This is a genomic window from Streptomyces sp. ATexAB-D23, from assembly GCF_000373645.1.
Lineage (GTDB): Bacteria > Actinomycetota > Actinomycetes > Streptomycetales > Streptomycetaceae > Streptomyces > Streptomyces castrisilvae.
The window spans coordinates 115,344-229,952 of the sequence record NZ_KB892057.1 but is presented as its reverse complement, the minus strand read 5'-3'; the positions used below and the strand labels follow the sequence as shown (position 1 = coordinate 229,952).

General features: G+C 72.8%; 101 protein-coding genes, 1 tRNA gene and 1 pseudogene (2 of these 103 running past the window's edge). 37 read left to right on the top strand and 66 right to left on the bottom strand.

The window, feature by feature from the left end; all coding sequences use genetic code 11:
- Positions 1 to 983, bottom strand: the beginning of a protein-coding gene (locus B082_RS0130800) for a DEAD/DEAH box helicase (RefSeq protein ID WP_202454117.1). It extends 1,942 nt beyond the left edge of the window; 983 of the gene's 2,925 nt are visible here — the first part of the coding sequence; the start codon lies at positions 981 to 983; the stop codon falls past the left edge of the window.
- Positions 984 to 1,282: 299 nt separating this feature from the next.
- Complete coding sequence (locus B082_RS37045) at positions 1,283 to 2,287, bottom strand: slipin family protein (RefSeq protein ID WP_018555646.1); 1,005 nt, start codon at positions 2,285 to 2,287, stop codon at positions 1,283 to 1,285.
- A gap of 245 nt (positions 2,288 to 2,532) precedes the next feature.
- On the opposite strand from B082_RS37045, the gene B082_RS0130790 reads away from it, so the two are divergent.
- Positions 2,533 to 2,880, top strand: coding sequence for a hypothetical protein (locus B082_RS0130790; protein ID WP_018555645.1), 348 nt, complete (start codon positions 2,533 to 2,535; stop codon positions 2,878 to 2,880).
- Here the strand turns inward: B082_RS0130790 and B082_RS0130785 are convergent.
- Both B082_RS0130785 and B082_RS0130780 read right to left on the bottom strand, forming a co-directional pair.
- The gene (locus B082_RS0130785; protein WP_018555644.1) at positions 2,864 to 3,586 is read right to left on the bottom strand and encodes a class I SAM-dependent methyltransferase; all 723 of its coding nucleotides are present in this window, start codon (positions 3,584 to 3,586) and stop codon (positions 2,864 to 2,866) included. The genes B082_RS0130790 and B082_RS0130785 overlap by 17 nt on opposite strands.
- Before the next feature lie 38 nt (positions 3,587 to 3,624).
- Positions 3,625 to 4,857, bottom strand: a complete 1,233-nt coding sequence (locus B082_RS0130780; RefSeq protein WP_026250362.1) for a PucR family transcriptional regulator — start codon at positions 4,855 to 4,857, stop codon at positions 3,625 to 3,627.
- 184 nt (positions 4,858 to 5,041) lie between these two features.
- Here B082_RS0130780 and B082_RS0130775 point away from each other — a divergent pair, with 184 nt between their 5' ends.
- From B082_RS0130775 to B082_RS0130760, 4 genes are all read left to right on the top strand, one after another.
- Positions 5,042 to 5,944: an SGNH/GDSL hydrolase family protein gene (locus tag B082_RS0130775; RefSeq protein WP_026250361.1), complete on the top strand. Its 903-nt coding sequence runs from the start codon at positions 5,042 to 5,044 to the stop codon at positions 5,942 to 5,944.
- A gap of 3 nt (positions 5,945 to 5,947) precedes the next feature.
- On the top strand, positions 5,948 to 7,939 hold the full coding sequence (locus B082_RS0130770) for a hypothetical protein (RefSeq protein WP_018555641.1): 1,992 nt from the start codon (positions 5,948 to 5,950) through the stop codon (positions 7,937 to 7,939).
- A gap of 37 nt (positions 7,940 to 7,976) precedes the next feature.
- On the top strand, positions 7,977 to 9,056 hold the full coding sequence (locus B082_RS0130765; RefSeq protein WP_018555640.1) for a tyrosine-protein phosphatase: 1,080 nt from the start codon (positions 7,977 to 7,979) through the stop codon (positions 9,054 to 9,056).
- A 92-nt stretch (positions 9,057 to 9,148) separates the two neighbouring features.
- A complete protein-coding gene (locus B082_RS0130760; RefSeq protein ID WP_026250360.1) occupies positions 9,149 to 9,397 on the top strand; it encodes a DUF6343 family protein in 249 nt (82 codons plus the stop codon).
- Here the strand turns inward: B082_RS0130760 and B082_RS0130755 are convergent.
- From B082_RS0130755 to B082_RS0130745, 3 genes are all read right to left on the bottom strand, one after another.
- Positions 9,394 to 9,759, bottom strand: a complete 366-nt coding sequence (locus B082_RS0130755) for a tetratricopeptide repeat protein (RefSeq protein ID WP_018555638.1) — start codon at positions 9,757 to 9,759, stop codon at positions 9,394 to 9,396. The genes B082_RS0130760 and B082_RS0130755 overlap by 4 nt on opposite strands.
- An 83-nt stretch (positions 9,760 to 9,842) precedes the next feature.
- On the bottom strand, positions 9,843 to 10,445 hold the full coding sequence (coaE, locus tag B082_RS0130750) for a dephospho-CoA kinase (RefSeq protein ID WP_026250359.1): 603 nt from the start codon (positions 10,443 to 10,445) through the stop codon (positions 9,843 to 9,845).
- A 57-nt stretch (positions 10,446 to 10,502) separates the two neighbouring features.
- On the bottom strand, positions 10,503 to 11,441 hold the full coding sequence (locus B082_RS0130745) for a PAC2 family protein (RefSeq protein ID WP_199783874.1): 939 nt from the start codon (positions 11,439 to 11,441) through the stop codon (positions 10,503 to 10,505).
- Between the two features lie 154 nt (positions 11,442 to 11,595).
- Between B082_RS0130745 and B082_RS0130740 the strand changes: the two genes are divergently transcribed.
- Entirely contained in the window at positions 11,596 to 12,558 is a 963-nt protein-coding gene (locus B082_RS0130740) for a right-handed parallel beta-helix repeat-containing protein (RefSeq protein ID WP_018555635.1), read from the top strand.
- 89 nt (positions 12,559 to 12,647) lie between these two features.
- On the opposite strand, the gene rpsA is transcribed toward B082_RS0130740, so the two are convergent.
- Positions 12,648 to 14,159 carry a 30S ribosomal protein S1 gene (rpsA, locus tag B082_RS0130735; RefSeq protein ID WP_018555634.1) on the bottom strand — a complete coding sequence of 504 codons (1,512 nt, stop codon included), beginning with the start codon at positions 14,157 to 14,159 and terminating at the stop codon, positions 12,648 to 12,650.
- A gap of 396 nt (positions 14,160 to 14,555) precedes the next feature.
- Here rpsA and B082_RS0130730 point away from each other — a divergent pair, with 396 nt between their 5' ends.
- The gene (locus B082_RS0130730; protein WP_026250358.1) at positions 14,556 to 15,368 is read left to right on the top strand and encodes a class I SAM-dependent methyltransferase; all 813 of its coding nucleotides are present in this window, start codon (positions 14,556 to 14,558) and stop codon (positions 15,366 to 15,368) included.
- 49 nt (positions 15,369 to 15,417) lie between these two features.
- Positions 15,418 to 17,925, top strand: a complete 2,508-nt coding sequence (gene hrpB / locus B082_RS0130725; protein ID WP_018555632.1) for an ATP-dependent helicase HrpB — start codon at positions 15,418 to 15,420, stop codon at positions 17,923 to 17,925.
- Here hrpB and B082_RS0130720 read toward each other — a convergent pair.
- The 3 genes from B082_RS0130720 to B082_RS0130710 all read right to left on the bottom strand — a co-directional run bounded on the left by B082_RS0130720 (position 17,912) and on the right by B082_RS0130710 (position 20,907).
- Positions 17,912 to 18,889 (bottom strand): DUF3068 domain-containing protein, encoded by a 978-nt coding sequence (locus B082_RS0130720; RefSeq protein ID WP_018555631.1) that lies wholly within the window; start codon positions 18,887 to 18,889, stop codon positions 17,912 to 17,914. The two genes, hrpB and B082_RS0130720, sit on opposite strands and share 14 nt — an antisense overlap.
- Positions 18,890 to 18,925: 36 nt before the next feature.
- Positions 18,926 to 19,063 carry an SPW_0924 family protein gene (locus tag B082_RS39075; RefSeq protein ID WP_018555630.1) on the bottom strand — a complete coding sequence of 46 codons (138 nt, stop codon included), beginning with the start codon at positions 19,061 to 19,063 and terminating at the stop codon, positions 18,926 to 18,928.
- Between the two features lie 128 nt (positions 19,064 to 19,191).
- The gene (locus tag B082_RS0130710; protein WP_026250357.1) at positions 19,192 to 20,907 is read right to left on the bottom strand and encodes a lytic transglycosylase domain-containing protein; all 1,716 of its coding nucleotides are present in this window, start codon (positions 20,905 to 20,907) and stop codon (positions 19,192 to 19,194) included.
- A gap of 222 nt (positions 20,908 to 21,129) precedes the next feature.
- Between B082_RS0130710 and B082_RS0130705 the strand changes: the two genes are divergently transcribed.
- The gene (locus tag B082_RS0130705) at positions 21,130 to 22,023 is read left to right on the top strand and encodes a DUF4184 family protein (RefSeq protein ID WP_018555628.1); all 894 of its coding nucleotides are present in this window, start codon (positions 21,130 to 21,132) and stop codon (positions 22,021 to 22,023) included.
- On the opposite strand, the gene polA is transcribed toward B082_RS0130705, so the two are convergent.
- Positions 22,009 to 24,723, bottom strand: a complete 2,715-nt coding sequence (gene polA / locus B082_RS0130700; RefSeq protein WP_018555627.1) for a DNA polymerase I — start codon at positions 24,721 to 24,723, stop codon at positions 22,009 to 22,011. The two genes, B082_RS0130705 and polA, sit on opposite strands and share 15 nt — an antisense overlap.
- Positions 24,724 to 24,855: 132 nt before the next feature.
- Between polA and B082_RS0130695 the strand changes: the two genes are divergently transcribed.
- From B082_RS0130695 to B082_RS0130665, 7 genes are all read left to right on the top strand, one after another.
- Entirely contained in the window at positions 24,856 to 27,129 is a 2,274-nt protein-coding gene (locus tag B082_RS0130695; RefSeq protein WP_018555626.1) for an FdhF/YdeP family oxidoreductase, read from the top strand.
- Positions 27,130 to 27,226: 97 nt separating this feature from the next.
- Positions 27,227 to 27,697, top strand: a complete 471-nt coding sequence (locus B082_RS0130690; RefSeq protein WP_018555625.1) for a PaaI family thioesterase — start codon at positions 27,227 to 27,229, stop codon at positions 27,695 to 27,697.
- A gap of 643 nt (positions 27,698 to 28,340) precedes the next feature.
- A complete protein-coding gene (locus B082_RS0130685) occupies positions 28,341 to 29,558 on the top strand; it encodes a branched-chain amino acid ABC transporter substrate-binding protein (protein WP_018555624.1) in 1,218 nt (405 codons plus the stop codon).
- Between the two features lie 99 nt (positions 29,559 to 29,657).
- On the top strand, positions 29,658 to 30,587 hold the full coding sequence (locus B082_RS0130680; protein ID WP_018555623.1) for a branched-chain amino acid ABC transporter permease: 930 nt from the start codon (positions 29,658 to 29,660) through the stop codon (positions 30,585 to 30,587).
- 5 nt (positions 30,588 to 30,592) lie between these two features.
- Complete coding sequence (locus tag B082_RS0130675) at positions 30,593 to 32,377, top strand: branched-chain amino acid ABC transporter permease (protein WP_018555622.1); 1,785 nt, start codon at positions 30,593 to 30,595, stop codon at positions 32,375 to 32,377.
- A 5-nt stretch (positions 32,378 to 32,382) separates the two neighbouring features.
- Positions 32,383 to 33,321: an ABC transporter ATP-binding protein gene (locus tag B082_RS0130670; RefSeq protein WP_018555621.1), complete on the top strand. Its 939-nt coding sequence runs from the start codon at positions 32,383 to 32,385 to the stop codon at positions 33,319 to 33,321.
- Positions 33,318 to 34,034, top strand: a complete 717-nt coding sequence (locus B082_RS0130665) for an ABC transporter ATP-binding protein (RefSeq protein WP_018555620.1) — start codon at positions 33,318 to 33,320, stop codon at positions 34,032 to 34,034. Before B082_RS0130670 ends, B082_RS0130665 begins: the two co-directional genes overlap by 4 nt.
- A gap of 63 nt (positions 34,035 to 34,097) precedes the next feature.
- Here the strand turns inward: B082_RS0130665 and B082_RS0130660 are convergent, their stop codons facing one another.
- On the bottom strand, positions 34,098 to 34,748 hold the full coding sequence (locus B082_RS0130660; RefSeq protein ID WP_018555619.1) for an ANTAR domain-containing response regulator: 651 nt from the start codon (positions 34,746 to 34,748) through the stop codon (positions 34,098 to 34,100).
- A 95-nt stretch (positions 34,749 to 34,843) separates the two neighbouring features.
- Here B082_RS0130660 and B082_RS0130655 point away from each other — a divergent pair.
- A tRNA-Leu gene (locus B082_RS0130655) sits at positions 34,844 to 34,918 on the top strand.
- Between the two features lie 109 nt (positions 34,919 to 35,027).
- Positions 35,028 to 35,786 (top strand): helix-turn-helix domain containing protein, encoded by a 759-nt coding sequence (locus tag B082_RS0130650; RefSeq protein ID WP_026250356.1) that lies wholly within the window; start codon positions 35,028 to 35,030, stop codon positions 35,784 to 35,786.
- Positions 35,787 to 35,796: 10 nt separating this feature from the next.
- Here the strand turns inward: B082_RS0130650 and pyk are convergent, their stop codons facing one another.
- Both pyk and B082_RS0130640 read right to left on the bottom strand, forming a co-directional pair.
- Positions 35,797 to 37,230, bottom strand: coding sequence for a pyruvate kinase (pyk, locus tag B082_RS0130645; protein WP_026250355.1), 1,434 nt, complete (start codon positions 37,228 to 37,230; stop codon positions 35,797 to 35,799).
- Between the two features lie 145 nt (positions 37,231 to 37,375).
- Entirely contained in the window at positions 37,376 to 38,080 is a 705-nt protein-coding gene (locus tag B082_RS0130640; RefSeq protein WP_018555616.1) for an SIMPL domain-containing protein, read from the bottom strand.
- Between the two features lie 278 nt (positions 38,081 to 38,358).
- Here B082_RS0130640 and B082_RS0130635 point away from each other — a divergent pair, with 278 nt between their 5' ends.
- Positions 38,359 to 40,170, top strand: a complete 1,812-nt coding sequence (locus B082_RS0130635) for a bifunctional metallophosphatase/5'-nucleotidase (RefSeq protein WP_026250354.1) — start codon at positions 38,359 to 38,361, stop codon at positions 40,168 to 40,170.
- Positions 40,171 to 40,257: 87 nt separating this feature from the next.
- On the opposite strand, the gene B082_RS0130630 is transcribed toward B082_RS0130635, so the two are convergent.
- The 3 genes from B082_RS0130630 to pepN all read right to left on the bottom strand — a co-directional run bounded on the left by B082_RS0130630 (position 40,258) and on the right by pepN (position 45,823).
- Positions 40,258 to 41,664 (bottom strand): lysine N(6)-hydroxylase/L-ornithine N(5)-oxygenase family protein, encoded by a 1,407-nt coding sequence (locus B082_RS0130630; protein WP_018555614.1) that lies wholly within the window; start codon positions 41,662 to 41,664, stop codon positions 40,258 to 40,260.
- Entirely contained in the window at positions 41,661 to 43,064 is a 1,404-nt protein-coding gene (locus B082_RS0130625; protein ID WP_018555613.1) for a pyridoxal phosphate-dependent decarboxylase family protein, read from the bottom strand. Before B082_RS0130625 ends, B082_RS0130630 begins: the two co-directional genes overlap by 4 nt.
- Before the next feature lie 257 nt (positions 43,065 to 43,321).
- Positions 43,322 to 45,823: an aminopeptidase N gene (gene pepN, locus B082_RS0130620; RefSeq protein ID WP_018555612.1), complete on the bottom strand. Its 2,502-nt coding sequence runs from the start codon at positions 45,821 to 45,823 to the stop codon at positions 43,322 to 43,324.
- Positions 45,824 to 45,949: 126 nt separating this feature from the next.
- Between pepN and B082_RS0130615 the strand changes: the two genes are divergently transcribed.
- Positions 45,950 to 46,462 carry a MarR family winged helix-turn-helix transcriptional regulator gene (locus B082_RS0130615; RefSeq protein ID WP_018555611.1) on the top strand — a complete coding sequence of 171 codons (513 nt, stop codon included), beginning with the start codon at positions 45,950 to 45,952 and terminating at the stop codon, positions 46,460 to 46,462.
- Between the two features lie 147 nt (positions 46,463 to 46,609).
- Here the strand turns inward: B082_RS0130615 and B082_RS0130610 are convergent, their stop codons facing one another.
- The 11 genes from B082_RS0130610 to B082_RS0130560 all read right to left on the bottom strand — a co-directional run bounded on the left by B082_RS0130610 (position 46,610) and on the right by B082_RS0130560 (position 57,134).
- On the bottom strand, positions 46,610 to 47,677 hold the full coding sequence (locus B082_RS0130610; protein WP_018555610.1) for an aromatic ring-hydroxylating oxygenase subunit alpha: 1,068 nt from the start codon (positions 47,675 to 47,677) through the stop codon (positions 46,610 to 46,612).
- Between the two features lie 7 nt (positions 47,678 to 47,684).
- A complete protein-coding gene (locus B082_RS0130605; protein WP_018555609.1) occupies positions 47,685 to 47,915 on the bottom strand; it encodes a recombinase-like helix-turn-helix domain-containing protein in 231 nt (76 codons plus the stop codon).
- 21 nt (positions 47,916 to 47,936) lie between these two features.
- Positions 47,937 to 48,899: a PDR/VanB family oxidoreductase gene (locus B082_RS0130600; RefSeq protein WP_018555608.1), complete on the bottom strand. Its 963-nt coding sequence runs from the start codon at positions 48,897 to 48,899 to the stop codon at positions 47,937 to 47,939.
- Positions 48,896 to 50,566, bottom strand: coding sequence for a thiamine pyrophosphate-binding protein (locus B082_RS0130595; protein WP_018555607.1), 1,671 nt, complete (start codon positions 50,564 to 50,566; stop codon positions 48,896 to 48,898). The genes B082_RS0130600 and B082_RS0130595 overlap by 4 nt, the downstream gene beginning before the upstream one ends.
- A gap of 35 nt (positions 50,567 to 50,601) precedes the next feature.
- Positions 50,602 to 51,387, bottom strand: a complete 786-nt coding sequence (locus B082_RS0130590; RefSeq protein ID WP_018555606.1) for an SDR family oxidoreductase — start codon at positions 51,385 to 51,387, stop codon at positions 50,602 to 50,604.
- A 303-nt stretch (positions 51,388 to 51,690) separates the two neighbouring features.
- Positions 51,691 to 52,449: an SDR family oxidoreductase gene (locus B082_RS0130585; RefSeq protein ID WP_018555605.1), complete on the bottom strand. Its 759-nt coding sequence runs from the start codon at positions 52,447 to 52,449 to the stop codon at positions 51,691 to 51,693.
- The gene (locus B082_RS0130580; RefSeq protein ID WP_018555604.1) at positions 52,449 to 52,970 is read right to left on the bottom strand and encodes a cupin domain-containing protein; all 522 of its coding nucleotides are present in this window, start codon (positions 52,968 to 52,970) and stop codon (positions 52,449 to 52,451) included. The genes B082_RS0130585 and B082_RS0130580 overlap by 1 nt, the downstream gene beginning before the upstream one ends.
- 42 nt (positions 52,971 to 53,012) lie before the next feature.
- On the bottom strand, positions 53,013 to 53,801 hold the full coding sequence (locus tag B082_RS0130575) for an alpha/beta fold hydrolase (protein WP_018555603.1): 789 nt from the start codon (positions 53,799 to 53,801) through the stop codon (positions 53,013 to 53,015).
- The gene (locus B082_RS0130570; RefSeq protein ID WP_018555602.1) at positions 53,798 to 54,637 is read right to left on the bottom strand and encodes an aspartate dehydrogenase domain-containing protein; all 840 of its coding nucleotides are present in this window, start codon (positions 54,635 to 54,637) and stop codon (positions 53,798 to 53,800) included. Before B082_RS0130570 ends, B082_RS0130575 begins: the two co-directional genes overlap by 4 nt.
- Positions 54,634 to 55,611 (bottom strand): VOC family protein, encoded by a 978-nt coding sequence (locus tag B082_RS0130565; protein WP_018555601.1) that lies wholly within the window; start codon positions 55,609 to 55,611, stop codon positions 54,634 to 54,636. The genes B082_RS0130570 and B082_RS0130565 overlap by 4 nt, the downstream gene beginning before the upstream one ends.
- A 38-nt stretch (positions 55,612 to 55,649) precedes the next feature.
- The gene (locus B082_RS0130560) at positions 55,650 to 57,134 is read right to left on the bottom strand and encodes an aldehyde dehydrogenase (protein ID WP_018555600.1); all 1,485 of its coding nucleotides are present in this window, start codon (positions 57,132 to 57,134) and stop codon (positions 55,650 to 55,652) included.
- Positions 57,135 to 57,470: 336 nt separating this feature from the next.
- Here B082_RS0130560 and B082_RS0130555 point away from each other — a divergent pair, with 336 nt between their 5' ends.
- Complete coding sequence (locus B082_RS0130555) at positions 57,471 to 58,907, top strand: MFS transporter (RefSeq protein ID WP_018555599.1); 1,437 nt, start codon at positions 57,471 to 57,473, stop codon at positions 58,905 to 58,907.
- 35 nt (positions 58,908 to 58,942) lie between these two features.
- On the opposite strand, the gene B082_RS0130550 is transcribed toward B082_RS0130555, so the two are convergent.
- Entirely contained in the window at positions 58,943 to 59,281 is a 339-nt protein-coding gene (locus B082_RS0130550) for a chorismate mutase (protein WP_018555598.1), read from the bottom strand.
- A 239-nt stretch (positions 59,282 to 59,520) separates the two neighbouring features.
- Entirely contained in the window at positions 59,521 to 60,399 is an 879-nt protein-coding gene (locus tag B082_RS0130545) for a helix-turn-helix domain-containing protein (protein WP_018555597.1), read from the bottom strand.
- Between the two features lie 147 nt (positions 60,400 to 60,546).
- Between B082_RS0130545 and B082_RS0130540 the strand changes: the two genes are divergently transcribed.
- Both B082_RS0130540 and B082_RS0130535 read left to right on the top strand, forming a co-directional pair.
- Complete coding sequence (locus tag B082_RS0130540) at positions 60,547 to 62,334, top strand: glycoside hydrolase family 35 protein (protein ID WP_018555596.1); 1,788 nt, start codon at positions 60,547 to 60,549, stop codon at positions 62,332 to 62,334.
- 73 nt (positions 62,335 to 62,407) lie between these two features.
- Positions 62,408 to 63,316 (top strand): hypothetical protein, encoded by a 909-nt coding sequence (locus tag B082_RS0130535; protein WP_026250353.1) that lies wholly within the window; start codon positions 62,408 to 62,410, stop codon positions 63,314 to 63,316.
- Between the two features lie 82 nt (positions 63,317 to 63,398).
- Here the strand turns inward: B082_RS0130535 and B082_RS0130530 are convergent, their stop codons facing one another.
- From B082_RS0130530 to B082_RS0130515, 4 genes are all read right to left on the bottom strand, one after another.
- The gene (locus tag B082_RS0130530) at positions 63,399 to 64,973 is read right to left on the bottom strand and encodes a DEAD/DEAH box helicase (protein WP_018555594.1); all 1,575 of its coding nucleotides are present in this window, start codon (positions 64,971 to 64,973) and stop codon (positions 63,399 to 63,401) included.
- An 84-nt stretch (positions 64,974 to 65,057) separates the two neighbouring features.
- Complete coding sequence (locus B082_RS0130525; RefSeq protein ID WP_018555593.1) at positions 65,058 to 65,261, bottom strand: cold-shock protein; 204 nt, start codon at positions 65,259 to 65,261, stop codon at positions 65,058 to 65,060.
- Positions 65,262 to 65,472: 211 nt separating this feature from the next.
- Complete coding sequence (locus B082_RS0130520; protein ID WP_018555592.1) at positions 65,473 to 66,084, bottom strand: TetR/AcrR family transcriptional regulator; 612 nt, start codon at positions 66,082 to 66,084, stop codon at positions 65,473 to 65,475.
- 48 nt (positions 66,085 to 66,132) lie between these two features.
- Positions 66,133 to 66,639 (bottom strand): pyridoxamine 5'-phosphate oxidase family protein, encoded by a 507-nt coding sequence (locus B082_RS0130515; RefSeq protein WP_018555591.1) that lies wholly within the window; start codon positions 66,637 to 66,639, stop codon positions 66,133 to 66,135.
- A gap of 186 nt (positions 66,640 to 66,825) precedes the next feature.
- Between B082_RS0130515 and B082_RS0130510 the strand changes: the two genes are divergently transcribed.
- Together B082_RS0130510 and B082_RS0130505 are read left to right on the top strand one after the other, a co-directional pair.
- Positions 66,826 to 67,749: a rhomboid family intramembrane serine protease gene (locus tag B082_RS0130510; protein WP_018555590.1), complete on the top strand. Its 924-nt coding sequence runs from the start codon at positions 66,826 to 66,828 to the stop codon at positions 67,747 to 67,749.
- A 36-nt stretch (positions 67,750 to 67,785) separates the two neighbouring features.
- Positions 67,786 to 69,015, top strand: coding sequence for an SLC13 family permease (locus tag B082_RS0130505; RefSeq protein WP_018555589.1), 1,230 nt, complete (start codon positions 67,786 to 67,788; stop codon positions 69,013 to 69,015).
- A gap of 116 nt (positions 69,016 to 69,131) precedes the next feature.
- Here the strand turns inward: B082_RS0130505 and B082_RS0130500 are convergent, their stop codons facing one another.
- The 3 genes from B082_RS0130500 to B082_RS0130490 all read right to left on the bottom strand — a co-directional run bounded on the left by B082_RS0130500 (position 69,132) and on the right by B082_RS0130490 (position 76,312).
- On the bottom strand, positions 69,132 to 70,592 hold the full coding sequence (locus B082_RS0130500) for a glutamate synthase subunit beta (protein ID WP_018555588.1): 1,461 nt from the start codon (positions 70,590 to 70,592) through the stop codon (positions 69,132 to 69,134).
- Positions 70,585 to 75,153: a glutamate synthase large subunit gene (gltB, locus tag B082_RS0130495; RefSeq protein WP_018555587.1), complete on the bottom strand. Its 4,569-nt coding sequence runs from the start codon at positions 75,151 to 75,153 to the stop codon at positions 70,585 to 70,587. Before gltB ends, B082_RS0130500 begins: the two co-directional genes overlap by 8 nt.
- Positions 75,154 to 75,577: 424 nt before the next feature.
- Positions 75,578 to 76,312, bottom strand: coding sequence for a VIT1/CCC1 transporter family protein (locus tag B082_RS0130490; protein WP_018555586.1), 735 nt, complete (start codon positions 76,310 to 76,312; stop codon positions 75,578 to 75,580).
- 270 nt (positions 76,313 to 76,582) lie between these two features.
- Here B082_RS0130490 and B082_RS0130485 point away from each other — a divergent pair, with 270 nt between their 5' ends.
- The 7 genes from B082_RS0130485 to B082_RS0130455 are packed head-to-tail and all read left to right on the top strand — an operon-like array spanning position 76,583 to position 84,312.
- Complete coding sequence (locus B082_RS0130485) at positions 76,583 to 77,695, top strand: ADP-ribosylglycohydrolase family protein (protein ID WP_018555585.1); 1,113 nt, start codon at positions 76,583 to 76,585, stop codon at positions 77,693 to 77,695.
- Positions 77,692 to 78,918 carry an ADP-ribosylglycohydrolase family protein gene (locus B082_RS0130480; protein WP_026250352.1) on the top strand — a complete coding sequence of 409 codons (1,227 nt, stop codon included), beginning with the start codon at positions 77,692 to 77,694 and terminating at the stop codon, positions 78,916 to 78,918. The genes B082_RS0130485 and B082_RS0130480 overlap by 4 nt, the downstream gene beginning before the upstream one ends.
- Complete coding sequence (locus B082_RS0130475; protein ID WP_037711245.1) at positions 78,836 to 80,047, top strand: ADP-ribosylglycohydrolase family protein; 1,212 nt, start codon at positions 78,836 to 78,838, stop codon at positions 80,045 to 80,047. Before B082_RS0130480 ends, B082_RS0130475 begins: the two co-directional genes overlap by 83 nt.
- On the top strand, positions 80,044 to 81,426 hold the full coding sequence (locus B082_RS0130470) for an ADP-ribosylglycohydrolase family protein (RefSeq protein ID WP_018555582.1): 1,383 nt from the start codon (positions 80,044 to 80,046) through the stop codon (positions 81,424 to 81,426). Before B082_RS0130475 ends, B082_RS0130470 begins: the two co-directional genes overlap by 4 nt.
- Positions 81,423 to 82,307 (top strand): ribokinase, encoded by an 885-nt coding sequence (rbsK, locus tag B082_RS0130465; protein WP_018555581.1) that lies wholly within the window; start codon positions 81,423 to 81,425, stop codon positions 82,305 to 82,307. The genes B082_RS0130470 and rbsK overlap by 4 nt, the downstream gene beginning before the upstream one ends.
- Entirely contained in the window at positions 82,304 to 83,503 is a 1,200-nt protein-coding gene (locus tag B082_RS0130460; RefSeq protein ID WP_018555580.1) for a CaiB/BaiF CoA transferase family protein, read from the top strand. Before rbsK ends, B082_RS0130460 begins: the two co-directional genes overlap by 4 nt.
- Positions 83,500 to 84,312: an HpcH/HpaI aldolase/citrate lyase family protein gene (locus B082_RS0130455; RefSeq protein WP_018555579.1), complete on the top strand. Its 813-nt coding sequence runs from the start codon at positions 83,500 to 83,502 to the stop codon at positions 84,310 to 84,312. Before B082_RS0130460 ends, B082_RS0130455 begins: the two co-directional genes overlap by 4 nt.
- A gap of 106 nt (positions 84,313 to 84,418) precedes the next feature.
- Here B082_RS0130455 and lgt read toward each other — a convergent pair whose 3' ends face one another.
- The 11 genes from lgt to hisI form a co-directional block, all read right to left on the bottom strand.
- On the bottom strand, positions 84,419 to 85,360 hold the full coding sequence (lgt, locus tag B082_RS0130450) for a prolipoprotein diacylglyceryl transferase (RefSeq protein WP_018555578.1): 942 nt from the start codon (positions 85,358 to 85,360) through the stop codon (positions 84,419 to 84,421).
- A gap of 115 nt (positions 85,361 to 85,475) precedes the next feature.
- Positions 85,476 to 86,294, bottom strand: a complete 819-nt coding sequence (locus tag B082_RS0130445) for a DsbA family protein (RefSeq protein ID WP_018555577.1) — start codon at positions 86,292 to 86,294, stop codon at positions 85,476 to 85,478.
- 75 nt (positions 86,295 to 86,369) lie between these two features.
- Positions 86,370 to 87,182, bottom strand: coding sequence for a tryptophan synthase subunit alpha (trpA, locus tag B082_RS0130440; protein WP_018555576.1), 813 nt, complete (start codon positions 87,180 to 87,182; stop codon positions 86,370 to 86,372).
- Positions 87,179 to 88,465 carry a tryptophan synthase subunit beta gene (gene trpB / locus B082_RS0130435; protein ID WP_018555575.1) on the bottom strand — a complete coding sequence of 429 codons (1,287 nt, stop codon included), beginning with the start codon at positions 88,463 to 88,465 and terminating at the stop codon, positions 87,179 to 87,181. The genes trpA and trpB overlap by 4 nt, the downstream gene beginning before the upstream one ends.
- Positions 88,466 to 88,610: 145 nt before the next feature.
- Positions 88,611 to 88,787 carry a tryptophan biosynthesis modulator TrpM gene (gene trpM / locus B082_RS40580; protein ID WP_371933764.1) on the bottom strand — a complete coding sequence of 59 codons (177 nt, stop codon included), beginning with the start codon at positions 88,785 to 88,787 and terminating at the stop codon, positions 88,611 to 88,613.
- Entirely contained in the window at positions 88,784 to 89,593 is an 810-nt protein-coding gene (gene trpC, locus B082_RS0130425; RefSeq protein ID WP_018555573.1) for an indole-3-glycerol phosphate synthase TrpC, read from the bottom strand. Before trpC ends, trpM begins: the two co-directional genes overlap by 4 nt.
- A gap of 126 nt (positions 89,594 to 89,719) precedes the next feature.
- On the bottom strand, positions 89,720 to 90,193 hold the full coding sequence (locus tag B082_RS0130420) for a DUF2752 domain-containing protein (protein WP_018555572.1): 474 nt from the start codon (positions 90,191 to 90,193) through the stop codon (positions 89,720 to 89,722).
- A 131-nt stretch (positions 90,194 to 90,324) separates the two neighbouring features.
- Positions 90,325 to 90,573, bottom strand: a complete 249-nt coding sequence (locus tag B082_RS0130415) for an HGxxPAAW family protein (protein ID WP_018555571.1) — start codon at positions 90,571 to 90,573, stop codon at positions 90,325 to 90,327.
- 137 nt (positions 90,574 to 90,710) lie between these two features.
- On the bottom strand, positions 90,711 to 91,367 hold the full coding sequence (locus B082_RS0130410) for a TIGR02234 family membrane protein (RefSeq protein ID WP_018555570.1): 657 nt from the start codon (positions 91,365 to 91,367) through the stop codon (positions 90,711 to 90,713).
- 58 nt (positions 91,368 to 91,425) lie between these two features.
- The gene (locus B082_RS0130405; protein WP_018555569.1) at positions 91,426 to 92,913 is read right to left on the bottom strand and encodes an anthranilate synthase component I; all 1,488 of its coding nucleotides are present in this window, start codon (positions 92,911 to 92,913) and stop codon (positions 91,426 to 91,428) included.
- An 11-nt stretch (positions 92,914 to 92,924) separates the two neighbouring features.
- Complete coding sequence (hisI, locus tag B082_RS0130400; RefSeq protein WP_018555568.1) at positions 92,925 to 93,305, bottom strand: phosphoribosyl-AMP cyclohydrolase; 381 nt, start codon at positions 93,303 to 93,305, stop codon at positions 92,925 to 92,927.
- 84 nt (positions 93,306 to 93,389) lie between these two features.
- Between hisI and B082_RS0130395 the strand changes: the two genes are divergently transcribed.
- Complete coding sequence (locus B082_RS0130395; RefSeq protein ID WP_018555567.1) at positions 93,390 to 94,022, top strand: TIGR03085 family metal-binding protein; 633 nt, start codon at positions 93,390 to 93,392, stop codon at positions 94,020 to 94,022.
- Between the two features lie 57 nt (positions 94,023 to 94,079).
- Here the strand turns inward: B082_RS0130395 and B082_RS0130390 are convergent, their stop codons facing one another.
- From B082_RS0130390 to hisD, 14 genes and pseudogenes are all read right to left on the bottom strand, one after another.
- Positions 94,080 to 95,327, bottom strand: coding sequence for an MFS transporter (locus B082_RS0130390; RefSeq protein WP_018555566.1), 1,248 nt, complete (start codon positions 95,325 to 95,327; stop codon positions 94,080 to 94,082).
- A gap of 25 nt (positions 95,328 to 95,352) precedes the next feature.
- Entirely contained in the window at positions 95,353 to 95,940 is a 588-nt protein-coding gene (locus B082_RS0130385) for a winged helix-turn-helix domain-containing protein (RefSeq protein ID WP_018555565.1), read from the bottom strand.
- 38 nt (positions 95,941 to 95,978) lie between these two features.
- Positions 95,979 to 97,586: a cation acetate symporter gene (locus B082_RS37040; RefSeq protein WP_018555564.1), complete on the bottom strand. Its 1,608-nt coding sequence runs from the start codon at positions 97,584 to 97,586 to the stop codon at positions 95,979 to 95,981.
- 466 nt (positions 97,587 to 98,052) lie between these two features.
- Positions 98,053 to 99,402, bottom strand: a complete 1,350-nt coding sequence (locus tag B082_RS0130375; protein WP_026250351.1) for a helix-turn-helix domain-containing protein — start codon at positions 99,400 to 99,402, stop codon at positions 98,053 to 98,055.
- A 233-nt stretch (positions 99,403 to 99,635) separates the two neighbouring features.
- A pseudogene (locus tag B082_RS40470) lies at positions 99,636 to 101,318 on the bottom strand (helix-turn-helix transcriptional regulator); the annotation flags it as partial.
- Positions 101,319 to 101,581: 263 nt separating this feature from the next.
- Positions 101,582 to 102,685, bottom strand: coding sequence for an AAA family ATPase (locus tag B082_RS40465; protein ID WP_420707710.1), 1,104 nt, complete (start codon positions 102,683 to 102,685; stop codon positions 101,582 to 101,584).
- 110 nt (positions 102,686 to 102,795) lie between these two features.
- On the bottom strand, positions 102,796 to 103,551 hold the full coding sequence (gene hisF, locus B082_RS0130365; protein ID WP_018555562.1) for an imidazole glycerol phosphate synthase subunit HisF: 756 nt from the start codon (positions 103,549 to 103,551) through the stop codon (positions 102,796 to 102,798).
- The gene (locus B082_RS0130360; RefSeq protein WP_018555561.1) at positions 103,548 to 103,946 is read right to left on the bottom strand and encodes a RidA family protein; all 399 of its coding nucleotides are present in this window, start codon (positions 103,944 to 103,946) and stop codon (positions 103,548 to 103,550) included. Before B082_RS0130360 ends, hisF begins: the two co-directional genes overlap by 4 nt.
- Entirely contained in the window at positions 103,943 to 104,668 is a 726-nt protein-coding gene (gene priA / locus B082_RS0130355; protein WP_018555560.1) for a bifunctional 1-(5-phosphoribosyl)-5-((5-phosphoribosylamino)methylideneamino)imidazole-4-carboxamide isomerase/phosphoribosylanthranilate isomerase PriA, read from the bottom strand. The genes B082_RS0130360 and priA overlap by 4 nt, the downstream gene beginning before the upstream one ends.
- Entirely contained in the window at positions 104,668 to 105,309 is a 642-nt protein-coding gene (gene hisH / locus B082_RS0130350) for an imidazole glycerol phosphate synthase subunit HisH (protein ID WP_018555559.1), read from the bottom strand. The genes priA and hisH overlap by 1 nt, the downstream gene beginning before the upstream one ends.
- A 9-nt stretch (positions 105,310 to 105,318) precedes the next feature.
- Positions 105,319 to 105,486: a hypothetical protein gene (locus tag B082_RS39640; protein ID WP_018104487.1), complete on the bottom strand. Its 168-nt coding sequence runs from the start codon at positions 105,484 to 105,486 to the stop codon at positions 105,319 to 105,321.
- A complete protein-coding gene (gene hisB, locus B082_RS0130340) occupies positions 105,483 to 106,085 on the bottom strand; it encodes an imidazoleglycerol-phosphate dehydratase HisB (RefSeq protein ID WP_037711239.1) in 603 nt (200 codons plus the stop codon). The genes B082_RS39640 and hisB overlap by 4 nt, the downstream gene beginning before the upstream one ends.
- Positions 106,082 to 107,209, bottom strand: coding sequence for a histidinol-phosphate transaminase (locus B082_RS0130335; RefSeq protein ID WP_018555557.1), 1,128 nt, complete (start codon positions 107,207 to 107,209; stop codon positions 106,082 to 106,084). Before B082_RS0130335 ends, hisB begins: the two co-directional genes overlap by 4 nt.
- Positions 107,206 to 108,528, bottom strand: a complete 1,323-nt coding sequence (gene hisD, locus B082_RS0130330; protein ID WP_018555556.1) for a histidinol dehydrogenase — start codon at positions 108,526 to 108,528, stop codon at positions 107,206 to 107,208. The genes B082_RS0130335 and hisD overlap by 4 nt, the downstream gene beginning before the upstream one ends.
- A 146-nt stretch (positions 108,529 to 108,674) precedes the next feature.
- On the opposite strand from hisD, the gene B082_RS0130325 reads away from it, so the two are divergent.
- From B082_RS0130325 to ybaK, 4 genes are all read left to right on the top strand, one after another.
- Positions 108,675 to 110,276, top strand: coding sequence for a hypothetical protein (locus tag B082_RS0130325; protein WP_018555555.1), 1,602 nt, complete (start codon positions 108,675 to 108,677; stop codon positions 110,274 to 110,276).
- A 223-nt stretch (positions 110,277 to 110,499) separates the two neighbouring features.
- Entirely contained in the window at positions 110,500 to 111,537 is a 1,038-nt protein-coding gene (locus tag B082_RS0130320; RefSeq protein ID WP_026250350.1) for a hypothetical protein, read from the top strand.
- A 5-nt stretch (positions 111,538 to 111,542) separates the two neighbouring features.
- Positions 111,543 to 112,286 carry an LON peptidase substrate-binding domain-containing protein gene (locus B082_RS0130315; protein WP_018555553.1) on the top strand — a complete coding sequence of 248 codons (744 nt, stop codon included), beginning with the start codon at positions 111,543 to 111,545 and terminating at the stop codon, positions 112,284 to 112,286.
- A 26-nt stretch (positions 112,287 to 112,312) separates the two neighbouring features.
- Entirely contained in the window at positions 112,313 to 112,822 is a 510-nt protein-coding gene (gene ybaK / locus B082_RS0130310) for a Cys-tRNA(Pro) deacylase (RefSeq protein ID WP_018555552.1), read from the top strand.
- Positions 112,823 to 112,876: 54 nt separating this feature from the next.
- Here the strand turns inward: ybaK and B082_RS37025 are convergent, their stop codons facing one another.
- The 3 genes in view from B082_RS37025 to B082_RS0130295 are tightly spaced (at most 34 nt apart) and all read right to left on the bottom strand, a layout consistent with a single transcriptional unit that may run on beyond the window.
- The gene (locus B082_RS37025) at positions 112,877 to 113,653 is read right to left on the bottom strand and encodes a hypothetical protein (protein WP_018555551.1); all 777 of its coding nucleotides are present in this window, start codon (positions 113,651 to 113,653) and stop codon (positions 112,877 to 112,879) included.
- Between the two features lie 34 nt (positions 113,654 to 113,687).
- Entirely contained in the window at positions 113,688 to 114,473 is a 786-nt protein-coding gene (locus tag B082_RS0130300) for an ABC transporter permease (protein WP_018555550.1), read from the bottom strand.
- Positions 114,470 to 114,609, bottom strand: the 3' portion of a protein-coding gene (locus tag B082_RS0130295; RefSeq protein WP_018555549.1) for an ABC transporter ATP-binding protein. It continues 835 nt past the right edge of the window; the window shows 140 of its 975 coding nt (coding positions 836-975); its start codon lies off the right edge, out of view; it ends in the stop codon at positions 114,470 to 114,472. Before B082_RS0130295 ends, B082_RS0130300 begins: the two co-directional genes overlap by 4 nt.

The following is a 114,609-nucleotide window of genomic DNA, read 5'->3' as shown; positions in this document are numbered from 1 at the left end:
AGCGGGGCCCAGACGCGGGCGGCGCGGCGCAGGGCCAGCGCGGTGTCGACCCGGGCCCGGGGGCCGAAGGGCTCGCCCGCCTCGCCCGCCCACAGCGCGGCGGCGTCGACCACGTGGGTGGGGTCGGCGAGGCTGTGGACCTGGGTCACGGCGGCCGCGGCGTGGCGGGCGGCGGAGGGAGCGGCGGCGTCGGGCGCGGTGGCCTCGGGGTCGCGTTCCTCGCCGGCGGGGCCGGTCGTGTCGAAGAGTTCGTACGCGGAGAGGTCCAGGCGCAGCGACACCCTCACCCCGGCGTCCAGTCCCGAGGCGACCTCCACGGCCCACTCCCGCGCGCCGGGCAGGTGCTGGGGCTCGGGCGCGGCGAAGGGCGCGCCCATGGCGAACGCGGCGGCGGGGGTCCGGGGCAGCGTGTCGGCGACCGCGTCGAGGAAGGAACCGATGAGCGCCTCGGGGTCGGGGAGGTGGAGCGGGGTCCGGTCGGGCAGCGGGACGGCGTGCCCCTCCCACGGCAGGGCGGCGGCCACCGCCCGCAGATGGGCGACGTCCCCGGCGTCACGCGGGCCGGCCCGCCAGGCGTCGTGGTCGTCGGCCGTCAGCCCGGGGAGCATCCGGCCGCCCGCCACCAGGTGCAGCGCGTGCAGGGCGGCGGCCCCCCAGCACCGGGTCGCGGGGTGGGCGGAGCGCAGGTGACGGGCGCGGGCCAGCAGGGGCAGGGCCTCGACGACGGGGAGCAGGAGGGCGGGCACGGTGTGCCGGCGGACCTCGCCCTCGTCGCCGTACGGCCGCACCACCGTGATCTCCTCGCCGCGGGCGCCGCCGTCCGTCGCGATGGGCAGCGGGGTGTGGCCCGGGTCCCAGAACGCGACGCGCCCCTGGCGGGGCGGCGTACCGGGCAGGAAGACGGCGGCGCAGCGCAGCAGGCGGTTCTCGTCCGCGTCCTGCGGCGGTGCTGCGGTGGTCACCGGCCCCTCCCCTCCCGTCATGGCGGCCCGGGTGCCGCGTCCTCGCGCTCCGTGCCAGGTCAGCACGGGAATCCCCGGAATCGGATCCTCTGACTCGCGAGTCTAGGCGGGGGGTACGACAACGGACCGGCCGCCGCCGTTCCCGCAGCTCGTACGGGGTCGGGCGGCGGCCGGGGAAGGCGCCGCGCGGGCACGGGCGCGGGCCCGGTCCGCCTGCCCGGGAACCTCCTCACGCCCTCCGCGCCGCGCGGGCGCGGGGCCGGTCCTTCGGACCGGACGCCCGGCCGGTGCCGGGCTCCGGTGTCGGGCTCCGGTACCGGTCAGTGCCGGGCGAAGTGGCGCGACGCGCCCAGGTCGTCGGACCCCTCCGCGTCGGGGCCGGGCGCGGGCGGCTGCTCAGGCGATCGGGGCTCCTGGTCGGCCGATGCGGGCTCCTGGTCGGCCGATGCAGTCTCCTGGTCGGCCGATGCAGGCGATCCGGGCTCCTGCCCGGCTGGTGCGGGCGATCCGGGCTCCTGGCCGGTCCCCGGTGCCACCTGCGGTGTGCCCCGGTCCGGTGCCTGCCCCAGCTGGGCCCGTTCCAGGAAGCGCAGCAGCTCCACCGGGAACGGCAGCACCAGCGTCGAGTTCTTCTCCGCCGCGACGGCCACCATGGTCTGGAGCAGTCGCAGCTGGAGCGCCGCGGGCTGGGCGGACATCTGCGACGCCGCCTCGGCCAGCTTCTTGGACGCCTGGAGCTCCGCGTCCGCGTTGATGACCCGGGCCCGCCGCTCACGGTCCGCCTCGGCCTGCCGGGCCATGGACCGCTTCATCGTCTCCGGCAGCGAGACGTCCTTGATCTCGACCCGGTCGATCTGGACGCCCCAGCCCACCGCCGGGCTGTCGATCATGATTTCGAGGCCCTCGTTCAGCTTCTCCCGGTTGGAGAGGAGGTCGTCCAGGTCGCTCTTACCGATGATGGAACGGAGCGACGTCTGCGCCATCTGCGAGACCGCGAAGCGGTAGTCCTCCACCCGGACGACCGCGCTCGCCGCGTCGACCACCTTGAAGTAGATGACGGCGTCCACCCGGACCGTGACGTTGTCCCGGGTGATCCCGTCCTGCGACGGGACGGGCATGGTCACGATCTGCATGTTGACCTTGCGCAGCCGGTCGACGACCGGCAGCACCATAGTGAAACCTGGTCCGCGCACGTCGTCGCGGAGCCGCCCCAGTCTGAGGACCACACCCCGCTCGTACTGTTTGATGATCCGGGCGGCGGCCATCATGTACACGACGCCCGCCGCCACCACCGCGATCAACGCGATCAAGAGGTCCTGAACCATGACGGCCCCCTGCCGGCCGGAAATACCGCACTCACTGCTCGTACCACTCACACACCATTGGGTGCTAATACCACGGTATGCCCGGTTGAGCCGTGGGGCGAACGTCTCCCCGTACGCCCCCGCACGCCCTTCTCCCCCACCCGGCCGCGTCCCGGATGCCGGGGCCCGGGGAAGCGGGCAGGCTGACCAGCACCGGCACGTGCACCACGGGTGTGCGTGGTGACGAGACAGACGAGGACCCGCCCATGCCCGTGATCGAACGCCGACGCCGCCGGCTCGGCACCGCCGTCCAGGCCGTGCTCCTGACCCTGACCGTCGCGGGCTGTTCGGGCCTCGGCCGGACCGCGGTCGGACCGGTCATCTACACGACCGAGCAGGACGCCGTGGTCGAGGTGAACAGCCCCTCGGTCAAGGGCTGCCACCGGCTCGTCCCCGAGGGCGCCAAAGAGGTCTCCAACGACACCCTGATCGACATCATCCTGTACCCGACAACGGACTGCACCGGGCCGGGCACGACCTATCTGGCGACCACGTTCTCCGACGTCAACGCGCCAAGCGCCAAGCCCTGGCGCAGCTTCAGCACCGTCCACTGACCGCCGGACGGACCTGGAACGGCACGGCCCGCACCCAGATGCCGTCGTCCGTGAGGCAGCGGTCCACCCTCAGCCCGGCCGCCTCCAGGTATCCCTCGAACGCCTCCTGCGGCAGCTCCCGGGACAGGAAGGTCTGCGTCCACCGCGCGTCGTCGAACACGTACTCGGCGCGCACCGAGCGCACCCCGTCCCCGACCGGCTCCGATGAGACGATGCGCACGGTGTAGCCGGCGGGGTGGACGCGCTCGCGCGGGACCTCGTGGTAGTCAGCGCCCTCGCGCTGGATGAGCACCACTCCCCCTTCGCGCACATATCTGCGGCAGGTCCGCAGCAGCCCGTCGCGCACCCGGTGCTCGCCCGCGTGCACCAGGAACGACGCCAGCATCACCACGTCGAAGGTCTCGTCCCCGAGATCCAGCGACTCGATGGGGCTGCGCACCGTCCGCGCCCCGCGCACCCGCTCCAGCATCTGCGCCGACTCGTCCACCGCCGTGACCGTGAAGCCGCGCTCGATCAGCGGGTGCGTCACCCGGCCCGCGCCGCAGCCCAGTTCGAGGATGCTCGCCCCGGCGGGAACCGCCGCCTCGATCACGTCCGGCTCGTCGCCCACCGCCAGCCGCGTGTACAGCTCGACCGCGCAGCCGTCCGGGGTGATGGCGCCCGGCCCCGTCCCCGAATAACCCTCACGTACCAGTTGTCCGCCCATGCCCACCGAACGATCGGCAGGGAGTGGCCGTTCCCCGTTCACACCGAGCGCCGCGCGACCAGGGCCGCGCTCAGGTGCTGGAGGTCGGCCGGGCGGCCCGGGGAGAGGCCGGTGAGGCGGTCGATGCGGCGGATGCGGTAGTCGACGGTGTTGGGGTGCACGTGCAGCGCCGCCGCCGCGGCCCGGCGGTCCAGCCCGTGTCCGAGATACGTCTCCAGGGTGTGCAGCAGCTCCGGTTTGGCCTCCAGCGGGTCGAGCAGGCCCGCGAGCCCGCGCAGCGCCTCGCTGGGCCTGCTCAGCTGGTACTCGAGGAGCACGTCGGCCAGCCGGTAGAGGCCGGGGGCCCGTCCGGTCCGGGCGACGAGGTCGACGATCTCGCCGTTGCGGGCCACCGCCGCCGGCACCCCCTCCGGCCTCGCGGTCTCGGCGGCGGCCGTGACGGGGACCCCCGCCGCCCGGGTCGCCTCGGCGATCAGGTCGCACAGCCCGCCGGGCCCGCTCCACGCCGGCGGCTCGCCGACCGGCAGCAGCACGGTACCGCCGGACGCGTCCAGGGCGGTCAGCGCCGGCGTACCGGCGAACCGGTCCAGGGCCGACCGGATGCGCCGTATCTTGCGCCGCGCGGCCACCCCCGCGCCCGGACCCTGCGGCATCACCGCCCCCGCCCCCTGCCCGCACGCCTCGTCCGGGTGCGGGGCCAGCGCGAGCGTCATCGTCAGATAGCGGGCCGCCGGGCGCAGGCCGGTGCGCCGGGTGAAGCCGTCCAGGTCCTCACCGGTCAGCAGCGCGGCCATCAGCGCGTGCCGCCCGCCGTGCTCCTGACTGTCCAGGATCGTCCGGGCCTCCAGATAGGCGCCGCTCACCGCGGAGGTCAGCTGCTGCTGGAGGACCAGGATGCGGTCCATGATCTCCAGCACGGCGTGCAGGTCCCCGGGCCCGGCGTCCCGCGCGGTCTCCTCCCAGCACATCGCGATGCCCACCTGGTACGCGGCGAGGATGGCGTCCAGCGGCACCCCCTCCTCGGCGCGCTGGGCCGCCGAGTCGCGCTGCTGGGCGAGTTCGGCGTCGGTGGCGCCCCTGCGGTGTTCCAGTACGTCCGCGAAGAGGCGCAGGTTGTGCTGGACGATGTCCGCGATATCGCCCGCGATCTCCTCGTGCGGCAGCTCCGCGTAGACCGGCAGATCGCTCAGAAGCCGGGCGACGACCCGGGCGGTCAGGGCGGGGACGCCGGCCCGCAGCCGACCCGCCACGGGGCGTCCCGCGATGGACAGCGGCCGCTGCCGGGCGGCCCCGCGGCCCGTGCGTCCGCCTCCCGCGGCGAGCCGCTCTTTGTCATGCGTCACAAAAGCCCCCGGCGAAGTCTGCGTTACCCACCAGTTAAACGACGGCGTTCGAGTCTGCATGATGACCGGCGACACCCGCCATACCCCCACTCGCACCGCACCGGAGGTCGTCGTGAACTCGTCCCGAAACAAGGCATTCTGTCGGTCCGTCAGAGGCGCGGCCGCAGCCGTCGCGCTGGCCGGCCTGGCCGTCGGCACCACCGCGTCCGGCGCCTGGGCGGCGGCGGCCGACGACCCCATCTCCTACGTGGCGCTCGGCGACTCCATGGCCTCGGGCCCGCTCATCCCGGACATCACAGGGCCGGTGGCCTGCGGCCGTTCCACGCACAACTACGCGCACGAACTGGCGGCGAGCATCGGCGCCTCGCTGCGCGACGTCACATGCAGCGGCGCCAAGTCCAAGCACATGACGGAGAAGCAGTCGCTGTCGCTGCTCGACATCCCAATGGGTTCGGCCCCGCCCCAGTTCGACGCGCTGCGCACGGACACCGACCTGGTGACCCTGACCATCGGCGGCAACGACGCCGGTCTCGTCGGCATCGCGCAGGACTGCATGCAGCTCGACCCGACCGCCACCCCGTGCAAGGAGAAGCTGACCGAGGGCGGGGTCGACCAGGTGGCGCAGCGGATCGCGGAGTTCGCGCCGCGCCTCGGAGCCGTACTCGACGGCATCCACCAGCGCTCGCCGCAGGCCCGCGTGCTCGTCACGGGCTACGGCCTCTACATCAAGCCGGGCGGCTGCTGGCCGCTTCAGCCCGTGCTCCCGGTGGACGCCGACTTCCTCCAGGGCAGCGTCGACCGGATGAACACGGTCATCGCCGAGCAGAGCGCCGCGCACGGCGCCGAGTACGTCGACGTCGCCACCCCGAGCAAGGGCCACGACGCCTGCCAGGCACCGTCGGACAAGTGGGTCGAGGGGTACGTGCCGACCGCGGCGGCAGCACCGCTGCACCCGAACAAGCAGGGTGAGGCCGCCTACGCCCGCATCATCGGCGCGCACCTCCAGGGGAGCTGACCCGTGCGGCAGCGGCTCCTTCACGGACTGCTCGCGGCGGCGCTCGGCGCCGCCGCGCTCCTCGCCCCGCCCGCCCACGCGGCACCGGCGGGACCTTCCCGGGCGGGGGGATGCGACCCGCTGGCACCCGCCGAGTGCCTGCTGCCGTTCCCCAACGACTGGTACACCCGGCCGGACCCGCGCACCGACACGGGCCGCCGGGTGGCCTTCGACCCCTCCGTCCTGCCCCGCCCCGCGACCGGGACGGCCGTAGACCCGGCCGCCTGGAACCGGGCCGACGGCTTCTCCCCCGGCTCCGCCCTGATCGCCCAGGTGCCGGGCCTCGACCTGGCCAGGACCGGCGCCGCACCGCTCACCGGCATCGGCAGCTCCCTGGACCGGGACGCCCCGGTCGTCCTCCTGGACACCACGACCGGTGAGCGGTGGCCGTACTGGGCGGAGCTCGACGCCAACGCCACCGACCCCGCCCGCCGCGCCCTGCTGATCCACCCGGCCCGCAACTTCCGCGACGGCCACCACTACGCCGTGGCGCTGCGCCGGCTCAAGGACGGCGCGGGCCGCACGATCCCCGCCGCCGCCCCGTTCGCCGCCGTCGCCGGGAAGCGGCTGCCGGCGCACGATCCGCTGCGCGCCCGCCAGGACCGGCTGCGGCCCGCACTGACCGCCCTGCGCGGGGCCGGGGTCTCCACCCGGGGGCTCAATCTGGCCTGGGACTTCACGGTCGCCTCCACCCGCGATCTCACCGGCGACCTCTTCACCATCCGCGACGACGCGTTCCGCCGGCTCGGTGACCGCTCGCCCGACTTCACGGTCACCGAGGTCGCCGACTTCACCGCGGACCAGGACCCCCGGATCGCCCGCGAGGTCACCGGGCAGATCACCGTCCCCGGCTATCTGGACGAGCCGGGCGGCCCGCCCGGTGCCGTGCTGAACCGCGACCGGAACGGCACCCCGCGCAGGCTCCCGCACGGCACCCAGCTCGCCACCTTCCGCTGCGAGATCCCGCGCGCCGCCTTCCGTACCCCCTCCCGGCCCTCGCTCTACGGGCACGGGCTGCTCGGCTCCCGCAACGAGGTGGGCGCCGGCAACGTCAAGGACATGGCCGCCGAGCACGACTTCACCTTCTGCGCGACGGACTGGATCGGCATGGCCAAGGACGACATCCCCGTCGTACTGGCCGCGCTCGCCGACCCGACTCTCTTCCCGGCCGTCCCCGAACGCAGCGAACAGGGCATGCTGGGCGCCCTGTTCCTCGGCCGCGCCCTGATCCACGCCAAGGGCCTGACCACCGACCCGGCGTTCCGCACCGCCGCCGGACGCCCGCTCGTCGACATCCGGCACGGCCTGGCCTACGACGGAAACAGCCAGGGCGGCATCCTCGGCGGGGCCCTCGTCGCCGCCTCGTCCGACATCCGGCGCGCAGTGCTCGGCGTCACCGGCATGAACTACGGGCTGCTCCTCAACCGCAGCGCCGACTTCGCCCCGTTCCAGCAGGTCCTGGACGCCGCCTACCCGGACAAGCTGCGCCAGCAACTGGTCCTCCAGCTTTTCCAGATGGTCTGGGACCGGGGCGAGACCAACGCGTACGCGAACCACCTCACCGACCACCACCAGGTCCTGATGCACATCGCGTACGGCGACCACCAGGTCGCGAACGCGGCGGCCGACGTCCAGGCCCGGACCATCGGTGCCCGGCTCCTCTCCCCCGCGCTCGCCGCCGGCCGCAGCCCGGACACCGTCCCGTACTGGGGCATCGGCCGTATCGGCCTCGGCCAACTGCCCTACCGGGGCTCGGCCATGACCGTCTGGGACAGCGGCACGCCCACGCCGCCCGTCACCAACACCCCGCCCACCGGGCCCGCCTACGGGCACGACCCGCACGAAGATCCCCGCAACTCGCCCGCCGCGCGTCAGCAGAAGGCCACCTTCCTGACCACCGGCCGTGTCATCAATGTCTGCGGCACCACCCCGTGCACCGCCACACCGACCTCCTGACGCCTCCCCTGTCCGCAGGGACCAGACAAGGAGCACCATGCGTACGCACCGCATAGCCGGAGCCGTCCTCGCGGCCGCCCTCCTCACCGGTACGGCCATGGCGCCGGCCGCGTTCGCCGCGCCGCCCGCCGCCGCGTCGGCCGTCGCGCAGTCCGCCGTACCGTTCACCGCCGCCACCGCCGCGCGCGCCGCCGACGGGGGTTACGCCCTGTCCTGGGCCTCGCCCGCCGGATCGGTGACCGTCACCGCCGTGACCTCGCCCGACGCCACCACCGGCACCGCGCTCGGCACGGCGGCGGGCACCGGCTCGCTGACCGTCGCGCCGGGGACGCTCCCGGAGGCGGGGCGCTGGTACTTCCGGCTGGTCCCGGACAGCGGGAGCCCCCTGGTCGTCGCCGACCGGTCGCTCGGCCTGGAGTCGGCCCGCAACTTCCGGGACATCGGCGGCTACCGCACCACGGACGGGCACTGGGTCCGCCCCGGTCTCGTCTACCGCTCCAACAAGCTGAGCGGTCTCACCGACGCCGACCAGCAGCGGCTGGTCTCCCAGAACCTCACGCTCGACGTGGACCTGCGCAACGCCATGGAGCGCCACGACGACCCCGACCGGCTGCCCGCGGGCGTCACCTACCAGGTCGCCGACGTCGTCTCGCTCGCCCACGGCATCCGCTTCCACGACTCGGCCCTCATGACCCTGGCCGAGGCCATCGCCGCAGGTCTCTTCTCCGGCTCCTCCAACCTGGGCCAGTCCATCGGCTACCCGTTCATGGTCAACTTCGTGGGCGCGGACTACGCCTTCCACGACCTGGTCACGGCCGTCACCACGAACACCTCGGGAGCCACGGTCTTCCACTGCAGCGCCGGCAAGGACCGCACCGGCTGGGGCACCGCCGTCCTGCTGACCCTGCTCGGGGTCCCCCGGGAGACGGTCGAAGCGGACTTCCTCGCCAGCAACGAGTACACCGGCAACCCGAAGGCCGTCGAACTGGACTGGCTGCGCGCCGCGTTCGCGGAGGTGGACCACATCTACGGCGACTTCGACACGTACGTACGCGAGGGGCTGAAGCTCGACGCGGCGACCGTGGAGACGCTGCGGGCCAGGATGCTGACCGCCTGAACCGTCCGGCCGGCCCCCGGCGGCGAGCCGGGGGCCGGTCCCTTGCTGCGCATACGCCGCCACGGGTCCATGCTGGTAGGTGAGGCGATGCCATGCGTACCGGTAAGGAACCAACGACCGCCCGCAGCCCCCTGCGGATGCGGCTCTGGCTCAGTCTGTGGGGACTGGCCTGGGCCGTCTTCGGCGTGACCGCCTTCGCGGTGAACGGCCGCACCGGCTGGGCCGTCGCCTGCGGGGTGCTGCTCGCGCTGATCCTCGTGGACCTGTGCGTGGTGGTGTACCGCCTGCGCAGAGGCGGCCAGCCGGGCCGCTCGGGCCCTGATCCGCCGGACAGGCCCTAAGGGCTGTCGAAGCGGGCCGCTCGCAGGTACTCCGGCTTCGGGTCGAGCGCGGCGGCCAGCCGGAAGTGGCGGACGGCCCGCTCCGGGTGGCCGGAACGCTCGAAGGTGCGGGCGAGGGCGAAGTGAGCGAAGGCGTTGTCCGGCTCCCGCTCCAGCACCAGCTCGAATTCCAGCTCGGCGGGGCGCAGCTGCGCGGCGGCGAAGAACGCGCGGGCGCGCAGCAGCCGGGCCGCGGTGTTCTCGGGGTGGGCGGCGATCACCGAGTCCAGCAGCCGCACGGCGCCCCGGGGGTCGCGCGCGGCGAGCAGCTGCTCGGCCGCGCGGAAGTCGATGACGTCGGTCTCCGGGTTCCTCTCGGGCACGGTCGCATCCTTCCGTCGTCCTCGCGGGACTCGTCCGTTCCGGGGTGAACATCGGCCCGCCCGCCGGTATTCCGGCCCCGGGGTCAGGCGGCCTCGGACCGCCGTTCCAGCTCCGCCCAGACCGTACGCACCCGAGCCTCCAGCTCCTCGACCGGCCCGTCGTTGTCGATGACCAGATCCGCCACCGCGCACCGCTGCTCGCGGGTGGCCTGGGCGGCCATACGGGCGCGGGCGTCCGCCTCGGTCATGCCGCGCAGCCGTACGAGCCGGTCGAGCTGGGTCTCCGGGGCGGCGTCGACCACGACGACCAGGTCGTAGAGGGGGGCGAGGCCGTTCTCGGTGAGGAGCGGCACGTCGTGGACGACGACGGAGCCGGGCCCGGCGGCCTTCTCCAGCTCGGCGGAACGGGCGCCGACGAGGGGGTGGACGATCGCGTTGAGCGCGGCGAGCCGATCACGGTCGGCGAAGACGATGGAGCCGAGCGCGGGCCGGTCCAGGGTGCCTTCCGGAGTCAGGATGCCGGAGCCGAACTCGGCGACGACGGCGGCCAGGCCCGGGGTGCCGGGCTCGACCACCTCGCGGGCGATCCGGTCCGCGTCGATGAGGACGGCTCCATGGCCGACGAGCAGCCGGGACACTTCGCTCTTGCCGGCGCCGATGCCACCGGTCAGGCCCACTTTCAGCATGGGCGGCAGCCTAGTGCCCGCCGCCCGGGGGACCCAGGGGCGGGGCGGCGGCGCGGCTCAGACGTCCCCCTCGCGTTCGGCGAGGAACTTCTCGAATTCGAGGCCGATCTCGTCGGCGGACGGCAGGTCCGCCGGTTCGGCGACCAGGTTGCCCCGGGTCTCGGCGCCCGCGACCGCGTCGTACTGGTGCTCAAGGCCCTCGACCAGCGAGACCAGCTCCTCGTCGCCCTGGTCGATCTGGCGGTCGATCTCGGTCTGGGTGCGGTGCGCCTCGGTGCGCAGGGCGTGCGCGACGGTGGGCAGGACCAGGCCGGTCGCGGCCGTGATCGTCTCCAGCGCGGTGAGCGCGGCGTCGGGGTAGGAGGAGCGGGCCACGTAGTGCGGCACATGGGCGGCGACGCCCAGCACGTCGTGTCCGGCCTCCATCAGGCGGAACTCGACCAGCGCCTCGGCGGAGCCGGGCACCTGCGCCTCCTCGAAGGGGCTGCGGTGGCCGGGGGTCAGGTCGGTGCGGTTGCCGTGCGGGGTGATGCCGACGGGGCGGGTGTGCGGAACGCCCATCGGGATGCCGTGGAAGTTGACCGCGAGGCGGACACCGAGCCGCTCCACGATCTCCTCGACGGCGGCGGCGAACCTCTCCCACTCGACGTCCGGTTCCGGCCCGGACAGCAGCAGGAACGGCGCCCCGGTGGCGTCCTGGACCACGCGGACGTCCAGGGTCGGGGTCGCGTACGACGACCAGCGGTCGCGCTTGAAGGTCAGCAGCGGGCGCCGTGCGCGGTAGTCGACGAGACGGTCGTGGTCGAAGCGCGCCACGACCTGGTGCGGCAGCGATTCGAGCAGGCCGTCGACGATCTGCTCACCCGTCTCACCCGCGTCGATGTATCCCTCGAAGTGGTAGAGCATGACCAGGCCGGCCGACTCCTGGGCGAGCGCCATGTCGACGACAGCCAGGCCCTTCGGCTCCCATTCGTACAAACTCTGCGGATCAGGCACGGTTACCGCTCCTCCTTGTGTTCCTGGGGAAGAACGTCCCGCGGATCACGGGCATTCCCGTGCGCACCCCTTTCCCGGACGGAACTTGCCGATCTTCGCCGCGGGGAAGTCTCAAGTGCCAGAACATCCGCACCCCTTCACGGGAAGGCCCCCCATGCGCACCCGCACTCTCCTCCCCGCCCTGCTGAGCACCGCACTCGCCACCGGCGGCCTGGTCCTCGGCTGCGCCGGCAGCGCCGGCGCGGCGACCGTCATCGAGGTGAGCACCGCCGCCCAGCTCAAGGCGGCGCTGACCGCCGTCGCCCCCGGCGACACGATCCACCTCGCGGACGGCACGTACACCGGGAACTTCAAGGCGCTCGTCCCCGCGACCGCCTCCGCGCGCATCACGCTCACCGGCTCCGCCGGGGCGGTCCTGACGGCCGGCGGCGGCTACGGGCTGCACCTCAACGGCGCCTCGTACTGGACGGTGCGCGGCGTCACCGTCACCGGTGGCCAGAAGGGCATCGTGACCGACGGCGCGAACGGCGTGGTCATCGAATCGGTGACCGTGCACGACCTCGACATGGAGGGCGTCCACTTCCGTACGTCCAGCAGCGACGGCGTCATCCGGGACTCGCGGATCTACGACACCGGACACAACGGCCGCGGCATGGGTGAGGGCGTCTACGTCGGCACGGCGGGCGACCTCTCCGACAACAGCGACAGGGTGCACATAGTGAACAACACGATCGGGCCGGACGTCGGCGGCGAGAACGTCGACATCAAGGAGGGCACCACCGGGACCCGCGTCATCGGCAACACCTTCGACGGCAGCGGCCTGACCGGCGCCAACTACGACGACTCCTGGGTCGACGTGAAGGGCAACGACGTCCTGGTCGAGGGCAACCACGGCACCCGTACGACCAACAACGGCTACGAGACGCACACCCAGCAGAGCGGCTGGGGCTGCGGGACCGTCTTCAAGAACAACACCTCGGACCTGAGCGGCGCCGGCGGCGACAAGCGAATCGCGTTCAACGTCACCAACTACAGCGCGAGTTGCCCCACGACGGTCTACGCGAGCAACACCGTCACCGGGGGCAACGGGCTGACCAACATCCCGGTGACCCCGTAGCCGGAAACGCGTGAGGCCCGCTCCCCGGAGGGAGCGGGCCTCACGGTCACCTACGACCGCAGCCGATGACCGGCCGGAAGGTCAGAGCTTCAGCTCTGGCCGCCCGCCAGCTTCTCGCGCAGAGCGGCAAGGGCCTCGTCCGACGCCAGGGCGCCGGAGTTGTCCGCCGACTCCGAGGAGTACGAGCCGCCACCGCTGCCGCCCGAGGCGGCCGGGGCGTTGCCGGCGGGGGCGGCAGCGCCCTCGGCGGCAGCGGCCTCGTCGGCCTCGCGGGACTTGATGACCTGGGCCTGGTGCTGCTCGAAGCGCTGCTGCGCCTCGGCGTACTGGGTCTCCCAGATCTCGCGCTGAGCCTCGAAGCCCTCGAGCCAGTCGTTGGTCTCGGGGTCGAAGCCCTCGGGGTAGATGTAGTTGCCCTGGTCGTCGTAGGACGCGGCCATGCCGTACAGGGTCGGGTCGAACTCGACCGAGGCCGGGTCGCCACCGAAGGACTCGTTGGCCTGCTTCAGCGAGAGGCTGATGCGACGGCGCTCCAGGTCGATGTCGATGACCTTGACGAAGATCTCGTCGTTGACCTGGACGACCTGCTCCGGGATCTCCACGTGGCGCTCGGCCAGCTCGGAGATGTGGACCAGGCCCTCGATGCCCTCGTCGACGCGCACGAACGCACCGAACGGAACGAGCTTGGTGACCTTACCGGGAACGACCTGCCCGATCTGGTGCGTACGGGCGAACTGCTGCCACGGGTCTTCCTGCGTCGCCTTGAGCGACAGGGACACGCGCTCGCGGTCCATGTCGACGTCGAGGACCTCGACGGTGACTTCCTGGCCGACCTCGACAACCTCGGAGGGGTGGTCGATGTGCTTCCAGGACAGCTCGGAGACGTGCACCAGACCGTCGACGCCACCCAGGTCCACGAAGGCACCGAAGTTGACGATCGAGGAGACGACGCCGGAGCGGACCTGACCCTTCTGGAGGGTCGTGAGGAACGTCTGGCGGACCTCGGACTGGGTCTGCTCGAGCCAGGCACGGCGGGACAGGACCACGTTGTTGCGGTTCTTGTCCAGCTCGATGATCTTGGCTTCGAGCTCCTTGCCCACGTACGGCTGGAGGTCGCGGACGCGGCGCATCTCGACGAGCGACGCCGGCAGGAAGCCGCGGAGGCCGATGTCGAGGATGAGACCACCCTTGACGACCTCGATGACGGTACCGGTGACGATGCCGTCTTCTTCCTTGATCTTCTCGATGGTGCCCCAGGCACGCTCGTACTGAGCGCGCTTCTTCGAGAGGATCAGGCGGCCTTCCTTGTCCTCCTTCTGGAGAACCAGGGCCTCGATCTCGTCACCGACCTTGACGACCTCGTTCGGGTCGACGTCGTGCTTGATCGAGAGCTCGCGGCTCGGGATGACGCCTTCGGTCTTGTAACCGATGTCGAGGAGAACCTCGTCCCGGTCAACCTTGACGATGACACCGTCAACGATGTCGCCGTCGTTGAAGTACTTGATCGTCTCGTCGATCGCCGCGAGGAACGCGTCCGCGTCGCCGATGTCGTTGACCGCAACCTGCGGAGTGGTGGCGGTGGTCTCGGTGCTGCTCGTCATGTGGGAAAGGGCTCCGGTACGGACAGTGAGTCGTAGGTACTGCTACGCCGTGAACCCGTATCGCCTCTGCATAAGCCGGACAGCCTGGGAAGCACCCAGCCCGTGTCCGGGAGGCGCCTCGTGAACCGAGGGGACATACAACAGATGCGAGCGCGGCCTGCTAGGTCTGAGGCGCGCAGGCTCGCAGCGCAACTTGTAGCATACGGGGGCAGCAAGGCAGGGTCAATGCGCGAAGGCGCACACCACGGGCGGAACGACCCATACCCGGCACAACTCGGGTTCACCGAGGCCGGATCGGCCCCGGCGAAGTCCGGACACACGGGTCCCGCACTCCACAGGCCCCCTTGGTACGTACCGCGTACGACGGGGTGAAGGCAAACTACAACGACGGACACGATGAGCCAAGAGATGTACGCCGCCGAACCCGAGGCGACACGCCGGAACGCGGGCGGGACGGAGAGCAGCCGGGCCAGCCGCGGCTGGTGGGACCGCAACGCCGACGAATACCAGAGCGACCACGGCGCCTTCCTCGGTGACGACCGCTTCGTCTGGGGCCCGGAGGGCCTGGACGAGGCGGATGCCGGACTCCTCGGCCCCGCCGCCGCGCTGAAGGACCTCGACGTCCTGGAGATCGGCGCCGGCGCGGCGCAGTGCTCGCGCTGGCTGGCCGCGCGGGGCGCCCGCCCGGTCGCCCTTGACCTCTCCCACCGCCAGCTCCAGCACGCCCTGCGCATCGGCGAGGACGTCCCGCTGGTCGAGGCGGACGCCGGGCGGCTGCCCTTCCGGGACAACTCCTTCGACCTGGCCTGCTCCGCCTACGGCGCGGTCCCCTTCGTCGCCGACCCGGTCCAGGTCTTCCGGGAGGTCCACCGGGTGCTGCGGCCCGGCGGCCGCTGGGTCTTCTCCGTGACGCACCCCATCCGCTGGGCGTTCCCGGACGAGCCGGGGCCCGAGGGCCTGTCGGTGGCCGCCTCCTACTTCGACCGCACCCCGTACGTCGAGCAGGACGAGCGGGGCGAGGCGGTGTACGTCGAGCACCACCGCACGCTGGGCGACCGGGTGCGGGACGTGGTGGCGGGCGGCTTCCGGCTGGCCGACCTGGTCGAGCCGGAGTGGCCCGCCTGGAACGACCAGGAGTGGGGCGGCTGGTCCCCGCTGCGCGGCAACCTGATCCCGGGCACCGCGATCTTCGTCTGCGTACGCGACTGAGAGACCGGCCGGTGCGGACAGCGGGCGCCGGCCGTACGAGACTGGGGGCGTGATCCGCACCGACGCCCTCGACCTGCTGCCCGTCCGCTCCGCCGTGCCCGCGCTGCGGCGCTTGCTCGACGACCGCGGGGTCGCGGTGCTGTGCGCACCCCCGGGCACCGGCAAGACCACGCTCGTCCCGCTCGTCCTGGCCGGGCTGACCGGGGACGGTCCGGTGCGCCGGGTCGTGGTCGCCGAACCGCGCCGGATCGCCGCCCGCGCGGCGGCCCGGCGCATGGCCTGGCTGCTGGGCGAGCGGGCAGGTGAGCGGGTCGGCTTCACCGTGCGCGGCGAGCGGGTGGTGGGCCCCGGCACCGTCGTGGAGGTCGTCACCACCGGGGTCCTGCTCCAGCGGCTGCAACGCGACCAGGAGCTGGCGGGCGTGGACGCGGTGATCATCGACGAGTGCCACGAGCGCCATCTCGACGCGGACACGGTGGCCGCGTTCCTGCTGGACGTGCGCGAGGCGATCCGCCCCGATCTGCGGCTGGTGGCCGCGTCGGCGACGACGGACGCGCAGGGCTGGGCGCGGCTGCTGGGCGACGCCCCGGTGGTCGAGGCGCGGGGTGTGTCGCACCCGGTGGAGGTGGTGTGGGCCCCGCCGGCGGCGCCGGTGCGGCCGCCGCACGGGATGAGGGTCGATCCGGCGCTGCTGAGCCACGTCGCCTCCGTGGTGCGGCGGGCCCTGGCCGAGCGCGAAGGGGACGTGCTGTGCTTCCTGCCGGGGGTCGGCGAGATCGGCCGGGTGGCCGGTCAGCTGTCCGGGGTGGGGGCCGAGGTGCTCCAGGTGCACGGGCGGGCCCCGGCGGCGGTGCAGGACGCCGTGCTGGCCGGACCGTCCGGAGGGCGGCGGGTCGTGCTGGCGACCTCGGTCGCGGAGTCGTCGCTGACCGTGCCGGGGGTGCGGACGGTGGTCGACTCCGGGCTGGCCAGGGAGCCGCGCACCGACCACGCCCGGGGCCTGAGCGCTCTGACGACGGTACGGGCCTCGCAGGCTGCGGGCCGCCAGCGCGCGGGCCGGGCGGGACGCGAGGCGCCCGGGACGGTCTACCGGTGCTGGGAGCAGGCGGAGGACGGACGGCTCGCCCGGTTCCCGTCCCCGGAGATCAAGGTGGCCGACCTTGCCGCGTTCGCCCTCCAGGCGGCCTGCTGGGGCGACCCGGACGCCTCGGGGCTGGCGCTGCTGGACGCGCCGCCGGACGGGGCGATGGCCGCCGCGCGCGAGGTGCTGGCCGCGGTCGGCGCGGTGGGCCCGGACGGGCGGGTCACCGAGCGGGGGGTGCGCATGTCCCGCCTCGGGCTGCACCCCCGGCTGGCCCGCGCGCTGCTGGACGGGGCGGCCGAAACCGGGGGGCGCCGGGCCGCCGAGGTGGTGGCGCTGCTCAGCGAGGAGCCGCCGCGGGCGTACGGGGACGATCTGGCGGCCGCGCTGCGCACCGCGCGCCGGGGCCAGGACGGTTACGCGGCGCGCTGGCGCCAGGAGGTGCGGCGTCTGTCGTCCTCGGTCAAGGGCGACGGCGGCGGGCCGGGCGGGCCGGGTACCGACGATGCGGCGGTGGGCCTGGTGGCGGCCCTGGCGTTCCCGGAGCGGGTGGCGCGGGCACGGGGCGACGGGGCGTTCCTGATGGCGTCGGGCACGGGCGCGGAGCTGGGCGAGGGCTCACGGCTGCGGAGCGCGTCCTGGCTGGCCGTCGCGGTCGCGGACCGGCCGGCGCACGCGGCGTCGGCCCGGGTGCGCCTCGCGGCCGTCATCGACGAGGACACCGCGCGCCTGGCGGCCGGGCATCTGCGGTTCGCGGGCGAGGAGGTCCGCTGGGACGGCCGGGACGTGGTGGCCCGCCGGGTGGAGCGCCTGGGAGCGGTCGAACTGTCGGCGCGCCCGCTGAAGCGGCCCGGTCCGGCGCTGGTCCGCGAGGCCCTGGTGGAGGGGCTGCGGCGGGAGGGGCCCGGTCTGCTGCGCTGGAGCCGGGACGCGGGGCAGCTGCGGGAGCGGCTGGCGTTCCTCCACCGGGAGCTGGGCGAGCCCTGGCCGGACGTGTCGGACGAGGCGCTGCTGGAGCGCCCGGAGCAGTGGCTGGAGCCGGAGCTGTCGCGGGCCGCGCGCCGGGCGGACCTGGCCGGGATCGACGCGGGTCAGGCGCTGCGCAGGCTGCTGCCGTGGTCGACGGGTGAGGCGGTGCGGCTGGACGAGCTGGCGCCGGAGCGGATCGAGGTGCCGAGCGGTTCGCGGATCAGGGTGGAGTACGGCGGCAACCAGCCGGTGCTGGCGGTGAAGCTCCAGGAGCTGTTCGGTCTCCAGGAGACCCCGAGGGTGGCCGGCGTACCGGTCCTGGTGCATCTGCTCTCCCCGGCCGGACGGCCCGCCGCGGTGACGGCGGACCTGGCGTCGTTCTGGCGCGAGGGCTACCGGGCGGTGCGGGCGGAGCTGCGCGGCCGGTATCCGAGGCATCCGTGGCCCGAGGACCCCACCACGGTGGAGGCGACCCGGTTCACCAAGGCGCGGCTCAGGCGGGAGTAGGAGGCGCCTGTGCCGGTACCGGGCGCCGGGAGCGGGCCTCCAGCCACAGTGCGAGCGCCAGGAGCACGGCGGCCAGGGCGAGGAAGCCCCACGGCAGGTACGAGGTCAGCAGCAGGACCAGCAGCCGCTGGGACTTGACCAGGTCGACGATCGAGTCGACGTAGTCCTCGCGCATCTTCACGTGTCCGGCGAACACCGTGACGGTGTCCTGGGGCATGCCCATGGCCTTGGCGTTGCGCATCTCCTCGCGGTGGATCTCCTCGCCGTTGACGGGTGCCCCGGTGACGGGGTCGACCCAGAACATCCGCTTGGTGGTGTACCAGCGGGTCATGCCGGTCCTGGCGATCTGCTGCGGGGTGATGCCCTTGATGGGCATGGTCTTGGGCATGGGGACCTCGGTCCACGGGACGGTCTGCTCGAAGTAGTAGACCTCCAGCCCATGGAAGGTGCGGGTGCCCCGGTAGTGGATGGGTGAGCTGGTGCGGGTCTGCGCGTCGAAGTACTGGTAGTCGCGCTTCTCGGTGAGGAAGGGCCACTTGAACTCGATGCCGTCGCGGGTGACCGGGTCGCCGTCGACCATTTCGCCGGTGGCGTGGACGGGGTCCTGGCTGTGGGCGTCGAAGATGTAGCGCTCGGGGATCTTGGAGACCATCTTGCCGTCGGGGCCCTGGACGTAGGAGAGCGCGTCCCAGACGACGACGTCGCGGCCCGCGGTGCGTTCGATCCGCTCGGACTCCTCGACGTTGCCCTTGAGCGTCTGCACGATGGTGATCTTGTCGACCTTCTTGGCGGTGAGCGTGCTGTAGTCGAGCAGGGTGGCGGGCTTCGCCTCCAGCACGGTCTCCTGGTACTGGCTGGGCGGGATCTTCGCGAGCCTCGGGAAGGCGTACCAGCGCAGCAGCGGTGACAGCGCGGCGAAGAAGACGGCGAAGGCCAGGAGTACGAGGCCTGCTCGACGGCGCATGGGGTGTCCTCCCTCGGCGGTGCGTGGCGCGGACGGCTACTTCTTGGGGCCCGGGACGGTGGTCAGCAGGGGCTTGGGGGACGTCTCGCCCGGCGGGGCCCCCACCGCGCTGACGGTGAGGACGAGGGCGAGGGCGGCGGCCAGTCCGATGGCGGCGGCGACGAGGGCGCGCATGCTCGGCCTCCCGGTGAGCTGATGGGTCGTCAGGGCTGGGGCACCGTAGCAACCGGGGCGCGAGATGAGAACACGTCGAACAGCCCCCCGGCCGGGTGGCGGCCGAGGGGCTGTTCGGAGCGGACGGGTCAGGAGGCGGCGGAGGCCGTGCGCTCCTCGACGGTCAGCTCGATGACGAGCTCGGCGCCGCCCTCGGTGGTGAGGCGCAGCTCGTACGTGCCCGCCGGGCCGTCGGCGTAGACCTTCGGGAGGGTCAGCTTCCCGTCGGCGCCCGTGGTCAGGACGATGCTGCGGACGGGGTCGCCGTTGTCGTCGGTGAGGTAGGGACCCTTGTCGTTCTCGACCGGCAGCGGCCCGCCGGTGATCATGGTGGCGGTGACGGCGACCCGGTCGGCCGCCTCGCCCTTGTAGGCGGCGGTGACCGTGATGTCCCCGAACGTCTCGCCGGCGAGGGCGGTCAGCTCCTCGGTGCCGGTCCTGGCGAGGGCGTCCGCCTGGCGGGCGGTGACGGTCGCCGTGTACGTGACGGGCGCCAGCGAGGTGCCCGTGGCGGTGGCGAGCACGGTGAACCCGCCGGTCTTCTCGCCCGCTTCGAGCACGGGGGCGGTGGCGGTGCCGTCGGTCCCGGTGACGACGGTCGCCGTCTTCCCGCCGCCGGCGAACGTGGCGTCGGTGTCGCCGGTGACCTTGAAGGTCACCGACGTCTTGGCGACCGCGCCGCCGAGGCCGTTGTGCGCCCGCACCTTGATCCGCTCGGCGAACGGGTCGCCCGCCGTGGCGGTGAGCGCGCCGGTACCGGCGTTCCGCAGCCCGGTCACGGTCTCGGACGGGGTGGGGGCCGGTGTCGGGGTGGGCGACGTGGGCTTGCCGAGGTCGCCCGGCGCCGACGGCTCGGGGCTCGGCTCCGAGGGGGTCTGCGGCTTGGTGGAGCCGCCCGGCTTCGGAGAGGGCGTCGGGGACGGCGACTTCGAGGGGCCGCCGCCCACATGGCTGCTCCCGGAGCCCGGGTCGCGGCTCGTGGGGCCGGACGGCAGGACGCCGGTGCCGTCGGGGACCTCGTGCGTGCCCCGCTTGTAGTACTCGAACCAGGAGCGGACCGTACGCAGGTACTCGTCCGAGTGGTTGTAGCTCAGGACCGCCCGGTCCAGGTCCGTGGCGGTCGACAGGTCGCGGGAGCCGGCGCAGAGGTAGCGTCCTGCGGCGAGCGCCGCGTCGTAGATGTTGTTCGGGTCCTTGCGGCCGTCGCCGTTGCCGTCCTGGCCCCAGACCTCCCACGTGGACGGGATGAACTGCATCGGGCCGACCGCCCGGTCGTGCTCCCGGTCCCCGTCGTAGGCGCCGTTGTCGGTGTCCTTGATCAGGGCGAAGCCCTGGCCGTTGAGGGCGGGACCGAGGATCGGCGTGAGCGTGGTGCCCTGCGCGTCGACCTTGCCGCCCCGGGCCTGCCCGGACTCGACCTTGCCGATCGCGGCGAGCAGCTGCCACGGCAGCCGGCAGGCCGCGTCAGTGCCCGCGACGGTCCGCTCGGCCTTCTTGTAGGCCGCCAGGACGGAGGCCGGTATCCCCGACTCCGCACTGCCGGTCACCGGCAGATTGGCGGAAGTGTCCGTCCTCTCCGGGGTGTTCAGCGGCGGCAGGTCCGTGTAGTACGGCGAGTCGCCGGAGACGCTGCCGTCCCCGCTCCCCGCGCCGGGCGTCGTCGCCCCGGCGGCCGGCTGCTCGCCGTCCGCCGCGACCAGCGGAGATCCCGGGGCCTGCGAGGCGGAGAGTGCCGCCACCGCGGCGGCTGCCACGGCGGTGGTGGCCGCCCCTCTGTACAGTCGGCGACCGAATTGCGCTGCCATGACGTGTGGGCCCTCCCCGTCGTCGCTGTCGGCGCTCCCCTGCGCCTGGACTCAGGCGACCCTACGGCAACTCATCTCGCCCGCACACAGCGGACGGACCGGTTCTTACCGCTTTCTCACCTTCCCGCACACATGATGTCCACGGGAGGGCGGGCGGATGACGGCCGCTCAGTCCCGATCGGCCACCCTTCTCTGTCCCCCCGGTGCACGCATACTGCCCGCATGCCCTTCACTCTCAGCCATGCCGCCGCCGTACTGCCGGGAATCCGGCGCGACGGTACGGGCCGCGGCCCGCTCGTCGCCTCGGCCCTGGTCGCCGGTTCGTTCGCCCCCGATCTGACGTACTTCGCGGACACGGCGATCCCGGGCGCGATGGAGTTCGGGGCGGTCACCCACGCGGCGTGGGGCGTCGTCACGGTGGACGTCCTGATCACCGGGCTCGCGGTCGCCGTGTGGCTGCTGCTGCGCGAACCCCTGGTGGCCCTGCTGCCGGAACGCGCGCGGGGGCGGGTGTACGCGTGTCTGGGCGGGCCCCGCTCCGCAACGGGCGCCGGGCGCGGCGTACTTCATCCGCGGGGCGCGGCGTGGTTCGCCGTGTCGGCGGTCATCGGCTCGGCCACGCACGTCGTCTGGGACGCCTTCACCCATCACGACCGCTGGGGCGTACGGCTGGTGCCGGGGCTCGACGGCAGCGTCGGCGGGCTCCCCGTCTTCACCCTCGTCCAGTACGGCACGTCGGCGCCCGCCCTGCTGGTCCTCGCCTGGTTCACGGTGTCGGCGCTGCGGCGGACCGGGGAGCGGCCGGTGCCCGCCTCCGTGCCGGTCCTGGACCGGCGGACCCGGCGCTGGGCACTCACCGGCATCGGGCTGTGCGTCCTGCTGGGCATCGTCCACCGGTGCGCCCGCTGGTACGCCTACTTCGGGCACATCGACACCCCGCTGGACATCATTCCGACGGCCTGCTTCGGCGCGGGCGCCGGTCTCGCGGCCGGGCTCCTGCTGTACGGGGCGGCGATCCGGCTCGCCCACCGCCGCCCCGGCCCGCCACCGAAGCGGCCCGGGGCCGGTGCCGGGGCCTCAGCGGGCCCCGGCACATCGCGGTCAGTGCGCCGCTGACTCCCAGTCGCCGCCGACGCCTACCGACACGTCCAGCGGGGCCCGCAGGCGCACCGCCGTGGACATCTCGTGGCGCAGGATCCGCTCGACCTGCTCCCGCTCGCCCGCGGCGATCTCCAGCACGATTTCGTCGTGCACCTGGAGCAGCATCCGCGACTTCAGCTCCGCCCCGGTCAGCGCCCGGTCGACATGCAGCATGGCGACCTTGACGATGTCGGCGGCGGTGCCCTGGATCGGGGCGTTGAGCGCCATCCGCTCGGCGGTCTCGCGGCGCTGGCGGTTGTCGCTGTTCAGGTCCGGCAGATAGCGGCGGCGGCCGAAGACCGTCTCGGTGTATCCGGTGGCCCTGGCCTCCTCCACCACCCGGCGCAGGTAGTCGCGGACGCCGCCGAACCGCTCGAAGTAGGTGTCCATCAGGCCCCGGGCCTCACCCGCCTCGATGTTCAGCTGCTGGGAGAGGCCGAACGCGGAGAGGCCGTACGCGAGCCCGTAGCTCATGGCCTTGATCTTGCGGCGCATCTCCGGGTCGACCGCCGACTTCTCGACGCCGAAGACCTGCGAGGCGACCGTGGTGTGCAGGTCCTCGCCGGAGGTGAACGCCTCGATCAGGCCCGCGTCCTCGGAGAGGTGGGCCATCACCCGCAGTTCGATCTGGCTGTAGTCCGCCGTCATCAGCGTCTCGAAACCCTCACCGACGACGAAGCCCCGGCGGATCGCCCGGCCCTCGTCCGTGCGGACGGGGATGTTCTGCAGGTTGGGGTCGGTGGACGAGAGCCGGCCGGTCGCCGCCACGGTCTGGTTGAACGTGGTGTGGATGCGGCCGTCCGCGGCGATCGACTTCACCAGGCCCTCGACGGTGACCCGCAGCTTCGCCTGCTCGCGGTGGCGCAGCATGAGGACGGGCAGCTCGTGCTCGGTCTGGGCGGCCAGCCAGGCCAGCGCGTCCGCGTCCGTCGTGTAACCGGTCTTGGTCTTCTTCGTCTTCGGCAGGCCCAGCTCACCGAACAGGACCTCCTGGAGCTGCTTGGGCGAGCCGAGGTTGAACTCCCGGCCCACCGCCGCGTGCGCCTCCTTCACCGCCTGCTGGACGGCCCCGGCGAACTGCTGCTCCATGCCCTCCAGGTGCGCCCGGTCCGCCGCGATGCCGTGCCGCTCCAGGCGGGCCAGCAGGATCGACGTCGGCAGCTCCATGTCGTGCAGCAGCTCGGCCGCGCCGACCTCCTTCAGCCGCTCCGTGAACGCGTCGCCCAGGTCCAGGACGGCGCGGGCCTGCGCCATCAGGGCATCGGCCTCGGCCTGGTCCTCGGCTCCGAAGGCCAGCTGCCCGTCCGCGGCGGCGGCGGCGGGGGCCAGCTCCCGGCCCAGGTACTCCACGGCCAGGGCGTCCAGCGCGAAGGAACGCCGGCCGGGCTTGACGAGGTAGGCGGCGAGCGCGGTGTCCATCGAGACGCCCTCGATCCGCCAGCCGTGCTCCGGGAAGACCCGCATCGCGCTCTTGGCGTTGTGCATGACCTTGGGGCGGGCCGGATCCGCGATCCAGGCCGCGAACGCCTGCTCGTCGGGCTCGTCGAGCAGCGCCGGGTCGAACCAGGCCGCCGCCCCGTCCGCCGCGGCGAGCGCGATCTCCGTGACCGTGCCGATGCCCAGCGCCCAGGTGTCCACCGTGGCGACGCCGAGCGGCTGCGCGCCGTGCGCCTCCAGCCACGGGGCGAGCTCGCCCGCGCCGAGCACCGCACCGTCCAGCGCGACGCCCGCGGCGGGCGCCGGGGCCTCGTCCTCGGCCGCGCCCGGGTCCACCGCGAGCAGCCGCTCGCGCAGGCTCGGGTTGCGGATCTCCAGCACGTCCAGGACGCCGGTGACCGCCGTGCGGTCGTAGGGGGCGCGCTCCAGGTCGGCCGGGGTCTTCGGCAGCTCCACGTCCCGGACCATCTCGGTCAGCACGCGGTTCATCTTCACCGCGTCCAGGTGGTCGCGGAAATTCTGGCCCGCCTTGCCCTTGACCTCATCGGCCCGCTCCACCAGCTCGTCGAACGAACCGAACTGGTTGATCCACTTGGCGGCCGTCTTCTCACCGACCCCGGGGATGCCCGGAAGGTTGTCCGACGGGTCACCGCGCAGCGCCGCGAAGTCCGGATACTGCCGGGGGGTGAGGCCGTACTTCTCGACGACCTTCTCCGGTGTGAACCGGGTCAGCTCGGAGACGCCCTTGGTCGGGTAGAGCACCGTCACGTTGTCCGTGATCAGCTGGAACGAATCGCGGTCACCGGTGACGATCAGCACCTCGAAGCCGGCCGCCTCCGCCTGCGTGGCCAGCGTGGCGATGACATCGTCCGCCTCGAAGCCCTCGACCGCGAAACGGTCCGCGTGCATCGCGTCGAGCAGCTCCCCGATCAGCTCGACCTGCCCCTTGAACTCGTCGGGGGTCTTCGACCGGTTCGCCTTGTACTCCGGGAACTCCGCCGCCCGCCACGTCTTGCGGGACACGTCGAACGCCACCGCGAAATGCGTGGGCGCCTCGTCACGCAACGTGTTCGCGAGCATCGACATGAAGCCGTACACCGCGTTGGTCGGCTGGCCCGCCCCCGTCGTGAAATTCTCCGCGGGCAGCGCAAAGAACGCCCGGTACGCCAGGGAGTGCCCGTCCATCAGGAGCAGGCGCGGTCGGTTGTCTGCCGTCTTCTTCGATGCCGTCTCAGCCACACCCCGATCCTGCCACGTACCACTGACAATCCGGACCGGCCACCGCCCGCGACGCCTCACCGGGCGCCCCGCCCGCCCCGCGTGCCAGGATCGAAGGCAAGGAGACACCCAGCAGGACCGAAGGGGAGCACCATGGCCAGCAAGCCGCCCGCAGGAGACCCCGTCCAGGACGCCCCGCAGGTCGAACCGGCCAAGCACGCCGCCGCCGGGCTGCCCGCCGTCGCCCGGAGCCTGCGCATCGCCCAGCAGCAGATGGGGCTGCGCCGCACCGCGCAGACCCTCCTCAAGGTCAACCAGAAGGACGGCTTCGACTGCCCCGGCTGCGCCTGGCCCGAGGGCGACAAGCGGCACACCGCGGAATTCTGCGAGAACGGCGCCAAGGCCGTCGCCGAGGAGGCGACACTGCGCCGGGTCACCCCGGACTTCTTCGCCGCCCACCCCGTCGCCGACCTCGCCGGCCGCAGCGGCTACTGGCTCGGCCAGCAGGGACGCATCACCCAGCCCATGTACCTGCCCGAGGGCGCCGACCGCTACGAGGCCGTGACCTGGGAGCGCGCCTTCGGGATCATCGCCGAGGAACTGGGCGCGCTCGGCTCACCCGACGAGGCGCTGTTCTACACCTCCGGGCGCACCAGCAACGAGGCCGCGTTCCTGCTCCAGCTGTTCGCCCGTGAATTCGGCACCAACAACCTGCCCGACTGCTCCAACATGTGCCACGAGTCCTCCGGCTCCGCGCTCACCGAGACGATCGGCGTCGGCAAGGGCTCCGTGTCCCTCGAAGACCTCCACCACTCCGACCTGATCATCATCGCCGGGCAGAACCCCGGCACCAACCACCCCCGGATGCTCTCCGCCCTGGAGAAGGCCAAGGCCGCCGGGGCGAAGATCATCTCGGTGAACCCGCTGCCCGAGGCCGGCCTCGAACGGTTCAAGAACCCGCAGACCCCCCTCGGCCTGGTCAGGGGCGCCGCGCTGAACGACCTCTTCCTCCAGATCCGCATCGGCGGCGACCAGGCGCTCTTCCGGCTCCTGAACAGGCTGATCCTTCAGACCGAGGGCGCCGTCGACGAGGCGTTCGTCGCCGAACACACCCACGGCTACGAGGAGTTCGCCGCCACCGCGGCCGAAGCCGACTGGGACACCACGCTCGCCGCGACCGGACTCGACCGCGCCGCCATCGAACAGGCACTCGACCTGATCCTCGCCTCGCGGCGCACCGTCGTGTGCTGGGCCATGGGCCTCACCCAGCACAAGCACTCCGTGCCGACCATCCGCGAGATCGTCAACTTCCTCCTGCTGCGCGGCAACATCGGCCGCCCCGGCGCCGGCGTCTGCCCCGTCCGCGGCCACTCCAACGTCCAGGGCGACCGCACCATGGGCATCTTCGAACGGCCCTCGCCCGCCTTCCTCGACGCCCTCGACAAGGAGTTCGCGATCACCTCACCGCGCCACCACGGCTACGACGTGGTCCGCGCGATCCGGGCCCTGCGCGACGGCGACGCCAAGGTCTTCTTCGCCATGGGCGGCAACTTCGTCGCCGCCACCCCCGACACCGCCGTCACCGAGGCCGCGATGCGAAACGCCCGCCTCACCGTCCACGTCTCCACCAAGCTCAACCGCTCCCACGCCGTCACCGGCACCCGGGCGCTGATCCTGCCCACCCTCGGCCGCACCGACAAGGACGTCCAGGCGGGCGGCAAGCAGTTCGTCACCGTCGAGGACTCCATGAGCAAGGTCCACGCCTCGCGCGGCAACCTCACCCCCGCGAGCCCCCACCTGCTCTCCGAACCCGCCATCGTCGCCCGCCTCGCCCGCGCCGTGCTCGGCCCCGGATCCGCGACGCCCTGGGAGGAGTTCGAGAAGGACTACGCGACGATCCGCGACCGCATCTCCCGCGTCGTGCCCGGCTTCGAGAACTTCAACGCGCGCATCGCCCACCCCGGCGGCTTCACCCTCCCGCACGCCCCCCGCGACTCCCGCCGCTTCCCCACCGCCACCGGGAAGGCCAACTTCACCGCCGCCCCCGTCGAGTTCCCCGAACTCCCCGAGGGCCGGCTGCTGCTCCAGACCCTGCGCTCCCACGACCAGTACAACACCACCGTCTACGGCCTCGACGACCGCTACCGCGGCATCAAGGGCGGCCGCCGCGTCGTCCTCGTACACCCCGACGACGGCGCCGCCCTCGGACTCGCCGACGGCGCCTACACCGACCTCGTCAGCGAGTGGAAGGACGGCGTCGAACGCCGCGCCCCCGGCTTCCGCGTCGTCCACTACCCCACCGCCCGGGGCTGCGCCGCCGCCTACTACCCCGAGACCAACGTGCTGGTCCCCCTCGACTCCACCGCCGACACCAGCAACACCCCCGCCAGCAAGTCCGTCGTGGTGCGCTTCGAGCCTGCGGGCTGAGCCGCGCGGGAGCCCCCGCCGGGCAGGGCCTAAGCGCCCGCTCAGCCGTCTGATAAGAACGACGCACACAGACACGCACCAGACGGAAGGCGGCCCCATGGGCGAGCACACCGCACCCACGTTCCCCCAGGAGATCATCGACGAGTACGCCGCGCTCGGCGTCGACCTGCCCGCCCTGTTCTCCGCCGGCCACCTCGGCGAGCGCATGGGCGTCCGGATCACCGAGGCCTCCGCGGAGCGCGTCGTGGGCACCATGCCCGTCGAGGGCAACACCCAGCCCTACGGCCTGCTGCACGGCGGCGCCTCCGCCGTCCTCGCCGAGACCCTCGGCTCCGTCGGCTCCATGCTCCACGGCGGCCCCTCCAAGCTCGCCGTCGGCGTCGACCTGAACTGCACCCATCACCGAGGGGTACGAAGCGGCCTCGTCACCGGGGTCGCCACCCCCGTACACCGCGGCCGCACCACCGCCACGTACGAGATCGCCATCACCGACGAGCACGACAAGCGCGTCTGCACCGCCCGCCTCACCTGCCTCCTGCGCGACACCCCCGCCCCCACTCCCTCCTGACCCGCGGCGACACGCGTCACCGCACCCCTGCCCGGCCGCACCCCAAAGCGGCCGGGCAGGGCCATTTCCGGGCACAACCAGCGCCGCGGATAAGGCACTTGTCGGGCACACCACGTCAACCCCCTTGACCCCGCACCTCGTTCCATGGCCCACTCGGCTCCCACACCCGGCCCGCCACACCGCGTCGCCGCACCCCCACCGAAGTAACGCTGCGTAACCAACGGCCGAGGTGAGGAACCCCGCCGCGACGCCACCAGCCCGGCCCCCGCCGCCGCCGGGCCCTGCGGCCTGCCCACACGCACCCCCGCGCAACCCTCATCGGGCGACAGCAGCAAGATCACTCCAAGCCCCTTAGCAGAGCTGGGCGTTCTCAGAATGCGGTCACTTTACGATCCGGTAAAAAGCCGTACATGTCCGCACAGCCACCTCAAGCCTTGCTCAAGGGCATAACAAGACAGTCACATCCTGAGCCACCACCATCCCCGACCCCCACCACTGCCCTTAGAGTCACCGCCAGTCACCGCGCCGCCGGGCGCGTCTGCAGCACGGCCCTGTACCAACCCAGTACGGCCCGGCGAACGACACGGCACCTCAAGCAGAGGAGGCCGCGCCAGGGAAAGGACCTTTCGTGCGACACCGTTCTTTGCTCATCCTCACCACAGTGCTCACCACAGGTGCACTGACGCTCACCGCCTGCGGGTCGCGCGACGACGACAACAAGAGCGACGGCAACAGCGGCAGCGGCAACCAGACCGTCGTCATCGGTCTCGACGCACCCCTCACCGGCGACCTCTCCGCCCTCGGCCTCGGCATCAAGAACTCCGCCGACCTCGCCGCCAAAACGGCGAACAAGGAGAAGACCGTCCCGGGCATCACCTTCGAGATCCAGCCGCTCGACGACCAGGCCCAGCCCTCCGTCGGCCAGCAGAACGCCACGAAGTTCATCGACAACAAGAAGGTCGTCGGCGTCGTCGGCCCGCTGAACTCCGGCGTCTCCCAGTCGATGCAGAAGCCGCTCAACGACGCGGGCCTCACCCAGGTCTCCCCCGCCAACACGGGCACCGAGCTGACCCAGGGCAACGACTGGAAGACCGGCGACAAGAAGCGCCCCTTCAAGACCTACTTCCGCACCGCCACCACGGACCAGATCCAGGGCGCCTTCGCAGCGAAGTACCTGTACAACGACGCGAAGATCAAGCAGGTCTACCTCATCGACGACCAGAAGCCCTACGGCGCCGGTCTCGCGGCCTCCTTCAAGGCCACCTTCACCGACCTCGGCGGCAAGATCGCCGGCTCCGACCACGTCAACCCCGAGGACCGCGACTTCAACGCCGTCGTCACCAAGGTCAAGAAGTCCGGCGCCAAGGCCGTCTACTACGGCGGCGAGTACCCCGCCGGCGCGCCCCTGAGCCAGCAGCTCAAGGACAGCGTCCAGATCCCCCTCATGGGCGGCGACGGCATGTACAGCGCCGACTTCATCAAGCTCAACAAGAAGGCCCAGGGCGACATCGCCACCTCCGTCGGCAAGCCCGTCGAGGAACTCGACTCCGCCAAGAAGTTCATCGAGGACTACAAGACGGCCGGCTACAAGGACGCCTACGAGGCCTACGGGGGCGGCACCTACGACGCCACCTGGTCGATCATCGAGGCCGTCAAGCTCGCCGTCTCCGAGAACGACGGCAAGCTCCCCGACGACGCCCGCGCCAAGGTCCTCGACGCCATGAGCAAGGTCAAGTTCGACGGCGTCACCGGCCCCGTCTCGTTCGACGAGTACGGCGACACCACCAACACCATGATGACCGCCTACCAGGTCGACGGCGGCAAGTGGGTCTCCAAGCTCAGCGAGGCCTACAAGCCGTAACAAGCTCCCGGTCACGCCCGACTGACCCCAGACCGCGCGGGAGCGCTACCAGCACTCCCGCGCGGTGCCATATCCGAACCACTCCACGGAGGCCCTGCGGTGCACGAACTGCCGCAACAGCTGGCCAATGGACTCATCCTCGGCGCGATGTACGGACTCATCGCGATCGGCTACACGATGGTCTACGGAATCATCCAGCTCATCAACTTCGCCCACGGCGAGATCTTCATGATCGGAGGCTTCGGAGCTCTCACCGTGTACCTCTGGATGCCGGCCGGCTCCAACCTCCTCGCAATCGTCCCCCTCATGATCATCGGCGGCGTCATATGCTCCGTCGCCGTCAGCGTCGCCGCCGAACGCTTCGCCTACCGGCCGCTGCGCAACGCCCCCCGGCTCGCCCCGCTGATCACCGCGATCGGGCTCTCCCTCGCGCTCCAGCAGGCCATCTGGAAGTGGTACCCCAACGCCACCAAGGACCGCCCCTTCCCCCAGTTCAAGGGCGAGGCCTTCGACATCTTCGGCGCCCACGTCCAGCGCGGTGACCTCTTCGTCCTCATCTCCGCCCCCGTCTGCATGATCGCCCTCGGCCTCTTCGTCTCCAAGACCCGCGCCGGCCGCGGCATGCAGGCCACCTCGCAGGACCCCGACACCGCCAAGCTCATGGGCATCAACACCGACCGCATCATCGTCATGGCCTTCGCCATCGGTGCCGCGTTCGCCGCCGTCGCCGCCGTCGCCTACGGGCTCAAGAACGGCCAGATCGGCTTCAAAATGGGCTTCCTCATGGGCCTCAAGGCCTTCACCGCGGCCGTACTCGGCGGCATCGGCAACATCTACGGCGCCATGCTCGGCGGCGTCGTACTCGGCGTCGCCGAATCCCTCGCCACCGGTTACATGAGCGACGTCCCCGGCATGGACCTCTTCGGCGGCGGCGCCTGGAAGGACGTGTGGGCCTTCGTCCTCCTCATCGTCGTCCTGCTGCTGCGGCCACAAGGCCTGCTCGGCGAACGCGTCGCGGACAGGGCGTGATACGGATGACCACCCAGAACCCGCTCGTCCCGCTCCCCGCACCCGCCGCACGGATCGCCACCCTCGCCGGCGCCGCGGCCGCACTCGCCGGAACCTTCCTCCCCTGGACCTGGACCTCCGAATTCCCCGGCGACCTCACCGTCACCGGCTACCCCGGCGGCCTCCAGGTCCTCACCCTCACCGGCGCCGTCCTCACCCTGCTGTTCACCCTCACCGGATACGGCATCCCCGGACTGCGCTGGCTCACCCCCGGCGGCACCAACAGCCCCGTCCGCCTCCTGGCCCTCGCCGTCCTCGGCACCACCGGCTACGCCATGGGCGCCATCTCCTACGAGCTCGGCGGCGTCGTCAACCTCGAACCCGGGGCCTGGGTCAGCGGCATCGGCGCACTCGTCGCCGTCATCGCCTCCCTCGCGCTCCCCAGCGACGTGGCACTCCCCGCCGAAGGACCCGAACCGACCGGCTGGCAGCGCTTCCGCAACAGCCTCGCCGCCCCCTCGGCACCCCGCGCCAGGGCCCTCCCCGGCTGGGCCGAGATCCTCGTCATCGCCGGAGCCTTCGGCCTGGCGCTGTACATCTTCACCTACGGGATCGACATCCCCACCGAGGACTCCGAGCAGTTCATCGGCTTCCTCATCACCGCGGTCTTCGCGTTCACCGCGCTCACCCGGGCCGGACTCATCGCCCGCATCACCGCGCTGACCTCCAAGCACCGCAACGTCACCCTCACCGCGGCCCTGGTCGCGGCGTTCTGCTTCCCCTTCACCCAGGACACCGCGGAATACGCCCTCATCGGCGCGAACATCCTCATCTTCGCCACCGTCGCACTGGGCCTGAACGTCGTCGTCGGCCTCGCCGGCCTCCTCGACCTCGGCTACGTCGCCTTCCTCGGCGTCGGCGCCTACACGGCCGCCCTCGTCTCCGGCGCACCGCTCTCCGCGATCGGCGTCCAGTTCCCCTTCTGGGCCGCCGTCCTCACCGGAGCCGTGGTCTCCCTGATCTTCGGCGTCCTCATCGGCGCCCCGACCCTGCGTCTGCGCGGCGACTACCTCGCCATCGTCACGCTCGGCTTCGGAGAGATCTTCCGCGTCACCGTCAACAACCTCAACGGCAACAGCGGACCCGACCTCACCAACGGCTCCCAGGGCATCCCCAGCATCCCCGACCTCAACCTGTTCGGGATCGACTTCGGGCTCACCCACGAACTCGGCCCCTTCACCCTCAGCAGGCCGGCCAACTACTACCTGCTGATGCTCGTCGTCACCGCCGTCGTCGTCCTCGTCTTCCGTCGCTCCGGCGACTCCCGCATCGGCCGCGCCTGGGTCGCCATCCGCGAGGACGAGACCGCCGCCACCGCCATGGGCATCAACGCCTTCCGGCTCAAGCTGCTCGCCTTCGCGCTCGGCGCCACCCTCGCCGGCCTCGCCGGCACGGTCCAGGCACACGTCAACTACACCGTGACGCCCGAGCAGTACCAGTTCGCCGGCTCCGTGCCCCCGAACTCCGCGTTCCTCCTCGCCGCCGTCATCCTCGGCGGCATGGGCACCCTCAGCGGACCCTTCGTCGGCGCCGCGCTGCTCTACCTGATCCCGGCCAAGCTGCAGTTCATGCAGGACTACCAGCTCTTCCTCTTCGGCATCGCGCTCGTCCTCCTCATGCGCTTCCGCCCCGAGGGCCTGGTCGCCGACCGCAGGAAGCAGCTCGAATTCCACGAGACCGACCAGCTCGACGTGCCCAAACCCCGGAAGCCCGACGAGACAGACGCCGGCATCGCCAAGGCGGGGGCGTAACCACCATGACCACCACAAAGACCGCCACCACCGCGACGACCGTCCTGGACGCCAGCGGAGTCACCATGCGCTTCGGCGGCCTCACCGCCGTACGAGGCGTCGACCTCACCGTCAACGCCGGCGAGATCGTCGGTCTCATCGGCCCCAACGGCGCCGGCAAGACCACCTTCTTCAACTGCCTCACCGGCCTCTACGTCCCCACCGAGGGCAAGGTCAGCTACAAGGGCACCGTCCTGCCGCCCAAGCCCCACCTCGTCACCAAGGCCGGCATCGCCCGCACCTTCCAGAACATCAGGCTCTTCGCCAACATGACCGTCCTGGAGAACGTCCTCGTCGGACGCCACACCAGGACCAAGGAAGGTCTCTGGTCCGCGCTCCTGCGCCTGCCCGGCTACACCAAGGCGGAGAACGGCAGCCGCGAACGCGCCATGGAGCTCCTGGAGTTCATCGGCCTCCAGGACAAGGCCGACCACCTCGCGCGCAACCTCCCCTACGGAGACCAGCGCAAGCTGGAAATCGCCCGCGCGCTCGCCAGCGACCCCGGACTCCTCCTCCTGGACGAGCCCACCGCCGGCATGAACCCCCAGGAAACCCGCGTCACCGAAGAACTCATCTTCGCCATCCGGGACCAGGGCATCGCCGTCCTCGTCATCGAGCACGACATGCGCTTCATCTTCAACCTCTGCGACCGCGTCGCCTGCCTCGTCCAGGGCGAGAAGCTGGTCGAGGGCACGGCCTCCGTCGTCCAGAGCGACGAACGCGTCATCGCCGCCTACCTCGGCACCCCCTTCGAGGGCGCCCCCGGCGCCGAGGAGGTCGCCGAGGTCGAAGCCGCCGAGGCGGAAGCCGCGGCAGCACCGGAAGCGGCCACCACCCCGGCCACCCCGGCCGAGGACGCCCCGGCCGCCACCACCGCTCCCACCGAAGAGGAGGACAACCGATGACCGCACTGCTGGAGGTCGAGGACCTCCGCGTCGCCTACGGCAAGATCGAAGCCGTCAAGGGCATCTCGTTCACCGTCGAGACCGGCCAGGTGGTCACCCTCATCGGCACCAACGGCGCCGGCAAGACCACCACCCTGCGCACCCTCTCCGGGCTGCTCAAACCCCTCGGCGGCCGCATCCTCTTCGAGGGCAAACCGCTCACCAACATCCCCGCACACAAGATCGTCTCCCTGGGCCTCGCCCACTCCCCCGAGGGCCGCCACATCTTCCCCCGGCTGACGATCACGGAGAACCTCCTCCTCGGCGCCTACCTCCGCAGCGACAAGGCAGGCATCGAGAAGGACGTCCAGCGCGCCTACGACCTCTTCCCCATCCTCGGGGAACGCCGCAAGCAGGCCGCCGGAACGCTCTCCGGCGGCGAACAGCAGATGCTCGCCATGGGCCGCGCGCTCATGTCGCAGCCGAAGCTCCTCATGCTGGACGAGCCGTCCATGGGCCTCTCCCCGATCATGATGCAGAAGATCATGGAGACCATCGTCGAACTGCGGGCCTCCGGCACGACGATCCTCCTGGTCGAGCAGAACGCCCAGGCCGCGCTCTCCCTCGCGGACCAGGGCCACGTCATGGAGATCGGCAAGATCGTCCTCTCCGGCACCGGAGCGGACCTCCTCCATGACGAGTCCGTCCGCAAGGCGTACCTCGGCGAGGACTGAGCCCCGGGAGTACGAGAAAGGCCCGCGCCTCGTGGCGCGGGCCTTTCTCGTACTCCCGGGAACCTACTCGGCGGCCCGCTTCTTCTCCTCGGCGTCCTCGATCAGCGCCTCGGCGAGCTGCTGCATCGACAGCCGGCGGTCCATCGACGTCTTCTGGATCCACCGGAACGCCTCCGGCTCCGACAGCCCGTAATCCGTCTGCAGAATGCTCTTCGCCCGGTCCACCAGCTTCCGCGTCTCCAGCCGCTGCGCCAGGTCCGCGACCTCGCTCTCCAGGGCCTTCAGCTCCGAGAACCGCGAGACGGCCATCTCGATGGCCGGCACGACGTCGCTCTTGCTGAACGGCTTCACGAGGTACGCCATCGCCCCGGCGTCCCTGGCCCGCTCCACGAGGTCGCGCTGCGAGAAGGCGGTGAGCATGAGGACCGGTGCGATGGACTCCGCGGCGATCTTCTCGGCGGCGGAGATCCCGTCGAGGACGGGCATCTTCACATCGAGGATGACCAGGTCCGGCTTGTGCTCCCGGGCCAGCTCGACGGCCCGCTGCCCGTCCCCGGCCTCACCGACGACCGAGTAGCCCTCTTCTTCGAGCATCTCTTTGAGATCGAGGCGGATGAGCGCCTCGTCCTCGGCGATGACGACGCGGGTCGTCAGCGGCGGGACGTGCGACTTGTCGTCGTCGGCGACGGGCTGGGGCGACTCGGGGGTGGTCACGGGGCTCCTCGTTCAGGGCATATGGCTCTCCATGAGCCTACCTAGCTACGGTATGGTGTCACTACACAGGGCGCTCTTGGCCCTTCCTTTCTAAGGCCCCAGTACTCCAACTGGTTAGAGAGGCCGCTCTCAAACAGCGGACAGTGTGGGTTCGAATCCCACCTGGGGCACTTTTCCTTCGAATCCAAGGTCGCAGGGAAACGATACGGATTCACGTGATCGTGTGACGTCACCGCCGACTCCGCGTCTGGCCGCCGAACATTCGACAATCTCGGCCATGTGTACGACGTTGAAACCCGCAAGCGCACACTCGCTCTCCTCGATCGCGGCTTCAGCCAGAACTCCGTGAGCAAGCAGACGGGCATCTCGCGGGCAGCCATTCGTTCGTGGCTCCAGCGGATGGAACCCCTTGGCCGTGGGCGTGGCTCGGAGTGCCCGCGATGCTCATCTCGCCCATTCGAAGATCCTTCCGCTTACGCGTACCTGCTCGGGCTCTACCTCGGAGACGGTTGCATCAGCCAGGGCAAACGCGGCGTGTACTCACTCCGCATCGCCTGTGCCGACGCATGGCCCGGACTCATCGACGCGTGCGGCGAGGCCATGCAGGCCATTCGGGCGAGCAACAAAGTCTTCCGCGTTCAGCGGCAGGGCTGCCAGTACGTCACATGTCTGAGCAAGCACTGGCCTTGCCTGTTCCCCCAGCACGGCCCCGGCAAGAAGCATGACCGCACCATCGAGCTGGCCGAGTGGCAACAGGACATCGTGGACGCACATCCATGGGAGTTCGTCCGGGGCCTCATCCACTCCGACGGCTGCCGGGTCACCAACTGGACCACCCGCACCGTCCGCGGCGAACAGCGGCGCTACGAGTACCCCCGCTACTTCTTCACCAACCTGTCGGCCGACATCCTGGACCTCTTCACCAGCACCCTCGATCAGGTGGGCGTCGAGTGGAAGCGCGCCAACGGCAAGAACATCTCCGTAGCCCGACGGGCATCCGTCGCCCTCATGGATGCACACGTCGGGCCGAAATACTGAGCGAGCCGCCCTACTTCGGGCTGTCGTCCTCGCCGATGTGGTGTACGCGCACCAGGTTCGTCGATCCGGCGACGCCCGGCGGGGAGCCGGCCGTGATCACCACCACGTCGCCCTTCTGGCAGCGGCCGATCTTCAGGAGCTCCTCGTCCACCTGGGCGACCATCGCGTCCGTCGAGTCCACGTGCGGGCCGAGGAACGTCTCCACGCCCCAGGTCAGGTTCAGCTGGGAGCGGGTGGCCGGGTCCGGGGTGAAGGCCAGGACGGGGATGGGTGAGCGGTAGCGGGAGAGACGCTTGACCGTGTCGCCGCTCTGGGTGAAGGCCACCAGGAACTTCGCGCCGAGGAAGTCACCCATCTCGGCCGCCGCGCGGGCGACCGCGCCGCCCTGGGTGCGGGGCTTGTTGCGGTCGGTGAGGGGCGGGAGCCCCTTGGCGAGGATGTCCTCCTCGGCCGCCTCCACGATCCGGGACATCGTGCGGACCGTCTCGATCGCGTACTTGCCGACGCTGGTCTCACCGGAGAGCATCACCGCGTCCGTGCCGTCGATGACGGCGTTGGCGACGTCGGAGGCCTCGGCACGGGTGGGCCGGGAGTTGTCGATCATCGAGTCGAGCATCTGGGTCGCGACGATGACCGGCTTCGCGTTCCGCTTGGCGAGCTTGATCGCGCGCTTCTGGACGATCGGGACCTGCTCCAGCGGCATTTCGACGCCGAGGTCCCCGCGGGCGACCATGATGCCGTCGAAGGCCGCGACGATGTCCTCGATGCTGTCGACGGCCTGCGGCTTCTCGACCTTGGCGATGACGGGGAGGCGGCGGCCCTCCTCGTCCATCACGCGGTGGACGTCCTCGATGTCGCGCCCGCTGCGGACGAAGGAGAGGGCGATGATGTCGGCGCCCGTGCGGATGGCCCAGCGCAGGTCGTCGATGTCCTTCTCGGAGAGCGCGGGGACGGAGACGGCGACGCCGGGAAGGTTGAGTCCCTTGTGGTCGGAGACCATGCCGCCCTCGACGACGGTGGTGCGGACACGGGGGCCGTCGACCTCGGTGACTTCGAGGGTGACGCGGCCGTCGTCGATCAGGATGCGCTCGCCGGGGGTGACGTCGGCGGCGAGGCCGCTGTACGTGGTGCCGCAGGCGTGGCGGTCGCCCTCCATGGGTTCGACGGTGATGGTGAAGTCGTCGCCGCGTTCAAGGAGTACGGGACCTTCGCGGAAGCGTCCGAGGCGGATCTTCGGGCCTTGAAGGTCGGCGAGGATACCGACGCTGCGGCGGGCCTCGTCGGACGCCTTGCGGACGCGGTGGTAGCGCTCTTCGTGTTCGGCGTAGCTGCCGTGGCTGAGGTTGAGGCGGGCGATGTCCATTCCCGCCTCGACGAGGCCCTTGATCTGGTCGTATGTGTCGGTGGCGGGTCCCAGGGTGCAAACGATTTTGGCTCGGCGCATGGTTCGACCCTAGACCTTACCTATGGGTAGGTAATTGGCTCTGTATGACTGTCCAACCACCTTTGAATGAAGGGTTATTGACAAGTGTTGAATTGTGCGGCGGCATGCTCGGATGAGCACGCCGGGTCGTGCGGCGGGCGGGAATTCAGAGTTTCGGCGGGGTCATGGTGAAGCGGGCGTTCACCTGGGCGTAGACGGTCTGCTGCTGGGGTTCGAGGTCCATGGCGGGCGGCGGGGCGGCGGCGGCGCCCGCGAAACCTCCGGGGGCGGGGGGTGCGGCTGCGCCGCGCCGGGCGTAGCCGGCGGGGGCGGCGTTCTCCGCGCCGATGTCGGCCAGTTCCACCAGGGCGGCGAGCTCCGCGCCGACGGCTCCGGCGTATTCGCGGGCGCGCTGGACGGCCTCGCGGACGGCCTGGCGGCGGGCTTCGCCGTGGGCGGGCGAGGTGGGGCGCAGGGCCCACCAGGGTCCGCCGACGCGGGTCATGTCGAGGTCGCCGACGCGGGTGATGAATTCGCCGAGGGCGGTGAAGTCGTTGAGGACGGCGGTGATGTGGACGCGGCCGTGGTATGCGCGGATCTTCTCGTCGCGGCCGCGCTGGGTGAGTTCGGGGGTGATGGAGAGGGCGCCGGTTTCGAGTTTCTCGACCGCGTTCCCGTAGCCGCGGGCGAGGTCGAGGACGGTGGTGTTGCGGCGGGTGAGGTCTTCGAGGGCGGCGCGGCGGTCCTTGCCACGGGCGGTGACGGTGATGGAGAGGTGGGCGATCTCGGGGTCGACTTCGAGGCGGGCTTCGCCTCGGACGGCGAGGCGGGGCTGGTCGGGGGTGCCGTAGGGCTGGGCGGTGTCGGTCATGGGTTCACTGTGGCATCCCGGTGTGACAGTCGGTGCGTCTTCGTGACGACGGTGGGGGGACAACGGGTGGTCATGGAACGGAAACCTGCCGGGGGTGTTGCCGGGGGTGGTGCGTGGGTGATTATCTACGCGCGTCGTCCGGCCGCGTGCGTTCGATCTACACGCGTCACATGACGGACAAACCCGCGCACGACGGAACCGTGACCGGCCGAACCGCGCACGGCTGAGCCGCGCACGACAGAACTTCGCACCAAGAGAACTGAGATGTGGGAGACGAGATGCCGCTGAACCGAAGGACGTTCCTGGGGACATCGGCCGCGGCCGGCGCGGGTGCGGTGATCGCGGGCGGTGCCGCGGCGCCCGCCCAGGCGCACGGTCGCGGGCCGGGCCATGGGCACGGGCATGGGCAGAAGCGGTATTCGTTCACCGTGATGGGGACGACCGACCTGCACGGGAACGTCTTCAACTGGGACTACTTCACCGACGCGGAGTTCGACGACCAGGATCACAACGACGTCGGTCTGGCGAAGATCTCGACGCTGGTGAACCAGGTGCGGCGGGAGAAGGGCCGTCACAACACGCTGATGATCGACGCGGGTGACACGATTCAGGGCACCCAGCTGTCGTACTACTACGCGAAGATCGACCCGATCACGGCGAAGCGCGGTCCGGTGCACCCGATGGCGCGGGCGATGAACGCGATCGGTTACGACGCGGCGGCGCTGGGCAACCACGAGTTCAACTACGGCATTCCGGTGCTGCGGAAGTTCGAGGAGCAGTGTGATTTCCCGCTGCTCGGGGCGAACGCGCTGGACGCGAAGACCTTGCGGCCGGCGTTCGCGCCGTACGTGATCAAGAAGCTGCGCACGCCGCACGGCCGGGATGTGAAGGTGGCGGTGCTGGGTCTGACGAATCCGGGGATCGCGATCTGGGACAAGGCGAACGTCGGCGGGAAGATGGTGTTCCCGGGTCTGGAGGAGCAGGCGGCGAAGTATGTGCCGCGACTGCGTTCGATGGGCGCGGACGTGGTGATCGTGTCGGCGCACTCGGGCAACAGCGGGACGTCGTCGTACGGGGACCAGATTCCGTACGTGGAGAACGCGGCGGGTCTGGTGGCGGAGCAGGTGCCGGGGATCGACGCGATTCTGGTGGGTCACGCGCATCTGGAGATCCCCGAGTACTTCGTGGAGAACAAGAAGACCGGGAAGAAGGTCGTGCTCTCGGAGCCGTTGAAGTGGGGGCAGCGGCTGACGCTGTTCGACTTCGACGTGGTGTGGGAGAAGGGCCGCTGGGTGGTGGAGAAGGCCGGTTCCCGGGTGCTGAACTCGAACACGGCGGCGGAGGACCCGAAGATCACGAAGCTGCTGACGGGCGAGCACAAGAAGGTCGTGGCGTACGTCAACCAGGTGATCGGGACGTCGACGGCGGCGATGACGACGGCCGAGGCGGCGTGGAAGGACGAGCCGATCATCGACCTGATCAATGTCGTCCAGACGGAGACGGTGAAGGAGGCGCTGGCCGGTGGCGAGTACGCGGATCTGCCGGTGCTGTCGCAGGCGTCGTGTTTCTCGCGTACGGCTCGGATTCCGGCCGGTGATGTGACGATCAAGGACGCGGCGGGGCTGTACCCGTTCGAGAACACGCTGGAGGCTCGGCTGCTGACGGGCGCGCAGATCCTGGACTACCTGGAGTTCTCGGCGCGGTATTACGTGCAGACGGCCGCGGGTGCGGCGGTGGACCCGGAGAAGTTGACGAATGCGGACAACACGCCGGATTACAACTACGACGCGGTGTCGGGTCTGACGTACGACATCGACATCGCGAAGCCGGCGGGTTCGCGGATCGTGAATCTGTCGTTCGAGGGGAAGGCGATCGACCCGGCGGCGCAGTTCGTGCTGGCGGTGAACAATTACCGGGCGAGCGGCGGGGGCAATTTCCCGCATGTTCCGGGTGCGAAGCAGCTGTGGGCGAATTCGGAGGAGATCCGGAACACGATCATCGGCTGGGTGCAGGCGAAGGGTTCGGTGGACGGTGCGCAGTTCGCTTCGGTGGACTGGCGGCTGACGCGGGACGGTACGCCGGTGTTCTGATCGCGGCGGTTCGGGTGTGCTGTGGGCGGTCGTTCCTCTTCCCGGTGCGGGAGGTGGGGCGGCCGCCCTTTTCACGTGCGCGGGTGGTCAGTTGTTGCGGGTGAGGGGGGCGGGGTTGGGGTTCTGGGCGGGGATGGCGGGCTGGGTGAGGCCGAAGGTGGTGAAGGCGGTGCGTCGTGGGAGGGGGTAGGGGGTGGTGCCGGTGAGGTCGTTGAGGATGGTGGCACTGCGCCAGGCGGCGAGGCCGAGGTCGGGGGCGCCGACGCCGTGGGTGTGGCGTTCGGCGTTCTGTACGTAGATGTGGCCGGTGACGGCGGGGCCGAGGTCGAGGCGGTAGCGGTCGTCGACGCGGGGGCGGCCGGAGGTGTCGCGGCGCACGTGGGGGGCGAGCCCGTCGAGGATGTGGTCGAGGGGGCGTTCGCGGTAGCCGGTGGCGAGGACGACGGCGTCGGTGGTGAGGCGGCTGCGGGTGCCTTGCTGGGTGTGTTCGAGGTGGAGTTCGACACGGGTGTTGGCGACGCGGCCGGCGGTGCGTACGGCTACGCCGGGGGTGAGGGTGGCGTCGGGCCAGCCGCCGTGGAGGGTGCGGCGGTAGAGCTCGTCGTGGATGGCGGCGATGGTGTCGTGGTCGATGCCTTTGTGGAGCTGCCATTGCTGGGGGACGAGGGTGTCGCGGGTGGGTTCGGGGAGGGCGTGGAAGTAGCGGGTGTAGTCGGGGGTGAAGTGTTCGAGGCCGAGTTTGGAGTACTCCATGGGGGCGAAGGCGGGGGTGCGGGCGAGCCAGTGGAGTTTTTCGTGGCCGGCGGGGCGGGCGCGCAGGAGGTCGAGGAAGATCTCGGCGCCGGACTGGCCTGATCCGATGACGGTGATGTGTCCGGCGTCGAGGAGGCGGTCGCGGTGGTGGAGGTAGTCGGCGGAGTGGATGACGGGGACGGTGCCGGCGTCGGTGAGGGGTTTGAGGGGTTCGGGGATGTGGGGTTCGGTGCCGATGCCGAGGGCGATGTGGCGGGTGTGGGTGCGGCCGGGTGAGGCGGCTTCGCCGAGGGCGTCGAGCCGGGTGTGGTCGACTTCGAAGTGGGCGGCCCGGGGGTTCCAGCGGACGGCGTCGACCCGGTGGCCGAAGTGGAGGCCGGGGAGCTGGTCGCTGACCCAGCGGCAGTAGGCGTCGTATTCGGCGCGGTGGATGTGGAAGCGCTCGGCGAAGTAGAAGGGGAAGAGGCGGTCCTGGGTGCGTTGGTAGTTGAGGAAGCTCCAGGGGCTGGTGGGGTCGGCGAGGGTGACGAGGTCGGCGAGGAAGGGGACTTGGAGGGTGGCGCCGTCGATGAGGAGTCCGGGGTGCCAGTGGAAGGCGGGGCGCTGTTCGTAGAAGGCGGTGGTGAGGGGGGTGGTCACGCCGTGGGCGAGGGCGGCGAGGGAGAGGTTGAAGGGGCCGATGCCGATGCCGACGAGGTCGTGCGGGCGGTGGGGGTCCTCGGGGGTGGGCCGGTCGGTCATCGCAGGGTGCTGCCTTCCTTGAGTTCGGTGGTGAGGTGGGTGACGAGGTCGAGGAGGCGGCGGAGGTCCTCGGGGGTGGTGTGGGGGTTGAGGAGGGTGGCTTTGAGCCAGAGGCGGCCGTGGGCGTGGGTGCGGCCGAGTACGGCGTGGCCTCGGGTGAGGAGGGTGCGGCGGATGGTGGCGACGGTGTGGTCGTCGGCGGCGGTGGGGCGGAAGAGGACGGTGCTGATGGTGGGGCGGTCGTAGAGGTCGAGGGTGGGGGTGCGGGTGATGAGGTCGGCGAGGTGGTGGGCGGCGGCGCAGGTGCGGTCGATGAGGTCGGCGAGTCCGGTGCGGCCGAGTGCCTGGAGGGTGATGGCGATTTTGAGCGCGTCGGGGCGGCGGGTGGTGCGCAGGGAGCGGCCGAGGAGGTCGGGGAGGCCGGCTTCGGTGTCGTCGTCGGCGTTGAGGTAGGGGGCGTGGTGGTGGAGGGCGTGGAGGTGGCGGCGGTCGGGGACGGCGAGGATGCCGGCGGACGCGGGTTGCCAGCCGAGTTTGTGCAGGTCGAAGGTGACGCTGTCGGCGCGGTCGAGGCCGTTGACGAGGTGGCGGTGGGTGGGGCTGAAGAGGAGGGGTCCGCCGTAGGCGGCGTCGATGTGGAGTTCGGCGCCGTGCTGGGCGCAGAGGTCGGCGATGTCGGTGAGGGGGTCGATCTGTCCGGTGTCGGTGGTGCCTGCGGTGGCGGTGACGAGGAGGGGGGCCTTGCCCTGGTTGCGGGTGAGGGTGTCGTGGAGGGCGGTGAGGTCGATGGTGCCGGTGGGGGCGGGCACGGTGAGGGGTTCGGGGAGGCCGAGGAGCCAGGCGGCGCGGGCGGTGCTGTGGTGGGCGTTGGTGCCGGTGACGGTCTGGACGGGGCCGTGGCGTTCGCGGGCGAGGAGGAGGGCGAGTTGGTTGGCCTCGGTGCCGCCGGTGGTGATGACGGCGTCGGGTGCGGGGTGGTGGGGGTAGATCTCGGCGGCGAGCCCGGCGGTGGTGTCGGCTTCGAGGGTGGAGGCGGCGGGGGCCTGGTCCCAGGAGTCCATGGAGGGGTTGAGGGCCGAGGCGGCGAGGTCGGCGGCGGCGGCGAGGGCGAGGGGCGGGGTGTGGAGGTGGGCGGCGCAGAGTGGGTCGGCGGGGTCGGCGGCGCCTTCGGTGAGGGCTTGGACGATGGTGGCGAGGGCGTGGTGGGCGCCGGTTCCCTGGTCGGGGATGAGGGGGGTGAGGGTGGTGCGCATGTGGGGGGTGACGGTGTCGGGTCCGCCTGCGGGGAGGGGGCCGTCGCGGCGGCGGGCGCCTTCGGTGAGTGCGGTGAGGACGGTGTCGAGGAGGGGGCGCAGCGCGGTGGGTCCGGTGGTGGATCCGGCGAGGGGTGGGGTGGGCATGGGGTGGCTGGTCCTTCGGGCGCGCGTGGGTGGTGTGCGGGCATGGGTGTGCATGCCAGCTTGTCCGGTTTTCGGGTGGCGCTGCCGGGGAGCCGGATGATCTGAACTCGAAGGGGTGGCCGAGTGTGGATCGGTCCGGGTTGCCGGTGGTCGGGGTGGTATGCGGGTGTGGTTCTACGGGTGTGCCCGGCCTGCTCCTCGGTGGTGGGGGCGGGCCGGGCACGGGGTGGTGCGGGTCGTTCGGAGCACGTTTCGGGTCAGTGGGCGTCGCGTACGGTCAGGGCGCGGCGCAGGTCGTCGAGCTGGTCGGTGATCTTGCGGCGCAGGGCGGGGGTGAGGGTCCGGTCGGTGAGGGCTTCTTCGCCGAGGCGGAGGTTGTCGGTGTCGATGGCGTGGACGGGGAAGGCGTGGGCTCCGGCAGCTTCGGCGATGGCGGGGCCGCGGCGGTTGGCGAGTCGGTTGGCGTCCGGGTAGTAGCGGGGCACGTATGCGCGGACGAGGTCGGTCTGTTCGGGCTGCCAGAAGCCCTGGGCGACGGCGGTGAAGAGGTAGTTGGAGAGGGTGTCGTCGCTGAACATGGCGTGCCAGGCGGCGGCCTTGGCCTCGGGGGTGGGCAGGGCGGCGCGGCAGCGGGCGGCGCCTTCCTGGCCGGTGGCGCTGGGGTCGGCTTCGAGGGCGGCGGCGATGGCGGTTTCGTCGGTGGCGCCGAGGACGGCGAGGCGGGTGAGGATGCGCCAGCGCAGTTCGGGGTCGAGTTCGGGTCCGCCGGGGACGGTGTCGTCGCTGAGCCAGCCCTGGATGGTGTCGGGCTGGGTGGCGGCGGCGATGAGGTGGCGTACGGCGGTGAGGCGCAGGCCGGGGCGGGTGCCGTCCTCGGTGCGGCGGATGAGGTCGCGGCACAGGGCGGTGAGGGTGGCGAGGGCGGCGGGCCGGTCGTCGGGGGCGGTGTAGCGGCCCGCCGCCCAGGTGTCGGCGAACCCGAGGACGCCTTGGAGGAGGGCGAGGTCGGTTTCGTGCGGGAGGTGGGTGCGGGCCGCTTCGAGGTAGGTGGCGGGGGGCAGTTCGCCGTCGCGGACCATGTCGCGGGCGGCGTTCCAGATCACGGCGCGGGTGAGGGCGTCGGGGATGCCGGAGAGGCTGCCCAGCGCGGTGTTCCAGGAGTCGGCGTCGAGGCGGATCTTGGCGTAGGTGAGGTCTTCGTCGTTGATGACGACGAGGGCGGGGCGGCGGCCGGGGCGGGTGGTGGGGGTGTCCTGGGGGATGCCGGTCTCGAAGCGTTCGCGCAGGACGAGGGGGGTGGGGCCGTGCCGGGTTTCGAGGGTGTGGTCGTAGGCGCCGACGCTGATGCGGTGGGGGCGGGTGCCCTGCCGGCCGACGGTCAGTGACCAGGTGGTCTCGGTGTCGGTGGTGTGCGCGGTGAGGGTGTCGATTCCGGTGGTGCGCAGCCACTGGTCGGCCCAGCCGTGGACGTCGCGGTCGGTGGCCGAGGCGAGGTTGTCGATGAAGTCGGCGAGGGTGGCGTTGGCGAACTTGTGGCGGGCGAAGTGGGTGTTGATGCCTGCGAGGAAGTCCTTCTCGCCGAGCCAGGCGACGAGTTGACGCAGGGCCGACGCGCCCTTGGAGTAGGAGATGCCGTCGAAGTTGAGGAGGGCGGAGGCGGTGTCGGGGACGGCGGCCGGGTCGGGCGCGACGGGGTGGGTGGAGGGGCGTTGGTCGGCGTCGTAGCCCCAGCCCTTGCGGGCGACACCGAATTCGACCCAGGTGTCGGTGAAGGAGGTGGCTTCGGCGAGGGTCTGGTAGCCCATGTACTCGGCGAAGGACTCGTTGAGCCAGATGTCGTCCCACCAGGCGAGGGTGACGAGGTCGCCGAACCACATGTGGGCCATCTCGTGGGCGATGACCATGCCGCGGGTCTGGCGTTCGGTGTCGGTGACGGCCGAGCGGTAGACGAATTCGTCGCGGAAGGTGACGAGGCCGGGGTTCTCCATGGCGCCGGCGTTGAATTCGGGGACGAACGCCTGGTCGTAGGAGTCGAACGGGTAGGGCTCGTCGAACTTCTCCTGGAACCGGTCGAAGCAGGCCCGGGTGATGCCGAGGATCTCGTCGGCGTCGGCGTCGAGGTGGGGGGCGAGGGACCGGCGGCAGTGGATGCCGAAGGGCAGGCCGGCGTGCTCGGTGGTCACGGAGTGCCAGGGGCCGGCGGCGACGGCGACGAGGTAGGTGGAGACCGGCGGCGTGGGGGCGATGGTCCAGCGGCCGCCCCCGGTGTGCTCGGCGATTCCGTTGCCGAGGACGGTCCAGCCCTCCGGGGCGGTGACGGTGAGGGCGAAGACGGACTTCAGGTCGGGCTGGTCGAACGCGGCGAAGACGCGCTGGACGTCCTCCATGAACAGCTGGGTGTAGACGTACGTCTCGTTGTCGCTGGGGTCGGTGAAGCGGTGCATGCCTTCGCCGGTGCGGGAGTAGCTCATCGAGGCGTCGACGCGCAGTTGGTGGGGCCCGGGGGTGAGGCCGCGCAGGGGGAAGCGGTTCTCGGTGAGGTCCGTGGGGTCCAGCGGCTGTCCGTCCAGGCTGACCGAGCGCAGGGCCGCGGGCTTGAGCTCGATGAAGGTGTCCCCGGCCGTGCGTGCGGTGAAGTCGATCACGGCACGGGAGCCGAAGGTCTCCTCCCCCGCGGTGAGATCGAGTTCGATCGTGTATCGCTGTACGTCGAGGATCTGGGCTCGGGTCTGCGCTTCATCGCGCGTCAGTACGGACATGGGGACATGCTGCCGTATCCGCGGGGCGGCGTGCAGGCGGGTTCCGGCGGAACCGGGCGGGGGCGGCCGATCCTTTGAGGGCTAAGATTCTTACCCCATTGTGTACCTGCGCGGAGGTGTGGCGGGATGGCGAAGGACCAGGACGCGGTGGCGTCGATCGTGGCGGACTGGCGGCGCGAGCGGCCCGAGCTGGACACGGCTCCGCTGGAGGTCTTCGGGCGGCTGCACCGGGCGTTCCTGCGGTACAGCACGGCCATCTCCCGGCCGGTGGAGCGCAAGGGCCTGTCGATGGCGGGGTTCGACGTGCTGACGGCGCTGCGCCGGGCGGGGGCTCCGTTCCGGCGTACGGCGGGTGAGCTGGCGGATTCCGGGCTGATCAGCTCGGCGGGCGTGACGCTGCGGATCGACCGGCTGGAGAAGGACGGGCTGATCCGGCGCGAGCGCGATCCGCAGGACCGGCGGGTGGTGCACTCGCGGCTGACGGACGAGGGGCTCTCGCTGATCGACGAGCTGTTCTCGGAGCATCTGGACAACGAGCGGCGGATGCTGGCGGGGCTGTCGGAGGCGGAGTGCGAGCAGCTGGCGGGGTTGCTGGAGAAGCTGGAGCGGTCGGTGCTCGACGCGGAGGGCGGTGCGTAGGCGCTCCGCGGGGCGCCGGTGGACCCGGTGCGGGTGGTGTCCCCGGTCGATCGCCGGACGGGCCTGGTTCGCGGGCGTCCTCGGCCCGGTGCGGGAGTGTCCCCGGCCGCCGGACGGCTCGGTGCCGCCGGCGGCCGAGGACGTGCGTCAGGCCCCCGCCGCCTGGCTCTCCGCCTCTGTGCGGTACATGCGGCGGACTCGTACCACTCCCAGGTCGTGCTGGTAGAGGTTCTCCGCCCGGTCGGCGTCGGTGCGCAGGTCCTCCAGCATGACGCGGTCCTGTTCGAGGACCTCCCAGTGGCGGTCCTCCAGGAGCGTCTTGTACAGGAAGCGCCAGGTGTCGCGCTGCCAGCCGGTGACCTCGCGGTAGCGCCAGAAGAAGACGGAGCAGCGGTTCTCGTCGATGGGGGTGGCCATGCCGACGATGCCGAACGGGCCGCCGGGGCCCGCGGTCGGCGGGTAGGGGATGGTGAGGTCGACCCAGTCGACGCCGGTGCGGCAGAGCTCGACCCAGTCGAAGTTGACGCCGCTCTGGTCGGTCTTCTCGAAGAAGAACCCGCGTTCGGTCTCGCGGATGCGGAAGCGGGCGGTGGTCTGCCCCTCGGCCATGCTGTGCGAGTCGCGGTGGAGGAACGAGCCGTGCATGGGGTCGAGCAGGTTCTCGACGGCGTAGCGCCAGTTGACGTTCCACTCGGCGTAGCAGAGGAAGGCCGAGGTGCCGGGGTCGGTGAGCGGTTCGGGGAGGGTGAGCGGGACGGGTTCGGCGTGGGCGTGGTCGCCGAAGTAGGCGAGGATCGCGCCGCCGGTCTCGGTGAGGTGGGGGGCGGCGACGAGCTGCTTGCCTTCGAGGTTGCAGCCGGGCAGGCCGGGGACGGCGGCGACGGTGCCGGTGCCGTCGACCTGGACGCCGTGGTACCAGCAGGCGATGCGGTCGCCGAGGTGTTTGCCGAGGGAGAGGCGGGCGCCGCGGTGGGGGCAGCGGTCCTCCAGCATGTGGAGGGTGCCGTCGGCGCGGCGGAAGAGGAGCCATTCCTCGCCGAGGAGGGTGAGGCGTTTCATGCCGCCGGCGGGGACGAAGTCCGAGGGGCAGACGGCGTACCACTGGTTGCGGATGCCGGTGGCGAAGAGCCGGTCGGCGGTGCGGTCGCCGGGGCGGGCGACTTCGGAGGGGCGGGTGGGGGTGCCCTGCGGCACGGGGGTGGTGGCGGTGGTCATGGCTGTCTCACGCTCCCAGTCGGCGCATCTCGGTGCGGAAGGTGTCCTCGGTCCAGGGGCTGCCGTCGGGGGCGGGCACGTCGCGGGCGTTGAGTCCGGCGACGAGTCCGGGCAGGTCGTGGGCTCCGCCGCCGAAGACCTCCTCGATGACGGCGGCGAGCTTCTTCTCGTACGGGGTGGGCTCGGCGGTGCGGGCCTGGTTCGGGTCGAGGTACTGCGGGCTGGTCGGGCCGGTCATGTCGGCTCCCTTCGGGGCGGTTCAGAGGTCGAGTACGAGGCGGGGGGTGCGGGAGCGGGAGACGCAGAGCATCATCGAGGCGCCGGCTTCGCGTTCGCCGTCGCTGAGGAGGAAGTCACGGTGGTCGGGGACGCCTTCGACGACCTTGGTCTCGCAGGTGCCGCAGATGCCGTCGCGGCAGGAGGAGGCGACGGGGACGCCGGCGTTCTCCAGGGCGTCGAGCACGGTGGTGCCGGGGGCGACCTCGACGGTGCGTCCGGTGCGGGAGCAGACGACGTCGAAGCCGGTGTCCTGGCCGTCGGGCTGCCGGGCGGCGGGTGCGGCGAAGCGTTCGGTACGGGCGTCGGGGCAGCGTTCCTCGACGGCGGCGAGGAGGGGTTCGGGGCCGCAGCAGTAGACCTGGGTGCCCGGTTCGAGGGTGCCGAGCAGGGTGTCGAGGTCGGGGTGGCCCTGTTCGTCCTGGGGGATGAACTCGACGGTGGCGCCGGGGAGCCCGGCGAGTGCGGCGAGTTCGGCGGTGAAGGCCATGGAGGCGCGGGTGCGGCCGCCGTGGACGAGCCGCCAGGGGGTGCCGGTGCGGGCGGCCTCGCGGGCCATGGCCAGGAGCGGGGTGATGCCGATGCCCCCGGCGATGAAGAGGTAGCCGGTGGCGTCGCCCGCGGGGTCGAGCGCGAAGTGGTTGCGGGGGCCCTGGACGTGGAGGGTCTGGCCGGGCCTCAGCTGGGTGTGGACATGGGCGGAGCCGCCGCGTGAGGCGGGTTCGCGCAGGACGCCGATGCGCCAGCGGGTGGTGTCGGCGGGGTCGGAGCACAGGGAGTACTGGCGGATGTGGCCGCCGGTGTGCACGTCGATGTGGGCGCCGGGCCGCCAGGCGGGGAGGGGGGCGCCGTCGGGGTGGGTGAGTTCGATGCTCAGCACCCCGTCGGCCTCCCACGTCATGCGGTGGACGAGCAGGTCGAGCCGGGGTTCCTCGGCGGATGTCATGACGGGTTGCCTCCTTCTCCCTGGGTGTCGGTGGCGGCGGCGGGAAGCTTGACGGGCGGGGTGAACGGGGTGTTCATCGGGCCGAGCGCGACGAGGTCGATCTCGACCAGGGCCGGGCCGGGGGTGGTGACGGCCTCCTTGATGACGGGCCCCGCGTCGGCCTCGGCGGCGATCCGGGCGTACGGGAGGCCGACGGCGGCGGCGAGCAGGGCGAAGTCGGGGGTGGTGAGGTCGACTCCGGAGCGGCGGGGGAAGTGGCTGTCCTGCATGTTGCGCAGGACGCCGTAGCCGCCGTCGTTGAAGACGAGGAGGGTGAGGTCGGGCTTCTCCTGGGCGAGGGTGAGGAGTTCGCCGAGGTGGACGGCGAGGCCGCCGTCTCCGGCGATGACGACGGTGGGGGTGCCGGGGCGGCCGAGTGCGGCGCCGATGCCCATGGCGAGGCCCTGGCCGATGCCGCCGCCGCGCGGGAAGACGTTGGTGGCCGGGTCGGTGATCTCCAGGAGCCGGTTTCCCCAGGTGGACGACGGGATGGTGACGTCCCTGGCGATGACGGACCCGGGCGGGCAGGCGTCGCGGATCGCGTCGTTGACCGCCGCCTGCGGCCCGATGGCGTGGCGCTGCGCGGTGCGGGCGCCGGTACGGGCCTGGCGTACGCGCTCCGGCCAGCCCGGCTCCGTACCGCCGCTGGTGACGCGGCCCAGGAGGGCGGCGAGTACGGCGGTGGCGTCGCCGGTGAGGGCGACGGTGGCCGGGTACACGCGGCCGGGGGCGGCCGGGTCCAGGTCGATCTGGATGTGGGTGGCGGGGAGTTCGAGGCCGTAGTCGGCGGTCTCGTTGGAGCGGAAGTGGGTGCCGATGGAGAGCAGCGCGTCGGCCTCGGCGAGCAGGGCGCGGCCGGCCGGGGCGGTGGCGTAGTTGCCGAGGACCCGGTCGTCGGACTCGGGGACGGCGCCGCGGCCGGAGTTGGAGGTGACGAGTCCGGCGTTCAGGGCGTCCAGGAGGGCGGCGACCTCGGGGCGGGCGCTGTTGGCTCCGCCGCCGGCCCAGAGCAGGGGGCGGCGGGCGGCGGACAGCAGGGCGGCCGCCTCGTCCAGGAGCGCCGCGTCGGGCAGGTCGGGGGCGGGGGCCCGGGGCACGGGGGTGCCGGTGAGCCGCTGGGGCGCGAACTGGAGGTCGATGGGCCACTCGACGCTGACCGGGCCGTGCGGGGCGGTCAGGGCGCGGGCCGCCGCCTCGCGCAGGAGGCCGCCCGCGTTCTCGGCGTCGGTGACGGTGACGGCGTGGGCGCAGACCGCGCGGAGCATGCCGAGCTGGTCCTTGGTCTCGTGGATGAAGCCGCGTCCGGAGCCGAGGTGGGCGCTGTCGATCTGTCCGGTGATGTGGAGGACGGGGGTGCCGGAGCTGAGGGACTCGATGAGGGAGCCGGCCGCGTTGCCCGCCCCGGTGCCGGTGCTGGTGAGGGCGCAGCCGAGGTTGCCGGTGGCGCGGGCGTAGCCGTCGGCGGCGTTGACGGCCGCGGCCTCGTGGCGGACGGGGACGAAGCGCAGGTCGCGGTCGACGGCTTCGACGAGCGGCAGGTTGTGCACGCTGACGATGCCGAACACCGTGTCGACGCCCAGTCCTCGTAGCGTCTCGACGAGCAGGTCGCCGCCATTGGGTCGGGTCATGTCGGGTGCTCCTGGTGAGGGGTTCGGGCAGGGGGTTACGCGACGGCTCGGTTGACGCCGCCGCAGACGTCGACGGTGGTGCCGGTGATGTAGGAGGCCCTGGGTGAGAGCAGGGCGGTGACGGCGTACGCGACTTCGTCGGCGTTGCCGAGGCGGCCGAGCGCGATGCCCCGGTCGGCGGCGAGTTCGGCCTGCCAGGCGGGGTAGTCCAGGGGACTGCCGGAGGCGGCGTGGCGGCGTTCCCACTGCCCGGTGTCGATGAGGCCGAGGCAGACGGAGTTGACGCGGATGTTGTCGGGGGCGAGTTCCTTGGACAGGGAGGTGGAGAGGTTGAGGATGCCGGCGCGGGCGGCACTGGTGGTCATCAGCCGGGTCTCGGGCTGTTTGGCGAGGACGGCGTTGATGTTGACGACGGAGGCGGCGCCGGATGCGCGCAGGTGGGGCAGGGCGGCGTGCAGGGGGTTGAGGACGCCGAAGAATTTGAGTTCCAGCTCCTCGCGCCAGTCGGCGGGGGTGGTCTCGGCGAAGGGTTTCATCCGGGAGGCGCCGGCGTTGTTGACGAGGCCGTCGAGGCCGCCGAGGTGGTCGGCGGCGGCGTCGGTGAAGGCGCGTACGGCGGCCTCGTCGGTCACGTCGCAGGGGGCGTGGTAGAGCGAGCCGGGTCCGGCGAGGCCGTCGAGGGCCTTCGCGAGGGCGTCGGCGCGGCGGCCGCAGGTGGCGACACGGGCGCCTTCCCGGAGCAGTGTGCGGACGGTGGCGAGGCCGACGCCGGAGCTGCCGCCGGTGACGAGGATGCGGGTGCCTTTCAGGCGGAGGTCCATGTCGCGGCTCCTTGCGGGTTGGGGTGGGCGGGGCGCTCCGCGGGGGCGCCGGGACCCCGGTGCGGGTGGTGTCCTCAATCGCCGGACGGGCCCGGTGTGCCGGGCGGGCCCGGTGTGCCGGGCGGGCCCGGTGTGCCGGGCGGGCCCGGTGTGCCGGGCGGGCCCGGTGTGCCGGGCGGGCCCGGNCCCGGTGTGCCGGGCGGGCCCGGTGTGCCGGGCGGGCCCGGTGTGCCGGGCGGGCCCGGTGTGCCGGGCGGGCCCGGTGTGCCGGGCGGGCCCGGACTCGTTCGGGGGCGGGAACGGTCAGTTCATCGTGAAGCCGCCGTTGACCGCGAAGGTCTGGCCGGTGATGTAGCCGGACTCCTCGCCGATGAGGAAGGCGATCAGGCCGACCAGGTCGGAGGGTTGCTGGGGACGGGAGATGGCCCGGTTCAGCCGGTACAGCTCGTGGCGTTCGGCCGGGATGTCCACGGCGGACTCCCCTTCCGTGAGGCCGGGGGCGACCGCGTTGACGGTGATACCGAGGTCGCCGGTCTCGCGTGCCATCGCCCGGGTCAGGGAGATCACCGCGCCCTTGGACGCGATGTAGTGGGCGAGCCGGGGTGAGCCGTAGAGGGCGGCGTCCGATGCGAGGTTGACGATGCGTCCGGCGCCGTTGGCCCGCATGAGCGGGAGGAGGGCGCGGGCGACGAGCCAGGGGCCGCGGGCGTTGACCGTCATGATGCGGTCCCAGGTCTCGATGTCGATCTCGTGGAACGGTTTGCCGCCGACCGCGTTGGCGAGCCCGGCGTTGTTGACCAGCCCGTGGAGCCGGCTGCCGTCGCGGGCGAGGGTGTCGGCGAGGGCGGTGACGGAGTGCGGGTCGGCGACGTCGAGCGGGCGGTAGTCCGCGGTGATGCCGTCGGCGCGCAGCTCTGCCTCCGCCCGCCGGCCGGTGGCCGCGTCGAGTTCGGCGATGACGACGCGGAATCCGTCGCCGCCGATCCGGCGGGCCGCGGCCAGTCCGAGGCCGCGGCCGGCGCCGGTGACGACGACCGTGCGGGGGGTGTCGTCGGCGGCCATCAGTCGCGGGTGACGCCGTGCATCGGGGAGTGCTCGGGGTAGGTGGGGACCTGCGGCTTGCGGGTGCCGATGATGACGCAGAACAGGGCGTCGGTGTCCCCCTCGTTCTTCAGGGAGCGGGCCACTCCGGCGGGGACGACGATCATGTCGCGGTAGCCGAGGGTGCGGTACTCGCTCTCGCCGGCGCCGCGGTGGATGCCGACCCTGACCTGGCCCTCCAGGACGAAGAACGCCTCCTCCACGTCGTGGTGGGTGTGCTCGGGGCCCTCGGCGCCCGGCGGGAGCAGCATGTTGGAGAGGGTGAAGCCGCCCGAGGGCAGGATGCGGTTGTCGTTCTCGTGGTTGCCGGTGGCGCCGGAGCCGACGTAGCGGATCTGGGCGCGGCGGTACTGGGCGCCGGCCTTCTCCTGGAAGGACAGGGTGTCCCAGTCGGGTTCGCGGGAGTCCTTGGTGGCGATGAGGGAGTCGGTGAACTTCGCGAGGTCGCCGTTGTTCTCGTACGGGGTCTTGTCGATGGGCACGGGATGCTCCTCGGTGTATCGGGGGGGGTGGGGGTCTCGTCGTTACGCGGGAACGCGGGCGACGACGTGGAGGTGGGCGCGGACCCAGGCGTTGAAGGCCTCGGGGCGTTCCTGGTTGGCCAGGTGTCCGGCGCCGGAGAGGGTGACGTAGACGGATTTCTCCAGGCCGCCCGCCAGGATCTGGGACTCGTCGGTGCCGGTGACCGTGTCCTGCTCGCCGCACAGGACGAGGGCGGGTGCGGTGATGGCGGGCAGGTCGTCGGTGAGGTCGGCCCCGGCCATGGCCTCGGCGGCGTATCCGTAGCCGGGGTTGCGGACGGCGGCGGCCATGGTGGTGACGACGCGTTGGACGAGGGCGGGCGGTGCGGCGTCCGAGACGAGGCGGGGGCCGCGGGCGGCGGCGAAGGCGTCGGGTCCTTCGGCGGCGAGCCGCCCGGCCCGTGCGCGCATCGCCTTCGCCTTGTCCGGGTCGGTGCCGGAGCCCCGGCTGGAGTCGGCGACGATCAGTGAGGCGACGAGTCCGGGGTGGCGGGCGGCGAGGCGCAGGGCGATGACGCCGCCCCAGGAGACGCCGAGGACGTGGGCGGGGCCGCCGTGGGCGCGGATGAGGGCGGCGGCGGTGTCGGCGTAGCCGTCGAGGCCGGGGGCGTGGGCGGGGTCGGCGGAGTCCGCGTATCCCGGGGCGTCCCAGGCCACCACGCGTACCTGGTCGGCGAGGCCGGCGAGCTGGGGGGCGAAGGCGGCGGACGAGGAACCGATGCCGTGCAGGCAGAACAGGAGCGGGGCTTCGGGGTCGCCGGCTTCCCGGGTGTGGATTCCGGCGGCGGTCACAGGATCTGTCCCGCCCGGCCGACGACGGCGCCGAGGCTGCGGAGCACGGCGTGCGGGACGACCTGGCTGGTGGCGGGGTTGGCGGCGTCGGGCCGGTGTTCGACCTCGAAGCGGTATGTGCCGTGCGGGCCGGCCGCCTCGATGACGTGCCGGGTGAGGGTGGCGTCCGGGTCCGCGACGACGACGACCTCCACGAGGTCCGGGTCGCCGGTGGCGAGGGCGACGGACGCGGCGACGTTGGTCGACTTGGGGAACTTGGCCGGGACGTCGCGGGCGGTGCCGCGCATGACCTCGACGGGTTCGGTGGTGGTGTGCAGCCGGGCGGTGAGCGCGGCGTCCATCCAGGGCTGGTGGAGGGTGGCGGGGAGCTTGGTGGTGGTGAGGGTGACGGAGGTGAGGGGGCCGAGTCCGCGGACGGCCTGGAGGAGGTCGAGGCCGCCGACGGCGCCGCCGGTGAAGTAGACGCGGCCGGGTCCGGCGGCGCGCAGCCGGGCGGTGAGTTCGGGGTCGACCAGGGCTCCGGTGGAGGCGATGAGCAGGTCGGCGCCGCTGGTGAGGACGCGTTCGGCCCATTCGCGTACGACTCCCTGGCCGGCCGCTTCCACGACGAGGTCGCAGACGGCGAGGGCGTCGTCGAAGGAGAGCTGGGGTGCGGGGGCGTCGACCAGGGGCCGGTTGTCGATGACGCAGGTGAGTTCGGCGCCGGGGACGCGGCCTTCGGCGAGTGCGGTGCCGACGACGCGTCCGATGGCGCCCCAGCCGACGAGGCCGATGCGGCGCACGGGGCGGTCGGGACGGGCGGGGGTGTCCGGCCGGGGGGTGAGGGTGGCGGTCACGCGGTCACCTCTTCGGTGGTGTCGGCGGTGGCTTCGGCGAGAGGGCCGGGGGCGGATCCGGCGAGGGGGCCCGGGTCGGGGATGCCGGCCATGTGGGAGCGGATCGCGGGCGAGGGCGGTCCGGCGGTGCCCCACAGGTCGGAGAGGTCGGGGGTGCGGCGCCAGACCTTGGCGATCCAGGCGTCCTCGACGATCTGCGCGACCTCGGAGGTGTATTCGCAGACAAGTCCGGCCGGGTCGGTGAAGTAGGAGAAGGTGTTGTTGCCGGGGCCGTGCCGGCCGGGCCCCCACTGGGGGCTGATGCCGTGGTGGCGGAGCCGGCCGAGGCCGCGCATGAAGTGGTCGACCGACGTCATCTCGTAGGCGACGTGGTTGAGGGAGGTCCACTCGGCCTGGTTGAACGCGATGCAGTGGTGGTCGGCGTTGCAGCGCAGGAAGGCCATCTGGTGCTCGGACCAGTCGGAGACGCGCAGCCCGAGCACGGAGGTGTAGAAGGCGACGGCGGCGTCGATGTCCGTGGTGTTGAGGACGGTGTGGGTGACGCCGACGGGCACGGCGGCGTCCCGGCCGCGCGGGGTGACGGCGTGGGTCTGGGCGCTGAGTTCGATCAGCCGGCCCTCGGGGTCGGTGAAGCGGAGCCCGTAGCCGCCGCCGGCCTGGTCGAGGGGGCCGGGACCGGCGACGGGGACGATGGACCGGGCGAGGAGCCGGCGAGCGGCCTCGTCCACCTCGGCGGGGGTGGCGACGGCGAAGGCGATGCGGCCGAGCCCGTTGTGTTCGCCGCGGGTGAGCTGGAGGACGTGGTGTTCCTCCCCGGTGCCGCGCAGCCAGGTGGTGTCGGTGTCGCGTTCGACGGGTTCCAGGCCCCAGACCTCCGCGTAGAAGTCGGCGGACTCGGTGAAGGCGGGGGTACGGAGTTCGACGGAGCGCAGGGCGCGGAGCCGGGCGATCGGCTGGGGGTGGGTGTGGGGCATGGTGTTCTCCCGCTCGGGTGGGTGGGGCGCGTGCGGTGTCAGTGGGCGGCGGCCCAGGGCAGCGGGGTGGTGTCGGTGGCCCAGTAGAGGGACTTCTGCCGTTGGTAGCCGCGGATGAGGTCGCGGCCCTTCTCGGTGCCGATGCCGCTGTCCTTCAGCCCGCCGAACGGGGTGGAGATGCTGAACTGCTTGTACGTGTTGATCCAGACGGTCCCCGCGTCGATCCGGCGGGCGAGGCGCCAGGCGCGGGCGTGGTCGCGGGTCCAGATGCCGCAGGCCAGGCCGTAGACGCTGGCGTTGGCCTGGGTGACGAGGTCGTCGTCGTCATCGAAGGGCAGGGCGACCAGGACAGGGCCGAAGATCTCCTCCTGGCAGACCCGGGCGGTGTGGGGGAGCCCGTCCAGGACGGTGGGCAGGTAGTAGGCGCCGGCCCGGTGGCGCGCGCCGTCGGGGGCGGCTCCCCCGCACCGGACGGTGGCGCCCTCCTCGCGGGCCAGGTCGACGTAGGCGGCGACGCTGTCGCGGTGGCGGTGGTGGACGAGCGGAGCGACCTGGGTGTCCGGGTCGGTGCCGGGGCCGACGCGCAGCTTCTGCGTACGGGCGACGAGTTCGCCGAGGAACTCCTCGTAGCGGGAGCGGTGGACGAAGAGGCGGGAGCCGGCGATGCAGCTCTGCCCGCTGGAGGAGAAGACGCCGTACATGACGCCGGCGAGTGCCTGCTCCAGGTCGGCGTCCTCCAGGACGATCGTCGGTGACTTTCCGCCGAGTTCGAGGGAGACGGGGATCAGTTTGTCGGCGGCGGCGTGGGCGAGGGTGCGGCCGGTGGCCGTACCGCCGGTGAAGGTGATCTTCCCGACGGCCGGGTGGCGCACGATCGCGTCGCCGATGACGCTGCCGCGCCCCGGCAGGACCGAGAGCAGCGCGGTGGGCAGGCCGGCCTCGGTGAGCGCCTGGTGGACGAGGCGGCCGAGCGCGAGGGCGACGAGCGGGGTCCACTCGGCGGGCTTGAGGAGGACGGCGTTGCCGGCGGCGAGCGCGGGGGCGAGCTTCTGGGCGTCGCTGGCGATCGGCGAGTTCCAGGGGGTGATCGCGCCGACGACGCCGATGGGTTCGTGGACGCTCATCGTGACGTACGGGCCGCGCGCGGGGGTGAGGGCGTCCTCGGCGGTCTCCAGGGCGGCGGCGGTGTAGCGGAAGGTGCCGGCGGCGCTGAGGACGAGGGCGCGGGTCTCGGTGCGGCACTTGCCGGTGTCGGCGGTCTGGAGGGCGGAGAGCCTCTCGGCGCTCTGCTCGACGAGGTCGGCGACGCGGTGCAGCAGCCGGGCGCGGAGGTGGGCGGGCAGCTCGCGCCAGGCGGGGTCCCGGGCGGCCTGGGCAGCAGCGGTCGCGGCTTCCTCGACGTCTTCGAGGGATGCGGCGCGCACGGTGGCGATGACCTGGCCGGTGGCCGGGTCGGCGGTCTCGATGAGGGCGCCCCGCCCCTGGCGCCACTGTCCTGCGACCAACACCTCGTCGGCAAGCATCGGTTGGCCTCCTGCGGTCGTAGCGGTTCTCGGTCCGGCCACGGGGGCCGGTTACCTCAGGGCTAAAAAGCTAAGTGCTTAAGTAATTGCCCGCAAGCCCCCCGGGCAAAAACTCTTTTGCCCCCGGGGTCTTGACGGCCGCCACCCCTGGACGGATAGAACTTAAGCCCTAAGAAGCTAGGTGCTTACAGAGGTTCGTGGGCGATGTCACCCGCCCCACAGGCACCGCGTGCCGCTCCCCCACCCGTACGCTCGGCTGACCCACATCCCTCTGCAAACCCCGTACACCTGGCTCCCCAACCGCTCCGGCCCCCCGCGGAGCAGGAGGAACCCTGGATGAGCACCGACATCTCGCAGGACGCCGCACCGGGCTCCTCGCCCGGCGGCACCACCCGCACCGCCGTCGCGGCCCGCTTCGAGCGGCTGCCGCCCTCCCGCTGGCACGTCACCGTCCGCCTGATCGTGGGTGTGGTCACCTTCTTCGAGGCCTTCGACCAGTTGCTGATCGCCTACGCGCTGCCCGAGCTGCGCGACGAGTGGCACCTGAGCACGGGCGACGCCACGGCCGTCCTCACCGTCGGCTCGGTCGGCATGCTCGTCGGCGCCCTGCTCTCGGGGAGGCTGGCGGACCGCTACGGCCGGGTGAAGGTGATCGCGTACTGCGTGGCCGTCTCGGGCCTGGTCAGCCTGGCCCTGACCGCCTGCACCTCACTCACGCCGTTCCTGGCGCTGCGCTTCGTCCAGGGGCTCGCGATCGGCGGCGAGGTGCCGGTGGCCGCGGCCTTCATCAGCGAGATCACGCGCAGCTTCAAGCGGGGCCGCTTCGTCCTGCTGTACGAGCTGGTCTTCCCGGCGGGCCTCACCGTCGGGGCCCTGGTCGCGGCCTGGGTGGTCCCGGCGGCCGGCTGGCGCACCATGTTCGCGGTCGCCGCCGTGCCCGGCCTGCTGGCCTTCCTCGTCCAGCGCCGGGTCCCGGAGTCGCCCCGCTGGCTCGCGGACCGGGGCCGGCTCGCCGAGGCGGAAGCGGTGATGACCGAGATCGAGGCGAAGGTGGTGGCGGCGACGGGACAGCCGCTCCCCGCCCCGGGTACGTCGAAGACCTCCCCCGCCCCCGCTCCCCGGGCCGCCACCGCCACCGCGGCGGAGCGCGCCGCGACCGGCGTGCGCGGCCTGTTCACCGGCCGCTACCGGCGCCGCACCCTGGTCGTCGGCGCGATCTGGTTCACCGGTTACTTCGTGAACTACGGCGTGACGTCCTGGCTGCCCAGCATCTACAAGGACGAGTACGGCCTCACCCTCTCCGACGCCCTGCTCTACTCCACGGTGACCTCGGTCGCCGGCCTGATCGGCTGCCTGGTCGTCGCCCTCACCGTGGACGCCCTGGGCCGCCGGCGGATCTTCGCGATCTGCCTCGGCGCCTCGGCCGCCCTCCTGCTCACCCTGGCAGCGCTCGGCGCCGGCTCCCCCGTCCAGGTCCTGATCTGGACCTCGCTCTCGGCGGTCGGCTTCTTCGGCTCCAACATCTGCCTGTACCTGTACACGCCCGAGCTGTACCCGACCCGGATGCGGGCGCTCGGGTGCAGCGTCGGCGGCGCGGTCAACCGGCTGGGCGTGATCCTCGGCCCGATCCTGGTCGGCGTGGTCTACGCGGCGAACGACAGCGTGACCGCGGTCTTCGTGATGCTCGCCGCGGTGGCGGTGGTCGGCGCGGTGGTCGCCGGCACCCTGGCCGAGGAGACCGCGAACCGGCCCCTGGAGGAGATCTCCCCCTGAGACCGGGGCGCGGGAGGCCAGGAGGGCCGGGGAGGCTACCGCTCCCCGGCCCTCGCCGCGTCGTTCACCGACTCCTCCGCGATGCGCTCGTGGTGGCGGATGACCTCGGCGACCACGAAGTTCAGCAGCTTCTCGGCGAAGGCCGGGTCCAGGTGGGCGCTCTCCGCCAGCTCGCGCAGCCGGGCGATCTGCCGGGCCTCGCGGGCCGGGTCGGCCGGGGGCAGCTGGTGGGCGGCCTTGAGGTGGCCGACCTGCTGGGTGCACTTGAAGCGCTCGGCCAGCATGTGGACGACGGCCGCGTCGATGTTGTCGATGCTCTGGCGCAGCCGGTTCAGTTCGACGCGTACGGAGTCGTCGATGTCGCTCGTGGTCATGGTCAGCGAGCTTAGGGCCTCGGGGCCAGAGCCTGTCTTCAGACTGCCGTCGTCGCCCGAAGGGCGGCCGGGCGGCGTCAGGTGCGTCCCCGAGTTCTCGGCTCCGCTCGAACAGGGGAGACCCCACTCCTCGGCGTGCCGGCCCCGGGCCCCTGTACCGGACGTACCGGGGTCGGGGACCGGTGCGGCGAGAGTGCGTGCGTGGCGTCGCCCGGCAGACGGCAGTTCGAAGACAGGCCCTAGGGGATGATCGTCGGCGGGTGCTCGGCGTCGGGTACCCGGTCGCTCCAGCCGCCCGGCACACTGCGCCCCTGCTGTTCGCGGAAGCGGACCGGGGCCATGCCCACCCGGCGGGCGAACAGGCGCGAGAAGTACGCCGGGTCGTCGTAGCCGACGCGGCGGGCCACGGCCGCGACCGGCAGGTCGCCGGTGGCCAGGAGCTCCTTGGCGCGGCCGAGCCGGATGCCCAGGAGGTAGTCCTTCGGGCTGCACCCCGCGCCCCGGCGCACCACCGTCCGCAGCTCGGCGGACGTCATGCCGTGCCGGGCCGCGTGCTCGGCCACCGACAGCGGCTGGAAGGCGTCCCGGGCCAGCGCCTGGAGGACCGGATCGCCGTCCGGGCCGACATCGGCGCGGGCCCTGCGCAGCGCGACCAGGAGTTCGTGGACGGCCGCCCCGGTCTCCACTTCCAGGAGCGGGTTGCCGCGCCGGGCCGCCCGGACCATGCGGCCGACCGCGGCGCGCGGGGCGGCGGTGTCGGCGAGCGGGACCAGGGGGCGGTCCGGCTCGATGTAGCCGAGCTCGGTGTACGTGGTGGTGGCGGGCCCGGTGAAGTCGACGAAGCTCTCGTCCCAGCCGGTCGCCGGGTCGGCGCCGTAGTGGTGCGGGGTGCCCGGGGTCAGCCAGATCAGGCTGGGCGCGGTCACGGGCACCCGGCGCCCGTCCGGCCCGGCGAACCACCCGCTGCCCGCGTTGATGACGACGGCCACGTGGTGGTCGAGGGTGCGCGGGCCCACGGTCGGCAGCGTGCCGTGCTGGAGGCCGACCCCGAGGCAGACCAGGCCGAGGCGGTGGTGGAGCGGGCTCGGGGTGAAGAAACGCATCCAGGTGTGGTACATCGGCCGTCACTCCCCGGTCCTCGCCTCGCGCGCCGCAGCCGCACGGGCGCTGCGTCCAAACAGCCATGATCTTTGTCCATGGACCGGCCGCACACCAGGGGTGAGCCTGGACCGACACATTCCGCGCACATGGAGAGAACGAGCACGATGGCTGACTTCACCGTGGGGGACGACGGCTTCCGGATCGACGGGAGGCCCGTACGGCTGCTGTCAGGGGCCCTGCACTACTTCCGGGTGCACGAGGCCCAGTGGGACCACCGGCTCGCGATGCTCAGGGCGATGGGGCTGAACTGCGTGGAGACGTACGTCCCGTGGAACCTCCACGAGCCGGCGCCCGGCCGGTTCCGGGACGTCGGGGCGCTCGGCCGGTTCCTGGACGCGGCGCACCGGGCCGGGCTGTGGGCGATCGTGCGCCCCGGGCCGTACATCTGCGCGGAGTGGGAGAACGGTGGCCTGCCGGCCTGGGTGACCGGCCGTTTCGGGCGGCGGGTCCGGACCCGGGACGAGGACTATCTCGGCGCGGTGCGCTCCTGGTTCGCCGCGCTGCTGCCGCAGGTCGCGGAGCGGCAGATCGGCCGCGGCGGCCCGGTGGTCATGGTGCAGGCCGAGAACGAGTACGGGAGTTACGGCACCGACGAGGTGTATCTGCGCCGCGTGGCCGAGATGCTCGGCGAGTGCGGCGTGGGCGTTCCGCTGTTCACATCGGACGGGCCGGAGGACCACATGCTGACCGGTGGTTCGGTGCCCGGTCTGCTCGCCACGGCGAACTTCGGCTCGGGGGCCCGTGAGGCGTTCCGGGTGCTGCGCCGCCACCGGGCGACGGGCCCGCTGATGTGCATGGAGTTCTGGTGCGGCTGGTTCGAGCACTGGGGCGCGCCGCCGGTCGTCCGGGACCCGGCCCAGGCCGCCGGGGCGCTGGCGGAGATCCTGGAGTGCGGGGCGTCGGTGAACATCTACATGGCGCACGGCGGCACGAACTTCGCCGGCTGGGCGGGCGCCAACCGCTCGGGCCCGCTCCAGGACGGGGAGCTGCGGCCGACGGTGACGTCGTACGACTACGACGCGCCGGTCGACGAGTACGGCCGGGCCACGGAGAAGTTCCACCTGTTCCGCGAGGTCCTCGCCGGGTACGCGGACGGGCCGCTGCCGGAGCCGCCGCCCGAGCCCGTCGGGCCGGCCGCCCCGGTGCGGGCCGAGCTGACCCAGTGGGCGCCGCTGCCCGCCGTGCTGGAGGCGCTGGGTGAGGAGGAGTCCGAGGAGTCCGGGGTGCCGCCCACCTTCGAGGAGCTGGGCGTCGACCGGGGCCTGGTGCGCTACCGGGTCGCCGTGCCGGGTCCGCGCCGCCCGTACACCCTGGGGGTGGCGGGGCTGCGGGACCGGGCCGTGGTGTACGTGGACGGGGAGCGCCGGGGCGTGCTGAGCGAGGAGGCGGCGGACCTGGCGGAGCCGGTGGCCGGGCCCGCCGAAGTGGAGCTGTGGGTGGAGTCGCTGGGGCGGGTCAACTACGGGCCGCGCCTGGGTGAGCCGAAGGGGATCACCGGGGGCGTGCTGCACGAGCGCCAGTACCTGCACGGGGTGCGGGCGCGGGCGCTGCGGCTCGACGCGTTCGACGAGCCGGGCGCGGTGGCGGGGGTCGCGTTCGCGCCGGTCGACGGGTCCGGCACGACGGGCCTGTACCGGGGCGCGTTCGAGATCGCGGGCGCGGACGGCCTGGACCACGCCGGTCTCGAACTCCCCGGCTGGACGCGCGGATTCGTCTGGGTGAACGGCTTCTGCCTCGGCCGCTACTGGTCGGTGGGGCCGCAGCGGACGCTGTACGTGCCGGGGCCCGTGCTGCGGGAGGGTGCCAACGAGGTGTGGGTGCTGGAGACGGAGGGCGCGGGGGCGCCGTACGTCGAGCTGGGTCCGGGGCTGCCGGTGCGGGCGGGCGGCTGAGTCAACCCCGGGGCCGCCGCCGAGGTCTACAGTGGCAAGGAGTCGAGAGCGGCGCGCGAGTGGGGGTGGGCAGGTGCCGGAGAGCCCCCGTCGCAGCCCGGTGGAGCACGGTTTCCCGCATCTGGCCACGGTCCGGTCGGCGATCACCGCGCTGTACCGGCGGCTCTCGTACGAAGGGGTCCAGCAGTTCGCCGCCGGCCTCGCCCCGGTCGACGCCGCGTTCGCCGACACGGACGACCTCCATGTGGGCGCGCAGCGGGTGGCGCGGGCGATGGTGCACCACTTCCGGCTGCCCGACGCGCGGATGATCGTGGCGTTCCGGTCGATGGAGCACGCGGGCAGTGTCGAACTCGCGGCGGGCCCGGAGTACTTCATCGAGCTGAACGACCGCTTCCGTACGCACCGCCGGGACATCGGCGCGGCCCTGTCGCACGAGGTCACGCATGTGCTGCTGCACCGGCTCGGCCTCGAATTCCCCGGGACCCGTGACAACGAGATCCTGACCGACACGGCGGCGGCCTATCTGGGGGCGGGCTGGCTGCTGCTGGACGCGTTCCGCGAGGACGCCACGTCCAGTCAGAAGCTGGGCTACCTCACCCCGGAGGAGTTCGGGTACGTGCTGGCCAAGCGGGCGCTGGTGTTCGGCGAGGACCCCTCGCCGTGGTTCACCAGCCCGCAGGCGTACACCGCGTACACCGAGGGCCGGGCGCGGGCGCTGCGGGAGAGCGCGCAGCCGCCGCTCACGGCGGCCGGCTGGGCGGGCCGCCGCAGGTACGCGAAGGACCGGCGGTACGCGCTGGACCACCCGGGCGCGGGCGCGGCCCCGGGCCGGGAGGTCCCGTACGGTTTCGAGACCACCGGGGACGGGCTGCGGGTCTCCTTCCCGTGCCCGACCTGTCACCAGCGCAACAGGGTGCCGGTCCGGGGCCGGGTGCGGGTGCGGTGCGGGCTGTGCCGCACGGTGCTGGACTGCACGACCTGAGCGTCCCGGTGCGGGGGCCGCACCCGGCCCCCGCATCTCAATCGCCGGAGGGGCTTGTCGCCCCTCCGGCGAACGGGCCTGCTTACGCCGCGCGACGCCCGCGCGAGGGCGCTGCGCCCCGGCCGGTCCCGCGCGAAGCGCCACCGGCGGTGGCCCCGGTGCCACCCGCGCCACCGCCGCGTCGCCCGCGGCCCCGGCTGCCCGAGCGGACCCGGGTCCCGGTACCCGTACCCGCTCCGTTCCCGGCCGGCCGGGTGCGCGGCTTGGGCTGGGTGGGCTGCGGGACCTCTATGACGACCGCGACACCGGACGGTTCGCGTGCCCCGGTGATCCGGGTCAGCTCCTCGTCGCTGGACTTGATGCGGGTGGTCCGCGGCGCGATGCCCGCGTCCTGCATCAGCCGGGTCATCTCCCGCTTCTCCTCGGGCAGCACCAGCGTGACGACGCTGCCGGACTCCCCGGCCCGCGCGGTGCGCCCGCCGCGGTGCAGGTAGTCCTTGTGGTCGGTGGGCGGGTCCACGTTGACGACGAGGTCGAGGTCGTCGACGTGGATGCCGCGCGCCGCCACGTTCGTCGCGACGAGGGCGGTGACCTGGCCGTTCTTGAACTGGTCCAGGGTCCGGTTGCGCTGCGGCTGGGAACGCCCGCCGTGCAGGGCGGCGGCCCTGACCCCGCTGGCCAGCAGCCGCTTGGCGAAGCGGTCGGCGGCGCGCTTGGTGTCCACGAACATGATCACGCGGCCCTCACGGGCGGCGATCTTCGTGGCGACGGCCTTCTTGTCGGTCTCGTCCAGCACATGCAGCACGTGGTGCTCCATGGTGGTGACCGCGCCGGCGGACGGGTCGACCGAGTGCACGACGGGGTCGGTGAGGAACATCTTGACCAGGCGGTCGATGTTCTTGTCGAGGGTCGCGGAGAACAGCATCCGCTGTCCGTCCGGCTCGACCTGCTTGAGCAGGGCGACGACCTGCGGCATGAAGCCCATGTCGGCCATCTGGTCGGCCTCGTCCAGGACGGTGATCGCGACCTGGTCCAGGCGGCAGTCGCCGCGCTCGATGAGGTCCTTGAGCCGGCCCGGGGTCGCGACGAGCACCTCGGCGCCGCGCCGCAGCGTGGCCGACTGCTTGGTGATCGACATGCCGCCGACGACGGTGGCCAGGCGCAGGTTGACCGCGGTGGCGTACGGGGTCAGGGCGTCGGTGACCTGCTGGGCGAGTTCGCGGGTCGGGACGAGGACGAGGACCAGGGGTGCCTTGGGCTCGGCGCGGCGGCCGGCGGTGCGGGCCAGGAGCGCGAGGCCGAAGGCGAGGGTCTTGCCGGAGCCGGTGCGGCCCCGGCCGAGGATGTCCCGGCCGGCCAGCGAGTTCGGCAGGGTGGCGCCCTGGATCGGGAACGGTTCGGTGACGCCCTGCGCGGCAAGGGTCTTCAGCAGGGCGGCGGGCATGTCCAGCTCGGCGAACGCCTCGACGGCGGGCAGTGCGGGGGTGATGGTCTCGGGCAGCGCGAATTCGCCCTGCGGCGGCGTGGCCCTGCGACGGGGCGACGCCTTTCCGGATCCCTTGCCGGAACCCTGTGCGGTTGCCTTTGCCTGGGCCGTACCGCGCCCCCTCGACGGGCGGTTGCGGGCGGGACGGTCCTGACGTTCGGAGCGGGTCATAACGGAATGTCCTCCTGGGACAGCACGAGCCGGGGCCCGCACCTTCACGGTGCGGGCCCCGGCTGCGAGGTACGCGTCCGGCAATTAGGCCGGGACGATGTTCTCCGCCTGCGGGCCCTTCTGGCCCTGCGTGACGTCGAAGGTGACCTTCTGGCCTTCCAGGAGCTCACGGAAGCCCGAGGTGGCGATGTTCGAGTAGTGGGCGAAGACGTCGGCGCCGCCGCCGTCCTGCTCGATGAAGCCGAAGCCCTTTTCAGAGTTGAACCACTTCACGGTTCCAGTAGCCATGTCATTCTCCTAAGGAGGTGCAGTGCCGGAAATTCGCACTTTACGAATTCCAAGTCGCCGCATTGAGCCCCACTCCGGAGAAAGCCGGAAAAACAATAAAGCGCCTGACGAAGCATTCCCGTCAGGCGCACATAAAGTTCATGGGTACCAAAACTGCAACGGGAACACCGTAGCACGATCCGGCGGCGGGTGTCGGGCGGGCGGGGACGTGTCAGTGCCGCAGGGCGATTCCGTCCAGGACCATCGACAGGTACTGACGGGCGATCTCCTCGGGGCTGTGGCGCCCGCCGGGCCGGTACCAGGACGCCGCGACCCAGACGGTGTCGCGGACGAACCGGTAGGTGAGACGGATGTCCAGGTCGGCGCGGAAGGTGCCGTCGGCGACGCCGCGCTCCAGGGTGCCGAGCCAGGCCTTCTCGAACTTGCGCTGCGAGTCGTCCAGGTACTGGAACCTCGGCTGGGCGGCCAGGTGCCGGGCCTCCTTCTGGTAGATGGCGACGGCGTCGCGGTGCCGGTCGATCTCCCGGAAGGACTCGGTGACCAGCGCCTCGATGGTCTCCCTGGGGCCGAGCCCGGCTTCCAGCACCGCGTCGTACCCCTCCCAGAGCTCGTTCAGGAAGGTGGAGAGGATCTCGTCCACCATCGATTCCTTGGAATCGAAGTGGTAGTAGAGGCTGCCCGCGAGCATTCCGGCCGCGTCCGCGATCCTGCGCACGGTCGTGGCGTTGTATCCCTGGGCGGCGAAGACCTCGGCGGCGGTGGCGAGCAGTTCGGCGCGGCGCTCGGGCGAGGGGGTCCCCTGGGGCTTCTTCTTGGTAGGCACCCGCCCATTCTCCCGCCCGCGGCGCGGCTCATGGGCCGAAGGCCGCCCTCAGGCGTCCCGCGGAGGCGGCCCCTCGTCGTTGCCCCGGCGGATCGTGCGCAGCGGGCGGCCGGGCCGCCAGGTGCCGATGACGAGGGTGTCGCCGCCCTCCAGTCCGACGCGCACCACCTCGGTGGGCTCGACGCGGAAGAGGTGGAAGGGCTCGGGGGGCTTGCGCTCCTCGATGAAGCGGGCAAGCACATCGGGGTCGGTCACCTCGACCGCGCGCCCGGAGATCCGGACGTCCCCGTCGGCCATCTCGGCGTCCGGCCCTGGGTTGGCGTGCACCGAGAAGCGGGGGTCGCGGCGCAGGTCGAGGGCCTTGCGGGAGTTCGGCATCATGCCGAGGTGCGGCTCGTCCCGCCAGAAGTCGACCTCCAGGCCGGTGAGCCGGGGCGATCCGTCCGTGCGGAGCGTGGCGAGGACGTGGTGGCGGTACTGCTCGAACCGCCGGCGCACGGTGTCGGCGAAGACGGGCTCGGCGGCCCGGAAGTCTGTCCAGGAAGTCGAAGTCATGAGGTCATCGAACCCGGGAATCCCGACATCCTCTGTCGGGATTCCGGCGGAACCTGCCACGGCCCACCCGTTCGGACGCCGTCGCGGCCCGCGGAGCCCGGCTGCGGGGTGCGGTGCCGCGTTCGCTATCTTGATCGCCGCCGCCCCCACCGGCCTCTGGTCCCCGTACAGACGAAGGAGCCGGCCATGGAGGCCGCCGTCACCACGTGCTACCGCCATCCCTCGTACGAGACGTATGTGAGCTGTGTCCGCTGCGAGCGCTTCATCTGCCCGGACTGCATGCGCGAGGCGGCTGTCGGCCACCAGTGCGTGGAGTGCGTGAAGGAGGGGCACCGCTCGGTCCGGCAGGCTCGGACGGCGTTCGGCGGTGCGGTGTCGCGCGGCGCGGTGCCGGTCGTCACCTACGTACTGATCGGCCTCAACGTCCTGGGGTACCTGGCGGAGCTGATCCGTCCGCAGATCGTGGACCGGTTCTCGATGACGGGGGCCGGGCTGACCGGTCCGGACGGCGGCCGGTACCTGTACGTGAGCGGGGATCTCCCCGGCTTCGACGTGATCGGCGTGCTGGACGGTGAGTGGTACCGGCTGCTGACCGGGTCCTTCCTGCACCTGCCGCCGGGCGATTCCGCGCTCGGTTCGGTGCCGTTCGGTGTGCTGCACATCGTGTTCAACATGTACGCGCTGTGGAATCTGGGCAGGCTCGTCGAGGAGCAGCTCGGGCGGGCCCGGTATCTGGCGCTGTACCTGCTGTCCGCGCTCGGCGGTTCGGTGCTGGTCTACCTGATCGCGCCGTCCGACTCCGTGGTGGGCGCCTCGGGTGCGATCTTCGGTCTCGCGGCCGCGTTCTACGTGATCAGCCGCCGTCTGGGCCGGGACATGGGGGCGGTCAACCGCTTCCTGGCCGTGTTCCTGATCTGGATGCTGATCTCGGCGGGCTTCACCTCCTGGCAGGCGCACCTGGGCGGGCTGCTGACGGGGGCGGCGGTGACGGTCGTGTACGCGTACGCCCCCGCCGGGCGGCGTACGGCGGTGCAGGCGGCCGGGGGTGTGGTGCTGGCGGCGGTGCTGGTGCTCCTGGTGGTCCTCAAGACGTCGGCGCTGACGGGCTGAGCGGGGCCCGGGTGCCCGGTCTGACACGATGACCACATGCGGAACGATCACTCCACTTCCGTGGGCCCGCGCCTCGGCGCCCGGGTCCGGCGGCTGCATCCGCTGGACTGGCTGGCCGGCGGGCTGCTCCTGACCGGAGTGATCGCCGCGGCGACCGGGCTGCTGCCCGCCGGTCCTGCCCAGGACCAGATGCGGCGCATCGGACCGCTGCTGGCGTTCCTGGCCACCGTGATCGTGCTGGCGGAACTGGCGGGACGGGCCCAGGTCTTCGACGTGGTGGCGGCCTGGGTGGCCCGAGCGGGCCGGGGCCGTTATCCGCTGCTGTTCGCGCTGTGCGTGGCGTTCGCCTCGCTCACCACGATCACCCTGAACCTGGACACCACGGCCGTCCTGCTCACTCCGGTGATGCTGGCGCTGGCCGGCCGGGTGGGCATCGCGGCGGTGCCGCTCGCCATGACGACGGTGTGGCTGGCCAACACCGCGAGCCTGCTGCTGCCGGTGTCGAATCTGACCAACCTGCTGGCGGCGGAACGGGTGGCGCTGACGCCCACCGGTCTCGCGGCCGTGATGTGGCTGCCGCAGCTGGCCGCGATCGGGGCGACGGCCCTGTGTCTGTGGGTGTTCTACTGGCGCCGTGGCCGGCGGGGCGCCGACACGTACACCCCGCCGCCGGTGCCCTCCCCCGACGACCGGGTGCTGCTGGGTGTCAGCTCGGTGGCGTGCGCCGGGTTCCTGCTGGCGATCCTGGTCGTGGACGTGCCGCTGTGGTCGGCCTCGCTGGTGGCGACTGCGGTCGTGGTGGTGGCCTACGCGGTGCGCCGCCGCGCCGAGCTGCGGCTGTCGCTGGTGCCGTGGCGGCTGCTGATCCTGGTGCCCGGGATGTTCCTGGTCGTGGAGACGGTCAACGCGCACGGGCTGCACGAGCTGCTGGTGCGGGCGCTCGGCCCGGACGACGGCCTCGCGGGCATGCTGCGCACGGCCGGGGTCGGCGCGGGGCTCGCCAACGTGCTGAACAACCTTCCGGCGTACGTGGCGGGCGAGGCGGCCGTCCCGGCGGGCAACCACCACCAGCTCCTCGCCCTGCTGGTCGGGGTCAACGCGGGCCCGCTGGTCACGCCGTGGGGGTCGCTGGCGACGCTGCTGTGGTTCGAGCGGTGCCGGTGGCAGGGGACGCGCATCGGGGTGCGGCGGTTCGTGCTGACCGGTCTGGTGCTGGCGGTGGGGGCGACGGGCGCCGCCACCTGTGCGCTGGCCCTGACCGTCTGAGGCAGGCGGCGCCCGGCCCCGAATGCGCCACGGCGCCTGCCGAGTCGTCCGGTCGGGGACGGGCAGGCGCCGCGTTCAGTTCCGCACGCCGTTGTACGGGACGTCTGTGTGCCGTGTCAGACCATCAGCGAACGGTCCGTCGGGCGGATCGGGGCCGGCAGTGCGCTGGCTCCGGTCAGGAAGCGGTCCACGCCGCGTGCCGCGGAGCGGCCCTCGGCGATGGCCCACACGATGAGGGACTGGCCGCGGCCCGCGTCTCCGGCGACGAAGACGCCGTCGACGTTGGTGGCGTAGTCCTCGTCACGGGCGACGTTGCCCCGTGCGTCGAGCTCCAGACCGAACTGCTGGACCAGGCCGTTGGCCTGGTCGGTGCCGGTGAAGCCCATCGCGAGCGTGACCAGCTGCGCGGGAATGGTCCGCTCGGTGCCGGGCTTCTGCTCCAGCTTACCGTCCTTGAATTCCACCTCGACGAGGTGGAGGGCCTGGACGTTTCCGTCCTCGTCGCCCTCGAAGTGGGTGGTCGAGACGGAGTAGACCCTCTCGCCGCCCTCCTCGTGCGCGGAGGTGACCTTGTAGAGCATGGGGAAGGTCGGCCAGGGCTGGTTGGCGTTCCGCTCCTCGCCCGGCCGGGGCATGATCTCCAGCTGGGTGACGGACAGGGCGCCCTGGCGGTGCGCGGTGCCGACGCAGTCGGCGCCGGTGTCGCCGCCGCCGATGACGACGACGTGCTTGCCCTCGGCGGTGATCGGGGAGACCGTCAGGTCGCCCTCCCGCACCTTGTTGGCGAGCGGCAGGTACTCCATCGCGAAGTGCACGCCGTTCAGCTCACGGCCCGGGACGGGCAGGTCGCGCGAGACGGTGGCGCCGGCGGCGATGACCACGGCGTCGTAGCGGCGGCGCAGCTTCGCGGCGTCGATGTCCCGGCCGATCTCGGTCTCGGTGCGGAACTTGGTGCCCTCCGCGCGCATCTGCTCGATGCGGCGGTTGATGTGCGACTTCTCCATCTTGAACTCGGGGATGCCGTAGCGCAGGAGGCCCCCGATGCGGTCCGCCCGCTCGTAGACGGCGACCGTGTGGCCGGCCCGGGTCAGCTGCTGGGCGGCGGCGAGTCCGGCCGGGCCGGAGCCGATGACGGCGACGGTCTTGCCGGAGAGGCGCTCGGGCGGCTGCGGGGTGACGTCGCCGTTGCCCCACGCCTTGTCGATGATCGAGACCTCGACGTTCTTGATGGTGACGGCCGGCTGGTTGATGCCGAGCACGCACGCCGACTCGCAGGGGGCCGGGCACAGCCGCCCGGTGAACTCCGGGAAGTTGTTCGTGGCGTGCAGCCGCTCGGACGCGGCGGACCAGTCCTCGCGGTAGGCGTAGTCGTTCCACTCGGGGATGAGGTTTCCGAGCGGGCAGCCGTTGTGGCAGAACGGGATGCCGCAGTCCATGCAGCGGCCGGCCTGCTCGCTGATGATCGGGAGCAGCGAGCCGGGAACGTAGACCTCGTTCCAGTCCTTGACGCGCTCGCCCACCGGGCGGGTCTCGGCGACCTCGCGGCCGGTGGTCAGGAAGCCCTTGGGGTCAGCCATTGGTCGCCGCCTCCATCATCTTCTCGGTGGTCTCCTGCTCGGAGAGACCGGCGAGCTCAGCGGCGTCCTTGGCGGCGAGCACTGCCTTGTAGGTGGACGGGATGATCTTGCTGAAGCGGGAAGCGCCGCCGTTCGAGCTGTCCCACTCGGCGAGGAGCTTCCCGGCGACGGTGGAGCCGGTCTCCTCCTGGTGGCGGCGCACGACGTCGTGCAGCCACTGCTTGTCGGTGCCGGTGAGCTCCTCGACCGCGCCGAGGTTGCCGGCGTTGACGTTGTCGCGGTTCAGGTCGATGACGTAGGCGACGCCGCCGGACATGCCGGCCGCGAAGTTGCGTCCGGTCTCGCCGAGCACCACGGCGTGGCCGCCGGTCATGTACTCGCAGCCGTGGTCGCCCACGCCTTCGGAGACGACGGTGGCGCCGGAGTTGCGGACGCAGAAGCGCTCACCGGTGCGGCCGCGCAGGAACAGCTCGCCGCCGGTCGCACCGTAGGCGATGGTGTTGCCCGCGATGGTGGAGTACTCGGCGAGGTGGTCGGCGCCGCGGTCCGGGCGGACGATGACGCGTCCGCCGGACAGGCCCTTGCCGACGTAGTCGTTGGCGTCGCCCTCCAGGCGCAGGGTGACACCGCTGGGCAGGAAGGCGCCGAAGGACTGGCCGGCGGAGCCGGTGAAGGTGATGTCGATGGTGTCCTCGGGCAGGCCCGCACCGCCGAACTTCTTCGTCACCTCGTGGCCGAGCATGGTGCCGACCGTCCGGTTGATGTTGCGTACGGCGATCTGCGCGCGGACCGGCTGGGCGCTCTCGGGGCTGTCGGCCTTGAGGGCGTCGGCCGCGAGCTTGATCAGCTCGTTGTCGAGGGCCTTGGCCAGTTGGTGGTCCTGCTCGGTGTTCCGGTACCGGACCGCGCTCTCGGGCAGCTCTGGGACGTAGAACAGCGGGGCGAGGTCCAGGCCCTGCGCCTTCCAGTGCGTGACGGCGCGGTCGGTGTCGAGCAGCTCGGCGTGGCCGACGGCCTCCTCGATCGTCCGGAAGCCGAGCTCGGCGAGGAGTTCGCGGACCTCCTGGGCGATGAACTCGAAGAAGTTGACGACGTACTCGGCCTTGCCGGAGAAGCGGTCGCGGAGGACCGGGTTCTGGGTGGCGATACCGACCGGGCAGGTGTCGAGGTGGCAGACGCGCATCATGACGCAGCCGGAGACGACGAGCGGGGCGGTCGCGAAACCGAACTCCTCGGCGCCGAGCAGCGCGGCGATGACGACGTCGCGGCCGGTCTTGAGCTGTCCGTCGGTCTGCACGACGATGCGGTCGCGCAGGCCGTTGAGCAGCAGCGTCTGCTGGGTCTCGGCGAGGCCCAGCTCCCAGGGGCCGCCCGCGTGCTTGAGCGAGGTGAGCGGGGAGGCGCCCGTGCCGCCGTCGTGGCCGGAGATGAGGACGACGTCCGCGTGGGCCTTGGAGACACCGGCCGCGACCGTGCCGACGCCGACCTCGGAGACCAGCTTCACGTGGATACGGGCCGCCGGGTTGGCGTTCTTGAGGTCGTGGATCAGCTGGGCCAGGTCCTCGATGGAGTAGATGTCGTGGTGCGGGGGCGGGGAGATGAGGCCGACGCCCGGGGTGGAGTGCCGGGTCTTGGCGACCCAGGGGTAGACCTTGTGGCCGGGCAGCTGGCCGCCCTCGCCGGGCTTGGCGCCCTGGGCCATCTTGATCTGGATGTCGTCCGCGTTGACCAGGTACTCGCTGGTGACACCGAAGCGGCCGGAGGCGACCTGCTTGATGGACGAGCGGCGGGCCGGGTCGTAGAGGCGGTCGGCGTCCTCGCCGCCCTCGCCGGTGTTGGACTTGCCGCCCAGCTGGTTCATGGCGATGGCGAGGGTCTCGTGCGCCTCGCGGGAGATCGAGCCGTAGGACATGGCGCCCGTGGAGAAGCGCTTGACGATGTCCGCGACGGACTCGACCTCTTCGATGTCGATCGCCTCGCGGTCCGGCTTGAAGCCGAAGAGGCCGCGCAGCGTCATCAGCCGCTCGGACTGCTCGTTCACCCGGTCCGTGTACTTCTTGAAGATGTCGTACCGGCGGTTGCGGGTGGCGTGCTGGAGGCGGAAGACCGTCTCCGGGTCGAACAGGTGCGGCTCGCCCTCGCGGCGCCACTGGTATTCGCCGCCGATCTCCAGCGCGCGGTGCGACGCGGAGATGCCGGAGGCGGGGTAGCCCTTGGTGTGCCGGGCGGCGACCTCCCGGGCGACGACGTCGAGCCCGGCGCCGCCGATCTTGGTGGCGGTGCCGTTGAAGTACCGGTCGACGAAGGCCTGGTCGAGGCCGACGGCCTCGAAGACCTGGGCGCCCCGGTAGGAGGCGACGGTGGAGATGCCCATCTTGGACATGACCTTCAGGACGCCCTTGCCCAGGGCGTGGATGAGGTTGCGGATGGCCTGCTCGGCCTCGATGCCCTCGATGAAGGTGCCGGCGCGGACGAGGTCCTCGACGGACTCCATGGCCAGGTACGGGTTGACGGCGGCGGCGCCGTAGCCGATCAGCAGCGCGACGTGGTGGACCTCGCGGACGTCACCGGCCTCGACCAGCAGGCCCACCTGGGTGCGCTGCTTGGTGCGGATGAGGTGGTGGTGGACGGCGGAGGTGAGCAGCAGCGAGGGGATCGGCGCGTGCTCGGCGTCGGAGTGCCGGTCGGACAGGACGATCAGGCGGGCGCCGTCCTCGATGGAGGCGTCGACCTCGGTGCAGATCTCCTCGATCCGCGCGGCCAGCGCCTCGCCGCCGCCGCCCACCCGGTACAGGCCGGAGAGCGTGGCGGCCTTCATGCCCGGCATGTCGCCGTCGGCGTTGATGTGTATGAGCTTGGCCAGCTCGTCGTTGTCGATCACCGGGAACGGGAGCGCGACGCTGCGGCAGGAGGCGGCGCCCGGCTCCAGGAGGTTGCCCGAGGGGCCCAGCACGGAGCGCAGCGAGGTGACGAGCTCCTCGCGGATGGCGTCCAGCGGCGGGTTGGTGACCTGCGCGAAGAGCTGGGTGAAGTAGTCGAAGAGCAGCCGGGGGCGGGCCGAGAGCGCGGCGATGGGCGAGTCGGTGCCCATGGAGCCGAGCGGTTCGCCGGCGGTGCGGGCCATCGGGGCGAGGATGACGCGCAGTTCTTCCTCGGTGTAGCCGAAGGTCTGCTGGCGGCGGGTGACGGAGGCGTGCGTGTGCACGATGTGCTCCCGCTCGGGGAGGTCCTCCAGCTCGATCTCGCCGGTCTCCAGCCACTCCTGGTAGGGGTGCTCGGCGGCGAGGGACGCCTTGATCTCGTCGTCCTCGATGATGCGGTGCTCGGCGGTGTCCACGAGGAACATCCGGCCGGGCTGGAGGCGGCCCTTGCGGACGACCTTGGCGGGGTCGATGTCCAGGACGCCGACCTCGGAGGAGAGCACGACGAGGCCGTCGTCGGTGACCCAGTAGCGGCCGGGGCGCAGGCCGTTGCGGTCGAGGACCGCGCCGACCTGGACGCCGTCGGTGAAGGTGACGCAGGCCGGGCCGTCCCAGGGCTCCATCATCGCGGAGTGGTACTGGTAGAAGGCGCGCCGTGCGGGGTCCATGGAGTCGTGGTTCTCCCACGCCTCGGGGACCATCATCAGCACCGAGTGCGGCAGCGAGCGGCCGCCGAGGTGGAGCAGCTCCAGGACCTCGTCGAAGGAGGCGGAGTCGGAGGCGTCGGGGGTGCAGACGGGGAAGATCCGGTCGAGGGGCGCGTCACCGAAGAGGCCGGAGGCGAGCTGGGACTCGCGGGCCTTCATCCAGTTGCGGTTGCCCTTGACCGTGTTGATCTCGCCGTTGTGCGCGACGAAGCGGTACGGGTGTGCGAGCGGCCAGCTCGGGAAGGTGTTCGTCGAGAAGCGCGAGTGGACCAGCGCGACGGCGGTGGCGAAGCGGGGGTCGGAGAGGTCCGGGAAGAAAGGTTCCAGCTGCCCGGTGGTGAGCATCCCCTTGTAGACGATCGTGCGGGCGGAGAGCGACGGGAAGTAGACCCCGGCCTCGCGCTCGGCGCGCTTGCGCAGCGCGAAGGCCTTGCGGTCCAGGGCGATGCCGGTGCTCTCGCCGTCCGCCACGAACAGCTGGCGGAACTCGGGCATGGTGGCGCGGGCGCCGTTGCCGAGGATGTCCGGGGTGACCGGGACCTCGCGCCAGCCGAGGACGTTCAGGCCCTCCTCGTCCGCGATCCGTTCCAGGGCGTCGACAGCGGCGACCGAGCCGACGGCGGGCAGGAAGGCGATGCCGACGGCGTAGGCGCCGGCGTCGGGGAGGGCGAAGGGGGCCTCGGCGCGCAGGAAGGCGTCCGGCACCTGGAGGAGGATTCCGGCGCCGTCACCGGAGTCCGGCTCGGATCCGGTGGCTCCGCGGTGTTCGAGGTTGCGCAGGACGGTCAGCGCCTGCTCGACCATCTCGTGGCCGGGCACACCGGTCAGTGTGGCTACGAAGCCCACGCCACAGGCGTCGTGCTCGTTGCGGGGGTCGTACATTCCCTGCGGGGCGGGGCGACCGTCCATGGGCGACCAGGCGTCGGTGCGCATCGGCTCTCCCGTCGTCGTCGTGGCATATGCAGTGCCGAGGGACGACGTTGGCCCTCTGCGAAAGTTGGTGCAGATTACATGATGGGTCGCTTCTCACAAAGCGGATGGATCGTTCCAACATACGGACACCGTCGACGACGGTGGGAGGGTCGCTGTCGGAGGATCGGCGCCCGGGACCCGAGAAACCCAGGCGACGTTGCCTGTGGTGTCTACGGCTCTTGCCCGGTGGGAGAGAAAACGAAACCGCCGGGTAATGGCTACTTATGTGTAGCCCTGCATAGAGACTCATTTTATGACGCGTGAGGCCGTCACGCCCAGTGGCGCGGACCAAGACGTACGTCACACGGATGGCGCGTGGATCACGACCTCACTCGCTGTCGTGAGTGAGGTCGTTACGGGCCGATTGCGTGAACGCGAGGCGGTCTCAGCCTCCGACGGCCACACCGAACAGCGCGCCGAGCCCGTAGGTGATCGCGGCGGCCGCGCCACCGAGCGTCAGCTGCCGCAGCCCGCTGAACCACCAGCAGCGGGCCGTGACCCGGGCCACCACGGCGCCGCAGCCGAACAGCCCGATCAGGGCGAGCAGCACGGCCGGCCACAGGGTGTCCGCGCCCAGCAGGTAGGGCAGGACCGGCAGCAGCGCGCCCAGCGCGAAGGCGCCGAACGAGGACACGGCCGCCACCAGCGGGGAGGGCAGGTCGCCGGGGTCGATGCCCAGCTCCTCGCGGGCGTGTATTTCGAGGGCCTGCTCGGGGTCGCGCGAGAGCTGCCGGGCGACCTCGCGGGCCAGCACCGGCTCGACACCCCGGGACACGTAGAGCTCGGCCAGCTCCCGCTCCTCGTCCACCGGGTGCCTGCGCAGCTCGCGCCGTTCGACGTCCAGCTCCGCCTCGACCAGCTCGCGCTGGGAGGCCACGGAGGTGTATTCGCCGGCCGCCATGGAGAAGGCGCCCGCGGCCAGACCGGCCAGGCCCGTGATCACGATGGTGCGGTGCGAGACGGCGCCGCCCGCGACACCGGTCATCAGGGCCAGGTTCGAGACGAGCCCGTCCATCGCGCCGAAGACCGCGGGGCGCAGCCAGCCGCCGTTGACGTCACGGTGGGTGTGGTTGTCCCGGTGCGCCTCGTGCAGTACGGCGTCGGTCTCGATGATGGCCACAGCTGTCCCTCTCCCCTTCTCCGGGAACGGCGTTCACCCGCTCCGCCCCCGCTCGACACCATCGAAAGTACGCACGAAAAAGGGCCCCCGCCAGCAAGGAAGGCCGTACTTACCACCCTGAGTAACCGGATAGGTACGGCTTGCCTTGCTGTCCGGAAGGTTTCATCCGACTGGGCTTTTTGTACGGATAACCGGCCTTCGCTCCGGCTCCGCGTGGAACGGATCCCACAGAGACGAGAACTGGCTCGGTACGAGCGAAGGGTCGACGCGATGGAGACGGTCGCAGGAAATCCGGCGGCGCCGCGGGCGGGCGGCACACAGACGGCCCGGCTCCCGGCCGGCCCGGACCGGGGCACACCGGGTGACCGGGCCAGGGGCGCGCTGCTCGGCCTCGCGGTCGGCGACGCGCTCGGCGCCCCGGCGGAGAACATGCGGCCCTCCGAGATCCGCCGCCGCTGGGGCCGGATCGAGGGCTTCGTCAGCGACGACCCGGCCGGCACCGACGACACCGAGTACGCGATCTTCTCCGGGCTGCTGCTGGCCCGGCACGGTTCGGCGCTGACCGTCACCGATGTGGAGCGGGCCTGGCGGCTGTGGATCGCGGACCTGGACGAGGGGCCGTTCCGGGGCGCGGGCTTCAGCGAGCGCGGCACGCTGGAGAACCTGCGCCGTGGCCTCGCCGCCCCGATCTCCGCCCAGCACCGGCACGCCTGGAGCGACGGCCTGGCGATGCGGGCCGCGCCCTTCGGCGTCTTCGCGGCCGGGCACCCCGCCGAGGCGGCCCGGCTGGTCGCGGTCGACGGCCGGGTCAGCCACGAGGGCGAGGGCATCTACGGTGGCCAGGCCGTCGCCGCCGGGGTGGCGGCCGCGATGACCGGGGCCGGTGTCACCTCCGTGATCGCCGCCGCGCTCTCCGTCGTCCCCATGGACTCCTGGACGGCCCGCTCGCTGCGCCGCGCGGTGACGGCCGCGCAGCGCCCCTACCCCGACCGGCTCACCGGGGAACGCGCGCTGCGCTCGGCCGTCGTGGTCGGCGGCTACCCGTGGACGGACCTGGCGCCGGAGGCGGTGGGCCTGGCCTTCGGCGCGTTCGCGGCGGCGCGCGGCGACTTCCGTACGGCGGTGCTGACGGCGGTCAACATGGGCCGGGACGCCGATACGACGGCCGCGGTGGCGGGTGCGCTGGCCGGGGCGCTGACCGGGGCTTCGGCCGTCCCGCGCGTCTGGGCGGACGCGATCGGCCCGGTGCGCGGGAGCTGCCTGCCCTCGATGCGCGGGTACCACGTCCTGGACATCGCGGACCTGCTCGCGCCGGACGGGGCGGCGAGAGCCGGCGGCGGCGAGGCCCCGCGCGGGCCGGACGCCGGGGCGGTGCGGCGGTGAGCGGGGTGCGGCGGGCCCGGATCGAGGGGCTGCTGATCGGGCTGGCGGCCGGCGACGCGGCGGGGTGGCCGGCCGCGCGCCACCGGGCGGCCCGGATGCCGGAGTGGACCCGGCGCCTGACCCGCGAGCTGGACACCTTCGCCGAGCAGAACGCGACGACCACACTGCCCGTCCCCATCGCGCTCAACCAGCCCCCGGAGCCGCTGCGGCTCGGCCCGTCCGACGACGCCGAGTGGGCGGCCTTCGCGGCGGGCACCGTGCTCGCCGCGGCCACCGGTCCCCGGGACGGCCTCTCCCCCGGCCGCCGGATGCGGGCCGCCGTGGACAGCGCCTGGAACGCGCTGGCCGCCGAGGTCGCCGCTGCCGCCGCCCGTGCGCCCGAGGTCGAGTCGGCGGTGCTGCCGCTGCGCGCCCGGATCTCGGTGCGGGCCGGGCTCGGCAACCTCGCCGCCGGGCTCCGCCCGCCCGCCACCGGCCACGACAACCCGCACTACTTCGACGACGCGGCGTGCGTACGGGCGGCCGTGCTCGCCGTCGTCCACCCCGGCGACCCGGTCGCGGCGGCGGCCCTCGCGGAGTTCGACGCCCGCTACACGCAGGACGGCGACGGGGTGCACGGGGCACGGGCCATGGCCGCCGCGAGCGCCGAGGCGCTGGGCGGGGCGGACGTCGACACGGCGGTGAACGCCGCGCTCGACCAGCTCCCCGAAGGCACCGAGATCGCGCGCAACGCCGCCCACGCGGTCCGGATCGCCCGGGAGTTCGCGGGGGAGCGGGCCGGGGCGTTCGCCCTGGTACCCGTGCTGGAGCATCAGATCGTGGACCACGTCTACAGCTACGGGATCGCCGCCGCCGAGACCGTCCCGGTCGCCCTCGCCCTGACCACCGCGGCCCGGGGCGACCTCGCGCAGGCGGTGCCCGCGGCGGCCTGCCTGTCCAGGGTGGCGGATTCGGCGCCCGCCCTGGCCGGGGCGCTGACCGGGGCGCTGGGGTCGCTCGGCTCCGTGCCCGACGGCTGGCGCGAGGCGTGCCGGACGCTGGCCGGGTGTGCGCTGCCCCGGTTCGCGGGCACGGATCTGATCGAACTCGCCGGGCTGCTGGCAGCCACGGAACCGGCACCCGGAGGTGGACAATTCGGGCATGACATCCACAGTGCCCCTGGCGCCCCCGACGTCCGCGTCCCCCACGACACCCACGGCGCCCACGGCGCCCACGCTCGATGACCGGATCGCGGGCGCCCTGGTCGGCGCCGCGGTCGGCGACGCGCTCGGCGGCCCGGTCGAGGGCCGCCCCCCGGAGCAGATCGTGGCGCGCCACGGCGGCCGGATCACCGGCGTCGTCGGCCCGTGGGACGGCGACGACTGGCGCACCGCCCGCCCGATCGCCCCGTACCACAAGGGCGACGGGCACGTCACCGACGACACCTTGATGACCCATGCGCTGGTGCGGGTGTACGGGAAGGTGCGCGGCCATCTCGACGCGTACGCGGTGGCCGACCACCTCGTGCCGGAACTGATCGGCGAAACGCGCTGGATTCCGGAGCTGGAGGCCGAGGCGCTGCCGCTCCAGCGGGTCTTCCTCGCCGAGAAGTGGATCGTGGCCCGGCTGCACTACGGGCACGTCGACCCGCGCGAGGCGGGCTGCGGAAACATCGTCAACTGCGGGGCGGCGATGTACATGGCGCCGGTCGGGCTGGTGAACGCCGCCCAGCCGCACGCCGCGTACGCCGAGGCGCTCGATGTGGCGGGCGCCCATCAGTCCAGTTACGGCAGGGAGGCGGCGGGCGTCTTCGCGGCGGCCGTCGCCGCGGCCTGTGCCCCCCGGGCGACGCCCGCCTCGGTCGTGGAGACCTGTCTGTCGCTGGCCAAGGACGGCACCCGGGCCGCGATCGAGGCCGTCTGCGAAACCGCCGCCCGCCACCAGGACTTCGAGGCCGCGCTCGCCCCGCTGCGTGAGGCCGTCGCCCCCTTCGACACCGTCGGCCCCGACTACCGCGCGCCCTCGCTCGGCGCCCGCCGCCCCTCACGGCTGCACGCCATCGAGGAACTCCCCATCGCGCTCGGCATGCTGCTCGTCGCGGGCGGGGACTACCGGCGGGCGGTGCTCGGTTCGGTCAACTACGGGCGCGACTGCGACTCGATCGCCACCATGAGCGGCGCGCTCGCGGGCGCCCTGCACGGCGAGCGGGCCGTCCCCGCCGACTGGGCGACGACGGTGGCCGAGGCCAGCCGCCTCGATCTGCGTGCCCCGGCCCGGACCCTGGCGGAGGTGGCCCGCGAGGTGTTCGCGCAGGACACCGCCCGCCGCCGGGCCCACGAGGCCGCCTTCGCCACCCTGGCGGGCACCCCGTGACCACGGCGGTGCGCGTGACCTGGGTGCAGCCCGAGGACCTGGTGGGCCACGAGCTGCGACAGGCCGCCGAGGACGGGCGCGACGCGCGCGACATCGCACGCCGGTGGTACGAGGCCGGCGGCTCCCCCGCCCCGGAGCGCGCGGGCGCCTCCGCCCCGGGCGCCCCGCCCGGACTGCGCGCGGTCGCGGAACGGCTGCTGGACGAACTCGCCCAGCTGGAATCCCCGCTGGCGGACGACGAACCGACCGGCCTGGAGGCGATCCGGGCCGCCTGCCCGCAGTGGCCGCACCCCCGGACCTGGCAGGCGGCGGCCGGCCGGGAACGGCTGCACGCGGCCTGGCTGGGGCGCGCGGCCGGCTGCCTGCTGGGCAAACCCGTCGAGAAGCTGCCGCTCGAAGGCATCCGCGCCCTGGCCCGCGCCACCGGGAACTGGCCGCTGGACACCTGGTTCACCGCCCGGGGCCTGCCCGCGTCGCTGGCGGCCACCTACCCGTGGAACCGGCGCTCCGCCACCACCTCGCTGGCCGAGAACATCGACGGGATGCCCGAGGACGACGACCTCAACCACCCGCTGCTCACCCTGCTGCTGCTCCAGCGGCACGGCCGGTCGTTCACCACCGCCGACCTGGCCCGGCTGTGGCTGGACGAGCTTCCGGCGGGGCGTACGTTCACCGCCGAGCGGATCGCGTACCGCAATCTGCTGGACGGGGTGGAGCCGCCGGACACCGCCCGCCACCGCAACCCGTTCCGGGAGTGGATCGGCGCCCGGATCCGCGCCGACATGCACGGCTGGACCCGGCCGGGCGACCCGGCGGGTGCGGCGGAGCAGGCGTACCGCGACGCGGTCCTGACCCACACCGGGAACGGCGTCTACGGGGCGATGTTCACGGCGGCGGCCCTGGCCGAGGCGGCCGCGGGCGAGACCGATGTGCACGGCTGCCTGGCCACCGGGCTGCGGGTGGTGCCGCCGCGCTCGCGGTACGCCCGCGCGGTGCGGGACGGCATCGCGGCGGCCCGCGCGGAACATGATTTCGATACGGTCGTCGACCGGCTGCACGCGGTGTACGGCAGGTATCACTGGGTGCATGTGCTGCCCAACGCGGCCCTGCTCGCCGCCGCCCTCACCCATGCCGACGGCGACTTCACCGGTTCCGTCTGCAAGGCCGTCTCCGGCGGCTGGGACACCGATTCCAACGGCGCGACCGCCGGTTCGCTCGCCGGACTGCTCGCCGGGCGGCCCGACGCGCTGCCGGACCGGTGGACCACCCCGCTGAAGAACCGGCTCGCCACGTCCGTCCCCGGATTCGACTCGGCCGGCTTCGACACCCTGGCCGACCTGACCCACCGGCTCACCCACGAGGAGGCACTCCGCCCATGACCAGAGTCGCGGTGCTCGGCAGCACCAATATGGATCTTGTGGCCTACGTCGACCGGGCCCCGGAGCGCGGGCAGACCGTCACCGGCCGGGAGTTCCGCACCATCCCCGGCGGCAAGGGCGCCAACCAGGCCGTCGCCGCGGCCCGCGCGGGCGGCGACGTGCTGATGATCGGCGCGGTCGGCGACGACGAGTACGGCGTACGGATGCGGGAGAGCCTGGAGCACTCCTGCGTCGACACCGATCTCCTGCACACCGCCGAGGGCCCCAGCGGCACCGCGCACATCGTGGTCGACGCCCAGGGCTCCAACGCGATCGTGGTCGTCCCCGGCGCCAACGGCACCGTCACCTCGCTCGGCCCCGGTGAGATCGCCGCCATCGCCGAGGCCGATCTGCTGCTGCTCCAGCTGGAACTGCCGCTGTCGGCGGTGATCGAGGGCGCCAGGGCCGGTCACGCCCAGGGCGTACGGACCCTGCTCACCCCCTCCCCCGTGCGGAAACTGCCCTCCGAACTCCTCGACCACGTCGATCTGCTGATCCCCAACGAGCACGAGGCGGCCGAGCTGTCCGGCTACGAGGAGCCGCACGCGGCGGCGGAGATCCTGCTCGCCCAGGTCCCGGCGGTGCTCATCACGCTCGGTGCGAAGGGCTGCCTGTACGCGGCCCGGGGCAGCCGCACGATCCACTTCCCGGCCCCGGAGGTCATCGCCGTCGACACCACGGGCGCCGGGGACACCTTCGTCGGCACGCTCGCCGTGGCGCTCGGCGAGGGCCGCCCGGTGCCGCAGGCCATCGCCTGGGCCTCGGCGGCCGCCGCGCTCTGCGTGCAGAAACCGGGCGCCTCGGTCTCCATGCCGTACCGCAGCGAAATCGACGCCGCGTGAGCGCGCCGGGAGCGGCGCCGCTGACCGGGCTGCGCGTCGTCGATCTCGCCACGCTGTTCGCGGGCCCGCTCTGCGCCACGATGCTCGGCGACTTCGGCGCCGAGGTGATCAAGGTCGAGCACCCCACCCGTCCCGACCCCTCCCGGGGCCACGGGCCCGCGAAGGACGGCATCGGCCTGTGGTGGAAGCTGCTCGGCCGCAACAAGCGGAACCTGACGCTGGACCTGTCCTGCCCGGACGGCCGCGATCTGCTGCTGCGGCTGGCCGGGAGCACCGATGTGATCATCGAGAACTTCCGGCCGGGCACGCTGGAGCGCTGGGGCCTCGGCCCGGAGGAACTGCACGCCGTCAACCCACGGCTGGTGCTGGTCCGTGTCACGGGCTTCGGCCAGTTCGGCCCGTACGCCCACCGGCCCGGCTTCGGGACCCTCGCCGAGGCGATGAGCGGCTTCGCGGCGATCACCGGGGAGCCGGACGGGCCGCCGACGCTGCCGCCGTTCGGGCTGGCCGATTCGATCGCGGCGCTCGCCACGGCGTACGCGGTGATGGCGGCGCTGGCCGGCCGCGACCGTACCGGCGAGGGGCAGGTCGTCGACATGGCGATCATCGAGCCGATCCTGACCGTGCTCGGCCCGCAGCCGCTCTGGTACGACCAGCTCGGTTACGTACAGCCGCGCACCGGCAACCGCTCGCGCAACAACGCCCCCCGCAACACCTACCGCACCTCGGACGGCCAGTGGGTGGCCGTCTCCACCTCCGCGCAGTCCGTCGCGGAACGCGTGATGCGGCTGGTCGGCCGGGCGGACCTGATCGACGAGCCGTGGTTCGCCTCCGGCACCACCCGTGCGGAGCACAGCGACGAGCTGGACGACGCCGTCGGCCACTGGGTCGCCCGGCACACCCGGGACGAGGCCCTGTCCGCGTTCGAGAAGGCGGAGGCCGCCATCGCGCCCGTCCACGACATCCGGGACGTGATGGAGGACCCGCAGTACCGCGCCCTGGACTCCGTCACCGAGGTGGACGACCCGGAGCTGGGTCCGCTGCGGATGCAGAACGTCCTCTTCCGGCTCTCCCGGACGCCGGGGGCGATCCGCTGGACGGGCCGCCCGCACGGGGCCGACACCGAGGAGATCCTCACCGAGCTGGGGCTGAGCGGCCCGGAGATCTCGGCGCTGCGGTCGGAGCGGGTGCTGTGAGCGCGGCGGCCCCGCTCACCCTGCTGTACGTGCCCGGGGACCGTCCGGACGTGATCCGCAAGGCGGCCGTCTCGGGGGCGGACGTGGTGATCGTGGACCTGGAGGACGCGGTCGCCCCCGACCGCAAGGAGTACGCGCGCTCGGCGACGGTGGAACTCCTCTCCGACCCGCCCTCCGCCACGGCGGCGCCGGTCCATGTCCGGGTCAACGACGAGGCGGACGTGCTGGCCCTGGCGGGGCTGCCGGGGCTCGGCGGGCTGCGGCTGCCGAAGATCACCCACGCCGCGTCCGTCCACCACATCGCGGCGCTGGCCCCCGGGGTCGCCCTCTGCCCGCTGCTGGAGTCCGCCCTCGGCATCGAGCACGCCTACTCGGTGGCCTCCGCCCACCCCCAGGTCCACGCCATCGCCCTGGGCGAGGCGGACCTGAGGGCCGATCTGGGCGTACGGGAGGACGCGGGGCTCGACTGGTCGCGCAGCCGGGTGGTGGTCGCCGCCCGTGCGGCCGGCCTGGCACCGCCGGCCCAGTCGGTCTTCCCGGACATCCGGGACCTGGACGGCCTGTGGTCCTCGTGCGCCCACGGCCGGGCGCTGGGCTTCCTAGGCCGGGCGGCGATCCACCCCCGGCAGCTCCCCGTGATCGAACGGGCGTTCCGGCCGACCCCGCAGGAGGTCGAAGCGGCCTGGCACGTCGTGGAGGCGGCCCGCGACCAGGCAGGAGCCCAGGCCCTCCCGGACGGGCGCTTCGTGGACGCGGCGGTGGTCGCGCAAGCGCAGCGCACGCTCGCCCTGGCCGAGCGCGAGCGGTGACCCGGCGCCCTACCTGACCGCTTTGTCCACAATCGCCGGCCGGGCTGGATATGGGTGAGGGGCCGCCGAGAATCTCGGCGGCCCCTCACCCAGCTGTCGCGCGACGTCAGCCCTTGGTCGCCTCAGCAGCCCCATCAGCCTTCGGCGCGTCCGCGTCCGCATCCGCGTCCACGGTCTCATCGGAGGCCCCGGAGGCCTCGCCCTCGGGCTCGTCCGACGACTCCGACGCCTCCGGCGCCCCGGGTTCGACGATCTCCTCGCGCCCCGGCCGGATCTTCGCCGAGATCACGATGTACGCGACCGCCAGGACGAACACGATCAGCGCGGTCCACACGTTGAGCCGCAGGCCCAGGATGTGGTGGGCCTCGTCGACCCGCATGTACTCGATCCACGCGCGCCCGGCGCAGTACGCCGCGACGTACAGCGCGAACGCCCGCCCGTGTCCGAGCTTGAAGCGGCGGTCGGCCCAGATGACGAGGAGCGCCACACCGACGCACCACAACGACTCGTACAGGAAGGTCGGGTGGTAGGTGCCGGCCACCCGGTTCGGGCCCTCGCTGATCTTCAGCGCCCACGGGACGTCGGTCTGCCGGCCGTACAGCTCCTGATTGAACCAGTTGCCCCAGCGGCCGCAGGCCTGGGCGAGGGCGATGCCGGGGGCGAGCGCGTCGGCCCAGGCGGGCAGCGGGATCCCGCGGCGGCGGCAGCCGATCCAGGCACCGACCGCGCCCAGCGCGATCGCACCCCAGATACCGAGGCCGCCCTGCCAGATCTTGAAGGCGTCGACCCAGTTCTCACCGTCGCTGAAGTACAGCTGGTAGTCGGTGATGACGTGGTAGAGCCGGCCGCCGACAAGCCCGAAGGGCACGGCCCAGACGGCGATGTCGGCAACGGTGCCGGCGGTGCCTCCTCGGGCGACCCAGCGCTTGTTGCCGAACCAGACGGCGACGAAGACACCGATGATGATGCAGAACGCGTAGCCGCGGAGCGGGATCGGTCCGAGATCGATCACGCCGGTCGACGGGCTGGGAATGTAGGCAAGGTTCATGACAGCGTCGACGCTACCTTGCCGGGCGGGAGGTACGGCAACCCGCCCGGCAACGTCTGGGTAACGAGCGGGTCATCGATTCCCCCGACCGGCCCTGGGAATGTGACGACCGGCCCTACGGCGTGGGCGTCGCGGTGCCCGGCTTCTTTCCCTTGTTGGCCTCGGCGACCCACTTCTTCAGGTTGGCCACGGAGATCGCCTCGTCGCCGTTCTTCGGGAAGACCGACTTCCCGTTGAGCAGCACGGTCGGGGTGCCCTGGAAGCCGCCGTCGCGGAAGGCCTGGTTCGACTTCTCGACCCAGGCGTCGTGCTTGCCGTCCTCGACGCAGCTGCGGAATCCGGGCGTGTCGAGCCCGTCGACCTTCTTTGCGAGCTTGATCAGCTCGGCGTTGTCACCGAAGGTGTCCTCGGTCTCCTGCGGCTGGTTGCGGTAGAGCACGTCGTGGTAGGCGGAGAACTTGCCGGCGTCCTGCGCGCAGGCCGCGGCGTTGGCCGCCTTGAGGGAGCCGCTGCCGCCCATGTTGCCGTCGATGATCGTGGCCAGGTGGTAGTCGACCTTGATCTGGCCGTCCTGCTCCAGCTCGTGGAGCGTGTCGCGGAACGCGTTCTCGAACTGGGCGCAGACCGGGCAGCGGAAGTCCTCCCAGATGGTGAGGGTGGACGGGGCGTCGTCCGCGCCGACCCGGATCGCCAGGGCGTCCTTGCCGGTCGCGCCCGAAGGCGCCACGGCGGGGCCGGACGACTTGGACTTGTCGCCCTTGCCGTCGGTATTGGCCGCGATCACGCCGATGACGGCGGCCAGTCCCAGCACCCCCACCACGGCGGTGGACACGATCAGCGTCCGGCGGCGGCGGTCTCGCGCCCTCGCCTCCTCGCGCTGCTGGATCAGCCGGTCTCGCGCGGCCCTCTTACCTTGCTGGTTCTTCTCGCTCACACCGCAGCAACGACCCGGGGAGGCACTCGCGTGCCTCCCCGGGCCGAGGTCCACCCGTTCGGATGACGCCCGGTGTCAGCGCTTTCGAACACCTTCGGCGAGGTCGGCCGCCAGTGAACGGACGGCGGCGAGGCCCGCCGCCTCGTCGGGGGCGTCCAGCATCCGCTTCACGAAGGCCGAGCCGACGATGACGCCGTCGGCGAAGCCGGCGACCTCCGCTGCCTGGGCCGCGTCGGATACGCCGAGGCCGACGCAGACCGGCAGCTCGGTCGTGGCGCGGGTGCGCCGCACCAGGTCCTGCGCCTGGGCGCCGACCGAGGCGCGGGTGCCGGTGACGCCCATCAGGGAGGCCGCGTAGACGAAGCCGGAGCCGGCCTCCGTGATGGTGGCGATCCGCTCGTCCCTGCTGCTGGGAGCGACGACGAAGACGGTGGCCAGGCCGTGCCGCTCGGCGTGCTCGCGCCACAGCGCGGACTCCTGGACCGGCAGGTCGGGCAGGATGCACCCGGCGCCGCCCGCGGCGGCGAGCTCGGCGGTGAAGCGCTCGACGCCGTACCGGTCGATCGGGTTCCAGTACGTCATGACGAGGATCGGTGCCCCGGTCGCCTCGTACGCCTCGCGCACCGTGCGCATCACGTCGGCGATCTTCACGCCGCCGCGCAGCGCGATGTCGTCGGCGGTCTGGATGACCGGGCCGTCGAGCACGGGGTCGCTGTGCGGCAGCCCCACCTCGACGACGTCGGCGCCGCCCGCGACGACCGCCTTGACGGCCTCGATGCCGCCGTCCACGGTCGGGAAGCCGGCCGGCAGGTACGCGATCAGCGCGGCCCGGTCCTCGGCGCGCGCGGTGGCGAGCGTGGTGCTCAGCAGTTCGGTGTTGCCGCTCACTGGACGTCCCCCTCGATCTCCGCGTCGGCGCCGGCGGCGTCCGCCTCGACGGCCGCGTCCGTCTCGTACAGCCCGAAGTAGCGGGCCGCCGTGTCCATGTCCTTGTCGCCCCGGCCGGAGAGGTTGACCAGGATCAGCCCGTCCCTGCCCAGCTCCTTGCCGACCTCCAGGGCCCCGGCCAGCGCGTGCGCGCTCTCGATGGCCGGGATGATGCCCTCGGTACGGGAGAGCAGGCGCAGCGCCTGCATGGCCGCGTCGTCGGTGACCGCGCGGTACTCGCCCCGGCCCGAGTCCTTCAGGTACGCGTGCTCGGGGCCGATACCCGGGTAGTCCAGGCCCGCCGAGATGGAGTAGGGCTCGGTGATCTGGCCCTCCTCGTCCTGGAGGACGTAGCTGCGCGAGCCGTGCAGGATGCCGGGCTCGCCCGCGGTGAGGGTCGCCGCGTGCTCCCCGCTCTCCACGCCGTGGCCCGCGGGCTCGCAGCCGATGAGGCGGACGTCGCTGTCGGGGACGAAGGCGTGGAAGAGGCCGATGGCGTTGGAGCCGCCGCCGACGCAGGCCACGGCGGCGTCCGGCAGCCGGCCGGCCCGCTCCAGGATCTGCCGCCTGGCCTCGACGCCGATGACGCGGTGGAAGTCGCGGACCATCGCCGGGAAGGGGTGCGGGCCCGCGACCGTACCGAAGAGGTAGTGGGTGCGGTCCACGTTGGCGACCCAGTCGCGGAACGCCTCGTTGATGGCGTCCTTCAGGGTGCGGGAGCCGGACTTCACGGCGATGACCTCGGCGCCCAGCATCCGCATCCGCGCCACGTTCAGCGCCTGGCGCTCGGTGTCGATCTCGCCCATGTAGATCGTGCAGTCGAGGCCGAAGAGGGCGCAGGCGGTGGCGGTGGCCACGCCGTGCTGGCCGGCGCCGGTCTCGGCGATGACCCGGGTCTTGCCCATGCGCCGGGTCAGCAGGGCCTGCCCCAGCACGTTGTTGATCTTGTGGGAGCCGGTGTGGTTGAGGTCCTCGCGCTTGAGGAAGACGCGGGCGCCGCCCGCGTGCTCGGCGAAGCGCGCCACCTCGGTGAGGGCGCTGGGGCGGCCGGTGTAGTGGACCATCAGCTCGCCCAGCTCGGCCGCGAAGGCGGGGTCGGCCTTGGCCTTCTCGTACTCGTCGGCGACCTCGTCCACGGCGGCGACGAGCGCCTCCGGGATGAACTTTCCGCCGTAGGCGCCGAAGTATCCCTCGGCGCTGGGGATCAGACCCTCGGGGTCCGGGATGAAGAATTCGGACAACATCGTGGAGTTGCTCCTCGTCATGGCATGGCTGGTTGCAGCGTGTGCGCCGTGAGCGGAGCGCCGCCTCGGCCGGGGGCCGGGGCGGATGCGGACGCGCGGAACCCGGCCCTGGTGGGCTGGGGTGTCACGACGGCCGGGGCTCGCTCTACTGCGCGGACCCCGTGCGCCATCGCATGCCGTTGACCTGACCGGGCTCGTCGCCGATCACGTACCGCACCCGCCTGCCGTGCACACGGCGTGCCGGGGCCCGGCAGCCGCGGTGCCACGAGGGCAGTGCGCAGCGCATCGGCTCGGGGTGCGGGAGGGACATGGCGCGGCTCAGCTCCGGCCGTGGCGCAGGGCCGGGTGGGCGCCGGCGGCGACCAGGTCGGCGACGGCGGTGCGCGGGTCGCGGCCGGTGACCAGGGACTCGCCGACGAGCACGGCGTCCGCGCCGGCGTTGGCGTAGGCGATGAGGTCGTGCGGGCCGCGGACGCCGGACTCGGCGACCTTGACGATGTGGTCGGGGATCTCGGGGGCGACGCGCTCGAAGGTGGAGCGGTCGACCTTGAGGTCCTTCAGGTTGCGCGCGTTGACGCCGATGATCCTGGCGCCCGCCTCCACGGCACGCTCGGCCTCCTCCTCGTCGTGCGCCTCGACCAGCGGCGTCAGGCCGATGGACTCGGCGCGCTCGATCAGGGAGACCAGCGCCTCCTGTTCGAGGGCGGCGACGATCAGCAGCACGAGGTCGGCACCGTAGGCGCGGGCCTCCCACAGCTGGTACGAGGTGACGACGAAGTCCTTGCGCAGGATCGGGATGTCGACCTTGGCGCGGACGGCCTCCAGGTCGGCCAGTGAGCCGCCGAAGCGGCGCTCCTCGGTGAGGACGGAGATGACGGAGGCCCCGCCGGCCTCGTAGTCCGCGGCGAGCGCGGCCGGGTCGGCGATGGCGGCGAGCGCGCCCTTGGAGGGGCTGGAGCGCTTGACCTCGCAGATGACCGTCACGCCCTCGCCGCGCAGGGCGGCGACGCCGTCCTTGGCCTGGGGGGCGCGGGCGGCGCGTTCCTTGAGCTCGTCGAGGCTGACGCGCGCCTGCCGCTCCGCAAGGTCGGCGCGGACGCCGTCGATGATCTCGTCGAGCACACTCACGCGAGCGGCCCCCTTCCGGAACGGTGACAACGGAACGTACAGGCCACAGGATCAGCCACTCAGATGGTATCCGCAGGAGGCCGCTGGGCCCGCATCCGGCCACCGCCTGTCCCACAACCTGGGCATTCAGGGAGCGATCGCCGACCCGAACGGCAGATTCCGGACGACGGTGAAGATCAGCAGTACGGCTCCGATCCCCCACCAGTGGACCGGCCGCAGAGCGAACCGCCAGGGCCTCCCGGTCGCCTCGCGGACCATCCACACCGCCCAGAGCACGGCGAAGATCCCGTACCCGACGACGGCCAGGGAGTTGGAGCCGAAGGCGGCCGCCAGGTCGCCGTGGGCGAAGGCGTGGGCGCTGCGCAGTCCGCCGCAGCCGGGGCAGTAGATGCCGGTGAGCCGCAGCAGCGGGCAGACGGGGTAGTGGCCCGGCTGGTTCGGGTCGACCGTCGCCACGTAGCCGAAGGCGCCGACGACGGCGGCCAGGACGCCCGCCGGGGTGGCGATCCGGCGCAGCCGGGAGGCGCCGCCGGGGGCGGCGGGAAAGAGCGGTGGGGGGCCCGCCGGGGGGCCGGGGGCGGGCGGCGGTCCGGCGTCCACCGGCAGCGGGGCCCGGTCAGGTGGTACCGGGGCGGGGGTAGGCGATGCGTCCACCCGGTGATTGTCGCCCCTGACGCGCGAAGGCGCAGCCCCGGCCGGGGCTGCGCCTCGTATGCGCGGGTCGCGCGGGGTCAGGAGGTCTGCGCGTGGCCGGCGCGGGCCCTGGCGGCGGCCCGGTCGGCCGACTCCTTCGGCATGCCGAGTCCCGCGACCTTCATCGCGAGGCCGACGACACCACCGAGGAGGACGACGCCCATGCCGGCCCAGAAGCCGAGCGGGTTGGCCGCGACCATGAAGACGCCCGCGACGCAGAAGCCGATGAAGGCGATGATGACACCGGTCCAGGCGGCCGGGGTGTGTCCGTGGCTGCTGCCCGCCATGAGTTGCTCCTCGTTGGTGTTGCGCTGTTGGAATCGCTCGGGTGGCTGTACGCACGGCCGGTGCCGCTGTGGGTGCCGCTGTGCTGTGAGCTCACGGCCATTGTCCCGTACGTGCGGGTAGGACGTGAGCTGGGGGGTCATGCCTCGCGCGTCGGGTCCTCGCCGCGGTCCAGGGCCTTCCACAGGTCCTCGGGCCGGTCCGGGTCCGGGGCCCTGGGTGCCTTGCGGGAGCGGGGGCTGCCGTCGCGCTCGTAGCGTCCCGACATCGTGGGCCAGCGGCTGCCGTAGCGCAGGGCGAGCAGCCCGGCGAGCAGGATCAGCAGGCCGCCCGCCGCCGTGACGTACGGCCAGGCGGTGTGGGTGAGGGCGGTGATGGTCGCGGAGCTGTCGCCGCTGGTCTGCGCGGCCTTCTCGTCGAGCGCCCCGCTGTCGGACGCGCCGAGGAAGGCGCTCAGCGCGGCGCCGAGCCCGCTGAGCGCGAGCAGTCCCGCCACCACGCGCCGCCCGGCGGCGCGCACGGCGAAGACGGCGACGAGGGCGGCCAGGCCCACGATGGCGAGGGCGGCGGGCAGTCCGGTGACGTCCTGGCCGTCGGCGCTCAGGGGCAGGGTGCCGCCACCGACCGGGGCCTTGCCCTCGGCCCAGGTCTGCCCGGAGGCGAGCAGCACGACGGTCGCGCCGGCCGCTCCGAGGAGCAGGCCGGCGGCCAGGCTGCGGCGGCTTCCCGCGCTGTCGGGCGCGGCGGCGGCTTCGGCACGTGGCTGGGGTACGGGGACAGCACTCACGTACTCCACTATCCCTTACCGGCCCGCGGCGGCCCACCGCGCCCCTCGCCGTGGGCCGGGGCCCGGCTCAGGCGCCGCCGAGGCGGTTGGCGGTGTGGACGGCGCGGAGCACCGCCGCCGCCTTGTTGCGGCACTCGTTGTCCTCGGCGACCGGGTCGGAGTCGGCGACGACGCCCGCCCCGGCCTGGACGTAGGCCGTGCCGTCGCGCAGCAGGGCGGTGCGGATGGCGATGGCGGTGTCGGAGTCCCCGGCGAAGTCGAGGTAGCCGACGCAGCCGCCGTACAGGCCGCGGCGGGTGGGTTCCAGCTCCTCGATGATCTGGAGGGCGCGGGGCTTGGGGGCACCGGAGAGGGTGCCGGCGGGGAAGCAGGCGGTCAGCACGTCGAACGCCGTGCGGCCCTCGGCGACGCGGCCGGTGACGGTGGAGACGATGTGCATCACGTGCGAGTAGCGCTCGATGGACATGAAGTCGACCACCTCGACGCTGCCCGGTTCGCAGACCCGGCCCAGGTCGTTGCGCCCGAGGTCGACGAGCATCAGGTGCTCGGCGCGCTCCTTGGGGTCGGCGAGGAGTTCGTCGGCGAGCGCCTGGTCCTCCTGCGGGGTGGCGCCGCGGTGCCGGGTGCCGGCGATGGGGTGGACCATCGCCCGGCCGTCCTCGACCTTGACGAGGGCCTCGGGGCTCGATCCGGCGACGTCGAAGCCGTCGAACCGGAAGAGGTACATGTACGGCGAGGGGTTGGTGGCGCGCAGGACCCGGTAGACGTCGAGGGCGCTCGCCGTGCAGGGCGTCTCGAAGCGCTGGGAGGGCACGACCTGGAAGGCCTCGCCGGCCCGGATGCGCTCCTTCACGTCCTCGACGGCGTCCTGGTAGGCCTTGCCGCCCCAGAGCGCGGTGTACGGGGGCAGCTCGGAGGCGGGCAGGGCGGCGGGGGCGTTCTCCACGGGGCGGCGCAGGTCCCGCTCCATCGCGTCGAGCCGGACGACGGCGTCGCCGTACGCCTCGTCGACGCCGGTGGCCAGGTCGTTGTGGTTGATGGCGTTGGCGATGAGCAGGACGCTGCCGTCCCAGTGGTCCAGGACCGCGAGGTCGGAGGTGAGCAGCATGGTCAGCTCGGGCAGCCTCAGGTCGTCGCCGCCGCTGTCGCCGATCCTCTCCAGGCGCCGCACGATGTCGTAGCCGAGGTAGCCGACCATGCCGCCGGTGAAGGGCGGGAGGCCGGATTCCTGGTCGTGCGGGGTGTGCAGGGTCTCGATGGTGGCGCGCAGGGCCTGGAGCGGGTCGCCGTCGACGGGGACTCCGACGGGCGGGGTGCCGAGCCAGTGGGCCTCGCCGTCGCGGGTGGTGAGGGTCGCGGCGCTGCGTACGCCGATGAAGGAGTAGCGCGACCAGGTGCGGCCGTTCTCCGCGGATTCGAGGAGGAAGGTGCCGGTGCGTTCGCCCGCGAGCTTGCGGTAGAGACCGACCGGGGTGTCGCCGTCCGCGAGGAGGCGGCGGGTGACGGGGATGACGCGCCGGTCGACGGCCAGCTTGCGGAACGTGTCGAGGTCCATGGCGGCAGACCCTACTGTCCGAGCAGGACGTCGGCGTCGAAGCAGGTGCGGTCACCCGTGTGGCAGGCGGCGCCCGTCTGGTCGACCTTGACGAGGACGGTGTCGGCGTCGCAGTCCAGGGCGACGGACTTGACCCGCTGGATGTGGCCGGAGGTGTCGCCCTTGACCCAGTACTCCTGGCGGCTGCGCGACCAGTACGTGGCGCGGCCGGTGGTGAGGGTGCGGTGCAGCGCCTCGTCGTCCATCCAGCCCAGCATCAGTACCTCGCCGGTGTCGTACTGCTGGGCGATGGCCGGGACCAGTCCGTCGGCGCCGCGCTTGAGGCGGGCGGCGATGGCGGGATCGAGGGCGCTGGCGGGCCGGGGGGTGCCGGGCGTGGGCGTGCTGGTCATGCGCCCATTGTGCCGTGGTGGCGCGGGGCGCCCCGGCGTGCGTCCACTGGGCGGACGGGGGACGGCGGCCGTACGCTGGCGGGCATGTCGACCCATGCGAAGCGCGAACGACTTCTGCTCGCCGACCTGTTGGAGGCGGCGGGTCCGCAGGCCCCGACCCTCTGCCACGGCTGGACGGCCCGTGATCTCGCGGCCCATGTGGTGGTGCGGGAGCGACGGCCGGACGCGGCGGCCGGGCTGGTCGTCGGACCGCTGAGGAACCGGCGTGACCGGGTCATGGCCGAGTTCACCGCGAAGCCGTACGAGGAACTGATCCAGCTCATCCGTACGGGTCCGCCACGGATGTCCCCGTTCGGGCTGAAGCAGCTGGACGAGGCGGCGAACACGGTGGAGTTCTACATCCACGCCGAGGACGTGCGCCGGGCCCAGCCCGACTGGTCGGCGCGGGAGCTGGACCCGGTCTTCGCCGATGTCCTGTGGTCGCGTACGGAGAAGGCGGCGCGGATGCTGGGCCGCAAGGCGCCGGTGGGTCTGGTCCTGCGCCGCCCGGACGGGCAGACCGCGGTGGCGCACCGGGGCACGCCGGTGGTGACGGTGACCGGTGAGCCGGGCGAGCTGCTGCTGTTCGCGTTCGGGCGGCAGGAGGCGGCGCGGGTGGAGCTGGAGGGCGAGCCGGACGCGATCGGCCGGGTGGCGACGGCGAAGCTGGGCATGTGACCCGACCGCGCCTCGTACGCGGTGCCGGCGCGGGAGCTGTGCGTACGTGCGCCCGGTTCAGCGCGGGAGTTCGGCGCGGCGCAGTGGGGTGAGGACGAGGCCGATGAGGGCGCCGGCCGCGCATGTCCCGGCGCTGGTGACGAAGACGGGACCGGTGCCCCACAGGGCGACGGCGGCTCCGGTGACGGGGTAGCTGAGCGGTGCGAGGGCGTGGGTGAAGAGCGTGGAGACCGACGTGACCCGGCCGAGGTAGGCGGGGTCTGCCGCGGTCTGGATCAGCGCGCCGCACAGGGCGCCGCCGAGTCCCGCGAAGAGTCCGATGAGGACGGCGACCCCCGCGGCGAGGGGCAGGGAGGGTGCGTACGCCAGGGCTCCGACGGCGACCGCGCCGATCAGCACGGTGACGCACATGGTGAGCCCGGCCCTGGGTGCCCGGCCCCGTACGGCCAGGAGCAGGGCGGAGGCGCCCGCGCCGGCGCCGAAGGCGGCGACGATCCAGCCCATGCCGGAGGCGCCCCAGCCGCGTTCGTCGCTGAGCAGGATCAGGCCGAGGTTGAGGGGGCCGACGAAGCCCAGTTCGCTGAGGGCGACGACGAGCATGACGGGGCCGAGCAGCGGGTGGCGGCAGATGTACCGGAGCCCGTCGGCCAGTTCGCGCCGGGCGGTGCCGGCGGGTGCTGCCGTGTCCTGTTCGGGCAGCGGGCGCATTCGTACGGCCAGCAGGAGGGGCAGCGAGACGGCGAAGAGCACGCCGGCCGCGCCGAAGGCGAGGACCGGTCCGCCGAGGGCCACGGCCGCGCCGCCGAGCGGGGCGCCGACGACGTTGGCGGTGCGGGCGGCGAGGCCGCGCATGCCCTGGACGCGGGCGAGCTGGGAGGCGGCGGTGATTCTGGGCGGCAGGGCGCCGACGGCGGGCAGGAAGAGGGCGTCGACCGCGCCGAAGACGAGCGCGACGGCCACCAGCATCCACACCGTGGGCGAGGTGAGGAGCAGGGTGCCGGCCAGGCCGAGGATGACGAGGCAGCGGGCGGTGTCGCTCGCGACGACCACGCGGCGCGGCCCGAGCCGGTCGGCGAGCACTCCCCCGCCCAGCAGCAGCACGGCCCGGGGTATGGAGCCCACGGCGAGCACCAGGCCGGTCTGCGAGGCGGTGCCGGTGCGGGTGGCGGCCCAGGCGAGGGCCATGTAGTAGACGCTGTCGCCGACCATGGACGCGGTGTACGCGCCGAGCCAGCGCAGGACGTTGCCGTCGCGGTGGGCCGGGCGGACGGGTGCCTCGTCAAAGACGGGCAGGGTGGCGGTCACGGGATCGTCCTCTCGGGTCACCGGGTCAGGTCCGGAACGGGAAGCCGTACAGGTGCAGGGCGACGTTCTCGCGGTTCTCGGTGTCACCGGCCTCCTGGCGGGTGCGGCCCTGTGCCTCGTACCGCTTGATGAGCGCGTCCATCTCGCGTTCGAGGGCGGCGAGCTCCTCGGGGTTCAGCCGGGCCAGGTACTCCGAGCTGAAGGAGGCCCTGCGCCACTCGGGTGCCCAGGCGGAGGTCGCGTCGAGGTGGCGGCGGTACATGTCGACGTGCTGTTCGAAGGAGAGCCGGCTGACGGCGGCGTGCGTGGCGGCCTTCTCGGGGGCGTCGCGGAAGTCCTCGTCGTGGAAGCGCAGCCCCTTGGACGCGGGCTGCCACCAGCGCTCACGGGCGTCGCTCCCCTGCCCCTCGGCCTCCTCGATCAGGCCGTGCTCGGCGAGCTTGCGCAGGTGGTAGCTGACGAGCGAGACCGCTTCGTCGACCTGCTCGGCGAGCTGGGAGGCGGTGGCCTGCCGGGCGATGTACAGCGCCCGGTAGAGCTTCATCCGCAGGGGGTGCCCGAACGCCTTCAGGGTGCCGAGGTCGGATACCCGGCGTGATTCGTCGCTTGCCATGCCCCGACCCTAGATAGGAAAGAAACGTTGCGCAATATCTATTGCGCAATAAAAGTTGCACGCCTGCTTCCCGGCCTCTCCCGGTGCCGGTGCCCGGCTCGGCGCCGGCGGGTGCGGGAGCCGAGGTACCCGAGGAGGAACCCGGCCGGGATCGTGAGCAGGCCCGGCGTCTGGAGCGGGAACCAGTGGAAGTCGCGGTCCGGGAAGAGCGCGACCGGTGTGCCGGAGAAGGCGGGCGAGAACACCATGAGGACCGCGATCAGCGGCAGCGTCCCGTAGACGGTCCAGCGCACGCCCCGCGCGCCGAAGGCCCGCCGGTACAGCGCGTACAGCAGGACCGGTGGCAGTACGGACGCGGCCGCCGCGAACGACAGCGAGAGCAGCACCTGCGGGTTGCGGTCGTGGGTGTACGTCGACACGCCGACCGAGAGCGCGCCGGTCAGGACCACCGCCAGCCGGGCGCGCAGGATCTCGTGCCCGGCCGACCGCCCGGTGCGCGCGGCCGTACGGCTGCGGGCCCTCGCCGCGAAGTCGCGGGCGAGTGAGGACGCGGCGGCCAGGGTGATGCCGGCGACGGCGGCCAGCGTGGTCGCGAACACCGCGCAGGCGACGCACGCGAAGAGCAGGCTCTCGCGCGGCCCTCCGGCGCCCGGGTCCAGCGCCCCGGTCACCAGGAGCAACGCGGTGCCGCCCGCCGGGTCGGCCGCCCGGATCACCTGGTGGCCGAGCAGGGCGGACGCGCCGAGCCCCACGACGACGACCCCGGCGCACAGGAGGGCCACCGGGGCCGCCGCCCACACGGTGGCGCGGCGCACGGTCCGGCGGTCGCGCAGGGGGTGCAGCCGCATCATGATGTGCGGCATGCAGGCCGCCCCGAGGAGCAGGGTGAGCTGGAAGCCCAGCAGATCCAGGGTGCCGGCGAGGCCGTGGCCGAACTGCAGCCCCGGGCGGGCGTACGCGCCGCCCGCGCCGCTGCCGTGGCGCGCGGCGTCGAACAGGGCGGACGGGTTCCAGCCGAAGCGGGCGAGCACCAGCCCCGCGAGCAGCGTCACCGCGGCCAGCACCACCGCGACCTTGAGGATCTGGATATAGCCGGTGCCCCGCATGCCGCCGACCGCGGAGTAGCAGACCATCAGGGCGCCGCTTGCCACGGTGCAGCTGGTGAGCGCGCCGTCCGGCAGCCCGAACATGGCGGCCATCACCCGGCCCGCGGTGGCCAGTTGCACCAGGAGCAGCGGGGCGAGGACGACCAGGGTGGTGATGCCGAGGGCGCGGCGCACGGACGGGTCGCCGAGCCGGTCCGCGAGGAAGTCGCCGAGGGTGAACACCCCGCCGCGGCGCATGGGTTCGGCCAGCACCCGCATCACCAGGACGAGCGAGGCGACCGTGGCGAGGGCGAACAGGACACCGTCGAACCCGGCGAGCGCGACCGAGCCGGTGGTGGAGAGGAGGGTGGCGGCCGAGATGTAGTCACCGGCGATGGCCAGCCCGCTCCCGACCCCTCCGAGCGCCGCCCCGCCGCCCGCGTAGAAGTGCTCCGGATCGTCCTGGTCGGCGGCGGCCAGGCCGCACAGCAGCAGGGAGACGGCGACGAACGCGAGGAAGACGACGAACGCCAGCGACCGGGCGTCGAGGCCTCCGCTCACCGGCGTGCCCCGGTGGTGGGCGGGGTGGGGACGGCGTCGGGGGCGCTGGGTGACGGAGACACACGAGACATGCGGCTACGGCATCAGGGCCCCGGGTCCGCGTACAGCGGGTGCCCCCGGGGCGCTGCGCGGTGACAGGACTCGGGGGCGAGGACTGTGCGGGGGCACAGGCGTGGGGGGGTGGGAGAGGCGGTGGACGCGCGGGGGCGGGAGTGGTGGACGCCGGGGGGTGGGACCCGCAGGGGGGGCAGGTACGCGGGGGCGGCGGGCACGGGGGCCCGGGTGCGCGGGCGCGGGCTCGGGTACGCGGGCGCAGGGGCGGGTACGCGGGCGCGGCCAGCAGGCGGGCAGGCGCGGGCGCGGCCAGCAGGCGCTGGCGCGCACCCGCCTGGCCACACCCCCCGCAGCGGGGACCGGCCACGGCTCCCCGGCGAGCCCGCTCCCCCCTGAGGGGAAGGCCCCGTCGTCAGCCGGGGAGCAGGCGCCGGGCCGCCAGGGCCAGGGAGACCTCGACCGCGTCGGACGGGCGGGTCAGGCAGCGGCCGGTCAGCTGCTCGAAGCGGCGGAGCCGGTTCAGGACGGTGTTGCGGTGGCAGTAGAGGCGGGCGCCCGCCCGGGGGGCCGAGCCGTCGCAGTCGAACCACGCCGTGAGCGTGTCGATGAGCACGTCGCGGTCGGCCGGGTCCAGCCGGTCCAGGGGCCCCAGCACCCGGTTGGCGAGGGCCGTGCCGAGCCCCGGGGACGAGACGACGAGGGCGGCGGGCAGCTGCTGGTCGAGCAGGACCACCCCGCCGTCCGCCGGGCAGGCCCGCAGGGCGGTCTCCGCGAGGCGCCGGGCGTCCCCGACCGCCGCGAGGCCGTCGACGGCCGAGCTGATGCCGACCCGGGCCCCGGGCGGTACGCGCAATTCGGCGGCGAGCGCGAGGAGCGCCCCGTCCCCGGCGTCCACCGCTTCCGCCCGCTCGGGCTCCCCGGGCACGGCGGGTTCGTCCGTACCCGGGTCCGCGTCCCCGCCCCGGCCCAGCGGCAGGATGGCGAACTCCGCGTCCGGGCCCGCGTGCCAGAGCGCGTCCGGGCCCGCGGGCAGTTCCAGGGGCGGATGGGTGGCGCCGTGCGGGGAGCGGCGGGCGTCGACGAGGGCGAGGACCGCGTACCGGCCGCCCTCCGGCAGCCCGAGCACGGCGGCGGTGTCCGGGAGGTCGGCTATCTGGGCGGTGCCGTCCAGCAGGGCGGCCGTCATCAGGCGCTGGCGGTTCTCCCGGCGCCAGGCCAGCCGGCGCTCGGCCCGCCGGTAGGCGTCGGCGACGACACCGCAGTGCTCGTCCACGAAGTTCCAGACGTCCGCGGCGACATGGACGAGCAGCCGGACGTCCTCGGGGTGGCGGCGCGCGGTCTCGTCCACCAGGTCCTGCCAGACCATCGCCCCGCCCATCCGGAACGCGTGCAGGACCGCGTCCAGCGGCACCCCCTGCTCCGCCCGGACCTCGCCGATCCGCCGGGAGGTGCGGTGCGCGGCGTCCCGGAACTCGCGGGGCTGGATCAGCGAGCCGACGTTGTGCCGCAGCGACTGGTGCACCTCCTGCCAGATCTCCGCCGGGTCGGCCTCGATCGCCGCGCGGTAGCCGGGCTCCCGCTCGCGCAGCGCCTCCACCATCCGGTCCGTCAGCTCCGGCAGCGCCGCGACCAGCACCCGGGCGGCCCGGTGCAGTACGGCGACCGCCTCGCGGTCGGCCAGCGAACGGAAGCGGCGCGGGACCGGGGCGACGGGAGGCGGCGCGTGCAGCGCCCTGACCCGTGAACGTACGACCTGTGGCATGGCGGCCTCCACCGGGATTCGGCCGGCTCGGTCAACGGCCGGCTCCGGTTCGCCCTGCCCAGCACGAGGCACGGGCGCACCGAATGATCCTGACGCCCGCAGAATGACATACCGCCCAGTCGGTACCTAGGGGTCTGCGTCCTCCTTCTCATCACGGTCCTGCAACCCCGCCGCCCCGGACCCGCCCCGAAGCGGCTCCGGACCGCCCCCGCAGCAAGTCCGGGGCCTGGTTTCTACCGCCTCCCGTCCAGCAGCCTGGCCAGCTCCGTCCGGGAGCGCACCCCCAGCGCGGCGAACACGTTGCGCAGATGGTGGTCGACGGTCCGCGTGCTCACCGAGAGCCGCAGCGCCACCTCCCGGTTGGTGGCCCCCTCCCCGACGCACCGGGCGATCCGCTGCTGCTGCGGGGTCAGCGCGGCCAGCGGATCGGCGCCCCGGGCCGGGTCCGGTGCCTCCACCGACTCCCCGGCGGCCCGCAGTTCACCGCTGGTCCGGTCCGCCCAGGCCCGCGCGCCGCAGCGTTCGAACGCCACCAGCGCGTCCCGCAACGGCTCCCTGGCCTCCCGGGTGCGGCGGCGCCTGCGCAGCCAGGAGCCGAACAGGAGGCGGGTGCGGGCGTGTTCGAAGTCGCCGCCCGCCCGGTCGTGGTGGGCGAGCGCCTCCTCGTACCGCCCGGCCACCTCGCCCGGCGGCGCCAGCAGGGCCCGGCAGCGGGCCAGTTGGGCGGGGACCTGGGGGTCCGTGGTGCGGGTGGCCCACACGGCGAACTCCCCCACCGCGTCGGCCACCGGATCCGCGCCCCTCCCCCGGCGCGCCCGCCCGGCCCGCACCGACGCCTCCACGTAGCAGGGGACGGCGAGCATCCTGGTGGCGAAGTGCCCGCGCCCCGGCCCCGGCCGTACCAGTGGGTCGAGCCGCGCCGCCGCCTCGGCCGAGCGCCCCGCCGCCAGATCGGCGCGGGCCTGCGCCCAGGTGGCGAGGGTCGCGGCCTGGACGAGCCCGTGCGGTGCCGCGCCCGCCAGGGCGGCGTCGGCGTGCGCCGCGCACTCCCGCGCCCCGCCCTCCACCGACGCGGCGAGGGCCAGCACGGCGTGCAGATGGGCGGCGGCGTTGGGCTGCCCGCAGCGGCGGGCCGCGCGCAGGCCGTCCAGCGCGTGGGCGCGGGCGCGGGCGTGGCGTCCGGCGCGCAGCTCCGCATAGGCCAGGTGCTCCAGGGCCTGGGGCAGCAGCGCGTCGGCGCCGCTCGCGCGCACGGCGGCCAGCGCGCGGACCCCGGCCCGGCAGGCGGCGTCGAGGTCGCCGAGCACGAGTCCCGCCGCCCCGCTCCGCAGCAGGGCCGCGGGGTCCTGGGACCGGGCGGCCGAGCCGAGCAGGCGGCGCAGCAGCGCGTGCCCCTCGCCGATCCGCCCGCGCAGCACGGCGCACATGCCGTCCCGGTACTGCGCGAGGGCCCGGTCGGGTACGTCGGCGGGGATACGGGTCAGCGCGTCCAGGTAGCCGAGGGCGTCGCCCGCCGCCCAGGCGGCCTCGGCGGCGCCGAGGAGGGCGTCGAGCGCGCGGCCGGGCTCCCTCGGGGCGAGCAGGGCGGCGGCGGTGAGCAGGGCCTCGTGGGCGTCGGGGGCAGGGCCGTCCCGCAGGGCGAGCAGGCCGCGTACGTGGTGGGAGGCGGGGTGCGCACCGGCCCCGGCCAGCAGTGCGCGGGCCCGCCCGGGGTCGCCGGCGAGCCGGGTGTGATCGGCCGCCGCCGCGAACCGGGCCGCCCGCAGCGCCTCGCCCGGGGTCAGGCCGGCGGCGCGGGCGAGCGCGGCGGCCCGCTCGGCGTGCGGACGGGGCGCGGCGGCGTCCTCCAGCGCGTCGGCGAGCGGCGCGTCGGGCCCCGTGGCGGCGCAGGCCCGCTGGACGAGGGCGGCGAGCGGGGCGGGGCCGGTCGGCACGGGGCCGTTGACCGGGTCCGAGCAGCTCGGGCCGGTCACCACGGAACCGCCGACCGAGTCCAGGCCGCACGATCCAGTCACCACAGAACCGCCGACCGAGTCCAGGCCGCACGATCCAGTCACCACAGAACCGCCGACCGAGTCCAGGCCGCACGATCCAGTCACCACAGAACCGCCGACCGAGTCCAGGCCGCACGATCCAGTCACCACAGAACCGCCGACCGAGTCCAGGCCGCACGATCCAGTCACCACACCGCCCGCGCCCGGCTCCGGGCCGCGCCCCCATCCGTCAGGAGGCCGGCCAGCAGGTCGTGGACCGCGCGGCGGTGGTGCGGGGGTGCTCGGTGCAGGAGGGCGCGGCGCAGCAGCGGGTGGCTGAAGTGGACACGGTCACCCGCTCGTTGGAGGGCGCCCGCGGTGCCGCCCGGGGTGAGCAGGGCCAAGTCGAGCGCGGCGGGCGGGACGGCTGCCGCGAGGGCGGCGCGGCGTACGAGGTCCAGGTCCGCGCCGGTGCCCTCCGGTTCGTGCGCGTGGGCGGCGGCGGCGATCAGCAGGAGGGTGCGGGTGGCGGCGGGCAGGTGGCCGAGGCGGGCGGCGTGGGCGGCCAGGACGTCGTCGCCGCCGGGCAACGGGTGGGGCAGCGGGGTCCGTCCGGCGAGCTGTGCGGGGGTGAGCCGGGCGGTGAGACCGGCGAGCAGCCGGGGGTTCCCCGCCGCCTCGCGCAGCAGTTCGCCGCGGGCCACCGGGTCGGCCCGGTCCGTCCCGGCCGCTTCGGTGAACCGGTCCAGGAGCGCCGAGGCCGCCTCGTCGCCGAGGGGGCCGAGCCGGAGCGCGGGCAGCCCGGCGAAGCCCGCCCCGTCCCCGGCGCCGATCACCGCGGCGACCCGGCTGCGCGGGCCGAGCCGGCGGGCCACGAAGGCGAGGGCGGCCCGGGAAGCGGGGTCCCAGGCGTGGGCGTCGTCCACGCACACCAGCAGGGGCCGCTCCGCGCCGAGCCGCCGCAGGAGGGCGAGGAGGGCGGCGGGCGGGAGGCCGTCGCGCAGCACCCGGTCGGGGTCGAGGGGCAGCGGGCAGGGCGCGGAGCACAGCAGGGCGTGCAGGCCGCTGTGGGGCAGCCACTGCTCGGCGGGGGCGGCGGTCGCCCACAGCACGGGTCCGGTGTGCCGCTCGCGGTGTGCGGCGGCGGTCCGGTCCAACAGCGCGGTGAGGCCCGTGCCGGGCGGGGCTGTGAGCACCAGGGCCCCGCCGTCGCCCTGCCGAAGGCGTGTCAGGAGGGTGTCGAGGACGGCGAGTTCGGCGCCGCGGCCGTACAGCCGGGGCGGACTGTGCACGGTCGTGGGGGGAGTCACGCCGGGCACGCTACGTCCGGGGGTACGGGGCCGGAAGGCGCGCGGCGGCCCGCGGGGCGCCCTCCCAAGGAGGAGCGCCCCGGGCTGTGCACCGGCACAGCCGGCCGGGGTCAGCGGACCGGGTGTCCGGCCTCCGCGAGGGCGCCCTTGACCTCGGAGATCCGCAGGTCGCCGAAGTGGAAGACGGACGCGGCCAGGACCGCGTCGGCCCCGGCGTCGATGGCCGGTGCGAAGTCCGCGAGCCGGCCGGCGCCGCCGGAGGCGATGACGGGGACGCGGACGTGCTCGCGTACGGCGGCGATCATCTCGGTGTCGTAGCCGTCCTTCGTGCCGTCGGCGTCCATCGAGTTGAGCAGGATCTCGCCGGCGCCGAGTTCGGCGGCCCGGTGGGCCCACTCGACGGCGTCGATGCCCGTGCCCCTGCGGCCGCCGTGCGTGGTGACCTCGAAGGTGCCGGCGGGGGTGCGCCGGGCGTCCACGGAGAGCACCAGGACCTGGCGGCCGAAGCGCTCGGCGATCTCCCGGATCAGCTCCGGCCGGGCGATGGCCGCCGTGTTGACGCCGACCTTGTCCGCGCCGGCCCGCAGCAGCTTGTCGACGTCGTCGGGGGTGCGGACGCCGCCGCCGACGGTGAGCGGGATGAAGACCTGCTCGGCGGTGCGGCGCACCACGTCGTAGGTGGTCTCCCGGTCGCCGCTGGAGGCGGTGATGTCCAGGAAGGTCAGCTCGTCGGCGCCCTCGGCGTCGTACAGCTTCGCCATCTCGACGGGGTCGCCCGCGTCGCGCAGGTTCTGGAAGTTGACGCCCTTGACGACCCGGCCCTTGTCCACGTCGAGGCAGGGGATGACGCGTACCGCGAGGCTCATCGCGCCCCCGCCCGGTAGGCCTCGACCTCGACCTCGACGACGAGGCCGGGGTCCACGAAACCGGACACGACGATCATCGAGGCGGCCGGGCGCACGGCGTCGAACAGCTCCTTGTGGGCGCGGCCGACCTCCTCCGTGTCCCGGGCGTGCATCACGTACATCCGGGTGCGGACGACATCCTCGCGGCCCAGGCCCAGCTCCTTCAGCGCGTCGAAGGCGACCCGGAAGGCGGTGAGGGTCTGCTCGTAGGGGCCGCCGGAGGCGATCTCGCCGCCCGCCACCGATGTGCAGCCGGCCACCAGCACCAGCCCGTTGGGCAGTTCGACCGCGCGGGAGTAGCCGAACTTCTCCTCCCAGGGACCGCCGGAAGAGACACGGCGTACGGAATCGGTCATACGGAGACCGCCTCCAGCGCCTCTTCGAGGGTGAACGCCTTCGCGTACAGGGCCTTGCCGACGATGGCGCCCTCGACGCCCGCCGGGACCAGCGAGGCGATGGCCCGCAGGTCGTCCAGCGAGGAGACGCCGCCGGAGGCGACGACGGGCTTGTCGGTGGCGGCGCAGACGTTCTTCAGGAGCTCCAGGTTGGGGCCCTGGAGCGTGCCGTCCTTGGCGATGTCGGTGACGACGTAGCGGGCGCAGCCCTCGGAGTCGAGGCGGGCGAGCGTCTCGTAGAGGTCGCCGCCGTCGCGGGTCCAGCCCCGGCCGCGCAGGGTGGTGCCGCGCACGTCGAGGCCGACGGCGATCTGGTCGCCGTGCTCGGCGATGACCTTGGCGACCCACTCGGGGGTCTCCAGGGCGGCGGTGCCGAGGTTGACCCGGCGGCAGCCGGTGGCCAGGGCGGCGGCGAGCGAGGCGTCGTCGCGGATGCCGCCGGACAGCTCGACCTTGATGTCCATGGCGCCGGCCACCTCGGCGATGAGCGCGCGGTTGTCGCCGGTGCCGAAGGCGGCGTCCAGGTCGACCAGGTGCAGCCACTCGGCGCCGGCGCGCTGCCAGGCGAGTGCGGCCTCCAGCGGGGAGCCGTAGGAGGTCTCGGAGCCGGACTCGCCGTGCACCAGGCGGACCGCCTGGCCGTCGCGGACGTCTACGGCGGGGAGCAGTTCAAGCTTCGGCATTACAGCGTCTCGATCCAGTTGGTCAGCAGCTGGGCGCCGGCGTCGCCGGACTTCTCGGGGTGGAACTGGGTGGCCCACAGCGCGCCGTTCTCCACGGCCGCCACGAACCGTTCGCCGTGCGTGGCCCAGGTGACCCTGGGAGCGCGGATCTTCGCGTTGGTGACTTCGAGGGACCAGTCGTGCGCCGCGTAGGAGTGCACGAAGTAGTACCGGGCCTCGGGGTCGAGTCCGGCGAACAGCTGGGATTCCGCGGGAGCTTCCACGGTGTTCCAGCCCATGTGCGGGACGACGTCGGCCTTCAGCGGGCCGACGGTGCCGGGCCACTCGTCCAGGCCCTCGGTCTCGACGCCGTGCTCGATGCCCCGCTCGAAGAGGATCTGCATGCCGACGCAGATGCCCATGACGGGGCGTCCGCCGGCCAGCCTGCGGCCGATGATCCACTCGCCGCGGGCCTTCCTCAGGCCCTCCATGCACGCCGAGAACGCGCCGACGCCGGGCACCAGCAGCCCGTCGGCGTTCATCGCGGTGTCGAAGTCACGGGTGATCTCGACGTCCGCGCCCACGTGGGCGAGGGCGCGCTCGGCGGAACGGACGTTGCCGAAGCCGTAGTCGAAGACGACGACCTTCTTCTTCGTATCCACTTTCCGCTCCTAGTCCCAGAGTCCCTGGATGCGCAGGACGCCGGCCACCAGGCACATCAGGGATGCGATGGAGAGCAGCACGATGACGCCCTTGGGCATGCCCTGCTTGGAGAAGGAGTAGACCCCGCCGGCCAGGAACAGGCCGACCAGGATCAGGATGGTGTTCAGGCCGGTCACAGGGCGCCCTTCGTGGAGGGGAGGATGCCGGCCGCGCGCGGGTCGTGCTCGCTGGCGTAGCGCAGGGCGCGGGCGAGCGCCTTGAACTGGCACTCCACGATGTGGTGCGCGTTGCGCCCGTACGGGACGTGGACGTGCAGGGCGATCTGCGCCTGGGCGACGAAGGACTCCAGGATGTGCCGGGTCATCGTCGTGTCGTAGGCGCCGATCATCGGCGCCATGTTCTCGGGCTCGGTGTGCACCAGGTAGGGGCGGCCGGAGAGGTCGACGGTGACCTGGGCGAGCGACTCGTCCAGCGGGACGGTGCAGTTGCCGAAGCGGTAGATGCCGACCTTGTCGCCGAGCGCCTGCTTGAAGGCGGCGCCGAGCGCAAGGGCGGTGTCCTCGATGGTGTGGTGCGAGTCGATGTGCAGGTCGCCGTCGGTCTTGACCGTGAGGTCGAACAGACCGTGCCGGCCGAGCTGGTCGAGCATGTGGTCGTAGAAGCCGACCCCGGTCGCGACATCGACCTTTCCGGTGCCGTCGAGGTCGATCTCGACGACCACGGACGTCTCCTTGGTGGTCCGCTCCACTCTTCCTACGCGGGCCTCGCGAGTCATGCGTCGTGCTCCTTCTTCAGTCCGCGCACCGCATCGAGGAACGCGTCGTTCTCTTCCGGGGTCCCTGCGGAGACCCGCAGCCATCCCGGTACGCCGTTGTCCCGGACCAGGACGCCCCGGTCGAGGATGTACTGCCAGGCGGCGTGGCTGTCGGCGAAGCGGCCGAACTGGACGAAGTTGGCGTCCGATTCGGTGACGTCGAAGCCTGCGCCGCGCAGCTCGCCGACGATCCGGTCGCGCTCGCTCTTGAGCTGCGCGACGTACCCGAGGAGCGTATCGGTGTGCTCCAGGGCGGCGAGTGCGGTGGCCTGGGTGACGGAGGACAGGTGGTAGGGCAGCCGCACCAGCTGGACCGCGTCCACGACGGCCGGGTCGGCCGCGAGGTAGCCGAGGCGGAGCCCGGCGGCGCCGAACGCCTTCGACATGGTGCGCGAGAGCACCAGGTGGGGGCGGCCCTCGATCAGCGGGAGCAGCGAGGGGTGGTGGCTGAATTCGCCGTACGCCTCGTCCACCACGACCATCGACGGCTCGGCCGCCTGCGCCGCCTCGTACAGCGCGAGGACGGTCCCGGCGTCGACGGCGGTGCCGGTGGGGTTGTTGGGGGAGGTGATGAAGACTACGTCGGGCCGGCGCTCGGCGATCACCGCGCGGGCGGCGTCCACGTCGATGGTGAAGTCCTCGTTGCGCGGCCCGGAGATCCAGCCCGTTCCGGTGCCGCGGGCGATGAGGGCGTGCATGGAGTACGAGGGCTCGAAGCCGATCGCGGTGCGCCCGGGTCCGCCGAAGGTCTGCAGCAGCTGCTGGAGCACCTCGTTGGAGCCGTTGGCCGCCCAGACGTTGGCGGCCTCGACCTCGTGCCCGGCGGTGCGGGTGAGGTAGCGGGCCAGCTCGGTACGGAGTTCGACGGCGTTGCGGTCGGGGTAGCGGTTGAGGTCGCGGGCGGCCTCGCGGACCCGTTCGGCGATGCGGTCGACGAGCGCTTCGGGCAGCGGGTACGGATTCTCGTTGGTGTTGAGGCGCACGGGTACGTCGAGCTGGGGCGCCCCGTACGGGGACTGGCCGCGCAGCTCGTCGCGGATGGGCAGGGCGTCCCAGGGGTTGAGCGCGGTGCGGTCGTTCGTCACTGCTGCGGAACCTTCCACCCGAACCTGGCCTTGAGCGCGGCGCCGTGGGCGGGGAGGTCCTCCGCCTCGGCGAGGGTCACCACGTGGTGGGTGACCTCGGCGAGCGCGTCGCGCGTGTAGTCGACGATGTGGATGCCGCGCAGGAAGGACTGCACGGACAGGCCCGACGAGTGGCAGGCGCAGCCGCCGGTGGGCAGGACGTGGTTGGAGCCGGCGCAGTAGTCGCCGAGCGAGACGGGCGACCAGGGGCCGACGAAGACCGCTCCGGCGTTGCGGACCCGGCCGGCGAGCGCGGCGGCGTCGGCGGTCTGGATCTCCAGGTGCTCGGCGGCGTAGGCGTCGACCACCGTGAGCCCGTCCTCCAGGTCGTTGACCAGGACGATCGCGGACTGGCGGCCGGCCAGCGCGGGCTCGATGCGCTCCTTGACGTGCTTGGTCGCGGCGACCTGCCGGACCAGCTCGGCCTCGGTGGCGGCGGCCAGCTCCTCGGAGTCGGTGACCAGGACGGCGGCGGCCATCGGGTCGTGCTCGGCCTGGCTGATCAGGTCGGCGGCGACGTGCACCGGGTCGGCGGTGGCGTCGGCGAGGACGGCGATCTCGGTGGGGCCGGCCTCGGCGTCGATGCCGATGCGGCCCTTGAGGAGGCGCTTGGCGGCGGCGACGTAGATGTTGCCGGGGCCGGTGACCAGGTCGACGGGCAGGCACTCCCCGGTGCCGTACGCGAACATCGCGACGGCCTGGGCGCCGCCGGCCGCGTAGACCTCGTCCACCCCGAGCAGGGCGCAGGCGGCCAGGATCGTGGGGTGCGGCAGTCCGCCGAACTCCTTCTGCGGCGGGGAGGAGACGGCGAGGCCCTCGACGCCCGCCTCCTGGGCCGGGACGACGTTCATCACGACGGAGGACGGGTAGACCGCGCGGCCGCCCGGCACGTAGAGCCCGACGCGCTGGACCGGCACCCACTTCTCGGTGACGGTGCCGCCGGGGACGACCTGGGTGGTGTGCGTGGTGCGGCGCTGCTCGCGGTGGACGAGGCGGGCGCGGCGGACCGACTCCTCCAGGGCGGCGCGAACGGCCGGATCCAGCTCTTCGAGCGCCCGTGCGAGGGCGGCGGCGGGCACCCGGACCGACTCGATCCGGACGCCGTCGAGCTTCTCCCCCCAGTCGATCACTGCCGCCGAGCCACGATGGCGTACGTCCTCGCAGATGGGCCGCACCGTCTCCAGGGCGGCTTCCACGTCGAACTCGGCACGGGGCAGCAGGTCGCGCAGGGCGCCGCCCTCGGGGAGGACATTGCCGCGCAGATCGATTCGAGAGATCACCCGGCAATTCTCGCAGACCGCCGCGAACGTCCGGACGCCCGTATCACTGGCTGATACATGCCCCCGCTGTGACGGCTGACTATGTGCGTTCATCCGGTCACCCAGAGGGAATAACGGGATCACGCCTCCGAACGAAAGGGGCACCGGTGACGGAGCGGCACGACGGGGATCTCCCGGACGGCCTCAGCGCCGCGGAGCTGGGCATGTGGCAGTCCTTCCGGAACGGCACGACCTACGACCTGCGGGCCCGCGACCGGGCCCGCGACGATCCTTTCGCCCCGCACGCGTGGGGCCCCGAGCGCAGCGTGGAGGCCCGGGTCGTCGCCCGGCTGCTGCTGAGCGGTCCGCCGGCCCGGCCCGGCCGGGTGACGGCCCTGAAGCTGAGGGGCGTGCGGATCATGGGAAGGCTGGACCTGGCGGGCGGGCGTGTCGCTCCGTACGTGGAGCTGACCGGCTGCCGGTTCGACGAGGAGGTGGCGTTCCCCGAATGCCACTTCACGACGCTGCGGCTGGTGGGGTGCGCGGTGCCGCGCCTGGAGGCGGCCCGGCTGCGCACCGAGGGCGACCTGCATCTGCCGCGCTGCCGGGTGGAGCGCGGCATCCGGCTCACGGACGCCCAGATCGGTACGGATCTGCTGCTCAGCCAGATCGACATCGGCCCGGACCGGCAGGGCCGGGCGCTGCTCGGGGACGGGCTGACGGTCGCCCAGGACCTCCAGGCCGAGATGATCGAGACGCTGGGAGAGCTGAGCCTGCGCGGGGCCAAGGTGGGCGGTTCGCTGAGCCTGCGCGGCAGCCGGCTGCGCGCCGGCCGGGGCCGCCGCGCGCTGAACGCACCGCAGCTGAGCGTCGAGCGGACGCTGTACATGAGCGAGGCGTGGGTCAGCGTGGACACGGGGAACCAGGGCACGACTCCCCCGTACGGCATCGCCACGTCCCCGACCCCGGCGCACGGCACCCGCTCGCAGGTGTTCCGCTGCCGGGGCGGGGTGCGTCTGGACGACGGCCGGTTCGGTGACGCGGTGGACCTGCACAAGGCGGTCTTCGTGCTCGACACGCACGAGGAGCTGTCGCTGCGCCGGACGGTCACCCCGGAGCTGCGGTTCAACCCCGAGCGTCCGGCCCGGGGGCGGGTCGTGCTCAACGGCGCGAAGGTGGTCACGCTGATCGACGTGTCGACGAGCTGGCCGGGCCCCGGCGGCCTGGCGATGGGCGGGTTCGTCTACGAGAACCTCGTCCCGTACGGGCACTTCCCGCTCTCCCGGCGTCTGGAGTGGGTGGCGGCGGCCACCCCGGAGTACGTACCGGAGCCCTACGAGCGGCTGGCGGCGGTGCTGCGCAACAGCGGCGAGGACGCGGACGCCAGGGAGGTGCTGCTCGCCAAGCAGCGCCGCCGCCGGGAGACGCTGCCGCCCGCCGGGAAGCTCTGGGGCTACCTCCAGGACTGGACGGTGGCGTACGGCTACCGGCCGGGGCGGGCGGCGGTGTGGATGGCGGTGCTGTGGGCGGCGGGCGCGCTGGCGTTCTCGCGGTACGACCCGGCCGCGATCAAGGGCGAGGAGCATCCGCAGTGGAACGCGTCGCTGTACGCGCTGGATCTGCTCATCCCGGTGATCGATCTCGGCCAGGACGGCTACTGGCGGATGGAGGGCGGCTGGCAGTGGATGGCCGCCGCGCTGATCCTGCTGGGCTGGATACTGGCCACCACGGTCGCGGCCGGCGCCTCCCGGCTGCTGCGCCGCGGCTGACGGCGGGATACCGGCGCCGGGGGCGGCCTTCCCGTGCGCGGCGGGCCGCGCGACCGCCCGCCGGCGCCGGGCAGTCCACGGACCTTCTGCCCAGCACCGGCGAGTATCAGCCAGAATCCGTGCTTTCCTTTGCTTCTTCTTGACTGGAGCCCGAGCAACCCATCCACTCGGCACCAAAGCTTCACAGCGCTCCCCTGGCGCCTGCCCCCACCAGCGCTTTTCAATGGTCTGCACCATGCCTTTCCTCCGCGCTCTCCTCCGTACGGCGCGCGTGATCCGCAACACCCCGGAGCTGTCCTCCGGGTTGGCCGCGGACCACGCGGTGCTGCTCGACGCCCCCGACGAGCGGTTGTCACCCGCGCTGGTGGCCGCTGCCGCCGGGGAGTACGAACCGGCCGCGAAGCTGCTGGCCACCACCCGGGACGGGGCCGAGTGGGAGAGCCGGGACCGCTATCTGAAGCGGCTCGTCGCGTTCGCCCGCAACCGGGACGGCTGGCTCGGCCACTGGCTGTCCGTCGCGCCGCGCGACCCCGACGCCCTGCTGGTCAAGGCCCAGCTCGCCGTCGACCGCGCCTGGGAGTCACCGGCCCGTGCGGAGCAGCTGCGCGAGGTGGGGCCGATGATCACGGCCGCCGCGCGGAGCGATCCGCGGGACCCGGTGCCCTGGCGCCTCGCACTGGACCACGCCCGGGGCACCCAGGCCACGCACACCACGTTCGAGGTGCTGTGGGAGCAGGCGCTGCAACGCTCCACGCACCACTACGGCTGCCATGTCGCGGCCCTGCAGTACCTGTCGGCCGCCTGGTACGGCTCGCACCGCGAGTGCTTCGACTTCGCCGAGCGGGCCGCGGAGGACTCGCTGCCCAGCTCCCTGGTGCAGGCGCTGCCGCTGCGGGCCGCGTTCGCGATGCTGGCCGAGGGGCCGGGGACCCTGTCCACATCGGTGCAGGAGGAGCGGATCGACGCGGCGGTGGACCTGGCGATCACGCTGTCCGCCGGTTTCGCCCCCGGCGACCCGTGGCCGGCCGAGGTGCGCAACCTCCTCGCGTACGTGCTGGTGGTACGGGGCCGCTGGGCCGAGGCGCTGGAGCAGTTCCGGCGGATCGGGCCGCACGCGGCCTCGTTCCCGTGGGCCTCGGTGTCCGGAGATCCGCTGGGCCGGTTCCTCGACGCGCGGGACAGCACAAGGCTCCGGGTGGCCTCCGCGACACCGCTGCGCCACGGGGCCGGACGAGGACGGGCGCGCGGCCATTACGCTTGACCGCTGTGACCACCGCTCGCCTGCCTCTGTTCCCGCTGAACGCGGTGCTGTTCCCCGGCCTCGTGCTGCCCCTCAACGTGTTCGAGGAGCGATATCGCGCCATGATGCGTGAGCTCCTGACCATCGACGAGGACGAACCGCGCCGCTTCGCCGTGGTCGCCATCCGCGACGGCCGCGAGACCGCCGCCACGGGCGTCGGCATGCCGGAGGCGGTGCGCAAACCCGTCGAACGCGGCCCGTCCGACGGCTTCGGCACCGACCCCGTCCAGGCCCTGCACCGGGTGGGCTGCGTCGCCGACGCGGCGACCATCCGGGAGCGCGCGGACGGCAGCTACGAGGTGCTGGCCACCGGCACCACCCGCGTCCGGCTCCTCTCGGTCGACGCGAGCGGCCCGTACCTCACGGCCGAGCTGGAGGAGCTGGAGGAGGACCCGGGCGACGAGGCGGGCCCGCTCGCCGAGGGTGTCCTGCGGGCCTTCCGGGGCTACCAGAAGCGTCTGGCCGGGGCGAGCGAGCAGTCCCTCACCACGGGCGCCGACCTGCCCGACGACCCGTCGGTCGTCTCCTACCTGGTGGCCTCCGCCGTGGTCCTGGACGTCCCCGCCCGGCAGCGCCTCCTCCAGGCCCCGGACACCGCGACCCGCCTCCGCGAGGAGCTGAAGCTGCTGCGCTCGGAGACCGCGGTCATCCGGCACCTGCCGTCGCTCCCGGCGGTGGATCTGACCGTCACCCCGACCCACCTCAACTGACGCGACCACCCGGAGAGCCCCGCCCCGTGGCGAAGAAGCAGAAGAAGCAGCCCCAGTCCGGCGGCACCCCCGCCACGGTCGCCCTGACCGCGGCGGGCACCCCGTTCACGGTGCACGCGTACGAGCACGACCCCGCGTCCCCCTCCTACGGCGAGGAGGCGGCCGAGGCCCTGGGCGTCTCCCCCGACCGCGTCTTCAAGACCCTGGTGGCCGACGTGGACGGCCGCCTGACGGTGGCGGTGGTCCCGGTGGCGGGCTCCCTGGACCTCAAGGCCCTGGCCTCGGCGGCCGGCGGCAAACGCGCCACGATGGCGGACCCGGCCGCGGCGGAACGCACCACGGGCTACGTACGGGGCGGGATCTCCCCCCTGGGCCAGCGCAAACGCCTCCCCACGGTCCTGGACGCGTCGGCCCGCGCCCACGCGACGATCTGCGTGTCGGCGGGCCGCCGGGGCCTGGAGGTGGAGCTGTCCCCCGAGGACCTGGCGACGCTGACGGGAGCGGTGTTCGCCCCGATCGCCCGCGGCGGGAGATAGCCCGCCCACCTCAGGGAAGGGCGGGGGAACAACCCCCGCGCAGCGCCCCCGCCCTCACTCCCCCGCAGGCGGCACCGGCGGCGCCGACGAAGAACCCGACCCCCCGGAAGCCGGCGCCGAAGGCGAAGGCGAAGGCCCACCCGCACCCGAAGCCGGCACCGCAGGCGAACCCCACCCCCCGTACGTCCCCCACTCCCCCTCGAACTCCCGCGGCCCGAACACCGCGGTCACCCCCAGGTGCACCGCCATCGCCGCCAGCCCCCACGCCAGCAGCGCTCCCTTCGCGTGCAGCTCCAGCGGCGCGTCGAAGATCACGCCCCTGCCGACCTCGCGCGCATGGGCCACCACGTCGTCCGTGGGCCCGAGCCGCGTCCCGAGCTGCCAGGCCAGCACCGGCCCGAGCACACTGCCCACGGCGAGCCCGACCGTCAGCAGGATGCCGCCGCGCCGGTTGAACCAGAAGACCAGGGCGGCCGAGATCACCCCGAACGCCAGCCCGAGCAGGACGAACGTACCGTCGGCCCCGATCGCCTCCTCGCCCTCGCTGTCGGCGAGGAAGACGGCCGTGTTGTCGGAGACGAGCGGCACCCGGGGCGCCAGCCACAGCCACAGGAGCCCGAGCAGCGCCCCGGAGACGGTCACCAGCGCCAGGACGAGGCCGGCCCGGCGCAGATCCGCACCCAGGTCGCTGTCCTGCTCGGCCTTCGACGGGGCCCAGTGGGAGCCGTGGGGGCCGAGGGGCCCGTCGGACCCGCCCCCGGCCGGCGGCTTCTGCCAGTCGTGGTGGTCGTCGGACGAGGGCCGGTGCGGCGGCGTCAGGGGTGCGGTCACCGTGCCATCGTGCCAGGCGCCCGCGCGCCGCGCCTCACCGGACCGCTGCCCTGCGGTACGCCCACGTGGCCACGGCGAGCGAGACCACACCGACGACGGCGCAGACGGCCAGGTCGAGGGCGACGACCGCCCAGTCGGGGTGGGCGTCGAAGGACCGGGAGAGCGCCTCGACCCCGTACGTGGACGGCAGCAGATCGCGGGCCCAGCCGATCGGCCCCGGCAGCCGGTCGGCCGGCAGGATGCCCAGCAGCAGCGCGGCGGACATGCCCAGCTGCCCGAGCAGCGTGGCGAGTTCCTGGCGCGGCGCGAGGAGCCCGAGGGCGGCGCCGAGGCCGGAGAGCGCCGCCCCGGAGAGGGGGATGACGGCGACGAGCACCCACAGGTGCGTCACCGGCAGCCCGAACAGCACGCTGCCGGTGACGGCGGTGACGATCGTGCCGGGCACGGTGAAGGAGGCGTACGCCCCGGCCGCCCCGAGCACCACGGCGGCGGGCGGCACCGGCAGGGTCGCGTAGTGGTCGAGCCCCCCGCCGGCCCTCAGCTGCCCGAAGTACTGGGCGAGCAGGTTCAGCGCGACGAAGGCGACGACCAGGACGCTGGACCCGGCCACGACGGCCCGCGCCTCGGAGCCGCCGTCCACGACCCCGCGCATCAGGATCATGATCCCGACGGACTGGAACGTCGCGACGAACAGCAGCGGGATGCGGGCCACCCGGGCCCGGGAGAGCTGGGCCCGGTAGACGGCCGCGAGGGAGGGGAGGAGCCGGGCCCGGGGCGCGAGGGTCGCGGCCGCCCCGGCCGCCGCACCGAGGGCGCTCACGCCTTCACCAGTCCCTTGGTCGCGCCGCCGCCGAGGGCCAGGTAGACGTCCTCCAGGCTCGGCGTCGCCAGGCTGAAGTCGTCCAGCGCGGCGAAGGCCGCGCCACCGGTGACCGCGGCGACCGCCGCCCGCGCCT

Coding starts and splice junctions, on each gene's coding strand:
- B082_RS37045 (WP_018555646.1), bottom strand. CDS start 2,287: ATGGTTCAGGACCTCTTGATCGCGTTGATCGCGGTGGTGGCGGCGGGC.
- B082_RS0130790 (WP_018555645.1), top strand. CDS start 2,533: ATGCCCGTGATCGAACGCCGACGCCGCCGGCTCGGCACCGCCGTCCAG.
- B082_RS0130785 (WP_018555644.1), bottom strand. CDS start 3,586: ATGGGCGGACAACTGGTACGTGAGGGTTATTCGGGGACGGGGCCGGGC.
- B082_RS0130765 (WP_018555640.1), top strand. CDS start 7,977: ATGCGTACGCACCGCATAGCCGGAGCCGTCCTCGCGGCCGCCCTCCTC.
- B082_RS0130760 (WP_026250360.1), top strand. CDS start 9,149: ATGCGTACCGGTAAGGAACCAACGACCGCCCGCAGCCCCCTGCGGATG.
- coaE (WP_026250359.1), bottom strand. CDS start 10,445: ATGCTGAAAGTGGGCCTGACCGGTGGCATCGGCGCCGGCAAGAGCGAA.
- B082_RS0130740 (WP_018555635.1), top strand. CDS start 11,596: ATGCGCACCCGCACTCTCCTCCCCGCCCTGCTGAGCACCGCACTCGCC.
- rpsA (WP_018555634.1), bottom strand. CDS start 14,159: ATGACGAGCAGCACCGAGACCACCGCCACCACTCCGCAGGTTGCGGTC.
- B082_RS0130730 (WP_026250358.1), top strand. CDS start 14,556: ATGAGCCAAGAGATGTACGCCGCCGAACCCGAGGCGACACGCCGGAAC.
- B082_RS0130720 (WP_018555631.1), bottom strand. CDS start 18,889: ATGCGCCGTCGAGCAGGCCTCGTACTCCTGGCCTTCGCCGTCTTCTTC.
- B082_RS39075 (WP_018555630.1), bottom strand. CDS start 19,063: ATGCGCGCCCTCGTCGCCGCCGCCATCGGACTGGCCGCCGCCCTCGCC.
- B082_RS0130710 (WP_026250357.1), bottom strand. CDS start 20,907: ATGGCAGCGCAATTCGGTCGCCGACTGTACAGAGGGGCGGCCACCACC.
- B082_RS0130705 (WP_018555628.1), top strand. CDS start 21,130: ATGCCCTTCACTCTCAGCCATGCCGCCGCCGTACTGCCGGGAATCCGG.
- B082_RS0130695 (WP_018555626.1), top strand. CDS start 24,856: ATGGCCAGCAAGCCGCCCGCAGGAGACCCCGTCCAGGACGCCCCGCAG.
- B082_RS0130690 (WP_018555625.1), top strand. CDS start 27,227: ATGGGCGAGCACACCGCACCCACGTTCCCCCAGGAGATCATCGACGAG.
- B082_RS0130675 (WP_018555622.1), top strand. CDS start 30,593: ATGACCACCCAGAACCCGCTCGTCCCGCTCCCCGCACCCGCCGCACGG.
- B082_RS0130670 (WP_018555621.1), top strand. CDS start 32,383: ATGACCACCACAAAGACCGCCACCACCGCGACGACCGTCCTGGACGCC.
- B082_RS0130665 (WP_018555620.1), top strand. CDS start 33,318: ATGACCGCACTGCTGGAGGTCGAGGACCTCCGCGTCGCCTACGGCAAG.
- pyk (WP_026250355.1), bottom strand. CDS start 37,230: ATGCGCCGAGCCAAAATCGTTTGCACCCTGGGACCCGCCACCGACACA.
- B082_RS0130640 (WP_018555616.1), bottom strand. CDS start 38,080: ATGACCGACACCGCCCAGCCCTACGGCACCCCCGACCAGCCCCGCCTC.
- B082_RS0130635 (WP_026250354.1), top strand. CDS start 38,359: ATGCCGCTGAACCGAAGGACGTTCCTGGGGACATCGGCCGCGGCCGGC.
- B082_RS0130630 (WP_018555614.1), bottom strand. CDS start 41,664: ATGACCGACCGGCCCACCCCCGAGGACCCCCACCGCCCGCACGACCTC.
- B082_RS0130625 (WP_018555613.1), bottom strand. CDS start 43,064: ATGCCCACCCCACCCCTCGCCGGATCCACCACCGGACCCACCGCGCTG.
- pepN (WP_018555612.1), bottom strand. CDS start 45,823: ATGTCCGTACTGACGCGCGATGAAGCGCAGACCCGAGCCCAGATCCTC.
- B082_RS0130615 (WP_018555611.1), top strand. CDS start 45,950: ATGGCGAAGGACCAGGACGCGGTGGCGTCGATCGTGGCGGACTGGCGG.
- B082_RS0130610 (WP_018555610.1), bottom strand. CDS start 47,677: ATGACCACCGCCACCACCCCCGTGCCGCAGGGCACCCCCACCCGCCCC.
- B082_RS0130605 (WP_018555609.1), bottom strand. CDS start 47,915: ATGACCGGCCCGACCAGCCCGCAGTACCTCGACCCGAACCAGGCCCGC.
- B082_RS0130600 (WP_018555608.1), bottom strand. CDS start 48,899: ATGACATCCGCCGAGGAACCCCGGCTCGACCTGCTCGTCCACCGCATG.
- B082_RS0130595 (WP_018555607.1), bottom strand. CDS start 50,566: ATGACCCGACCCAATGGCGGCGACCTGCTCGTCGAGACGCTACGAGGA.
- B082_RS0130590 (WP_018555606.1), bottom strand. CDS start 51,387: ATGGACCTCCGCCTGAAAGGCACCCGCATCCTCGTCACCGGCGGCAGC.
- B082_RS0130585 (WP_018555605.1), bottom strand. CDS start 52,449: ATGGCCGCCGACGACACCCCCCGCACGGTCGTCGTCACCGGCGCCGGC.
- B082_RS0130565 (WP_018555601.1), bottom strand. CDS start 55,611: ATGCCCCACACCCACCCCCAGCCGATCGCCCGGCTCCGCGCCCTGCGC.
- B082_RS0130560 (WP_018555600.1), bottom strand. CDS start 57,134: ATGCTTGCCGACGAGGTGTTGGTCGCAGGACAGTGGCGCCAGGGGCGG.
- B082_RS0130555 (WP_018555599.1), top strand. CDS start 57,471: ATGAGCACCGACATCTCGCAGGACGCCGCACCGGGCTCCTCGCCCGGC.
- B082_RS0130550 (WP_018555598.1), bottom strand. CDS start 59,281: ATGACCACGAGCGACATCGACGACTCCGTACGCGTCGAACTGAACCGG.
- B082_RS0130545 (WP_018555597.1), bottom strand. CDS start 60,399: ATGTACCACACCTGGATGCGTTTCTTCACCCCGAGCCCGCTCCACCAC.
- B082_RS0130540 (WP_018555596.1), top strand. CDS start 60,547: ATGGCTGACTTCACCGTGGGGGACGACGGCTTCCGGATCGACGGGAGG.
- B082_RS0130530 (WP_018555594.1), bottom strand. CDS start 64,973: ATGACCCGCTCCGAACGTCAGGACCGTCCCGCCCGCAACCGCCCGTCG.
- B082_RS0130525 (WP_018555593.1), bottom strand. CDS start 65,261: ATGGCTACTGGAACCGTGAAGTGGTTCAACTCTGAAAAGGGCTTCGGC.
- B082_RS0130515 (WP_018555591.1), bottom strand. CDS start 66,639: ATGACTTCGACTTCCTGGACAGACTTCCGGGCCGCCGAGCCCGTCTTC.
- B082_RS0130510 (WP_018555590.1), top strand. CDS start 66,826: ATGGAGGCCGCCGTCACCACGTGCTACCGCCATCCCTCGTACGAGACG.
- B082_RS0130505 (WP_018555589.1), top strand. CDS start 67,786: ATGCGGAACGATCACTCCACTTCCGTGGGCCCGCGCCTCGGCGCCCGG.
- B082_RS0130500 (WP_018555588.1), bottom strand. CDS start 70,592: ATGGCTGACCCCAAGGGCTTCCTGACCACCGGCCGCGAGGTCGCCGAG.
- gltB (WP_018555587.1), bottom strand. CDS start 75,153: ATGCGCACCGACGCCTGGTCGCCCATGGACGGTCGCCCCGCCCCGCAG.
- B082_RS0130485 (WP_018555585.1), top strand. CDS start 76,583: ATGGAGACGGTCGCAGGAAATCCGGCGGCGCCGCGGGCGGGCGGCACA.
- B082_RS0130475 (WP_037711245.1), top strand. CDS start 78,836: ATGACATCCACAGTGCCCCTGGCGCCCCCGACGTCCGCGTCCCCCACG.
- rbsK (WP_018555581.1), top strand. CDS start 81,423: ATGACCAGAGTCGCGGTGCTCGGCAGCACCAATATGGATCTTGTGGCC.
- lgt (WP_018555578.1), bottom strand. CDS start 85,360: ATGAACCTTGCCTACATTCCCAGCCCGTCGACCGGCGTGATCGATCTC.
- trpB (WP_018555575.1), bottom strand. CDS start 88,465: ATGTTGTCCGAATTCTTCATCCCGGACCCCGAGGGTCTGATCCCCAGC.
- B082_RS0130415 (WP_018555571.1), bottom strand. CDS start 90,573: ATGGCGGGCAGCAGCCACGGACACACCCCGGCCGCCTGGACCGGTGTC.
- B082_RS0130405 (WP_018555569.1), bottom strand. CDS start 92,913: ATGGACCTCGACACGTTCCGCAAGCTGGCCGTCGACCGGCGCGTCATC.
- hisI (WP_018555568.1), bottom strand. CDS start 93,305: ATGACCAGCACGCCCACGCCCGGCACCCCCCGGCCCGCCAGCGCCCTC.
- B082_RS0130395 (WP_018555567.1), top strand. CDS start 93,390: ATGTCGACCCATGCGAAGCGCGAACGACTTCTGCTCGCCGACCTGTTG.
- B082_RS0130385 (WP_018555565.1), bottom strand. CDS start 95,940: ATGGCAAGCGACGAATCACGCCGGGTATCCGACCTCGGCACCCTGAAG.
- B082_RS0130375 (WP_026250351.1), bottom strand. CDS start 99,402: ATGCCACAGGTCGTACGTTCACGGGTCAGGGCGCTGCACGCGCCGCCT.
- hisF (WP_018555562.1), bottom strand. CDS start 103,551: ATGAGCCTCGCGGTACGCGTCATCCCCTGCCTCGACGTGGACAAGGGC.
- B082_RS0130360 (WP_018555561.1), bottom strand. CDS start 103,946: ATGACCGATTCCGTACGCCGTGTCTCTTCCGGCGGTCCCTGGGAGGAG.
- priA (WP_018555560.1), bottom strand. CDS start 104,668: ATGCCGAAGCTTGAACTGCTCCCCGCCGTAGACGTCCGCGACGGCCAG.
- hisB (WP_037711239.1), bottom strand. CDS start 106,085: ATGACTCGCGAGGCCCGCGTAGGAAGAGTGGAGCGGACCACCAAGGAG.
- B082_RS0130320 (WP_026250350.1), top strand. CDS start 110,500: ATGGTCTGCACCATGCCTTTCCTCCGCGCTCTCCTCCGTACGGCGCGC.